General features: G+C 38.0%; 99 protein-coding genes, 2 pseudogenes and 1 riboswitch (2 of these 102 cut by a window edge). Of the genes and pseudogenes, 60 read left to right on the top strand and 41 right to left on the bottom strand.

Annotated elements, in window-relative coordinates; all coding sequences use genetic code 11:
- The 12 genes from flhA to V6260_RS10150 form a co-directional block, all read left to right on the top strand.
- A protein-coding gene (flhA, locus tag V6260_RS10205) for a flagellar biosynthesis protein FlhA (RefSeq protein ID WP_341593969.1) crosses the window boundary here: on the top strand, window positions 1-90 show its 3' end. Its footprint begins 1,986 nt before the window's first position; only the last 90 of its 2,076 coding nucleotides appear in the window; the start codon falls outside the window, past its left edge; its stop codon occupies window positions 88-90.
- Window positions 91-241: 151 nt separating this feature from the next.
- Window positions 242-323, top strand: a riboswitch (cyclic di-GMP riboswitch).
- Window positions 324-424: 101 nt separating this feature from the next.
- A complete protein-coding gene (locus tag V6260_RS10200) occupies window positions 425-1,303 on the top strand; it encodes an OmpA family protein (RefSeq protein WP_341593968.1) in 879 nt (292 codons plus the stop codon).
- Window positions 1,304-1,323: 20 nt separating this feature from the next.
- Window positions 1,324-2,637 (top strand): sigma-54 dependent transcriptional regulator, encoded by a 1,314-nt coding sequence (locus V6260_RS10195; protein ID WP_341593967.1) that lies wholly within the window; start codon window positions 1,324-1,326, stop codon window positions 2,635-2,637.
- A gap of 16 nt (window positions 2,638-2,653) precedes the next feature.
- A complete protein-coding gene (locus tag V6260_RS10190) occupies window positions 2,654-2,977 on the top strand; it encodes a flagellar hook-basal body complex protein FliE (protein WP_341593966.1) in 324 nt (107 codons plus the stop codon).
- A 6-nt stretch (window positions 2,978-2,983) separates the two neighbouring features.
- On the top strand, window positions 2,984-4,720 hold the full coding sequence (gene fliF, locus V6260_RS10185; RefSeq protein ID WP_341593965.1) for a flagellar basal-body MS-ring/collar protein FliF: 1,737 nt from the start codon (window positions 2,984-2,986) through the stop codon (window positions 4,718-4,720).
- Window positions 4,701-5,720, top strand: coding sequence for a FliG C-terminal domain-containing protein (locus V6260_RS10180; protein ID WP_341593964.1), 1,020 nt, complete (start codon window positions 4,701-4,703; stop codon window positions 5,718-5,720). The genes fliF and V6260_RS10180 overlap by 20 nt, the downstream gene beginning before the upstream one ends.
- Before the next feature lie 2 nt (window positions 5,721-5,722).
- Window positions 5,723-6,358, top strand: a complete 636-nt coding sequence (locus V6260_RS10175; RefSeq protein WP_341593963.1) for a FliH/SctL family protein — start codon at window positions 5,723-5,725, stop codon at window positions 6,356-6,358.
- Window positions 6,348-7,700 carry a FliI/YscN family ATPase gene (locus tag V6260_RS10170; protein ID WP_341593962.1) on the top strand — a complete coding sequence of 451 codons (1,353 nt, stop codon included), beginning with the start codon at window positions 6,348-6,350 and terminating at the stop codon, window positions 7,698-7,700. The genes V6260_RS10175 and V6260_RS10170 overlap by 11 nt, the downstream gene beginning before the upstream one ends.
- Window positions 7,690-8,106, top strand: coding sequence for a hypothetical protein (locus V6260_RS10165; RefSeq protein ID WP_341593961.1), 417 nt, complete (start codon window positions 7,690-7,692; stop codon window positions 8,104-8,106). Before V6260_RS10170 ends, V6260_RS10165 begins: the two co-directional genes overlap by 11 nt.
- A gap of 105 nt (window positions 8,107-8,211) precedes the next feature.
- Window positions 8,212-10,638 carry an ATP-dependent helicase HrpB gene (hrpB, locus tag V6260_RS10160; protein ID WP_341593960.1) on the top strand — a complete coding sequence of 809 codons (2,427 nt, stop codon included), beginning with the start codon at window positions 8,212-8,214 and terminating at the stop codon, window positions 10,636-10,638.
- Between the two features lie 88 nt (window positions 10,639-10,726).
- A complete protein-coding gene (locus V6260_RS10155; protein WP_341593959.1) occupies window positions 10,727-11,191 on the top strand; it encodes a nuclear transport factor 2 family protein in 465 nt (154 codons plus the stop codon).
- 15 nt (window positions 11,192-11,206) lie between these two features.
- On the top strand, window positions 11,207-11,551 hold the full coding sequence (locus tag V6260_RS10150; RefSeq protein WP_341593958.1) for a hypothetical protein: 345 nt from the start codon (window positions 11,207-11,209) through the stop codon (window positions 11,549-11,551).
- Window positions 11,552-11,623: 72 nt separating this feature from the next.
- Here the strand turns inward: V6260_RS10150 and V6260_RS10145 are convergent, their stop codons facing one another.
- Window positions 11,624-11,839 carry a hypothetical protein gene (locus V6260_RS10145; RefSeq protein ID WP_058547298.1) on the bottom strand — a complete coding sequence of 72 codons (216 nt, stop codon included), beginning with the start codon at window positions 11,837-11,839 and terminating at the stop codon, window positions 11,624-11,626.
- A gap of 170 nt (window positions 11,840-12,009) precedes the next feature.
- Here V6260_RS10145 and V6260_RS10140 point away from each other — a divergent pair.
- The 3 genes and pseudogenes from V6260_RS10140 to V6260_RS10130 all read left to right on the top strand — a co-directional run bounded on the left by V6260_RS10140 (window position 12,010) and on the right by V6260_RS10130 (window position 16,090).
- Window positions 12,010-13,918 (top strand): annotated as a pseudogene (locus V6260_RS10140) (DUF1800 family protein).
- 9 nt (window positions 13,919-13,927) lie between these two features.
- On the top strand, window positions 13,928-15,268 hold the full coding sequence (locus V6260_RS10135) for a DUF1501 domain-containing protein (RefSeq protein WP_341593957.1): 1,341 nt from the start codon (window positions 13,928-13,930) through the stop codon (window positions 15,266-15,268).
- A gap of 108 nt (window positions 15,269-15,376) precedes the next feature.
- Window positions 15,377-16,090, top strand: a complete 714-nt coding sequence (locus V6260_RS10130; RefSeq protein ID WP_341593956.1) for a DUF1499 domain-containing protein — start codon at window positions 15,377-15,379, stop codon at window positions 16,088-16,090.
- A 142-nt stretch (window positions 16,091-16,232) separates the two neighbouring features.
- Here the strand turns inward: V6260_RS10130 and V6260_RS10125 are convergent, their stop codons facing one another.
- Window positions 16,233-17,438 carry an MFS transporter gene (locus tag V6260_RS10125; RefSeq protein ID WP_341593955.1) on the bottom strand — a complete coding sequence of 402 codons (1,206 nt, stop codon included), beginning with the start codon at window positions 17,436-17,438 and terminating at the stop codon, window positions 16,233-16,235.
- 349 nt (window positions 17,439-17,787) lie between these two features.
- Here V6260_RS10125 and V6260_RS10120 point away from each other — a divergent pair, with 349 nt between their 5' ends.
- The 3 genes from V6260_RS10120 to V6260_RS10110 all read left to right on the top strand — a co-directional run bounded on the left by V6260_RS10120 (window position 17,788) and on the right by V6260_RS10110 (window position 22,584).
- A complete protein-coding gene (locus V6260_RS10120; RefSeq protein ID WP_341593954.1) occupies window positions 17,788-19,086 on the top strand; it encodes a PAS domain-containing methyl-accepting chemotaxis protein in 1,299 nt (432 codons plus the stop codon).
- 159 nt (window positions 19,087-19,245) lie between these two features.
- The gene (locus V6260_RS10115) at window positions 19,246-21,411 is read left to right on the top strand and encodes a TonB-dependent receptor (RefSeq protein ID WP_341593953.1); all 2,166 of its coding nucleotides are present in this window, start codon (window positions 19,246-19,248) and stop codon (window positions 21,409-21,411) included.
- 210 nt (window positions 21,412-21,621) lie between these two features.
- Window positions 21,622-22,584, top strand: a complete 963-nt coding sequence (locus tag V6260_RS10110; protein ID WP_341593952.1) for a TDT family transporter — start codon at window positions 21,622-21,624, stop codon at window positions 22,582-22,584.
- A 2-nt stretch (window positions 22,585-22,586) separates the two neighbouring features.
- On the opposite strand, the gene V6260_RS10105 is transcribed toward V6260_RS10110, so the two are convergent.
- On the bottom strand, window positions 22,587-22,745 hold the full coding sequence (locus tag V6260_RS10105; RefSeq protein WP_341593951.1) for a DUF2986 domain-containing protein: 159 nt from the start codon (window positions 22,743-22,745) through the stop codon (window positions 22,587-22,589).
- Between the two features lie 170 nt (window positions 22,746-22,915).
- Between V6260_RS10105 and V6260_RS10100 the strand changes: the two genes are divergently transcribed.
- Window positions 22,916-24,403 carry a dipeptidase gene (locus V6260_RS10100; protein WP_341593950.1) on the top strand — a complete coding sequence of 496 codons (1,488 nt, stop codon included), beginning with the start codon at window positions 22,916-22,918 and terminating at the stop codon, window positions 24,401-24,403.
- 49 nt (window positions 24,404-24,452) lie between these two features.
- Here the strand turns inward: V6260_RS10100 and V6260_RS10095 are convergent, their stop codons facing one another.
- Window positions 24,453-25,229, bottom strand: a complete 777-nt coding sequence (locus V6260_RS10095) for an EAL domain-containing protein (protein ID WP_341593949.1) — start codon at window positions 25,227-25,229, stop codon at window positions 24,453-24,455.
- Window positions 25,230-25,444: 215 nt separating this feature from the next.
- Between V6260_RS10095 and V6260_RS10090 the strand changes: the two genes are divergently transcribed.
- Window positions 25,445-25,630 carry a 2TM domain-containing protein gene (locus V6260_RS10090; RefSeq protein ID WP_341593948.1) on the top strand — a complete coding sequence of 62 codons (186 nt, stop codon included), beginning with the start codon at window positions 25,445-25,447 and terminating at the stop codon, window positions 25,628-25,630.
- 73 nt (window positions 25,631-25,703) lie between these two features.
- Here V6260_RS10090 and V6260_RS10085 read toward each other — a convergent pair whose 3' ends face one another.
- The 3 genes from V6260_RS10085 to V6260_RS10075 form a co-directional block, all read right to left on the bottom strand.
- Window positions 25,704-26,141: an OsmC family protein gene (locus V6260_RS10085; protein WP_341593988.1), complete on the bottom strand. Its 438-nt coding sequence runs from the start codon at window positions 26,139-26,141 to the stop codon at window positions 25,704-25,706.
- Window positions 26,142-26,270: 129 nt separating this feature from the next.
- Window positions 26,271-26,405 carry a DUF2256 domain-containing protein gene (locus V6260_RS10080; protein ID WP_341593947.1) on the bottom strand — a complete coding sequence of 45 codons (135 nt, stop codon included), beginning with the start codon at window positions 26,403-26,405 and terminating at the stop codon, window positions 26,271-26,273.
- A gap of 2 nt (window positions 26,406-26,407) precedes the next feature.
- Entirely contained in the window at window positions 26,408-27,919 is a 1,512-nt protein-coding gene (locus V6260_RS10075; protein ID WP_341593946.1) for a deoxyribodipyrimidine photo-lyase, read from the bottom strand.
- 112 nt (window positions 27,920-28,031) lie between these two features.
- Here V6260_RS10075 and V6260_RS10070 point away from each other — a divergent pair, with 112 nt between their 5' ends.
- From V6260_RS10070 to V6260_RS10050, 5 genes are read left to right on the top strand one after another with little or no spacing between them, the layout of a single operon-like run.
- Entirely contained in the window at window positions 28,032-28,640 is a 609-nt protein-coding gene (locus V6260_RS10070; protein WP_341593945.1) for a flavin reductase family protein, read from the top strand.
- A 32-nt stretch (window positions 28,641-28,672) separates the two neighbouring features.
- Complete coding sequence (locus V6260_RS10065) at window positions 28,673-30,340, top strand: YHYH protein (protein ID WP_341593944.1); 1,668 nt, start codon at window positions 28,673-28,675, stop codon at window positions 30,338-30,340.
- A gap of 9 nt (window positions 30,341-30,349) precedes the next feature.
- The gene (locus tag V6260_RS10060) at window positions 30,350-30,880 is read left to right on the top strand and encodes a hypothetical protein (protein ID WP_341593943.1); all 531 of its coding nucleotides are present in this window, start codon (window positions 30,350-30,352) and stop codon (window positions 30,878-30,880) included.
- Complete coding sequence (locus tag V6260_RS10055) at window positions 30,880-32,325, top strand: ATP-binding protein (RefSeq protein ID WP_341593942.1); 1,446 nt, start codon at window positions 30,880-30,882, stop codon at window positions 32,323-32,325. The genes V6260_RS10060 and V6260_RS10055 overlap by 1 nt, the downstream gene beginning before the upstream one ends.
- A gap of 39 nt (window positions 32,326-32,364) precedes the next feature.
- Entirely contained in the window at window positions 32,365-33,039 is a 675-nt protein-coding gene (locus V6260_RS10050) for a response regulator (RefSeq protein WP_341593941.1), read from the top strand.
- Window positions 33,040-33,063: 24 nt separating this feature from the next.
- On the opposite strand, the gene V6260_RS10045 is transcribed toward V6260_RS10050, so the two are convergent.
- On the bottom strand, window positions 33,064-33,921 hold the full coding sequence (locus V6260_RS10045; protein WP_341593940.1) for a PA4780 family RIO1-like protein kinase: 858 nt from the start codon (window positions 33,919-33,921) through the stop codon (window positions 33,064-33,066).
- A gap of 299 nt (window positions 33,922-34,220) precedes the next feature.
- Here V6260_RS10045 and V6260_RS10040 point away from each other — a divergent pair, with 299 nt between their 5' ends.
- Both V6260_RS10040 and V6260_RS10035 read left to right on the top strand, forming a co-directional pair.
- Window positions 34,221-34,496, top strand: a complete 276-nt coding sequence (locus tag V6260_RS10040; RefSeq protein ID WP_341593939.1) for an EF-hand domain-containing protein — start codon at window positions 34,221-34,223, stop codon at window positions 34,494-34,496.
- A gap of 12 nt (window positions 34,497-34,508) precedes the next feature.
- Window positions 34,509-34,964 carry a hypothetical protein gene (locus V6260_RS10035; protein ID WP_341593938.1) on the top strand — a complete coding sequence of 152 codons (456 nt, stop codon included), beginning with the start codon at window positions 34,509-34,511 and terminating at the stop codon, window positions 34,962-34,964.
- A gap of 88 nt (window positions 34,965-35,052) precedes the next feature.
- Here the strand turns inward: V6260_RS10035 and V6260_RS10030 are convergent, their stop codons facing one another.
- The 5 genes from V6260_RS10030 to V6260_RS10010 form a co-directional block, all read right to left on the bottom strand.
- The gene (locus tag V6260_RS10030; RefSeq protein WP_341593937.1) at window positions 35,053-36,432 is read right to left on the bottom strand and encodes a VCBS repeat-containing protein; all 1,380 of its coding nucleotides are present in this window, start codon (window positions 36,430-36,432) and stop codon (window positions 35,053-35,055) included.
- 274 nt (window positions 36,433-36,706) lie between these two features.
- Window positions 36,707-38,647: a bifunctional diguanylate cyclase/phosphodiesterase gene (locus V6260_RS10025; protein WP_341593936.1), complete on the bottom strand. Its 1,941-nt coding sequence runs from the start codon at window positions 38,645-38,647 to the stop codon at window positions 36,707-36,709.
- A gap of 263 nt (window positions 38,648-38,910) precedes the next feature.
- The gene (gene yghU / locus V6260_RS10020) at window positions 38,911-39,756 is read right to left on the bottom strand and encodes a glutathione-dependent disulfide-bond oxidoreductase (RefSeq protein WP_341593935.1); all 846 of its coding nucleotides are present in this window, start codon (window positions 39,754-39,756) and stop codon (window positions 38,911-38,913) included.
- A gap of 77 nt (window positions 39,757-39,833) precedes the next feature.
- The gene (locus V6260_RS10015; protein WP_341593934.1) at window positions 39,834-40,415 is read right to left on the bottom strand and encodes a rhomboid family intramembrane serine protease; all 582 of its coding nucleotides are present in this window, start codon (window positions 40,413-40,415) and stop codon (window positions 39,834-39,836) included.
- Window positions 40,416-40,530: 115 nt separating this feature from the next.
- Window positions 40,531-41,214, bottom strand: coding sequence for a type 1 glutamine amidotransferase domain-containing protein (locus tag V6260_RS10010; protein ID WP_341593933.1), 684 nt, complete (start codon window positions 41,212-41,214; stop codon window positions 40,531-40,533).
- 157 nt (window positions 41,215-41,371) lie between these two features.
- Between V6260_RS10010 and V6260_RS10005 the strand changes: the two genes are divergently transcribed.
- Window positions 41,372-42,295 (top strand): LysR family transcriptional regulator, encoded by a 924-nt coding sequence (locus V6260_RS10005; RefSeq protein ID WP_341593932.1) that lies wholly within the window; start codon window positions 41,372-41,374, stop codon window positions 42,293-42,295.
- A gap of 20 nt (window positions 42,296-42,315) precedes the next feature.
- On the opposite strand, the gene V6260_RS10000 is transcribed toward V6260_RS10005, so the two are convergent.
- From V6260_RS10000 to V6260_RS09980, 5 genes are all read right to left on the bottom strand, one after another.
- Window positions 42,316-43,050 (bottom strand): dienelactone hydrolase family protein, encoded by a 735-nt coding sequence (locus V6260_RS10000; RefSeq protein ID WP_341593931.1) that lies wholly within the window; start codon window positions 43,048-43,050, stop codon window positions 42,316-42,318.
- 79 nt (window positions 43,051-43,129) lie between these two features.
- Window positions 43,130-44,383: a glycerophosphodiester phosphodiesterase family protein gene (locus V6260_RS09995; RefSeq protein WP_341593930.1), complete on the bottom strand. Its 1,254-nt coding sequence runs from the start codon at window positions 44,381-44,383 to the stop codon at window positions 43,130-43,132.
- 40 nt (window positions 44,384-44,423) lie between these two features.
- Window positions 44,424-45,278 carry a DMT family transporter gene (locus V6260_RS09990; RefSeq protein ID WP_341593929.1) on the bottom strand — a complete coding sequence of 285 codons (855 nt, stop codon included), beginning with the start codon at window positions 45,276-45,278 and terminating at the stop codon, window positions 44,424-44,426.
- 110 nt (window positions 45,279-45,388) lie between these two features.
- The gene (locus tag V6260_RS09985; RefSeq protein ID WP_341593928.1) at window positions 45,389-47,524 is read right to left on the bottom strand and encodes a M3 family metallopeptidase; all 2,136 of its coding nucleotides are present in this window, start codon (window positions 47,522-47,524) and stop codon (window positions 45,389-45,391) included.
- Window positions 47,525-47,737: 213 nt separating this feature from the next.
- Window positions 47,738-47,944 (bottom strand): hypothetical protein, encoded by a 207-nt coding sequence (locus V6260_RS09980; protein WP_341593927.1) that lies wholly within the window; start codon window positions 47,942-47,944, stop codon window positions 47,738-47,740.
- A 305-nt stretch (window positions 47,945-48,249) separates the two neighbouring features.
- Between V6260_RS09980 and V6260_RS09975 the strand changes: the two are divergent.
- From V6260_RS09975 to yegD, 6 genes and pseudogenes are all read left to right on the top strand, one after another.
- Window positions 48,250-48,597, top strand: a pseudogene (locus V6260_RS09975) (mechanosensitive ion channel protein); the annotation flags it as partial.
- Between the two features lie 412 nt (window positions 48,598-49,009).
- Complete coding sequence (locus tag V6260_RS09970) at window positions 49,010-51,289, top strand: TonB-dependent receptor (protein WP_341593926.1); 2,280 nt, start codon at window positions 49,010-49,012, stop codon at window positions 51,287-51,289.
- A gap of 105 nt (window positions 51,290-51,394) precedes the next feature.
- On the top strand, window positions 51,395-51,694 hold the full coding sequence (locus tag V6260_RS09965) for a hypothetical protein (protein ID WP_002958185.1): 300 nt from the start codon (window positions 51,395-51,397) through the stop codon (window positions 51,692-51,694).
- A gap of 76 nt (window positions 51,695-51,770) precedes the next feature.
- Complete coding sequence (locus V6260_RS09960) at window positions 51,771-52,427, top strand: HAD family phosphatase (RefSeq protein WP_341593925.1); 657 nt, start codon at window positions 51,771-51,773, stop codon at window positions 52,425-52,427.
- Between the two features lie 33 nt (window positions 52,428-52,460).
- On the top strand, window positions 52,461-53,303 hold the full coding sequence (locus tag V6260_RS09955) for a DNA ligase (RefSeq protein ID WP_341593924.1): 843 nt from the start codon (window positions 52,461-52,463) through the stop codon (window positions 53,301-53,303).
- A 62-nt stretch (window positions 53,304-53,365) separates the two neighbouring features.
- Complete coding sequence (yegD, locus tag V6260_RS09950) at window positions 53,366-54,730, top strand: molecular chaperone (protein ID WP_341593923.1); 1,365 nt, start codon at window positions 53,366-53,368, stop codon at window positions 54,728-54,730.
- 19 nt (window positions 54,731-54,749) lie between these two features.
- On the opposite strand, the gene V6260_RS09945 is transcribed toward yegD, so the two are convergent.
- The 3 genes from V6260_RS09945 to V6260_RS09935 all read right to left on the bottom strand — a co-directional run bounded on the left by V6260_RS09945 (window position 54,750) and on the right by V6260_RS09935 (window position 57,121).
- Window positions 54,750-55,214 (bottom strand): methylglyoxal synthase, encoded by a 465-nt coding sequence (locus V6260_RS09945; protein ID WP_341593922.1) that lies wholly within the window; start codon window positions 55,212-55,214, stop codon window positions 54,750-54,752.
- A gap of 66 nt (window positions 55,215-55,280) precedes the next feature.
- Window positions 55,281-55,925 (bottom strand): LysE family translocator, encoded by a 645-nt coding sequence (locus V6260_RS09940; RefSeq protein WP_341593921.1) that lies wholly within the window; start codon window positions 55,923-55,925, stop codon window positions 55,281-55,283.
- Window positions 55,922-57,121, bottom strand: a complete 1,200-nt coding sequence (locus V6260_RS09935; RefSeq protein WP_341593920.1) for a multidrug effflux MFS transporter — start codon at window positions 57,119-57,121, stop codon at window positions 55,922-55,924. The genes V6260_RS09940 and V6260_RS09935 overlap by 4 nt, the downstream gene beginning before the upstream one ends.
- Before the next feature lie 183 nt (window positions 57,122-57,304).
- Here V6260_RS09935 and V6260_RS09930 point away from each other — a divergent pair, with 183 nt between their 5' ends.
- Entirely contained in the window at window positions 57,305-57,778 is a 474-nt protein-coding gene (locus V6260_RS09930) for a hotdog fold domain-containing protein (RefSeq protein ID WP_341593919.1), read from the top strand.
- A 1-nt stretch (window position 57,779) separates the two neighbouring features.
- Here V6260_RS09930 and V6260_RS09925 read toward each other — a convergent pair whose 3' ends face one another.
- The 12 genes from V6260_RS09925 to bcsR all read right to left on the bottom strand — a co-directional run bounded on the left by V6260_RS09925 (window position 57,780) and on the right by bcsR (window position 77,761).
- The gene (locus tag V6260_RS09925; protein ID WP_341593918.1) at window positions 57,780-58,262 is read right to left on the bottom strand and encodes a polymer-forming cytoskeletal protein; all 483 of its coding nucleotides are present in this window, start codon (window positions 58,260-58,262) and stop codon (window positions 57,780-57,782) included.
- Window positions 58,252-59,412, bottom strand: coding sequence for a M23 family metallopeptidase (locus tag V6260_RS09920; RefSeq protein ID WP_341593917.1), 1,161 nt, complete (start codon window positions 59,410-59,412; stop codon window positions 58,252-58,254). Before V6260_RS09920 ends, V6260_RS09925 begins: the two co-directional genes overlap by 11 nt.
- Window positions 59,413-59,556: 144 nt before the next feature.
- Window positions 59,557-60,870: a fumarylacetoacetase gene (fahA, locus tag V6260_RS09915; protein ID WP_341593916.1), complete on the bottom strand. Its 1,314-nt coding sequence runs from the start codon at window positions 60,868-60,870 to the stop codon at window positions 59,557-59,559.
- A 136-nt stretch (window positions 60,871-61,006) separates the two neighbouring features.
- Window positions 61,007-62,053: a 4-hydroxyphenylpyruvate dioxygenase gene (hppD, locus tag V6260_RS09910; RefSeq protein ID WP_341593915.1), complete on the bottom strand. Its 1,047-nt coding sequence runs from the start codon at window positions 62,051-62,053 to the stop codon at window positions 61,007-61,009.
- Window positions 62,054-62,356: 303 nt separating this feature from the next.
- Window positions 62,357-65,098: a metallophosphoesterase gene (locus V6260_RS09905; RefSeq protein WP_341593914.1), complete on the bottom strand. Its 2,742-nt coding sequence runs from the start codon at window positions 65,096-65,098 to the stop codon at window positions 62,357-62,359.
- A gap of 148 nt (window positions 65,099-65,246) precedes the next feature.
- A complete protein-coding gene (locus V6260_RS09900) occupies window positions 65,247-66,740 on the bottom strand; it encodes a peptide MFS transporter (RefSeq protein ID WP_341593913.1) in 1,494 nt (497 codons plus the stop codon).
- 246 nt (window positions 66,741-66,986) lie between these two features.
- Entirely contained in the window at window positions 66,987-70,805 is a 3,819-nt protein-coding gene (locus V6260_RS09895) for a cellulose synthase subunit BcsC-related outer membrane protein (RefSeq protein ID WP_341593912.1), read from the bottom strand.
- Window positions 70,796-71,923, bottom strand: coding sequence for a cellulose synthase complex periplasmic endoglucanase BcsZ (bcsZ, locus tag V6260_RS09890; protein ID WP_341593911.1), 1,128 nt, complete (start codon window positions 71,921-71,923; stop codon window positions 70,796-70,798). The genes V6260_RS09895 and bcsZ overlap by 10 nt, the downstream gene beginning before the upstream one ends.
- Window positions 71,923-74,169, bottom strand: coding sequence for a cellulose biosynthesis cyclic di-GMP-binding regulatory protein BcsB (gene bcsB / locus V6260_RS09885; protein ID WP_341593910.1), 2,247 nt, complete (start codon window positions 74,167-74,169; stop codon window positions 71,923-71,925). Before bcsB ends, bcsZ begins: the two co-directional genes overlap by 1 nt.
- Window positions 74,162-76,831 carry a UDP-forming cellulose synthase catalytic subunit gene (gene bcsA / locus V6260_RS09880; protein WP_341593909.1) on the bottom strand — a complete coding sequence of 890 codons (2,670 nt, stop codon included), beginning with the start codon at window positions 76,829-76,831 and terminating at the stop codon, window positions 74,162-74,164. Before bcsA ends, bcsB begins: the two co-directional genes overlap by 8 nt.
- Window positions 76,832-76,833: 2 nt before the next feature.
- Window positions 76,834-77,547 (bottom strand): cellulose biosynthesis protein BcsQ, encoded by a 714-nt coding sequence (bcsQ, locus tag V6260_RS09875; RefSeq protein ID WP_341593908.1) that lies wholly within the window; start codon window positions 77,545-77,547, stop codon window positions 76,834-76,836.
- A gap of 13 nt (window positions 77,548-77,560) precedes the next feature.
- Window positions 77,561-77,761 (bottom strand): BcsR/BcsP family cellulose biosynthesis protein, encoded by a 201-nt coding sequence (bcsR, locus tag V6260_RS09870; protein ID WP_341593907.1) that lies wholly within the window; start codon window positions 77,759-77,761, stop codon window positions 77,561-77,563.
- A gap of 116 nt (window positions 77,762-77,877) precedes the next feature.
- On the opposite strand from bcsR, the gene bcsE reads away from it, so the two are divergent.
- From bcsE to V6260_RS09850, 4 genes are all read left to right on the top strand, one after another.
- Window positions 77,878-79,494 carry a cellulose biosynthesis protein BcsE gene (gene bcsE, locus V6260_RS09865; protein WP_341593906.1) on the top strand — a complete coding sequence of 539 codons (1,617 nt, stop codon included), beginning with the start codon at window positions 77,878-77,880 and terminating at the stop codon, window positions 79,492-79,494.
- Between the two features lie 176 nt (window positions 79,495-79,670).
- Window positions 79,671-81,254 carry a cellulose biosynthesis protein BcsG gene (gene bcsG, locus V6260_RS09860; RefSeq protein WP_341593905.1) on the top strand — a complete coding sequence of 528 codons (1,584 nt, stop codon included), beginning with the start codon at window positions 79,671-79,673 and terminating at the stop codon, window positions 81,252-81,254.
- A 162-nt stretch (window positions 81,255-81,416) separates the two neighbouring features.
- Window positions 81,417-82,973: a transcriptional regulator TyrR gene (gene tyrR, locus V6260_RS09855; protein ID WP_341593904.1), complete on the top strand. Its 1,557-nt coding sequence runs from the start codon at window positions 81,417-81,419 to the stop codon at window positions 82,971-82,973.
- Between the two features lie 94 nt (window positions 82,974-83,067).
- Window positions 83,068-83,604 (top strand): thioesterase family protein, encoded by a 537-nt coding sequence (locus V6260_RS09850; protein ID WP_341593903.1) that lies wholly within the window; start codon window positions 83,068-83,070, stop codon window positions 83,602-83,604.
- A gap of 90 nt (window positions 83,605-83,694) precedes the next feature.
- Here V6260_RS09850 and V6260_RS09845 read toward each other — a convergent pair whose 3' ends face one another.
- Together V6260_RS09845 and V6260_RS09840 are read right to left on the bottom strand one after the other, a co-directional pair.
- Window positions 83,695-84,348, bottom strand: coding sequence for an OmpW/AlkL family protein (locus V6260_RS09845; RefSeq protein ID WP_341593902.1), 654 nt, complete (start codon window positions 84,346-84,348; stop codon window positions 83,695-83,697).
- Window positions 84,349-85,151: 803 nt separating this feature from the next.
- On the bottom strand, window positions 85,152-86,858 hold the full coding sequence (locus V6260_RS09840; RefSeq protein ID WP_341593901.1) for a lysophospholipid acyltransferase family protein: 1,707 nt from the start codon (window positions 86,856-86,858) through the stop codon (window positions 85,152-85,154).
- Window positions 86,859-86,987: 129 nt separating this feature from the next.
- On the opposite strand from V6260_RS09840, the gene V6260_RS09835 reads away from it, so the two are divergent.
- On the top strand, window positions 86,988-87,908 hold the full coding sequence (locus tag V6260_RS09835; protein WP_341593900.1) for a glyoxylate/hydroxypyruvate reductase A: 921 nt from the start codon (window positions 86,988-86,990) through the stop codon (window positions 87,906-87,908).
- 84 nt (window positions 87,909-87,992) lie between these two features.
- Window positions 87,993-88,133, top strand: a complete 141-nt coding sequence (locus V6260_RS09830) for a hypothetical protein (RefSeq protein ID WP_341593899.1) — start codon at window positions 87,993-87,995, stop codon at window positions 88,131-88,133.
- 384 nt (window positions 88,134-88,517) lie between these two features.
- Here V6260_RS09830 and V6260_RS09825 read toward each other — a convergent pair whose 3' ends face one another.
- Window positions 88,518-88,763, bottom strand: a complete 246-nt coding sequence (locus V6260_RS09825; RefSeq protein WP_341593898.1) for a hypothetical protein — start codon at window positions 88,761-88,763, stop codon at window positions 88,518-88,520.
- Between the two features lie 489 nt (window positions 88,764-89,252).
- On the opposite strand from V6260_RS09825, the gene V6260_RS09820 reads away from it, so the two are divergent.
- Window positions 89,253-89,639 carry a response regulator gene (locus V6260_RS09820; RefSeq protein WP_341593897.1) on the top strand — a complete coding sequence of 129 codons (387 nt, stop codon included), beginning with the start codon at window positions 89,253-89,255 and terminating at the stop codon, window positions 89,637-89,639.
- Window positions 89,640-89,870: 231 nt separating this feature from the next.
- Here the strand turns inward: V6260_RS09820 and rpsT are convergent, their stop codons facing one another.
- On the bottom strand, window positions 89,871-90,131 hold the full coding sequence (gene rpsT / locus V6260_RS09815; protein WP_002958225.1) for a 30S ribosomal protein S20: 261 nt from the start codon (window positions 90,129-90,131) through the stop codon (window positions 89,871-89,873).
- A gap of 296 nt (window positions 90,132-90,427) precedes the next feature.
- On the opposite strand from rpsT, the gene murJ reads away from it, so the two are divergent.
- The 13 genes from murJ to V6260_RS09750 all read left to right on the top strand — a co-directional run bounded on the left by murJ (window position 90,428) and on the right by V6260_RS09750 (window position 105,180).
- Window positions 90,428-91,966 (top strand): murein biosynthesis integral membrane protein MurJ, encoded by a 1,539-nt coding sequence (gene murJ, locus V6260_RS09810; protein WP_425355707.1) that lies wholly within the window; start codon window positions 90,428-90,430, stop codon window positions 91,964-91,966.
- 84 nt (window positions 91,967-92,050) lie between these two features.
- Window positions 92,051-92,977 (top strand): bifunctional riboflavin kinase/FAD synthetase, encoded by a 927-nt coding sequence (ribF, locus tag V6260_RS09805; protein WP_341593895.1) that lies wholly within the window; start codon window positions 92,051-92,053, stop codon window positions 92,975-92,977.
- A gap of 29 nt (window positions 92,978-93,006) precedes the next feature.
- Window positions 93,007-95,835, top strand: coding sequence for an isoleucine--tRNA ligase (gene ileS / locus V6260_RS09800; RefSeq protein WP_341593894.1), 2,829 nt, complete (start codon window positions 93,007-93,009; stop codon window positions 95,833-95,835).
- A gap of 12 nt (window positions 95,836-95,847) precedes the next feature.
- Window positions 95,848-96,348, top strand: a complete 501-nt coding sequence (gene lspA / locus V6260_RS09795) for a signal peptidase II (RefSeq protein ID WP_058548524.1) — start codon at window positions 95,848-95,850, stop codon at window positions 96,346-96,348.
- The gene (gene fkpB, locus V6260_RS09790; protein WP_104643094.1) at window positions 96,345-96,785 is read left to right on the top strand and encodes an FKBP-type peptidyl-prolyl cis-trans isomerase; all 441 of its coding nucleotides are present in this window, start codon (window positions 96,345-96,347) and stop codon (window positions 96,783-96,785) included. The genes lspA and fkpB overlap by 4 nt, the downstream gene beginning before the upstream one ends.
- A complete protein-coding gene (gene ispH / locus V6260_RS09785) occupies window positions 96,785-97,714 on the top strand; it encodes a 4-hydroxy-3-methylbut-2-enyl diphosphate reductase (RefSeq protein ID WP_341593893.1) in 930 nt (309 codons plus the stop codon). Before fkpB ends, ispH begins: the two co-directional genes overlap by 1 nt.
- Window positions 97,715-97,753: 39 nt before the next feature.
- Window positions 97,754-98,788: a sensor histidine kinase gene (locus tag V6260_RS09780; protein WP_341593892.1), complete on the top strand. Its 1,035-nt coding sequence runs from the start codon at window positions 97,754-97,756 to the stop codon at window positions 98,786-98,788.
- Window positions 98,785-99,486 carry a LytTR family DNA-binding domain-containing protein gene (locus V6260_RS09775; RefSeq protein WP_341593891.1) on the top strand — a complete coding sequence of 234 codons (702 nt, stop codon included), beginning with the start codon at window positions 98,785-98,787 and terminating at the stop codon, window positions 99,484-99,486. The genes V6260_RS09780 and V6260_RS09775 overlap by 4 nt, the downstream gene beginning before the upstream one ends.
- Window positions 99,487-99,606: 120 nt before the next feature.
- A complete protein-coding gene (gene pilV, locus V6260_RS09770; protein ID WP_341593890.1) occupies window positions 99,607-100,167 on the top strand; it encodes a type IV pilus modification protein PilV in 561 nt (186 codons plus the stop codon).
- 1 nt (window position 100,168) lies between these two features.
- Window positions 100,169-101,164, top strand: a complete 996-nt coding sequence (locus tag V6260_RS09765) for a PilW family protein (RefSeq protein ID WP_341593889.1) — start codon at window positions 100,169-100,171, stop codon at window positions 101,162-101,164.
- Entirely contained in the window at window positions 101,152-101,655 is a 504-nt protein-coding gene (locus tag V6260_RS09760; protein WP_341593888.1) for a pilus assembly protein PilX, read from the top strand. The genes V6260_RS09765 and V6260_RS09760 overlap by 13 nt, the downstream gene beginning before the upstream one ends.
- 1 nt (window position 101,656) lies before the next feature.
- Window positions 101,657-104,746 (top strand): pilus assembly protein, encoded by a 3,090-nt coding sequence (locus V6260_RS09755; protein WP_341593887.1) that lies wholly within the window; start codon window positions 101,657-101,659, stop codon window positions 104,744-104,746.
- An 11-nt stretch (window positions 104,747-104,757) separates the two neighbouring features.
- A complete protein-coding gene (locus V6260_RS09750; RefSeq protein ID WP_341593886.1) occupies window positions 104,758-105,180 on the top strand; it encodes a type IV pilin protein in 423 nt (140 codons plus the stop codon).
- Between the two features lie 88 nt (window positions 105,181-105,268).
- Here the strand turns inward: V6260_RS09750 and V6260_RS09745 are convergent, their stop codons facing one another.
- Both V6260_RS09745 and V6260_RS09740 read right to left on the bottom strand, forming a co-directional pair.
- Window positions 105,269-105,799, bottom strand: a complete 531-nt coding sequence (locus V6260_RS09745) for a GspH/FimT family pseudopilin (protein ID WP_341593885.1) — start codon at window positions 105,797-105,799, stop codon at window positions 105,269-105,271.
- An 80-nt stretch (window positions 105,800-105,879) separates the two neighbouring features.
- A complete protein-coding gene (locus tag V6260_RS09740; protein ID WP_341593884.1) occupies window positions 105,880-106,431 on the bottom strand; it encodes a GspH/FimT family pseudopilin in 552 nt (183 codons plus the stop codon).
- Between the two features lie 149 nt (window positions 106,432-106,580).
- Here V6260_RS09740 and V6260_RS09735 point away from each other — a divergent pair, with 149 nt between their 5' ends.
- Window positions 106,581-106,919, top strand: a complete 339-nt coding sequence (locus V6260_RS09735; RefSeq protein WP_341593883.1) for a P-II family nitrogen regulator — start codon at window positions 106,581-106,583, stop codon at window positions 106,917-106,919.
- 50 nt (window positions 106,920-106,969) lie between these two features.
- On the opposite strand, the gene V6260_RS09730 is transcribed toward V6260_RS09735, so the two are convergent.
- The gene (locus V6260_RS09730) at window positions 106,970-107,734 is read right to left on the bottom strand and encodes an outer membrane protein assembly factor BamD (RefSeq protein ID WP_341593882.1); all 765 of its coding nucleotides are present in this window, start codon (window positions 107,732-107,734) and stop codon (window positions 106,970-106,972) included.
- Between the two features lie 141 nt (window positions 107,735-107,875).
- On the opposite strand from V6260_RS09730, the gene rluD reads away from it, so the two are divergent.
- The 3 genes from rluD (at window position 107,876) to clpB (ending at window position 112,259) form a co-directional block, all read left to right on the top strand.
- A complete protein-coding gene (rluD, locus tag V6260_RS09725) occupies window positions 107,876-108,853 on the top strand; it encodes a 23S rRNA pseudouridine(1911/1915/1917) synthase RluD (RefSeq protein ID WP_341593881.1) in 978 nt (325 codons plus the stop codon).
- Window positions 108,853-109,584 (top strand): peptidoglycan editing factor PgeF, encoded by a 732-nt coding sequence (gene pgeF / locus V6260_RS09720; RefSeq protein ID WP_341593880.1) that lies wholly within the window; start codon window positions 108,853-108,855, stop codon window positions 109,582-109,584. Before rluD ends, pgeF begins: the two co-directional genes overlap by 1 nt.
- A 98-nt stretch (window positions 109,585-109,682) precedes the next feature.
- Window positions 109,683-112,259: an ATP-dependent chaperone ClpB gene (clpB, locus tag V6260_RS09715; protein WP_341593879.1), complete on the top strand. Its 2,577-nt coding sequence runs from the start codon at window positions 109,683-109,685 to the stop codon at window positions 112,257-112,259.
- A gap of 77 nt (window positions 112,260-112,336) precedes the next feature.
- Here the strand turns inward: clpB and V6260_RS09710 are convergent, their stop codons facing one another.
- Window positions 112,337-113,884, bottom strand: a complete 1,548-nt coding sequence (locus V6260_RS09710) for a methyl-accepting chemotaxis protein (protein WP_341593878.1) — start codon at window positions 113,882-113,884, stop codon at window positions 112,337-112,339.
- Between the two features lie 426 nt (window positions 113,885-114,310).
- On the opposite strand from V6260_RS09710, the gene gshA reads away from it, so the two are divergent.
- On the top strand, window positions 114,311-115,343 hold the 5' portion of the coding sequence (gene gshA / locus V6260_RS09705) for a glutamate--cysteine ligase (protein WP_341593877.1). 545 nt of this gene lie beyond the right edge of the window; 1,033 of the gene's 1,578 nt are visible here — the first part of the coding sequence; its start codon is at window positions 114,311-114,313; its stop codon lies off the right edge, out of view.

Below are 115,343 nucleotides of genomic sequence, written 5' to 3'. Positions count from 1 at the left end.
AAAACCTTTACAAAAGGTGGGCTAGTTGTTCTTTCTTATAATGAAATTCCAGATTACGTAAGAGTTAATATTTTAGGATCATTAGGTTAATTTTATTTTTTTAGTTATACTGAACAAGTGGTGAACTAAATGCAATTATAGTTGCATTTAGTTCTAATTAACTATAATCTAACATATCAAGTAAGCCTTATGGGCGAGTGATAGTCTATTGAGTATTCATTATTAAGTAATAATAGTTAAGTAAATAAAATAGCAAACTTCATGAAAATGTAGGACGCAAAGCTACCAGTCTAAGGGATGACTATGATCGTGGGGCTACATTAACTTAGCGGTATCATTTAATACTATAAGTGTATTTATATGCATTTCGCTGTTTATATTAAATAGGACCCAGTCGGTCTATTCAAGGTTGTATGGAATACTCATGAGTAATATTTTTATACCAATAAAACTCTTAATTTGTTGTTTATTTTTAGCTATTACAATTAATGTAGTAAATGCTAAAGAACAAAACTTTACTCAAAGTTATGAAAAAGGATTATGGTCGACAAAAGAAAACTCCTTTTTTTGTCATTTAGGTCAAACCTTTGATGAGTATGCATCTTTAGAAGTTATTAGTGTTCCTGCTGAACCTCAAAAATTAGTTCTTAAATGGCTATTATCAGACAAAAAAGTAACAGACGTTCAAGTATTTTCCAGAAAAGCCGATTGGCAATCTAAGAGTATTTCTCCGCCACAACTTAATTTATTCACCGCAGATATAAGTAATAACGCAGCCACATTTGATGTTGATGAAAGCACAATATTAAGAGTTATAAAACAAGGTGGGTGGCTTGATAGTGTTGTCGGTTTTGGAGATGAGCAGTTGCGACTCACTTTTACTAATATTCTTAGTGATGATGCAGTCGGAAAATATCAACACTGTTTGTCTAATTTATCTCCTTTGTCATGGAAGCAAGCAAGAGATCATGAAATCCATTTTCAAACAGGCAAGCGTACAGTAGATAAACAAGAAGATTTAGATTTTTTAAAAGATCTTGTTCGTTATGTCTTATTAGATAAGGATGTTACTAAAGTTATGGTTGATGGCCACACCGATAACGTAGGTTCACCTTTAGCAAATCGTCTTCTTTCAAAAGAAAGGGCTGATGATGTAGCTTCTAGATTAGTTGAGTTTGGTTTGCCCAAAGACATGTTAGAAGTTCGCGCCCATGGCCAACGTTATCCTGTTGCCAAAAATTCAAATAAAGGATTAGCATCCAATCGCCGTGTTTTAATTCGATTGTTTCGACATTCAAATTAACGTATTTCGTAGAGGATAAAATGAGCCAAAAATACCTTTTATGGATAAGTGAACAGCAACCCTCTATAGAATTTAGGGAAGCAGTTATATCTGAAAATTTTAAATTTTCACATACTAATTCTATTGCTGATGCAGTAAGTCATTGTATTAGTATTAAACCTGAGCTTATTTTTGTTGATGCAGATATTCAAAATATTGAATTAGTAGAGCTAATTAAACTTCTTCGTAAAACATGCCCAATTACACAGGTGGTCTCGCTTGTTGATTCTTCACAAAGTGAAATCGCATCAAGAACTATAAATATCGGTGGTGCGGTTGATTATTTGTTAAAGCCTTTCTTCGGGGAACAACTAAAAAACACTATCCGTAATGCTAATTCAATGAAGCATGGTGTTGAAGATTTAATTGCAGTTTCAACAAAATCACAGCAAGTCTTGCGTTTAGCTAATCGAGCTGCACAAACATCGGCAAGTGTTTTAATCACTGGAGAGTCAGGTACAGGTAAAGAGAAGTTAGCCCATTTTATTCATAAAGCATCTGAACGTGCTGATAAGTCTTTTGTGGCTGTTAATTGTGCTGCGATACCTGAGAACATGCTCGAAGCAATGTTATTTGGATATAATAAAGGTGCTTTTACTGGTGCTGTTAACTCCCAAGCAGGTAAGTTTGAACTTGCAAATGGAGGGACAATATTACTTGATGAAATAACTGAACTCCCACTTGATTTACAAGCAAAACTACTGCGTGTTTTACAAGAGCGTGAAGTTGAAAGATTAGGTAGTCATCAGAAAATAAATTTAGATATACGAGTTATCGCAGCTTCTAATAAAGTATTGAGAGAGCAAGTTGAAAAAGGCTATTTCAGAGAAGATTTATTCTATCGATTAGATGTATTGCCACTTAGTTGGCCAGCACTTCGAGACCGAACTGACGATATTTTGCCACTGGCTCATTATTTTATTAAAAAATATGGTACATCTGAGTTTCATATCAGCAAACAAGCGGAAGACTTAATGCTCTGTTATAACTGGCCTGGAAACGTGAGAGAGCTTGAAAATGTGATGCAAAGAGCGCTTGTTATGGCCCGAGGTGCGGAAATTCAGTCTGATGATCTTAACCTGCCTCATTGTTTACCGGCAGCTGCTAGCTTTTGTTCATCTCAATTGAAAGAAAGCAAAAAACAAGCTGAATTTGATTATATTTATAGTCTACTAAGTCGCTTTAAAGGACATAGAACTCAAACAGCTGATGCGCTTGGAGTAAGTACTCGAGCATTAAGATATAAACTTGCCGCTATGCGTGAATACGGTATTGATATAGATGCAATAGCATAATTTAAAGGAAATCCTAATGTCACCGATTGAAAGTCAACGAATGATGCTTGGTAAAATGATGGAAATGCAGCAATTAGCTGCATCTGATCGAATTGAGCCTAATATAATCCCTAACGAAAACGTAAATATAGGTGAAGATTTTAAACATGTTGTTCGTTCAATAAATGAACAGCAGAACATCGCTGGAGATATGATGAAAGCCGTTGATACGGGAGAAAGTGAAGATGTTGTTGGTGCAATGATCGCAAGTCAAAAAGCAAGTTTAAGTTTTTCAATGCTTATGGAGGTGCGAAATAAAGTGCTCAATGGCATTGATGATGTAATGCGAATGTCACTCTAGAGGCTGATGATGAAGGGCGAATTAACTAAAGTACCAGAGTTAGATAATAACAACATGAAGCTAAAAGAAAAAGTTGTTAACTTCTCTAATAAATTAAACTTCAATGCAAGTAGTGATAGAAGCGTCGCAACAATAGCTTTATTAGCAACACTTGTAGCTGCAACAATTGTATTAATTTTATGGACATCAGCTAAAAATTATGTACCTCTTTATGGAAATCAAGAGAGCTATGATAAAGCAAATATTTTAGAGATACTTGATAAAGAGCAAATTACATTTCGAATTGATACTGATAGTGGCAATATTTTAGTTCCCCAAGAGAAGTTAGCTGATGCAAGGATTACTCTTGCTGCAAGAGGTATTAAAGCTTCAATGCCAGAAGGCATGGAAAATATTAGTGATAAAGTTTCAATGGGAACTAGCCAATTTATCGAATCAATGCAATACCAGCATGCATTAGAAGGAGAACTTGCTAGAACTATCATTAATATGCAAGGAGTTCGAAATGCGCGAGTGCATTTAGCAGTCCCAAAACGTAGTCTTTTTGTTGGCCGAACAGAACAAAAAACAGCGGCTTCGGTCATGGTTGACTTAGCTCCAGGGCATGAGCTTAAGCCTGAGCAAGTTGAGGCTATAATTGCTTTAGTTATTGGTAGTGTTCCTGGTTTAAATGCTAAATCTGTTTCAGTAGTTGATCAGCGCGGCAAGCTGCTAAGTGGTGATTTATTTGATAACACGCCAGTTGGTAAAGAAACAGATAAAAAATTAGCATTTATTGAGAAAGTTGAACGAAATATTGAGCAAAGAGCATCAATAATGCTATTGCCTATATTGGGTGAAAATAACTTTAGGATTCAAGTTTCTACGGATGTGGATTTTAGCGTAGTAGAGGAAACTAAAGAGCTAGTAGATCCTCAAAATGTATTAAAGCAAGAATTTATAAAATCAGATACTACTTTAGATCAATTTGCTGCAGGGATTCCTGGTTCGCTAGCAAACGAACCGCCTGTACCAAATGAGCAAGTTGATGGTGAGGATAATGAGCGAACTTCAGAAAGAAGTGAAAGTAATAGGCAATTTGAAAATGGACGCTCTGTTACTCATACACAGTTTGAAGTTGGTAGAGTGAAATCAATGAGTTTATCCGTACTGATTAATGAAGGAGCATCTTTAGAGGATGCAGGATGGACAGAGGATCGTTTAGCATCATTAGGAGAAATGGTTAAAAAAGCTACTGGTTATAATGAGGCTAGAGGAGATCAGTTTAATATAACAAGTTTCGTTTTTGTAAAAGAAAAAGTGTTAGCGCCAGGCGAAGGGCTTGAATGGTGGCAAATGCCAGAACTTAAAGAATATGCTCGATATATTTTTGGTACGTTAATTAGCATTTTATTAATTTTATTTGGAGTTCGTCCTTTAGTTAATCATTTAATTAAAGGAAGAAGTAACTCTGAATTATCAACGGCTCAACAAGATGAAAGTCAGGTTAGAACTAGCGATATTAAAGATAGGCAGAGTACTCCGCTTGATGATGCAATTAGTTCTAACGCTAAAGTAGATAGTTTAGGATCTAAAGAGGGTAGCGTAGATCACTCTGCAATACCTCTACCTCAGATAGGTAATGATTTTGAGGAGCAAATTGCTCACATGCAGCTTTTAGCAAGCAGAGAGACAGAGCGGGTAACATCAGTAATAAAATATTGGGTAGAGCAAGGGGTTGAAATTGAATCAAGAAAAGCTTGATAAGGTAACATCGTTACCTGCATTAGACAGAGCAGCAATTTTATTGTTAAGCATGGGTGAAGAAAATGCAGCCAGTGTTATCCGCAAGCTAGGTCGTCGTGAAGTTCAAGCTATCTCAGAAAGAATGGCTAAAATCTCTAATGTTACTCAAAAAGAAGTCGCGTCTACCTTGAGTGAATTTTTTGATTGTTACAGAAATGAAAGTGGTGTTAATGGTGCATCTAGAGCCTATTTAGAGAGAGCATTAGACAAAGCTGTTGGAAGAAAGTTAGCAAAAACAATGCTCGATGACATTTATGGTGGCGCAATGAACGATGACCTACGTCGTTTAGAGTGGATTCCACCTGAGCTTATAGTTCGCTTTCTTGAGCAAGAGCATGTACAAATGCAGGCTCTGTTTTTAGCTTTTTTACCCCCAGAGCAAGCATCTGCAATCATTGCTTTATTCCCAGAATCGAAGCATGACGATTTACTTTACAGAATTGCGAGCTTGCGAGAAGTTAGCGAACATGTAATTGATGATGTTCGTTTAACCTTAGAAGCATGTATTGAATTTGTGGGCCGTCAGGTTGGAGCACAAGTTAATGGTGTAGATAAAGCTGTTGAAATTATGAATCGTTATAACGGTAATAAGAGTCAAATTATCGAAATGATGAAAAAACAAAACAGTATTGTTGCTGATGAAGTTCAAGAAAAAATGTACGACTTTGATGGTCTGGCTAAACAAACAGATGAAACACTTACTCAGTTGCTAAATGATATTCCAGATGAATTATGGGTCATGTCATTGAAAGGTGCTGAAAGTGAGCTTCTTGAGAGAATTTTAGGCTCTCTTCCTAAACGATTAGCCCAAGTTTACCAACAGCAAATTGATGGTTTAGCATCGCAGCCTTTAAGTAAAGTTAGAGCTGCACGAAAAGAAATTATGTCTATCGTAAGAGACATGACTAAGCGTGGGGAATTAGAGTACCGCTTGTATCAAGAAGAAACTGCAGGATAATCATGACAGAAGCATTTCGTTTTCCTGTTTTAAATAAAGTAGAACAGCAACAAACGCTCCATGAGCGTTTGGAAGCTGCTGAACGTGCTGGTTGGCAAAGTGGATATGAAAAGGGGCTCGAGCAAGGAGCACTTGATAAACAACGTGATTTAGAACAACAAGTTGAGTATAAAGTTGAGACATTATTAAATGAACGTTTAGAGTCTGAAAAAAAGATATTAGTTGATCACTTTAATGTTATTTTTGAAAAAACTAGCAATGAGTTATCTTCTCTCTCAGCAGATTTAAAAAATGATATTACTCAAATAATTACTAAATTGGCTGAATTCGTTATAGATAATGAATTAACAATGCAGCCTAAAATAAGATTAGAGTTAGTAGAGAAAGCTATACAGCTTCTCTCTGATAGAGATGTTGTTACAAAAATAGTTTTTTCTTCTGCGGATAAAGAGTGGTTAGACTCAGCAACATTAAAAGACTTCGCTATACCTATTAATTTTGATGATGAACTCACTTCGGGTGATGTGGAATTGATAGCAGAGCAGCAAACACATAGCTTTTCCTTTTCTCAGCGTTTACAAAGTTTACTTGACAGTATTATCCCTGAAATACTAAGAAATGACTCTGATGAACAGTGATTTACATTCTCGATTAAAGTCAGCCTTAAGTTCGCTTTCACCTCCTCCTTTAATTCAAAGCTATGGACGCCTTATTAGAGTTAATGGTTTAACTTTGACTGCAACTGGTGGGCAATTTGCAATTGGTGAAAAGTACCAGGTTGAGAGTGTTGATGGAATTTGGTACGACGTTGAGGTTATAGGCTTTAGTCAAACTGAAGCGTATTTAATGCCGCTTAAAAAAGCTCAAAATTTATGCTCTGGTGGTCGAGTTAGGCCTGCTATAAAAAATTCTAATATTGCGATTTCAGAAAAGTTACTTGGGCGTGTTGTTGATGCACAGATGCAACCAATCGATAATTTAGGTAAATTAGAAAGTGATGACACTGTAAATCTATCTAAACTCCCAAAAGATAATTCATTAACTCCCTTAGAGCGTAAAGGAGTAACGGAGCCTTTAGATGTCGGGATTAGAGCTATTAATAGCCTTTTCAGTGTTGGCAAAGGGCAGCGCTTAGGATTGTTTGCCGGTTCTGGTGTTGGTAAAAGTAAGTTGTTAGGAATGATGACTCGCTATACATCTGCGGACGTTGTTATTGTTAGCTTAGTAGGTGAGCGAGGCTGGGAAGTTAAGGAGTTTATAGAGCAAAGTTTAGGTGAAGAAGGTCTAAAAAAAGCAATTATCATCGCTTCACCAGCGGACGACTCGCCCTTATTACGTGTGAAAGCTGCAGAGTTAAGCCATCGATTAGCGGCTTTTTTTAGAGATAAAAACTTGAATGTTTTATTATTAATGGATTCTTTAACTAGGTATGCCCAGGCTCAACGTGAGATAGGTTTATCTGTTGGTGAGCTCCCTGCTTCAAAGGGGTATCCGCCTTCTGTATTTAGCAAGCTAACTCAGCTCGTTGAAAGCTCCGGGAATAGTGAAAAAAGTAAAGGTTCAATGACGGCGATATATACTGTTTTAGCTGAAGGTGATGATCAGCAAGACCCTATTGCAGATAACGCCCGAGCTATACTGGATGGGCATATTGTTTTAGACCGTACCTTAGCTGAAAAAGGACATTATCCGGCAATAAACATAGCTGCTTCTATAAGCCGAGTTATGCCAAATATAGTCACTCCGGAGCAGCTCCAGTATTGTTACAAATTAAAAAAATTATATAGTCGTTATATGCAAGTGCATGAGTTGATCCCACTTGGCGCATATCAAGCAGGCAAAGATCCTGAACTTGATAGCGCAGTTGCACTTTATCCCGAAATAGAGTCGTTTTTGTGCCAAGGTCTCAATGAGAAAGTTGATTTTGATCAATCACATACGCAACTAAATGAAATTATGAGTAAGCTAAATGTTAAATAAGTATTTAGTCATTCAAAAAGATAAGCTTGATCTTATGCTCGCTAAACAAGCCCAATTACAGCTAAAAAGTTTAGAGGAACAGCAACGCTTAGCCCAGTTGCAATTACATATTGATAGTATGGATAAAAGTATGCAGATGAAATCTGCTATTAGCTTGCAAAATTTATCAGGAATGAAGGGAATTTTAAGTGGTTTGTCTAATCAGCAAAGTACACGCTTAAAGGACTCTCAACAGGATGAGTTACGACAGCAGCAAGCTTGCCTAAAGCAAATGACTTTCACTAAAGGGATTGAAGGAATTGTAAAAAATAGAGTGTCGCTTAAGCAAGATAATGTTAATAAACAAGAAGAAAAAGCCTTAGATGAAATGGTTAGCCAAGCTTATGTTCGTCAGCTTTATAAATAAATTCTACGTTTTTTAATCATATACTCTTAACCGTTTTTCTTTATTCCCCATTTATCGATAACTTTTTTGTTACAATGCCGGCAAAGCAATTTAGGGTAAATAGCTGTGCTGCCGGTTCAAGACATATATCAACAACTCGTTACTACATTACAAAGTAATCCTATAACGTTATTACAAGCACCACCTGGCGCAGGTAAGTCAACATGGTTGCCGCTACAGCTTATGCGCGACGGCCATTTTAAACGTATTGTAATGCTGGAGCCGCGTCGCTTAGCTGCACGTAATATTGCCAATTACCTAGCGCAGTGCCAAAACGAAAATGTGGGGCAAAGTGTTGGCCTGCGTGTTCGCGGTGAAAGCAAAGTAAGTAGCAATACACGCCTTGAAATAGTCACTGAGGGCATGCTTACTCGCATGCTACAAAACGATCCTGCACTTAGCGATATTGACTTACTGATATTTGATGAGTTTCACGAACGCTCAATTGCAGCCGATACCTCACTGGCCTTTGCTTTAGAGACCCAAAGTGCACTGCGTGACGATTTAACTATACTTCTTATGTCGGCGACCCTTGATACCGAGCGCTATACGCAATTTTTTGATTGCCCAGTTATTCAATCAAGTGGGCGCAGTTACCCCATAGACGAAGTATACATACCCATAAAAGATGAAAGCCGTTGGCTTGATGCTATTCCCTCTTTAATAAAACAAGCACTAAACGAGCAAAGCGGCAGTGCACTGGTATTTTTACCTGGGCAATTTGAAATATTACGTGTGCAGCAGGCCCTTAATGATTTACCAAGTGATTGCTTAGTTACCACGTTATTTGGCGAGCAAGATAAAGCCAATCAGCAATCGGCGATTGCCCCTGCACCTGAGGGTATACGCAAAGTTGTGCTTACCACCAATGTAGCTGAAACCAGTTTAACCATTGAAGGCATTCGCATTGTTATTGATAGCAGCAAGCGCCGCGCGGCCAGTTATAACTTAAAAACAGGTGTAACGGAGCTTACAACACAAAGTATATCGCGTTCCTCTGCCGTACAGCGTGCAGGGCGTGCAGGGCGAATAGAACCAGGTGTGGTGTATAGGCTTGGTTCAAAGCAAACCTTTGAGCGACGCAATAGCCACGATAGCCCCGAAATACTCACATCAGACATAAGCCAACTTATGCTTGAAGCAAAGCAGTGGGGCGCAAATATTAGCGAACTCACCTTGCTTGATACGCCAACGGCTCAGCAATGCACACAAGCAATGAGCTTACTAACTATGCTTGAAGCTATCGACGACAAAGGCAAACTAACAAAGTTAGGCAGTAACATGCTGGGTTTTGGAGCGGATATTCGCTTAGCGCATATGCTTTTAAAAGCGCAGGCACTTGAGACAGAGCTCCCTGGTATTTATCGCTTAGCACTTTATTTAGTGGCGCTGCTTGAAAGCCGAATAAACAGCGCCAACGAGCTAAGCTTAGCGTTACATAGCCAGCAGCAAAGGCCACACCCAGTATTTAAACAGCAGTTAAAATACTGGCAAAGCCGTTTAAAAGTAACCGACAGTAACAGCGAACTAAACACCGAGTATTTAGGTTTGCTGGTGGCATTAGCTTACCCCGATCGCATCGCAAAAAAACGAGGTAACGGCTATTTACTTGCCAATGGGGCGGGCGCTGATTTAAATACCGATTACTGGCATAACGATGACTACCTTGCTATTGCTACCATGGGTGGCCATAAAGGCGCACGTATATTTGCAGCTACAGCGCTTAGCCCATTTGAGCTACAAGATTACTTACCGCATTTGTTTACTACGCTCACCCGTTGTGAGTTTGACGAAAAAACCGCGCGCTTTATTCATCAAGACGAAGTAAAGCTCGGCGCTATTACGCTTACAAGTCAACCAAGCAAGCAAAAGCTTGATAAAACCGAGCGCGCCAAAGCGTGGCTTAATTTATTTACTAAACACGGTTTTGCATTATTTAACGAACAACCCGATGCACAACAATTATTGATACGCATGAGTTTAGCTAGTCAGTTTATGCCTGATAAATTCCCAACTATTAGCGAGCAACACCTTATAGAAACGGCTGAAGATTGGTTAGGTGTGTACTTACAAGATATAAAAACACTCGATCAACTTAAAAAGTTTAACTACTTTGAAGCACTACAAAATTGTTTTGACTGGACACAGCAAACAGCACTAAAAACATTGTTACCGCTTAGATTAACGGTACCTAGTGGCTCAAATATAAAAATTAATTACCAGCTAGATGGCCCCGCAAAGTTAAGCGTGCGCATGCAAGAAGTGTATGGCTTAACCAGTACGCCTATGCTTGCCAACGGTAAACTGCCACTGCTTATGGAGCTACTATCGCCAGGTAAACGCTCATTACAGCTTACGCAAGATCTTACGCACTTTTGGTCTACCAGTTATCGCGATGTACAAAAAGAAATGAAAGGTCGCTACCCTAAACATTTTTGGCCAGACGACCCTGCCAACAGCGTGGCAACAAATAGAGTAAAAAGCAAAATGTAGGTGTTAGTTAAGTAACGTTACTTGTTTGATTATTGAACTTTCTAAGGTAATGTACCTATAAAACACTTTCAGCTACAGGGAATAGTCAATGAGGTTACTTTTAACATTAGGTTTGGTATTGGTTGCTACCTTTTCAGCCCGAGCCGAAGAGCCATTTGATTTAAAAGCATTTGCACAGCACTACTACAAAACAATGACCGCTACACAAGCCCCTAATGCAGGAGCTAAACAGCTTGAAGCCTACCTTGCTTTATTAAGAGACGATGTTGGAAGTCAGCACATACCGTATCAGCTTGATGACTCTCGCACTGCCGATGGAAAAGAGCTAATGCGCAAAGGCATGAGTTTTTATTTAGGCGTGCATACCCTGTATGAAAGTGAGCTACTCAATACCTTTATATTTAACGATAGCGGTTTTGCGATTCGTTATAAAAACCACGCTAAAGGCATTCATCCGCAAAGCAAACAGCCAATTGAGTATACCTCAGTAATGATGGAGGTGATCGAAATTGAAAACGCTAAAGTGGCGATGATCCGCAAGTACCACGAATAATAAATAAGGATATATATGAAACATTTACTTATCGCGTTATCAATATTAATGCTTAGTGCATGTGCTAGCTTTAAAAATGATTTTAGATTTGATGGCTCCACACCTGAGTCTACCCAAACGGGGGTTACTAAAGTATTAAAAAAACTGAAACCTAAAGACACTATGATTTTTATCGGGTCATTAATTGCCATTCAGTTTTCTGATGTGCGAAGCGCAGAAGATGTTGTTGGCGACCCAACAATGACTAATGAAATAAACTATTTTATTATCGGTAAAAAAATTGATGGCTTAAATTATTACGAAGTACTTGATTTAGCTAAACGCTCACAAAATACATTCAGTATTGTTGAGGCTCAATAGACTTAAAATGTGCGCCGATATTGTGACCTCATTGGCGCTCTATAGATAATACTTATTAACTAACTTTATTAGTTAAACCTCTTTACCATCGTGTTGCTCGGCTAAATCATCAAGCTCAGCAGAGGTATAATCAAACCCACTTTCATCATATTCATAAGTTACTTTTACACTGTCGCCGCCGTTAAATAGGCGTGTTTTAACATCGCTTATGGGCCAGTCTTTTAGTACGTGCACGAATCTGTTAGCAACTTGTGAAGATTCAAAACGGTAACGAATTTCTGTTTTCATAAATAATAAAGCTCTGGCTGTTTACCCCAACTGCTAGCACATTATTAATGGGGCGTTCATGATTCGGTTACAAAAAATAAAGAGTTAAATTGTAAATTTTGTGTTTCAATAAATGCATTAAACTCGGTACACACTAACGTACTTTAATTAACAACTAATGACGACTTTACATGCATTATAAATTTGCTCTTATCGCAAGCTCGGTTTTTATACTAAGCGCTTGCGGTGGTTCAGGCTCCGATGATACGCCAACCGTTAACGGAAATAAAATCCCCATTTTGTCAGTCGCTGATATTCCTAGTGAATTAAGTAAAGGCCAAACAATTGAGCTAACAGCAACAGCCAGTGATAAAGACGGCACAATTACATCGGTTGTGTGGCAACAAACGCAAGGGCCTGAACTACTTAGTGAGCCTTTAGAGGCAACAACTACCTCAATAACACTACTAAATGCGCAAAGTTATAAGCCTGTTGATTATGCTTTTTCAGTAACAGCAACCGATAACGAAGGAGCAAAAAGTGTAAAAACGCTAAGCTTTACTGCACGTAATAATATGGATGAGATTAGCGCCGCACGGTTACTACACCAAGCAACAATGGGACCTGAGCTTAGTGAAATACAAAACGCACAAGGTTTAAGCGAGCAGCAATGGCTTGATAAGCAAATAGCGCTACCGATTAATTATCACCGTGATTATTTAGTAACGTTAAATGACGATGACAGCTTTAAATATATAAGCCGCATCGACGCATGGTGGAAGGCCGTCATGCAAAGTGACGATCAACTTCGTCAACGTGTTGCATTCGCGTTAAGTGAAATATTAGTAGTGTCGGATGAAAACAGTACCTTAAGAGGGCAGCCTGAGGGCATGATCACTTATTACGATTTATTACTAAAGCATGCCTTTGGTAATTATCGTGACTTACTCGAAGATGTGACGCTTTCGCCTATTATGGGAACTTACTTAAGCCATTTGGGTAACGAAAAAGCAGACGATGCACTTAATATTCGTCCAGACGAAAATTATGCACGTGAAGTAATGCAGTTATTTACTATTGGCCTTGAAGAGCTAAACCTAGATGGCACTGCCAAGCTTGATGCACAAGGTAATACCATTGCCACTTACGGACAGGTAGAAATAGAGGGTTTTGCACGCGTATTTACTGGTTGGACGTTTGCCGATAGTGAAACATTTAAGCGTAAAAGTCGTGATTATATTAAGCCAATGGAAGCATTTGACGAGTACCATTCTAGTAAACAAAAAACCTTACTAAACGGTGAGGTTATACCACAAGGTTATGCAGCAGAAGAGTCATTGCAAATAGCGCTCGATAATTTATTTAATCATCAAAATGTTGCGCCGTTTATTAGCAAACAGCTTATTCAGCGATTAATTACCTCAAACCCAACCCCCCCAATATGTTGAGCGAGTTGCTAATGTATTTATTGATAACGGCGCCGGTGTACGCGGCGACTTAGCGGCTGTAGTAAAGGCTATACTTTTAGATGATGAAGCGCGGCATTTTGGCTCAGTGCTTAACTACCAAGGTAAAATTAAAGAGCCTATTTTAAAAACCGTACAGTTTTGGCGAAATCTCGATGCTAAATCGCCAGCGGGTTATTATAAAACATGGAATTTAATAAATAGCTACGGGCAAGGACCCATGCAGTCGGCTTCGGTATTTAACTTTTTTAGGCCTGATTATCAAACCGCAGCTTTGCGAAATGAAGGTATTGTTGCACCAGAATTACAAATAGCAAACGATGCAACACTGATTGGCACCATGAACGCGCTTTACGCAAGTTTAGTATGGAGTACCGCAGAAGCGCGCAGTGACTTAAATTCAAATAGTATTTATATTTATGTTCAAGACGACATGAATGTTTTAGAGAAAAACGGTGTTAGCGCGCTATTAACGCAGTACAACACGTTATATTTTGCAGGCGCAATGAGTAGTGACACACGCCAAGCATTACTTGATTTAGATGCCTATTTTAATGAAGAGCAATACCGTGAACGGGTTTCGTATTTATTATATATGATTGCTATTTCACCTGAATTTAACGTGCAGTATTAGGAGCGCATAATGAGCATTAATAGAAGAGAGTTTTTGTCGTTATGTGTAAAAGGCAGCGTATCGGCTGCCGCGTTAACGAGTCTTCAATTACAAGCATTAACTGGAGCGACCAATGCTGTTGAGTTAGGTGATTACAAAGCATTAGTGTGTGTGTATTTATATGGCGGGAATGATTCGTTAAATATGCTTGTTCCGCTTGAAGGCGAGCAACGGAGTTTGTACGAGCAAAGCAGGCAAAACCTAGCGGTACAGAGCCCTATTGAGCTAAGCATTAAAAGTCAGTTTGCCGGTGGAGTTGGCATTCACCCTTCACTTGAGCCTATACAAAATGTATTTGAATCTCAAAATTTAGCATTTATAGGTGGGATAGGTACTTTACTCGCTCCCACAACATTGAGTGGCTATAAAAATAAAACAATAGGTTTGCCTAAGCATTTGTTTTCGCATAACGATCAGCAAGCTGCATGGATGTATGGCCGAGAAAAACAATCGCTTAATAGTGGCTGGGGTGCACGACTTTTAGAGCGCTTAGAATTACAGGATGAATTTGCGGCTAACATATCACTTGATGGTACTAATTTATGGCAAACGGGCAGTGCTACTAATGCATTTGCGCTTAATAAAAGCGGCATTAGTAATATTAACGCGTTTGGCGGGTACCAACCTCGTAGCGAGCACGTAACTTCTATTATGAACCGTTTACTAGGCAATACGAATCATCCGTTAAGTACAGCTTATGCCAATGGCTTAACAAGTGCGATAAATAACACTCAAGCAATGAACAGCGCGTTAGAAAGCGCACCTGCACTTGTTACCCAATTTAGCGATAATAGCCTTAGTGAGCAATTTTCAGCAGTCGCTAAAACAATTAGCGTACAGGCAAAATTGAGCACTCAGCGCCAAGTGTTTTTTGTTTCTATGGGGGGGTATGATACGCACGATAACCAATTAACAACGCACCCTGCTTTATTAAAGACGTTAGCTCAAGGGTTAAGTGAATTTGATAGTGCGATGAAAGAGCTTGATATGACTGATAAAGTGACTACGTTTACTATGTCTGATTTTGGTCGCACGCTTACCTCAAATGGCGATGGTACTGATCATGGTTGGGCAGGAAACCAAATAGTAATGGGTGGTGCAGTAAAAGGCGGCAGTATATATGGTGAGCTACTAACCCAACATTTGGATGGCCCACAAGATACCGGTGGCGGGCGTTTAATTCCAAGTGTTGCTAATGAGCAGTACTTTGCCACATTGGCTCGGTGGTTTGGTGTGCCAAGCTCTGAGCTTGTTGATATTTTTCCAAACTTGAGTAACTTTGATCACACATCATTGGACTTTTTTGTGTAATTAGTCGCTAATAGTAATCTAAAAGCACTTTTTAGTAGTATAAGCTACCGGTTGATAGTTCTTATCTGTTTTAATAATAAAAATTACACACAATATAGGAATCATAGAATGAAAGTTTTAGTGAGCTTAGTTAGTTTAATCGCTTTTTTACTCGTCATACTGCCTGGGCCTTTGTATAAATTTGGTATTGTAGAGCTAAAGATTGCGTTTACGGGATTTAGATTTGGCGTTTATGCTGGTGGCGCTGCATTGGTGCTACTTATAATACAAGCGCTATTTATGCGTAAAACGTTAAGGCTAAGCAGTGGTGTTATTGCACTTGTGTTTTCGGTTGTGGCTATTGCCATGCCACTTAATATGATGAACAAAGCTAAAAGTGTACCGGCAATTCATGACATTTCAACAGATTTAGTTAACCCACCAAAATTTGTAGCAATTGCGCCACTACGTGCAAACGCATCTAACCCAGTAGAATACGCGGGCGAAGAAACGGCAGTACAGCAACGCAAAGCATACCCTGAACTGGTGACGTTAAGCTTTGCACAATCTAAAGCCGATTTGATGACGGTAAGCGAACAAGCAATTAAAAATCTTGGTTTTGCAGTAGTAAGTGCAAACACGGCTTCAGGTATTGTAGAGGCTACTGATACAACCACATGGTTTGGTTTTAAAGACGATGTGGTAATTCGCATTAAAGATGAAGGCAGCCAACGTTTTGTTGATATTCGTAGTAAGTCGCGAGTAGGGCGTAGTGATTTAGGAAAAAATGCAGAGCGCATTCATTCAATTATTAATGAATTAAACAGCTTACTTGCAAAATAAAACGATTTAAGCCGCATTTGGTTATTTATTGAAGCCCAACATTGTTGGGCTTCTTGTTTGTAGCGCTAAGGCTGCTTACTTATCGGAGTTGAGTTTTAGCCAAGCAGCATACGAGTGCAGGAAAAATCAACCTGCTCTCAGCTTAACTTGCAGCTTGCGCAGTTAGTTGCTGTTTGCTTAGTTGTAAGTAACTTAATAGCCACATACCCAAACCACCTAAAAATAATGCAGCTGCTACGTAACCAGTTTGATTAGGCGCCGCACCTTGCGCTATTGCAATTCCACCGACCCATGGACCTATAGCATTTGCAGTATTAAATGCGCACTGCACTAATGCACCAATCATAGCGTGACCTTCTGGAGCTACATCCATTAAAAGCGTTTGAATCAGCGTAGCCAAGCCTACACTGCAACCAATAAAGAAGATTACCGCGTAAAGAGCCCAAATATTATGGCTTGCTGTTACATAAGCAAAAGCAAATACAATGGTACATACAAGTGCTAGGCCAGTGGTTTTAATTGCTGATTTATCGGCAGCTTTACCCAGTACATAGTTACCGAGCGTACAACCAATACCAAACATTACCATTGCGATAGAAATAGTATACGGAGCTGTTTTTGTTACCACTAAGATGGTATCGGCAATGTAGGTATAAATGCAAAATACGCCGCCAAAGCCAATAATTACAATACCCAAAATAGACCAAACCAGTTTGTTTTTAAGTACGCCAAACTCACTTAGTAAGTTAGAAGGCTTAGCGTTATCTATATTTGGCACTACTTTATAAACAAAAATAAAAGCAATAAATGCAAGCACTGCAGCGCCGGCTAAACAATACCGCCAACTAAGGTTTTGACCTACAAGTGTTACAACAGGTACACCCACAATTGTGGCAACAGTTAACCCCATAAACACCTTAGACATAAAGCTAGCACGTTTACCTTTTGGAGCAATATCCGATGCTAATAAAATAGCTGCACCAAAATATGCACCATGAGGTAAGCCACTTAAAAATCTAAATATTACAAGTTGATCAAGCGACGTGGCCATCGCGCTTAACCCGTTTGAGACAAACATTAAGCTTATAAAAATGAGTAATGCTTTGCGCTTTCTCATATTAGCAGTAGTAAGCATTAAAATAGGAGCACCCACTACAACACCAATGGCGTAAGCACTAATTGCATAACCACTTTGTGAGGGCGTTGTAGAAAATGTTTCGCTAATAAGTGGCAACATAGGCATCATTGAAAATTCAGATAATCCTAAAATAAATGTGCCGAGCGCTAATACGAGTAAGATAGCGGTTCTGTTAAGTTGACTAGATGCCGACGCTACATCTGATGCCATAGATGTTCCCTTAAAATTTACTTAAAAAATAGATAAAAGCACAACACTTTATAGAGCGTTGCTATATGAAACTAAAATTTTGGTGTGAGAGTAGATATTTTATGAAGACGCTATTTTAAGTTAAAAAAAGTACATAGTCATGCATAGATTAATGGTTTAGTCCGGTCTTTTAAATGTTAATTAGAATAAAGTACGGATTAATGCTTTTTTAAGGCTAAAAAATTTAAACAGCCCTTATAAGTCAAATATTAGGAAAAAACGCAATACTCCCTTATATTTAATAATACAGTTGAATGCCAACCTTTAATTTTGGTTAGCATGTTATTAATTTATTTCTTAAGGTTTTTACATGTTTGGTATTTCCCAGAAGAACGCAAAAATTGAAGAGATGGAGCTTCAATTAATTAAAAAACAGTCTGTTTTATCTGCAATTAATAAGCATGTTGCTTATATAGAATTTACACCTGAAGGAATAATATTAGACGCAAACCAATTGTTTTTAAAAACCATTGGCTACAGTAAAGAGAAAATAATAGGTAAGCATCATCGTATGTTTTGCGAAAGTGACTACGCAGGCTCGAACGAATACAGTAAATTTTGGCAAGAGTTAAAGGCAGGTGACTCTAAAGCGGGATCATTTTTAAGATACAAAGCTAATGGCGATAAACTCTGGCTTGAAGCAACTTACTTTCCGGTAGAAGAGCAGGGCGTAGTTACCAGAGTTATTAAAATAGCCACTGATATTACGACTCGTTACATACAAAGAAAAGCGCAAGAAGCCATTGCAAATGCACTCGACAAAGCTTTAGCCACCATAGAGTTTACCCCTGAGGGTAGTATTTTAAGTGCAAATCAAAACTTTTTAACGACAATCGGATATAGCTTAAAAGATATCGTAGGTAAGCATCATAAAATGTTTTGTACTAAAGCATTTTATGAAGAAAATCCACGCTTTTGGAATGAGTTAGCGCAGGGGCAGTTTAAGTCAGGGAAATTTAAACGTATTGCTGCTGACGGTTCAGAAATTTGGTTAGAAGCAACTTATAACCCAATTTTAGATAGCAAAGGTAAAGTAACTAAAATAATTAAATTTGCGTCAAATATCACTGCCCGTATTAAAAATAATAGCGCTGTAACGGAAGCTGCTGCAATAGCGTATGAATCGGCGGTAGTTACTGCGCAAACAGCTAAAAAAGGCTCTGAAATACTACAAAGCTCTGTTGCAAATTCCGATGCCATTGTAAGCCAAGTACTTAAATCGGTAGATTTAATAAAAGACCTTAATGAGCAATCTGCTGTAATAGGATCTATTGTTTCTACAATTAGTAGCATTGCTGATCAAACTAATTTATTGGCACTTAATGCTGCAATAGAAGCTGCACGTGCCGGTGAATACGGTCGAGGTTTTGCTGTAGTTGCTGATGAAGTAAGGCAGCTTGCAGCCAGTACGAGTAGTTCTACTAATGAAATAGCAACGGTTGTTAAAAATAACCAAGAGTTAACTAATGATATATCAAAGCAAATAACGTCAGTTTCAAATTCTTCAGAGCAAGGACGAGAGCTTATCGCTAATGTATCACAGGTCATCAAAGAGATTGAACGCGGAGCAGATGTTGTTTCTCAAACAGTAGCTAAGTTAAATACTTAACGACTGTTTGCATCATTTTTACGTTTTAAGCTGCCAATTAAAGTGCTTGAACACGCTCTAGCAACATTATAAATAGAGAAAGTGCGACAATATGTCGCGCTTTTGTTTTTGCAGTTCACACTATAATTACGCCAATTATTACTGTGGCATAAATTAACAATGGTTTATAAAAGCAAAACTAAAAAAACTTACTTACTTTCTCCTGTCGCACTTTTTATTAGCGGTGTGCTATCTCCTTTTGCATTTGCCGACGATACATCTTTAGAAGTGATTGAAGTACACGGACATGCTCAAAATAAGCATTTAGCACTTGGTTCGTCAGAATCGTTATTAAGTGATTTAGGTGTCGACTTTTCAGCAGCGGGCGGCGTATCTAACCTACCTATTTTAAATGGTTTAATGGGCGACAGAGTTAAAGTGTTAGTAGATGGCGCGGATGTTACCGCTGCATGCGCTAATCATATGAACCCGCCGCTGTCGTATATATCAGCTAATCAAATTACGTCTTACAATGTGGTTGCAGGCGTGTCGTCGGTAAGCGCGGGCGGTGATAATATTGCCGGTGTAATAAGCGTTAATTCTATTTCACCAGAGTATAGCGATAGCAGTGAATTAGATTGGCACTCAGGTTATGTGTCAGCAAGGTACAGTAGCGTTGATAACGGACGTAAACTTGGGGTAGGTGCACGTTTAGCAAGTGACACGTTTAGCCTTAATTATCAGGGCTCGTTTAGTGATGCTGATAGTTACGAGGATGGAAATGGCAATGTTGTGCTTGATACATTATACCGAGCACAAAATCACAGCTTAACGGGTGCCATACGCGATGAAAAACAGCAATTAGTTATAAAGCTAACGCATCAAAAAATTCCGTATCAGGGGTTTGCAAATCAGTATATGGATATGACCGATAACACCAGTTACGGTGCGGTTGCTCAATACAAACGCTCTTTTGATAATAGCGAACTTGAAGGGCAGTTTAATTGGCACAGTGTAAAGCACGAAATGGGTTTTTTTAGCCAAGAAAAAACAGGCATGATGCCAATGAAAACCGATGCACAAGATATAAGCACACAGCTTAAGTGGCGTATCGCGCTTGATAAAAGCAGCAGTATTTTACTCGGTCAAGAATATTACAATCACAGCATTGATGATTGGTGGCCGGGTATCGAAGGCTCAACCATGATGGGGCCAGACGATTACGTAAATATAAATAACGGCAAACGAGAGCGCATAGCTGCATTCGCTGAATACGAGAGCCAAATAAATACAAAACTGTGGTTAAACGCAGGCGTACGTATTGAAAGTGTTAAGACCCAAGCAGGAGAAGTTCAATCTTATAACGACGGTATGAGCATGATGGATATGGGCGATATGAGCGACATGGGTAGTATGGAAAGTATGACCATGAGCGATACGTCTACAGATAATACCATTGCTGCACAGAATTTTAATGCTGGCGACAGAGATAAAACCGACACTATAGTTGACGCTAACTTATTAATTAACTACCAAATAACAAATTATGATGAGCTGCAATTTGGCCTTGCCCGTAAAAACCGTGCCCCTAATTTATACGAGCGATACAGTTGGGGTGTAAGTACCATGGCAACCACTATGATTGGTTGGTACGGCGATGGTAATGGTTATATTGGTAACCCTGATTTAGATGTTGAAACAGCGCATACAATAAGTGCCACGTATATTAAATCGGCTAAGGATGACCGTTGGCGGTTAAGCACCAATGTTTGGTATACCGATGTGAGTAATTATATTGATGCTGATAGTGTAAGAAGCTTCAATAGTTATGACATGGACAACACTGCGCGTAACATTTTTCAGTTTACTAATGTAGATGCTATTTTGTATGGTGCAAAAATAGATTTAACAGCCAACATTTATGAATCTAAGGATTTAGGTAATTGGCAGTTACACGCTAATGTTACTAATACCAGAGGCAAGCGCGACGATACTAACCAACCGCTTTATCAAATTAAACCACTACAAACTCAGCTAGGTATTAGCCAGCAAATAGGTCGGTTTGAAAATGAGTTATCTTGGCAGTGGGTAGATACTAAAACCCGTGTAGATAATAATCGTTTTGAAAACCAAACAGACAGCTACAGCTTGGTTAATTTAAGCTCTAAAGCCACATGGAATTCATTAACGCTAAGCGCAGAAGTGAGTAACGTGTTTGATGAGTACTACCAACTCCCACTAGGTGGCGTAAGTATTGCTGCTCTTAAACAAGATAGCAGCAACGGGTTTGAACAACTTGCTGGGCAGGGGCGTTCATTTAATGTAAGCGTTAGTTACGCGTTCTAACTAAACTAAATTTTAAAAATAAAGCAAAAGCCATAACTGTGCTATGGCTTTTTTTGCGTTTTAATATGTAAGCCGTAAACTTATTTTTATGAAATATTTGTACGCAAAAAGCGTTCTATTAAGCGCGCTTGTACTAATTTTGCAGCGTTATTTTAAGGCAATACAGTAAAAAGCAGTAACTTGTTCATCGCTCAATGATTAGGAAGTACAGTGTTTAAGCAATTTAAAAATAAAGTGATGGGTGCGCCAACAGCTATGGCCGGTTTAGCTTTGGGTATTGCTAGTATGGGATGGACATGGGAAAACGTTTTTAATTTAAACTCCCAAGGGCAATTTTTGGGAGCGGTATTAGCTGGCGTATTAGTTTTACTTTTGGCTGCTAAGTTTTTACTACACCCTCATTTATTAAAAGCCGATTTAGCACACTCAGTTGCAGGAAGTGTGATCCCTACATTTGCAATGGCTAATCTTGTTATTTCAAACTCAGTTGGGCAATTTAACCCATTAGCTGGTGACATTATGTGGGTTTTAGCTTTTGCGCTGCATCTCATATTTTTGGTGAGTTTTTTATACCAGCGAGCAAAAAAGTTTAACTTCGAGGATATGGCGCCCAGCTGGTTTGTGCCGCCAGTGGGGATAATTATTGCAGATATTACTTTTTCGGGAAATCCGACATTAGCGTGGTTAGCTTATAGTGCGTTAGTTATTGGTATATCAACGTACGCTATAATGCTGCCAATTATGTTTTATCGCTTTTTATTAGCATTAAAAAGTGACTACGAAATACAGCCAACACTTGCCATTTTAGCAGCGCCTGCCAGTTTAACATTAGCGGGGTATTTTCATATTGTAGCTAATCCATCACTCTTTATAGTGGGGGCATTATTTATATTAGCGATAATAAAAACACTGATTGTATATGTGTTATTTATAAAGTTACTACGCAGACCTTTTACGCCGAGCTACGCTGCTTTTACATTTCCAATGGTTATTGGGGCAACTGCATTATTTAAAATGGCTGATTGGATGCAAAGTATAAACCTCGCAATGCCATATGTAGATACAGTTTATTACTTAGCTACGTTTGAACTTATAGTTGCCACGGCAGTGGTATGTTATGTAAGTGGTCGGTACTTTTGCCACTTTAAATTATCAAAGCAACAGGTAACGTAAAGTTACTCTTGGATTATTTGTGGCTCATTACTTTCTTGTTCAGCTAGTTTTTCGCGCTCAGCTTTTGATACATAAGACGGTTTATTGCTTTTATGCAATTTAGCGTTAGTGCGTTTATCTTTCTTTTGAAATTTAGTGACGATTTTTTTACGACGGTTCACAATTAAATACCCTGTTAATTTTAAGTCGCGTATTATACAGTCATCCTCATAAAAGCTGCTATATAAATATTTACCTTAAGTAATCCGCGCGTTTGGCGTAAAGAGCTATAAGTAAGTAACTCATAGAGTTATAATTACCGCTCTTAGTTATTAATTAAATGGGAATTGTTTTGAAAAAGTTAGCTTTAGCCAGTATTGCTTTATTTGCATTTAGCGCTCATGCGCAGTTAAATAAAAATATTGATAGCGTTGCCGATTACGCAGTAGATACCTATCAAAATACTCAAATACACACTCTTACCAATTTAGTTGCTTTTCCGACGGTTAATAAGAGCGACATTAGCACTCCTCAAAATCTCGATTTTATTGGCTTTAAAGCACTTTTAAAAATGAAAGCCGCAGAACTTGGTTTTGACTACCAAGATTTAGGCTACACCGTATTAATTGGTATGGGCGAGCAAAGCGAAAAAGTAACCGTAGTAACCCACGGCGACGTGCAACCTGCTAATGCTAGCAAATGGAAACAAAGCCCTTTTATTATTGATACATCTGAACCGGGTAAATTAGTTGGTCGTGGTACTGAGGACGATAAAGGCGCAATAGCAACAGCGCTTTACGCCATGAAGGCAATTAAAGATAAAGGTATAACCCTTAATAACCGTATTGAGCTTATGATTTACCTTGCTGAGGAGTCTGATTGGGGTCCGCTTACTCAATTTATGAAAACGTATGAGCAACCAAAATATGCAGTAACGATTGATGCATCATACCCTGTAGTGGTTGCTGAGAAAGGCTGGAGCTTAATTGCACCTACTTTTAATGCAACATCACCACAGACGGGTTTATATGTGAGTGAAGTAACTGGCGGCGCGTTTAGAAGTCAAATTCCAGAAGATGCCAGCTTAGTACTTCACAATGCAGACGCTGCACTTATTAATACATTAAAAGCAAAAGCTAAAACATTAAATAAAGTTGAATTTAACTTTAGTGAAAAAAGCAATGGTTTAGCAATAAGTGTTAAAGGTATGTCGGCGCATTCATCAGAGCCTGAGTCGGGTATAAACGCCATTGCTTATTTAGCTGAGTTATTTAAAGGCGTGGAGCTTGAAAATAACAGTGACGGCGAGCTAATCGACTTTGTAAATCAGTTAATTGGTTTAGATATTCACGGTAAACAGTTTGGCGAAATAGCCTATAAGCACGACTTTATGGGCCCGATGACAGTGGCACCAACAGTTATTGAACGCGATGGTAATGCGCTAACACTTGCTGTAAATGCACGTCGCCCTATGGGTAAAGACGAAGCTGTATTACAAAAGCAAATTGATGATGCACTCGCTAATTGGCAAGCTACTAACAATGTAACACTTGCTAACATAGAAACAATTATTGGCACACCTATGCTACTTGATGGCGCGCCACATGCGCAAAAGCTGCTTGATATTTTCAAGCATTTTACGGGCGACGAAAAAGCTGACTTTGTATCAATAGGCGGTGGCACAAACGCAAAGCTGTTTGATAATGCGGTATCGTTTGGTCCTTCAATGCCGGGTAAGCGCTACACAGGTCATTCAGAGCATGAATTTATGACACTTGAACAACTTGAGCTTAATTTACGTATGTACACAGCAATGATGATAGAGCTGGGTAATATGTAGTTTAAGCATTACTTAGATTCAATAAGATTTAAATAATAGGTGTTGGGTATTAATCAGCACCTATGTCCTCAAAATTTATTTCGGGCAAGTTTTCAAAGCTTGGTTTGGCAAATAAATACCCTTGCATAAGCTCAACACCTGCGTTTTTAAGCCACTTATATTCTTCTATTGTTTCAATCCCTTCAGCTAGTGCGGTTATGTTTAAATCGCGAAACATATTTAAGCAATGAGTTACTATTAGTTGGCGTTTTCTGTCGTTGTTAATATCGCGTATGAGCGCCATATCAAGCTTGATAATATCTGTTTGAAAGTCAGCCAATAGATTTAAACCAGAATAACCTGCACCAAAGTCATCAGTGGCGGTTTTAAATCCGAGAGACTGATAGTAATCAACAATGCGTTCAATGTGTGCGGTGTCTTCAATTTTTTCAACTTCAGTAAATTCAAACATAATATTTTGAATTGGGAAGTTATACTTTTTTGCAGCTTCTAATGTGGTGCGTATACATCGCTCTGGTTTATAAATAGCATTAGGTAAAAAGTTAATGCTTAGCATTGATGTTATGCCCAGCTTTGAGGCTAGTTGAATGGCTTTAATACGACAAAGCTGATCAAATGCATAGCGGTTGCCTTCATTCACTTTTGAAATAATTGAATAAGCAGACTCGCCATTTAAACCCCTAACCAGTGCTTCATAGCCATAAATAAGATTAGTCTTACAGTTTATAATCGGTTGAAAAGCCATAGAAAAATCAAATTCAAGATCGTTAGCGTCAGCACAGTTATTACACGTCACTTTTTCGCAATCGTTTGATTTTTCGCTCATTTAGCTCATCCTTTTATGTTTGTTTTTAAAGTTAGTTGGGGGTAGATCCTAACACAAACGGATTAAAGTATTGGTTCATGTTTTTTAACGTAATAAATAGTCATTGATTTGTGAGTGATATGATGACTAATGTCATGCTATTTAATGACATTTAGCAGGGGGTTACATTTCGTTTTTATATAAAAATAGATTTATATATTAGCAGGAGGATGAACATGAATGCATTAATAACAATATTTCAAAGTTTTAAACAGTATGCAGTTGCTTTAGTGTTTTTAGGATTAATTAATTTAATTACATCACCAAACACCTTATGGGTGTTCTGGCCCGCGATTGGCATGGGGATCGCTTTATTATCTGAAGTTTTAGGTATAAGCTGCTCTAAAAAGGTATCTAGATGATTAGTAAGCCAAGTAATAACTTACTTGGCTTTAATTTAATGTGCTCTACTTATAATAATCTATACCTAAATATTTAAAATGCTGATTGAAGTGACGCATCTAGTGATATTTCGGTATTTAAGAGTTTTGAAATAGGGCAACTCTTTTTAGTTTGCTCACATAAAGCTTGAAACTGCTCATTTTTAATATCATCAATACGCGCTTTTACCTCTAGGGCAATATGCGTCACTGTAAAGCCATCATCTACTTCATCGAGGCTTACAGTGGCTTTAGTATCAATTTTATCGGCTGTAAAGCCTGCATCACCTAATGCAAGTGAAAGCGCCATACTAAAACATGCACTGTGCGCCGCACCGACTAATTCTTCAGGGTTTGAGCCTGCCTTGTCTTCAAAGCGGGTATTAAAGCCAAATGGTTGTTTATCAAGTGCGCCACTTTGTGTAGAAATACTGCCTTTGCCTGTTTTAATGTCGCCAGACCATGTTGAACTTGCCGTTTTTTCAATCGTCATCATCTTCTCCTTGCTTGAGTGTAAGCTTTTCAGGCTCCTAAGCGTTACTTACAAAATAAACTTATACATAGCCTTAAAAGCATTAATTACAGATGATGTTGCAAAATAGACGCCAGTTAATTGTTACTCTTATTTATTACGCCTGCAGCGCTCGGAGCAATAAATAACGTTACCCCAGTCGCGCTGCCATTTTTTACGCCACGTAAAAGCTTTATTACAAGTAGGGCATATTTTTTGAGGTAAATTTAGTTTTTTGTGCGCCATACTTACTTAGCCTTGCTGTTGTTTTTATTTTTTACTTGGCTTGTTTTTGGTGTAATTGCTACGTGCTTCTTAAGAATTTTTCCTATGGCGCGTTTAACATCAGCACGTTCGCGGTATTGCCATAAGCGCTCGCGTGCTTTTTTAGAGGCTTTAGTTAAATCAAGCATGGGTTCTGGGTAATCCTCTCCTAATTTAAAGTCATTAAAGAGTGCTTCCATAGGAGTTTGCTCCCAAGGCTGATGCAAATATTCAATAGGGAGTTTTTCAAGTTCGGGGCACCACTTTTTTATAAATGAGCCTGTTGGGTCTTGATCTTCCGACTGCTTAATTGGGTTGTAATGCCTAATGGTATTAATGCCTGTTACTGAGGCTTGCATTTGAATTTGCGGATAATGGATCCCTGGCTCAAAATCCAAAAAATAATTAGCTAAAGGAAGGCTTGCTTGCTGCCAGCTAATATTTAAATGATGCGTTACAAAGCTTACCAGCATGGCGCGCATTCTAAAATTTATATAACCTGTGGTTTTTAAGCAGCGCATGCAAGCGTCAATTATCGGTATACCTGTTTGACCTTGCGCCCAGCGTTCAATATCGTTTTGAACATGTTCATCATCACGATATGGAAATACATGATAACCCGGGTTAAGGGCTAAAAACTCTATCGAGCATTCGCTTTCAAATTTTTGCATAAAGTGGCAATGCCAGTGCAAACGCGATACAAACGCAGCAAGCGGACGCTTCCAGCCTCTTTTGTCAGGCTGTTTTGAATGATATTCATCAATGGCCATTTGATACACTTGCCTAAGGCTAATGTTCCCCCACGCTAAATACGGGGAAAGCCGAGAGCAATGTGTTTGACTTAAACTTGGGCTCGATATTCCTTTTTGATAACTTTTACCACGCTCTGCAAAAAAACTTTGCATTACAGTTCGCGCATGCAGCGGGCCACCTTGTTGAAAGCTGTCGTGATCTTGCGTGTAAGCGCTTGGTAGCTCAGGCGCTTGATAGTTATTAAGGGTAATTGTTTTTATGCTCTTCCAATTAGGAACTGCAATAGGTGCTTGCATTGTTTGCTGCCAGCGTTCGTTCCAATTATTACGATTTTTTTTGCCGCGAATTACAGCGCCAGTTTGCGACTCTTGCCAATTAATGTGGTTACGCTGGCACCAAGTTTTAATAGCTTTATCGCGCTCAAAGGTATTGTTTAAGCCTATTTCTTGATGGCTAAATATATTTACTATTTCAAACTGCGTCTTTAACGACTCAAGTAAATCGTTCATATTTAAATTAAATATATAAACACAGGCGTTAAAACGCGCTAGCTGATTATTTAACTCAATTATTGATTGATACACAAAGCGCCAGTGCCGCTCATTGTAGTGTGCATCTTCAAGCAGTAATGGTTCAAAGTTATAAAGTAATAGAGTCGGTAAGCCATTACTAAATGCATTTTTTAATGGTTGATGATCGCTAAGACGTAAATCACGTTTAAACCACACGATGTTTATTTTCATATAATTGCTTTAAATAGAAATAAAAATTAACTTGTTATTTAATTGAGTTACCCAAGCTTATACGTAACTACCTTGAATTAAGATTTAGTTTTAATGTATTAAAAGGAAATGTATGTTTTTAGATCTCACCGAAAATACCAACCAAAATGTTTATTCTTACTTAGTAGGCGGCATCAGCCCACGGCCTATCGCATGGATAAGTACATTAAATAGTGAAGGTATTGCGAATATTGCGCCTTATTCATTTTTTACTGTGGCTAGCTGTAAACCACCTGTTTTAAGCGTTACGCAAGTAAACCCAAGTGATAAAACGAATAAAGATACGCTCAGTAATTTAATGGCAACTAAAGAATGTGTGGTTAATATAGTTAGCCAAGAGCTAGTTGAAAAAATGAATCAAAGTTGTGCTAATTATCCTAGTGACATAAGCGAATTTGATGCAGCTAATATCGGTCAAGCTCCAAGTAAGTTAGTTAATGCGCCAAGCGTTGTCGATTCAAAAGTACGGTTTGAATGTAAGTTACGCGAAGTTATTCGTATTTCAAATGAGCCTGGCGGCGGAAAAATGATGTTGCTGGATGTAGTGGGTATTTGTATAGACGATAAAGTGATGAGTGGTGGCTATATTGACCCTGAATTATTAAATGCAGTGGGAAAAATGGGCGGTGATTACTTTAGTACAACCAAAGATAAGTTTTTGCTTAAAAGGCCACAGTTGTAATTTTATGTAGATTCTTCCTTTGTTTGTGCACATTGTTTGCACTTTTACTTGTTAACTTTGTTTTATTAAACGTTAAAGTAAAGGTTCAAACATTGAAAACACTTCTTAAAACAAAAGCCTCTAATGTAACTAAGTTATTTGCGTTAAGTGCACTTTGTATAGCTTTAAGCGCATGTAACAGCGATTCTACAAGTACTACAACAGACGGCGAGACAGTCAGTAATAGTGCTCCAACGGTTGACGCCGGTATTGACCAAACTGTTAATGCGGGCGATACCGTTTATTTAAGTTCAATAGTTGAAGATGATGGCGAAGTATCTGTTAGCTGGTCACAAACATCAGGCACTAGCGTTAGCTTATCTTCAAGTACTGCAACGTCTACAGAGTTTGTTGCCCCTGAGGTATTAACCGATGAAGCACTTGTATTTGAAATCAGTGCAGATGACGGCACAAACGATGTTGTTGTAGATACCGTTATAGTCAATGTTATTGCCTCATCAGACTCAGACTCAGACTCAGATACAGTTGATAATAGTGCAAAACTTACCAGCTGGTTAATTAACAACGATACAACCTCTACTTATATACAAAACAATGGTGCAGTGGTTGAAGATGTTCAATCAGTTGAGGTTGTTACTATTACTGAGGAAGATGCTGACGTTGAATACATGTATGTGCAAACAACTGACATCCCTAAATATGATGTAACGCTTACACAAGACCAAGTAGATGCGTTAAATAACCGTCCGCGTGCAGCTACTGATTTTTATAACGGTGTAACCTCAGCGGCAGTAGGGCAAACCATTTCCTTTGGTGAAGATATTGGCTACAACAGCAGCACTGAAAACTGTGATGACACGGGCGGTGCAGGTTATTGGCCTCCTGGACCTGGTTGTCCTACAGAGCAAGCTGTTGAAGCTTACTTTCCAGTAACACCCACTGATTTATCTGAAACAGAAACTTGCGAAACAGGTTTAGGTACAGTTGGCTTAATGGTTAATGGCACCAGTATATTTAATTGGGGCGATGGTATGAGCTATGGCAATAATATTTGGTATACATTAGCGCCCATTGCAGAGCAATACGATGTTGACGTGTGTGGCGGACATGCTGCTAACGGGGAATATCATCACCATTTTTATACTAGTTGCTTAGCTGATTTACTTGAAGACGATGGCGATGCACATTCTCCTATTTATGGATTTGCAGCTGATGGTTATCCACTTTACGGTCCTTATGAAAGTAGCGGGCAACTTGCATTAAGTGGTTGGGAAATGCGTGATTATGGCGCACCTACAAGTGAAGGGGGGTGTGGTACTGAGGGCGAGCGAAGCTGTACCTTAGTTGATCAATACGATGTTAGCCAAGGCACACAAACAAGTGATGCAGGTCCTGCAATTGGTGCAGAAGTAACAACGCTCTCTGGTAATATATTAAATGCCGACGATGGTTATTACTTTGAAGATTTCTACTACGCACAAAAAACAGTAACGGGTGCTCAATTAGATGAGCATAACGGCCACGATACTAACGATGGCAAGGGGTATCACTACCATATAACACTAACGTTAGACAGCGATGGTAAATTACAGCCTTCTTTCCCGTATCAGATTGGGCCTCGTTTTAAAGGTCAATTAGCCGAAAATTCAATTGGTCGCTGTGATACGGGCGAAACAATGGGTCCACCACCGGGAATGTAAGGAGTAATTATGCGTTATTTTAAATACGCATTGATCCTAACTACTGCTGCGCTATTGAGCTTTAAGCTCTTTGCGCAGCAGGAAGTGATGGATCATAGTCATATGCCTATAGAAGTGCCAAATGATACGCCAACCCCAGCATTAAGCCTTAAGTTATTAAAAGATAGTATGTCGGGGTATAACTTAATTTTAGATACACAGCGTTATGATTTGTCTGTGCCGCCAGAGGGCACGATGAACATGCAGCAAATGATGGTTGCGGCAACGAACCAAGACACCGGTTTTTTACAAGGTCATGCTCATTTATACATTAATGGGGTTAAAATACAGCGAATTTACGGACAAGCGTTGCATTTACCTGCTAACTTATTTAAAAGTGGTATAAATACCGTATCGGTTACTTTAAATAATCATGGCCATATGTATTGGACCGCTCAAGGTAAAAAAATAGTTGCTACGCTGTATGTTAACGACCAAACCAAAGAGTTTATAACATACCGATTTGAAAGCTTTCCTAGCAAGGTTGAAAACACGCATTAATGAAAATTCATAATAAACTTTTTTTAATACTATTTAGTTTTACTTTTAGTGTTATTGCAGGGCTGGTGGTACTTATACAATGGAGTATTGGTCAAGGCGTAATTGATTTTGTTAATGCAAAAGAGATCAAAGCACTTGAACCACTTGTTGTTCAACTATCTAAACAATACGAGAAAACACCGTCGTGGAAGCGTGTTGTTGGTGATGGTGAAAGTTTTAGAGTACTCATTGAATCTCAATTAGAAAATAGCCAGTTTTTACCTAAACCACAAGAAGGTCCAGGTGCTGGTGGGCGAATGATACGACACCCACCGCCAGATCATCACCGCTTAGGAGGAGATCGCCGTCCACCACCGGGTAACATCGCTCACTATGCTTTGCTTGACGAAAATAAACAGCGAGTAGTGGGTAGATATCTCAGCCATTTAAACTATATAACAACTCCAATTATAGTTAGCGATAAAATAGTGGGTTACTTAGCGGTTTCCAAAAGAGATAGCTTGGTTGATGGCTATGAGCTTGATTTTTTACAGCAGCAAACTAACTACTTGTGGTTTATTGCTTTAGCTGCGGTATTGCTAACATTATTGGTTACTTTTTTATTGTCTCGCCACCTAGTAAGCCCTGTAAAGCAAATTGCTAACGGTATGCACCGCTTAACGCAAGGTAATTACGAGACCAAGCTTACGCTTGAGCGCAAAGATGAGTTGGGCCAATTAAGCGAAGATTTTAATACGCTTGCATTTACACTCGCTAAAGATGAACAAGTACGTAAGCGTTGGCTTGCTAATATTTCTCATGAGCTTAGGACGCCAATGAGCATTTTACTCGGTGAACTTGAAGCTATGTTACTTGGTATACGAGAGCCGAACGCAAAAAATATAAGTTCGGCTAACGATGAAGCTTTGCATTTAAAACGCTTAATAGACGACTTGCATATGCTCAATAGCGCAGAGTTGGGGGGTATGCACTACACTATGCAACCTACTGATATGGCGTTATTATTAAATACCATTGAGCAGAAATATCAGGTTGTGCTTGAACAACATAATATAAAAATTTACCTACTAAATAGCGCTAAACATATAACTGTACAAGCAGACAAAACACGCCTTTTACAATTGCTTGATAATATTTTAATGAATGCCGTGCACTATGCACAATGTACAACTATTTCATTAACGGCTAAAAATATAAGTATTAAAGGGCAAACTTATTTAGAGCTTATAATCGAAGATAATGGCGGAGGTGTAGAGCAGTCGCATTTATCGCATTTATTTGAGTATTTATACCGAGTAGATAGTTCGCGTAATCGCCAAGAGGGCGGTTCTGGCTTAGGTTTATCTATTTGCCAGCATATAGTTAAAGGTCATAAGGGCGAAATAACGGCAGAAAAAGCCAGTTTAGGCGGCCTAGCTATTATTATTAGATTGCCAACTATTTAGTTTATAAAAATAAAGTTGAGGTTACTTACAGAGACGCCTATGAGTGAACAAATATTAATTGTGGAAGATGAAGTAAAGCTAGCCAATTTAATGAGTGACTTTTTAAGTAGCCATCACTTTACTACTCATCAAATACATCACGGGAATGAAGTATTACCTTGGCTTGAAATTAACAGGCCAAGTGTAATTTTGCTAGATATAATGTTACCAGGTCAAAGTGGTATTGAATTATGTAAAGCAATAAGGCGCTTTTCAAACGTGCCTATTATTATGGTATCGGCAAAAGTAGAAGAAATAGATAGGCTGCTTGGGCTTGAGTTAGGTGCAGATGATTATATTTGTAAGCCGTTTAGTTATGCTGAGCTGGTGGCGCGCGTAAAAGCTATTTTAAGGCGATTAAGTAGCGCAAGTGATGTTAAAGAGTCAACAATGAAGCTTGACGAGAGCAGCTACAGCGTAAAATATAAATCAAGCAGTATAGAATTGACGAACTTTGAATTTCAGCTATTTAAACCTTTGTTTAATAACCCAAATCGTATTTATTCGCGCGATAGTTTAATGGACACTATGTACGCCGATCAGCGTGTTGTGAGCCATCGTACTATTGATAGCCATATTAAAAAATTGCGTAAGAAACTCGATGAAGTGACACAGACTGAAAGTGTTATTCAGTCTGTTTATGGGGTTGGCTATCGATTTGTGCATCCACTGTAAGGTGGAATGAGCTGTGACGATGATCTACTCATTATCGTCAGCATTTTTAATTCGCTCTAAACGGTCAAACTCTTCGTATTCTGCAGCTTGAATTTCATCAAGAATAGAATCTACGTCTGCAATTTCGCCGCTGTCTTCAAATTCACCTGTAAGCGTTGAATTAGGCGTTAAATTGGCCTCTTCAAATAGTGCCCACATTTCTTTAGCGTATTGAGTTTTTAGTATACTTGGCGCAAATTCACCATAATAGCGGCGTATGTTATTCACATCGCGTGCAAACATAGCTTGTGCACTATTATTTGCTGAAGCGTTAACGGCTTGCGGTAAATCTATAATTACAGGGCCGTTATTATCTACAAGTACATTAAACTCAGATAAATCACCGTGTATTATACCTGCGCAAAGCATTAGCTTAATGTAATGTATCATGAGTTTATATTGCTCAATAGCTTGCTCTTCGCTAAAAACGACATGTCCAAGTTGAGGGGCTACGTTACCATCCTCATCAGATACAAGCTCCATAAGCAGCACACCATCAATACAAAAATAAGTATCAGGAACACGTACACCCACACCAGCTAAACGAGATAACGCATCAACTTCGGCATTTTGCCAAACTTCTTCTTCTAATTGGCGGCCATAGCTAGAGCGTTTACTCATAGCACGCGCTTGGCGTCCACCTCGTACTTTTCGACCTTCTTGATATTGTGCTGCTTTTTTAAAACTACGTTTAACCGCATCTTTATACACTTTCGCACAGCGAATATGTTCACCACAGCGGACAATAAATACATCGGCTTCTTTACCGCTCATTAGTCGGCTTATTACCTCGTCAATAAGGCCATCATCAACAAGGGGTTGTAGGCGTTTAGGTATTTTCACAGATTGCCTGCTAAGTAGGGTTGGTTATTAATCATTATTTATGAAAGTGCTCTGTATTTGTTTGTTTAATTGGCTCAAGCAGTATATCAGCTTTGAGAATCAAGGGCAGTAACACTACTGCTAGAGAGTAATTAATCGTATTATTTTATTAGCTTATATATTGATTGCAAAGCAATCAACCAGAACTTTTTGAATCATCAGTTTTTATTAAAATAATTTATTACTTCCTCATTATTTGCACATTGTTTGCGTTTTTAAAACGTAAGCTTAGTGTAATTCTTAAATACGAGGTTATTACTATGAAGCATTTTTCAACTCTTGCCACTGTGGCAGTATTATCTATTGCTTTTTCAGCTAATGTAGCTGCTCGAGGCGGTGACAACCCTCCTGAAAAGCCAGACTTTTCAACTATTGATACTGATGGCGATGGCGTAATTAGCTTTGAAGAGTTTAGTGCTAAAAAACCACCGCATGGCGATGCACAAACAATTTTTGATTCTATAGATGCTGATGGTAATGGCGAAATTAGTGAACAAGAACTTAGCGATCATAAACCACCTCGTCGTAAACGTTGAAAGGAAACTAAAATGATTAATAGTATAAACAGTAGCTCTGCGAGTTTCATGTCGCAACAAAGTAGCCAAGCTGCAAAATTAACAACAGAGCAAAGCGATTTTGTTAAAGAAACACTTGCACAGTTTGATGCAGAAAACTTAACTAGCGATGATGCGCAAAGTATTCAAGCGGCGTTTAAAGAACAAGGAATTGCGCCAACAAAAGAGCTTGCGGATCTAATGGGCGAACTTGATTTTGATGCTAAAAGTATTGGTGATGCAGGAAGAGCAGAAGGTCAAAGACCGCCGCCACCGCCACAAAATTCACTTGAGTCAGTAGATACGGATGAGGTAGTGAGCTACCTAGATGAGCTATTAACTGAGTATTCAAGCCAGTTGTCTGATGAAGATAAAGAATCAATCCTTGCATCAGTGCAGGAGAAGTTTGGTTTAAGTGAAGGTGATTCACTGCTAAGTGTAACTGTTTAAGTGTTATTACTTAGGCCAAAGCTGACTGTTACTCGAAAGTCTTAAGTCCAAAGCCCAACGGTTGATTCTGTTGGGCTTTTTTATTGGCTTAATTTAAGCGTGTTTCTATATAACTGGTGCCATCTTCTTCGGTAAATTTAAATACAAAATCTTTTTTACCATCTTGGTTTATATCTACCAGAAGAATATCTTTATTATTTTTAGGCAGCGTTAGCTTTAATTTTTTGCGTTTATCATTTAGTAGTGAATCTTGCTTTCCATAATAAATATACAGCGTTTTTTTACTGTATTTGTATACCGCATCAATATAGCTGTCGCCGTTAATATCTCCTAAATAGAGACCCGGTTCTGATTCATCGCCATTCATCCCCACTTCCATTTCTAAATCAAGTTCAATACTCGATTTATTGGCAAATGAGCCGTCGGGTTGCTGTTTATAGAGGTTCATTTCTACATCTACATCAGTACTGCCACCGCCCAATGCCATAGACGCGATAGTACCTAAGCCAATATCTAAGTCCATTTTTTGTAAATCAATTAAGCCATCATTATTAAAATCAGTTTTGAGCAATAACTCACTAGGGCCCTGTGTTTCAAATAAAGTAATGGGTGTATTAGTAAAACCGTTAGCACTCCCTAGGTACAAAGTATGTGCTATTTTTATATCTAGCGAGTCCATACCTTGCGTTGGCTTAAACTGTCTGGTTGTAAAATCTAGAAATCCGTCGTTATTAATATCAATAATTTGGTTTATTTTACGAGTCTCGCCATTGCTTAGCTCGCCTAGCTCGATGTTAAAATCAATTGAGGTGAGCTTTTGCTCAAAGCCCTCTGAATTAGCTAGTAGTACATCTGCTCCAAAGTCATTTGAAAAAACTAGGTCGTTTAATCCGTCGTGGTTAAAATCGATAACAACGGGCTTATTGTTAATATTAACTTCTAGAGAAAGCCCTTTTCCTGAAAAGCGGCCTTCATACTTAGGCGTTTGCTTAAATTGGCTAGGCTTAAAGCTGCCATTTTTATTTTGAATGTATAAAGTACTGCTTACTAAACCAGGAATGAAAATATCGCTTAGTCCATCATTGTTAGCATCGAAAGCAAAGTCTACTTTTTCAAATTTATCTATTTTTAATTGATTAAGAACCGACTCATAATTAAACAACAATGTTGGTTTACCTGCTTGAGCTTTATATACGCCATCACTTGTTAGTACGAGTGCTTGTTTATCGGTAATGTTAGCAAGTGTTGCCACATCAAACCCGATGGCGTTTTTAGGTAAAGCAAGTTCACTACTAAGTGATGTAAGTAAATTGATGGCTTCTAATTGTTTTGATTCTTTATTATATGCAAATAAAATCTCTGAATCGGTTGATACTAATTCATCCGTTGTTTTTATTGCCATTGTTTGAGCTATAACGCTCATGGGGGTAAGTAAAGTGATGAGTGAATAGCAAAGTGATTTTATCATGCAAATTCCTTTTATATATTTAGTTATTTAATCACGTTTTTATTGTTCACTTATTAAAATAACGTAGCGCATAACTTGTTATGTTCAGTGCTGGCTGTTGTGCTAATTAGCGCAAATTCAAACGTAATATACTTATGTAAGTTGGATTATATTTAGCCTACGCTAATTACTATGTACTGGGTGTAAGTAATTGTAAGATTATGTTTTAATCAACAAGAAGGGGAAGCGCATAGCTTATATGTTGCAGCTAAGCACTTTTAGTGGATTTTGGTTGCTAACTACAAAATTTGTTTTGACCATGTAAATAAGCGTCTACAAAATCTACTTCCATTGGCCTTGAGAAGTAATAACCCTGAAGGTGGGATACACCAATATTAGTGAGTGTGTTTGCTTGCTCAATGGTTTCGACGCCTTCGGCAACAACCATAAAGTCTAAAGATGAGGCCATTTGTACAATTGCATGAATAATACTTAATCCTCTTTTATCCATATTTTGAATAAAGCTTCTATCTATTTTTACTATATCTACACCAATATCAAGCATGCTTGAGAGTGATGAGTATCCAGTACCAAAATCATCAATTGAAATACAAAAACCTTGTTTTTGAAGTGCTTTAACAGCAGTCAAAAATGTGAGTTTATCCTCGGCAAAAACTGATTCGGTAATTTCTATATGTAGATTTTTAGACTCTACTTGGTGGGTATTTACTATTTTTAATACCTTAATTACAAAGTCAGGATCTTGTAATTGAATAACCGATACGTTTACACTTATAGCAATTTGGGGTTGCAAATGGCTAAATTTTTTAGCTTGAATACAGGCTTGATCGATTACCCAAAGACCTAGCTCGGTAATTAAACCGTATTGCTCAGCAATAGTAATAAACTCATCAGGAAAAATATTTTCACCGTCTAATTGCCAGCGTAATAATGATTCAAACGAGGTAACCTTGTTTGTTTTGCTATCAACAATAGGCTGAAACACTAGCCTCAAACCGTTTTCTTCTACGGCACTGGCTAAGCGTTGGCTTAAAAGATATTCCCTCTCTTGCTTTAATTTGAGCGAATCGTTATAAATATTTATATTACCTTTAGTCATGCGTTTTTGGTGATACATTGAGGTGTCAGCAGAGCGAATTATGGTATGTAAGTCGTTACCGTGCTCTGGGTATATGGCAATTCCAATAGTGGCAGACACCCATTTTTGATACTTATATTTTTCGTGTTCGGCGCCAATACTCTGTAGCACATTATTTGCAAACTCTACCAGTTGGGTTTTGTTTTGGTACATAGTTAAAATTAAAAATTCGTCTCCGCCCCACCTACATTTAAAAAGGTACTGGTCGCACACGTTATTAATTCTTCGTGCAACCTCTTTTAAAACCTTATCACCTATTTTATGACCCAACGTATCGTTAATTTGTTTAAAGCCATCTAAATCTACAAATAATAAAGCAAAGGGTTCTTTAGGATTATCGGCGAGTTGTTTGTTTGCATTTTTTAAAAATGCGGTTCGGTTTAGTAGATTAGTAAGTGGATCGGTATTTGATAAGCGGTAAATTTCTTCGGTACGTTGTTCAACCTTGTTTTCCATTTCATTAAGTAGCTCTCGGTTTTGGTTTTTGAGCTTAATAGCACTATGTGTAAATGTGGCTGATTTATATGATGAAGCAATCATAATTGTGGAAAAAGTTAAACCTAATAACCCCAATATGTGGTAGAAACGATCGTTTGAAAATGTGAGTAAAAAAGAGTACGGCGCTAATAAAGTAAAGCTATATAAAACTGCTGTAAAACGACTACCAGACAGTAAATTTGCAGAGCCGCCAGCAAGCGCTGATAAAATAGCAATAGTCGTAGTAACCTCTACAGTAGAGGATGTGCTATGAAACCAAAGAGCATACCCACACCAAGACATGGCTGTTAATATACAGCCAACTGTAAAGCGTCTTATATAAGAGTGTATTTTGTAAGGCTGGTTTGATTTTTGAGTTTTAAAAAAAAGTGTTACATCAATAACGCGCAAAGTAAGTACGCACATTATTATGCCAAACCATACTATTTTATCGTGATTAGCTTTTTCATTATTTATATTAAAAGCAAAGACTAAAGCAACACTCACTAATATAGAAACGGCAATTCCGGAAACAGCATTCGAGTATAAAATTTTGAGCGCTTCTTTTCGCTCACCAGTACTTAAATTGTTGTATGGCACTAATTAAAACCTTTTTCAAAAAAACAATCCCTAGGAAATTAAGTAAACCATTTAGCAAATTACACCAATGTAATACTGATAATACAAAGAGCTTAATAAGCCTTTACGCAGCTAAATAAAACTTTAATATAAAACAAATATAGCTTATGAAAGCAAAAAAAAAAGTTAGCACAGTAAAAAGGCTCATAATAAATAATTATTATGAGCCTTAAAATTTTCAAGCAGGACAAAGTGTTAACGACTTTACTTGCTGTTATGTAGATTTAACCTTCGAAATCGCTATCGTTATGGCGCTCTGCCATTTGCTCTTCCTCGGGCCCCCATGTGCGATTTACACGGCGACCGCGTTTTACAGCAGGGCGTTCAGCAACTTGTTTTGCCCAGCGAACAACATGGGTGTATGAGGCTACATCTAAAAATTCAGCTGCATCATATAAGTCGCCTAAAACAAGCGAGCCATACCAAGGCCAAATTGCAATATCGGCAATTGAGTATTCATCACCGGCCATGTATTCATTTTCGCTTAAATGACGATTTAACACGTCAAGTTGGCGTTTAGTTTCCATGGTAAAACGATCAATAGGGTACTGCATTTTACTTGGGGCGTAGCTATAAAAGTGACCAAAACCACCACCTAAATATGGAGCTGAACCCATTTGCCAAAACAGCCAGTTACGACACTCTGTTTTAGCCTTTAAATCTTTAGGGATGAGTACATCAAATTTTTCAGCCAAATACTGTAAAATAGAACCTGATTCAAAGATGCGGGTAGGTGGGGTGGTTGAATGATCCATTAGCGCTGGGATTTTTGAGTTTGGATTAATATCAACAAAGTCAGATCCGAACTGATCGCCATCACCTATGTTTATTAAATATGCGTCATAGTCTGCATCTGTGCAACCAAGCTGTAAAAGCTCTTCAAACATAATTGTAGCTTTTTGGCCATTTGGCGTAGCAAGAGAATAAAGCTGAAATGCGTGCTCGCCAATAGGTAGAGTTTTGTCATGAGTCGCGCCTGCAATTGGGCGGTTAATGCTTGCAAATTTACCGCCACTTTCACTTTCCCACGTCCATACTTTTGGTGGAGTGTATTCGTTTTGATCACTCATAAATAACCTCTGTTAGATGAAATACATACATGATAAATGTGGCCATAAAAAATTAATTAAAGGCCCTAATATATAATTTACCGACCTTTTAATTTATCGGCTTTTGCTAATCTATAACCTAAAAAGAACCCGCTTAGTGCTCCAAATAAATGGCTTTCAAACGATACATGATATCGCTGTGGCAAAACACCCCATATAAAACCGCTATAAAGTACAGCCACTACAACAGCAATTATAATTGATTTTAATGAGCGTCTTACTAAACCGTAGCATAAAATAAAGCCCCACAGACCATATATAACGCCGCTTAAACCTACATGTATATTACTTCGGCCAAATGCCCAGACTAGCAACCCGCCCACTAAAGCAGTAAAAATAAATACATTGTAAAAACGCTTTACGCTGTACTGACAAATTAGCCAACTTAACACCACAAATGGGACCATATTACTGGCGAAGTGCCACCAGCTACCATGTAAAAAAGGTGCGCATAGTATGCCAATTAAGCCTTGGATACTGCGTGGATATATACCTAAACCATTTAGGTTTATACCAGGAAGGCTATTGATCACCTGTAATGCAAAGCAAATAGTAACAACACTAAAAATTGCGAAGCGGGTACTAGTTAGTAATGACAGTGTGGTTGGCTTGGTTACCATATAATCGCCCTAATTGACTTTAAGAGTTGCCAGTATAGGAATTGTATTTACTAATGAAAAGCAATTAAAAAAGCACAGCGCAAAAACGCTGTGCTTTCTTAGTAATTAATCCCAATTAACCTAACTTAGTTAATAGTTTTTTAGCTGCTAGTTCAGAGCTTGCTGGGTTCTGGCCGGTAATGACTAACCCATCTTCTAACGCCAATACGCCCCAGTCGTCAGTTTTTTGATAATCGCCACCTTTTTTAATTAGCTCGTCTTCAACTAAAAATGGCACTATATCGGTAAGTTGCACTGCCGCTTCTTCAGAGTTGGTAAATCCTGTTACTTTTTTACCCGCGACTAATGCATTGCCATCAACATCTTTAACATTTAAAAATGCTGCACTTGCATGACATACCGCAGCTACCGGTTTTTGCTCTTTTACAAAGTTTTCGATAAGAGAGATTGAATCAGTGTTATCAGCCAAATCCCATAATGGGCCGTGGCCGCCTGGATAAAATACCGCATCAAAATCGCTAGATTTCACTTCACTCAACACTTTAGTATTTGCCATAAGTGTTTGTGCTACGCTGTCTGCGTCATAACGTTTTGTAGCATCTGTTTGAAAATCGGCAAGTGTGCTTGTCGGATCAATTGGTGGTTGGCCGCCAGCTGGAGACGCTAACGTTACTTCAACGCCTGCATCAACAAATGCATAGTAAGGGGCTGCAAATTCTTCTACCCAAAAACCTGTTTTTTCGCCAGTGTTACCAAGTTCTGCGTGAGATGTAAGAACCATAAGTATTTTTTTAGACATTGAAAATATTCCTTGTGATTATCTGGATTAGTTAATCTTGCTCATCAATTACTATATGCACTAACCTTGCTTTAAACAACGATGATAAATTTAACTTTATTGGTTTAATAATTGATACAATAAAAAGGTTGAATTTAAAACACACTACGGAGCATTTATGAAAGTGTCGTTTGAGCAGTTAAAGAGCATGGTTGTATTTGCCCAAATTGTAGAGCAGGGCAGTTTAACGGCGGCGGCTAAGCAGTTAGGGCTTACACGGGCGGTTGCAAGTTATCATTTAAAAAAATTAGAAACGCAGCTTGAAGTTACTTTACTAAATCGCTCAACTCGTACCATGGCGCTTACTGAGGCAGGTATTACTTATTATGAACGTTGTAGAATAATTACCGAACAAGCTAATGCGGCTAATCAGCAAATAGAAAATATAAAAAGTGAGCCACAAGGTTTACTTAAAATTAGTTGTCCAGTAAATGTGGGGATGCAGTTAATTGTGCCCGCAATAAATACGTTTAAGCGCCAATACCCTAAAATAAAAATAGACTTACAACTTACTGACGACGTGGTTGATATTATTAAAAATGGCTTTGATTTTGCTATAAGAGGTGTGGCATTGAGCGATTCTAATTTACAAGCCACCAAGCTGACTACAATGAGCACCTGCATTTGTGGCGCACCAGATTACTTTACTCATTTTGGTAAACCTAAAACACCTTTAGAATTAACAGAGCACCAATGGGTGGTTTATCAATTAGGAAGCAAAACGTTAACCCTTTCAAAAGATGGCAAAAAACACGATATTACAATGCAAGGCGGTTTAAGTACTAATAACGCCGCCGCACGTACTGCCTTTGTAGAAGCGGGGCATGGCATTGGGCGTATTCCGCTTTACGATGCGTGGCCAAAAGTACAAGCTGGGCTGCTTGAAATTATATTAGATGATTATAAAAGCAAAGATATTGAACTGTACGGAGTATTTCCACCAGGGGCTGCGGGCTCTAAAAAACTACGATTGTTTATTGATTACTTAAAAGCATACTTTGTAAAACAGCATACCGCTTTAGGTATGCTGAAAAGTACTTAATGAGTAGTTTTTTACAGCATTTATAAAGTTCGGCTAAATAATGCCACCGCTTGTTGATACATATTAATTGCAAGGGCTGCATCGTATCGCTCACCTTCATCACGCATAAAGGCATGCTGTGCGTTAACTTCCTGCCACTGGTAATTAATGCCCGTGCTTACACATTGCTGGTATATTTTAGCGCGACCTTCTTTTGGCACATGCGGGTCTTGTTTACCCCATATAAAGTGAATTTCACCTTGTATATCAGCCATACGTTCAAATGAGTTATTGTTCGGTTTTGCCGGTAATGTATTGCTATGGATATCGGTTGCGTATAAACAAAAAGCGGCTTTAACTTCAGGGTTGAGTGCTGCTCTGTAGGCTAAGTGACCGCCAATACATACGCCCATTGCGCCGACGGTGCCTGTGCAATAGCTTTGTAATCGAATAAAGTCGATCATAGTTTGTGTATCGCTGTCGTGGTGCTCAAGTGGTTTTTTCCACTTGTCGGCATTGCCTTTATCTTTACCTGTATCATCGTAAGCAAGCACAGTGCCTATAGGGTTTAACTCATGAAACACTTCAGGCACTAACACCACAAAGCCATGGCTAGCTAAAATAGCTGCGCTGCGTGCAATGGGTGCTGTTTGCTGAAAAATTTCAGAATAAAAAATAATAGCAGGGAACTGTCCTTGCGCTTGAGGACGGTAGATGGTTGTTCGCATTAAACCTGTCGGTGTTGGTAAGTCTGCAATATGGTGTTGAATTATCATAAAAGCGCTCAGTAAAATAAAATTATGTATGCTGATATGGTAACTGAGCGCGATAAAATAAACGACTGTTGTGGAGTATTTATATACTCGCAGGCATTTTATTACAGCTGGCATAATAACTTACCGTAGCAGGCCAATCTGAAAAAATAGCCATTACCCCCACGTCTTTTGCGAGTACATCAACAACCCTCATCATGTCGCCATCGTTATCTATTACCTCAGCAATCGATTGATAGTAATAACCACCGCCTTTATTTAGCGGCCCTGAGCGCTCAAGGCTCCATGCTATAAGCGCTAAACCGGCTGCTTTGGCATCAATTGCGTATTGCGATGGCACAATATTACTTTCGCTATCAATTGTTAGCATCATCCAAATAGGAGGCGCTAAAATTTTAACGCCGTCAGCCACAAGTTCATCCATGCTCGGTTGCCATGTTTGTGGATTATTAGGATCAAATCCTGCGTCACTGTCACGACCATCTAGGTATACGCTTTTATCTGCAAAGTCAGGGGTGGTGTTAATCCAGTGTTTTACGTCATCAAGATTAAATGATTGCGGATAAACGCGATCAGGAGCAATACCCATTTGGATGTATTCATCTAGCATTTTTTGCGCATATTGCACTTGCGTCATGCCATTAAATGGCATACTTACTTGTGGCGATTTTAGCTCTGGGGTCATTTTTACACCCAGCTCATTAAACAGTGCAATGCTTTGTTTGTGGGTCATTACTGTACCGCTGGTGGCGTATAAGTCAGTGCGCCAATTGGGTGTACCATCCATGTAATCGGCAACGGTCGTTGCATTAGTGTTTGCACCATCCATTTTACCTTCAAGGGTTAAAAATTCCGCTAAGCTTATATCGCTGGTACAACATTTAGCTGATGCAGTAATACCATTAGCAGGGTCGGCTGGTGTAAAGGGGGTACTGCATTTAGCTGCAAGCTCAGGAATGGCTAAAATATTAGTTGTGGTGTGTAAGTCGCATTGAGAGTGGCGACATACAAGCTCTTTGTCATTTGTAAATGTAACATCGCATTCAACAATGCCTGCGCCCATTCTCGCTGCCGCAATATAAGCCTCTTTAGTGTGTTCTGGATATTGCATTGGCGCACCGCGATGACCAATAGCAAAATCGGTGCGGTAAAAAGGCCCTTCACTGCAGGACTCTAATTTTGTTTTTAGTGTGCTGTGAGCCATATCATTAATTAAGTAATAAGGGCGTGAACCGACTTGAATATTCTCAGCAGAGGAGTGAGTTAAAGCGTGCTTTGTTACACAACCATTAATAAAAATAAAACTCAGAGTAATTAGCAATGGGTTTAGAGACATGATTAACTCACTTATAATTTAAATTAGCTTTAGTTTAACGTTATTTTATGGCTGTTTTATTAAAGTGATGATTTATCAATAACGCTGTTAGCATTATGCCAGCGCCAATACTTAATCTTAATATGTCGGCATTTTTATTCCATATAACAACATTCACAATGATCCCCGCTGGGATCAGCAGGTTATTCATTACAGCTAACGTTCCAACGTTGACAAGCGTTGCGCCTCTATTCCACATAAAGTAACCTAATCCCGAGGCGACTATTCCTAAATATATAAGTACTCCCCATTGAGTCGAGGTGCTTGGTAATTTGCTGGCATTGCCAAATAATGCATAACAAATAGTGGCAACAATAAGTGCACCGATAAAAAACCATCCAAATACGGTTTTTTCATCAAGCTGATTGTTCGCCATTAAGCGTTTGTAGGTAACTTGGCCAATAGCAAAGCTTATATTAGCGCCTTGGACAAGTAATAAGCCGATGATGAAATTATTATTTAGGTTTTCATAGCGAATAGTAATTGCACCCATTACAGCAATAAACGCGACGATAAAAAAAACAGGGTTGAAGTGTTTGTTCAAAGCATCATTTAGTAAAGTAATGTACAAAGGAGTCATAACGGTAAAGAGTAGTACTTCAGGAACACTTAAAAATAAAAATGAATGATAATAAAAACCGTACATAATACCAAGCTGTAGGGCGCCTATTAGCATAAGTTTAAAGGCGAGAGGCTTTGACATGTGTTTAAGTTTTAAAAAAGGTAAAAAAATCAGTGTTGCTAACGCAATACGTATTAATACACTAAACCAAGCATCAACTTGGCCCGCCAAGTACACGCCAATTAAACTAAATGAAAATGCCCAAAGTAGGGTAACTGCAAATAAATAGCTCATAACCGTCATTTATTAAATAATTAATGAGGTTAGTGTATCTGCTATAAATTAATGTATAAACAATAAAAGCCCGCAAGCGGGCTTTTATAATAGAATAATTAGATTGTTAATTATTCAACTAAACCACGGCGCTTAAGTAGTGCGTCGGTAGTTGGTTTTTGGCCTCTAAACTCAAGATAGCTTTGCATTAAGTCGCGGCTATTACCTTTTGATAGGATTTCTTTACGGAACTTATCACCATTTTTACGTGTTAGGCCGCCATGTTTTTCCATATGTGCAAAGGCGTCGGCTGCAAATACTTCAGTCCAAAGGTAGGCGTAGTAACCTGCTGAGTAACCACCGGCAAATGTATGGCTAAAGTAATTTGATTTATAACGCGGTGGAACAGGGTAGTAATCAATACCGTGTGCTTTTAACGCATCATTTTCGAACTTTTGTACATCACTGATCTTTTTATCTGAACCAAATGAATGCCATTCCATATCAAGTAAAGCAGCGGCTAAATATTCAGTAGTACCAAAACCTTGGTTGAATTTTTGCGAAGCAAGTACTTTATCAAGTAGTGCTTTTGGAATTGGTTCACCCGTTTTGTAGTGCTTAGCGTAGTTAGCAAGTACTGAAGGCTCAATCATCCAATCTTCGTTTGCTTGTGATGGAAACTCAACAAAGTCACGTGCTGTTGCAGTACCTGCAAGGCTTGGGTATTTAACGTCTGAGAATAAACCGTGCGCCGCATGACCAAACTCATGAAACATTGTAGACACTTCGTCGAAGGTCATAAGCGTAGGTTCGCCTTGTGCTGGCTTTGGAATGTTTTGTGCGTTGTAAATTACAGGTTTAGTGCCTTTTAAGCCACTTTGAGTTACATATGAACTCATCCATGCACCGCCACGTTTACCTTCACGTGCATATGGGTCCATGTAAAATAAACCAATAGTACTGCCATCGGCGTTAAACACTTCATAAGCAGTTACATCTTCGTGGTAAACAGGTAGGTCTTTACGCTCTTTAAACGTAATACCGTAAAGCTTGTTCATCGCAAAAAACAACCCATCATGAATTACAGAGTTCATTTCAAAGTATGGTTTAACAAGTGCAGGGTCTAGATCGTATTTTTCAGCGCGTACTTTCTCAGCGTAAAAAGCCCAATCCCATGGTTTAAGCTCAAAACTTTCACCAGAGTCGTTAATGACTTTTTGAATGGCAGCGGCTTCTGTTTTTGCTTTTTCAACCGCTTTAGGCGCAAGATCATCTAAAATGCCGTACACGTTGTCAGTTGTTTGTGCCATGCGTGATGTCATGACATACGATGCCCAATCTTTAAAGCCTAAAAGCTCAGCTTTTTGAGCTCGTAGATTCGTTTCTTTAATAATAATAGGGCCATTGGTTTTGGCAGCACGATTTGCCGACGCTTTGAAGATTTGTTCACGTAAATCGCGGTTTTCAAGGCTTGATAAAATTGGCTGTTGCGTTGTGTTTACAAGCGTGATCATGTAGCCGTCTTTACCTGCTTTTTTAGCCGCAGCCGCAAGGCCTGCAATTTCGCCTTCTGAAAGACCTGCTAATTTACTTTTATCAGTAACGACAATGACGTCTTCTTTAAACGATTTTAAAATGTTTTGAGAAAACGCTGTAGAAAGCTCTGCAAGTTGTGAATTGATTTCACGCATTTTTGCTTTTTCAGCGTCATTTAACTTAGCGCCTGCTTTTACAAATTGCTTGTAGTAAAAATCTACAAGACGTTGATCTTCAGCATTAAGCGAGCTTTTGTTGTCGTAAATCGTTTGCACGCGCTTAAATAATGCACCATTTAAGTAAATGTCATCAGAGTGAGCTGATAATATCGGCGCCATTTTTTTACTTATACGCTGGTATTCGTCATTCGAAATCAAACCTGAAAGGTTATAAAAAGCAGTCGATACACGGTTAAGTAGCTCGCCAGATAGTTCCATTTCAACTAATGTATTTTCAAAAGTTGCAGGAGCTGGGTTATTAGCTATTTTTTCTATTTCAGCTGTGTGTTGTGCTATACCAGCATCGAAAACAGGTTCGTAGTCTTTTGTGCCAAATTTATCAAACTCAGGTGCCATGTATTGTAATGGACTTGGTTTGAATAAAACATTGTTTGCGTTCATGTCTTGTACTTGCGCTGTGCTTTCTTTTGTCATGTCTGTAGGTTCGTTAGAAGAACAAGCCGATAGGATTAGGGCACTAGCAATCGTAGTGGCGATTAGGGTTTTACGCATAATAACTCCATAAAAAAATTAGCCGAAATAGGCTTTGCGAGTCGAAAAACCTAGTTAACTTATCAAATTTTGGGGTTTATACAATAAAGTTTATCGGTATTAAGGGGGATTTAAACGCAAATTAGCTAATATTTAGCTTTAAGGGGGGTAAAAGTAGCTCTGAAAATGAACGTTTGAGTTACTTAATAATATGATTTTGTGCTTTAGAGGCGATTAGTTATAACCAAGGATAAAATTTCTTTCAGATCCAAGGCTATTAGATTGTTGTCCAAATTCTTTATTGATAGTTACTGGAGTTTGCTCTTGTTCGGCCAGCAAGTACAAAACTTTATTTCGGTAATCTAGGCTGCTTTCAAACAATTTTAAATCTACCTGCGGCTGCAAAGTTGCGAGTCTTTGATTTAAAGTAAATTGTGTCATAAGTGATCTCCAGTGCTTGTACACTATTTATATAGCACTTGGTGCAATAAAGAGTTAATAAAATTAATATCGAACTTATTAACTTGGCGTTTAACACTCTTATGCCGTGCTAAGCTTAGCGAAAACTGAATTACACTTATTTTTACTGAACGAATAACAAGCAAAAAAAGATATCGGGAACACTAAATACCCTGGAACAAATTAATCAATACTTAGCTTTTGTAATATTCACTTATAACGACGTGAATATTACAAAAGCAAAAGTAATTCAAGTGCCACTTATATTCTTTGCTATGGTGGTTTGTAATACATTAACAAACTGGACACTGATAGATGGCAATGCACGCTTATCGGTCAGTGTCGGCGTTGTGTATGGTTCAGACGTTATACTGGTTAAAAAGCTTATCCAGCAAGTGCTTGATGATCATGATGCAATATTGGTTAATCCAAAGTCATCAGTGTTATTTGATGACTTTGCAGATAGCTCTTTAGTGTTTAATGCTATTTTTTGGGTATGCGCCGAGTCTGAAACCATGCTTAGAAAAGTACGCAGTTTTGGTATTTATGCTGTATTTGAAGAGCATGATGTAGTGATTGCGCTTCCACAGCGCGATATTCATATAGACGGCGAAATTGCTTTTAAAAGGTCGTAGTTCTAATAAAAAGTCGCCTATGGGTGACTTTTTTATGAGTAATAGCGACGTTTCTATTTTGGGTTAATATGTAAAACAATCCATTTTTCTTACTTTACTTCGTGATCTCCAGTGAAGGACATATGTCCTCACTATTGGGTTTTTGCATCTAAATAGCGATAAAAACACGCAGTTTTGTAGTTAAATGTTGCAAAAAAGTTTCTATTTATGTTTATATTTATGCAGTAAAATTATTACACAATGATATAATCTTAATCGTTCGTTCAGCCTTATTACTCCGTTTTGTACTCTCGGTGATGAGGTCCGCGCGCCATATAGCAAGTCGCGAAAAATTGTACGAGCCCGCAATGAATACATTGCGCAACACAAAAAACCGTTGAACAAGAGTGCATACTAAAGGTTAATACCCGACATGAAATCATTAAAGAAGTCTGCAATAGCGACAATTATTAACGCTGCACTACTATCCGCTGCTGGCACATCTATTTCAGCATTCGCCGCTGAAGAAACGGCTAAAAAAAGCAATCAACTAGAAGTTATTCAAGTTACCGCCCGTAAACGCGTAGAAAATGCACAAGAAGTACCAGTAGCAGTATCTGCATTACAAGGTGATAACCTTGATGCATATAGCTCTGCTGGTATGGATATTCGCTTTATGAATGCGAAAATTCCAAGCTTAGCAATTGAATCTTCATACGGCCGTACTTTTCCGCGTTTTTATGTACGTGGTTTAGGTAATACCGATTTCGATTTGAATGCATCTCAGCCCGTATCGCTAGTTGTTGACGATATTGTACAAGAAAATGCGATTTTAAAAGGTTTTCCTGTATTTGACGTTGAACGCGTAGAAGTACTACGTGGTCCTCAAGGAACGCTATTTGGTCGTAATACGCCGGCTGGCCTTGTTAAGTTTGATTCAGTTAAGCCTAGTCAAGAATTTGAAGGTTTTAGCTCAGTATCATACGGTACAGATAGTGCTGTAGATTTTAGAGGTGCTGTAGGTGGTGGCTTAACGGATAATCTTTCTGCACGTGTTTCTGTATTATGGCAAGATAAAGATAATTTTATTGATAACCGTGCGCCAGGTTTTGAACAAGACGACGCACTCGGTGGATATACAGACCGCGCTGCACGTGTTCAATTCTTATATGAAAAAGATGATTTTAGTGCTCTTCTTAACTACCACGTACGTAACATGGATGGTACGCCAATTCCATTTCGTGCTAATGCAATCAAAAGTGGAACTAACGATTTAGTTGATGATTTTGACTACAAGGTTGTTTATCACGACGCTGCAGCTCGTGAAAAACAAGCTGTTGATGCACAAGGTATGAGCTTAAAGCTTGAGTATGATTTTAATGATTACACTATCACCTCAATATCTGGATGGGAAAGCGCTGAAGTAAGCTCGCGCGGTGATATTGATGGTGGTTATGGTGCTGATTTTCTTGGCGATTACCATGGCCCTGACTCAATCCCATTTCCATCAGAAAGTGAAAGCGTATTACCCGATCATGACCAATACACTCAAGAGTTACGTTTAGCTAGCAATTTTGATGGCGATATTAACTTTCAAACTGGGCTGTTTTACTTTGACGAGTCAGTGACCATCGAAAACTATGGTTATGACACGCTAGCGGGTGGCGCATTAAATGGTTATGTTAATCAACAACAAGATACTAAAGCATGGGCTGTATTTGGCTCTGTAGATTACACTGTATCAGATGATTTAAAACTAACAGCTGGCCTTCGTTACTCAGACGATGAAAAAGACTTTGAAGCAGTACGTAAAATAATAAGTGATGATTGTTTAAATAATCCTATGCAATGTACAAATGATATCACTCGTACAACAGAAGTAAGTGATGATCATGTTAGTTGGGATATTTCAGCGTCTTATAAATTGAATGATGATGTTAATTTATATGCACGAGTTGCAAATACATTCCGTGCACCAAGTATTCAAGGCCGCATTACGTTCTCTGACGATGTTACTACAGCTGATTCAGAAACGGTTACTTCATACGAAACGGGTATTAAATCAGACGTACTTGATGGTCGTGGCCGTGTAAATGCAAGCGTTTATTATTTTACTATGGACGATCAGCAATTAACGGCTGTTGGTGGTACTGCAAATACAACCAGCCTACTTAATGCTGATAAAACCACTGGCTATGGTTTTGAGCTTGATACAGAATGGGTGTTAACCGATGAGCTTAATGCCACGTTTAACTTTAGTTATAATAAAACTGAGTTAAAAGACAACAGCATTACTATTCCGGTCCCCGTACGTGACACGCTTCATATAACTGACACTACAGTTGATGGCAGAGCAATCATTGACGGAAATAGTTTACCAAATGCACCTGAGTTTATTTCTAACTTAACACTTCGCTACTCTAAAGAATTAGCTGATGGTAATTTTTACGCTTACACAGATGTGTCGTACCGCAGTAAAGTTAACTTCTTCTTATATGAAGCGGTTGAGTTTGAAGGCAAACCGTTAACAGAAGTAGGTGTGCGCGCCGGTTACACATGGGCTCAAGATGATAATGAGTACGAAGTAGCTTTATTCGCTCGTAACTTATTTGATGAGCAAGTTGCTATTGGTGCAATCGACTTTAATAACAACACTGCAATGGTTAACGAAGAACGTTATGTTGGTGCTGAATTTAAAGTTAACTTTTTCTAAAGATAACCTTAAATTATATTAATTTTTAAAAGCCTGCTTTGCGCAGGCTTTTATGTTTTTATAAAGCTGGTAAAGTAGCGTTAATTAATTTAAAGAGATAAAAAGATGGCTGGATTTTGGAATTACCGTGTAATTTTTTGTGAAGCAACGAAAGACGAAGCAGCGCAATATCAAATACATGAAGTAGAATATAACCTAAATGGTAAAGTAACTAACTGGTCAGAAACTGGCGCAGCCCCTTTTGGAACAACCTTAGATGAGTTAAAAGATGACTCGGAGCGCTTAAAAACAGCATTTGATAAGCCTGTACTTAAAGTTGTACGTAAAACGCGTGGCTACGAGCTTGTTGATGTTGAAACAGGTGAGGAAGCAACGGGTGAGCCGCCAGCAGGCTTAACGCAATAACTGTATTTATATAAAAGGTGCCTAAGGCGCCTTTTTTTATTGTTAAAATTTATCTTAGGTTAAATAAGGAGTGAGTATGACTTTAAAAGCAATATTGTTTGATATGGATGGCACATTAGTTGATTCAGAAAGCATGCACTTTGTATGTTGGAGTAAATTACTTAAACCCTACGGTGTTAGTTATTTAGAAAATGATTTTTGCCAGCGTTTTTCGGGACGACCTACATTAGAAGCTGCAATCGAGATTAAGCAAGAGCATAGCTTATCGGTAAGTGCACAGTTTTTAGCGGATGAAAAATACCGTTTATTTGGTGAATATGTAAAAACACATTTACCCCCCCTGATGCCATTTACAGAGGAAACGCTGAAAGTTGTAAAAGCGAGCGGCTTAAAAATGGCGCTAGTAACAGGCAGTGCTAAAAGTGAAGCCATGCCAATACTTAAAGGTTTAGGGTTTTATGATCTGTTTGATACGGTGGTTACAAAAGATGATGTAACTAATCCTAAACCTGCAGGGGATCCATATTTACTGGCACTTGAGCAGATAAATATACAACCTGACAATGCTATTGCTGTTGAGGATACTTACACAGGTGTAACAGCTGCTAATAACGCCTTGTTACGTGTGGTAGCCATTGCCAATAGCCATACTAAATATCACGACTTCAGCCAAGCTACCTATCAAATGAGCAATTTAGATGAGCTTTGGCAATGGGCGCAATCTCAACTATAGTTTAAGTCAACTTTTACATGCTTGGATGCGCCAATGTTTACTATTAAACACCTGCTTTTAATTGTTATTGTACTTTTTACGCAATGCATAAGTGCGGCACAACCGTCTGTTTTACTAGCTAAAGTATATGACGAAACGAAGCATTATGATGTAAGTAAATATTTAGTCAGTGAAAAATATGATGGCGTAAGAGCTATCTGGACCGGCACGGAGTTTGTCACTCGTAAGGGTAATATTATCAATGCGCCAAGTTGGTTTACAGCGCCATTGCCAAATGTATGGCTTGATGGTGAGCTGTGGACTAAACGTGAGCACTTTTCTGCGCTTAGTGGCATAGTCAGAACTAAAAAACCTAATAATCATGATTGGCAAACTATTACTTATAAAGTATTTGATATGCCAAATGAAAATCTGCCTTTTAGCACTCGCTATAAAAACTATAATGAGCTTATTACTAGCCTAAACTCGCTGCACATTAGTGCTGTAGTTCAATATAGCTTTACAAATAATGAGCAGCTTACAGAGTATTTTAACAGCATAACTAAGCAGGGCGGCGAGGGCGTAATGCTTCATTTAGCTAGCGCTAAGCACAGTAATGGAAGAAGTAATGCATTACTAAAATTAAAACCTTATTTAGATGCAGAAGCGGTTGTGATTGCGCACTTACCAGGTAAAGGAAAATACGAAGGTATGTTAGGTGCATTGAGGGTAAAAACAGCACAGGGGCAAATATTTTCTATTGGTACTGGGCTTAGTGATGAAGAGCGATCCACTCCGCCTGAGATAGGCAGTACTGTAACGTACCGATTTCATGGCTTAACAAAAAATGGGTTACCGCGTTTTGCTAGTTTTTTACGAGTCAGAGATAGTTTATAACATTTATAAATTTTACAAAGTGTGCTAAATTGCGCGGCCTTTTTGGTAATGTGTGGTGAAGTATGTTTGTAGGTTTTGATTACGGTAGTTCTAATTGTGCTATGGGTGTAATGAGCGAGGGCAATGTTCAATTAGTACCGTTAGAGCAAGGAAAACATTACTTACCGTCTACACTTTACACTCATCATAGTGCGTTGGTTGTTGATTTTGTTGCTAAGCATTTACATGGTACAGCCCATGAGCATGACTTTTTAACGCAGCGCCAAGCATTATTAAATACCTTACCTCGTATTAAGTCAGATCTTGATTTACAACCTTCAGATGAAACCCTATTTATTGGTCGTGAAGCGATTAGCGAGTACGTGCAGTTTCCTGAAGAAGGCTATTTTGTTAAGTCTCCTAAATCATTTTTTGGTGCAACAGGTTTAAAGCAAGGTCAAATTAACTTTTTTGAAGATATCGCAACCGCGATGATCTTAAAAATTAAGCAACGCGCTGAGCGCTCTTTAGATAAAACACTTACACAAACAGTGATTGGTCGCCCAGTAAACTTTCAGGCTGTGGGTGGTGAGCAATCAAATCAACAAGCGGTCGGTATTTTAGAGCGTGCTGCTAAACGTGCCGGTTTTAAAGAGGTAGAGTTTTTATATGAGCCTCTTGCTGCGGGTATCGACTACGAGAGTGATTTAACTCAAGATCAAAAAGTACTCGTTATTGATATTGGTGGTGGTACAAGTGACTGCTCATTTGTACAAATGGGCCCAAGCTTTAGAGGAAATAGCCAGCGCGATAGCGATTTTTTATCTCACAGTGGTAAACGTGTTGGCGGAAACGATTTAGATATTGCTTTGAGCTTTCATGGTTTAATGCCGCTATTGGGTTTAGGTAGTACGTTTAAATCAGGTTTGCCTTTGCCTAATCAAGCATTTTGGCAAGCGTGTAAAATTAACGATGTAAACTTACAAAGCCAATTTTATAGTGAAAGCCATACCCGAGAGCTAAATGCACAATTACGTGATGTCAGTGCACCTGAGCTTTATAAGCGTTTAATACATTTACAGCAAAACAAGCAAGGTCATCAGTTAGTGCAACAAGGTGAAGCGGCTAAAATAGCACTTTCATCAGCTAGTGCGTTTGATTGTGATTTAAGCTTTTTAGATAGTGGACTGAATAAAAATGTATCAGTAAGCGATTTAGCAGTTGCCGTTGAGAGTAGCATTAGTCAAATAGTTACTTTAGCAAAACAAGCAATTAGCGACGCTGCGACCACGCCAGACATTATTTACTTAACAGGCGGCAGTGCACAATCACCATTGATTAAAGCGGCTTTAAGTGAGCACTTAGGCGATATAAAAATGGTTAACGGGGATCACTTTGGTAGTGTGACCGCTGGCCTGACTAAATGGGCCAGCATGCTTTATAAATAATCTAGATTACAATTTAGGTTTAAAGAGCTATTTGTCGGGTTGCGAGGTATTTTTCGTAATCTGGCAATGTACGTTCAAGCTCTACGTCCATAAGCGGTGAGCTTAATAACATATCTGCACTCACTTCATTACACGCCACTGGAATATTCCAAACAGCCGCTAAACGCAGTAGTGCTTTAACATCAGGATCATGAGGCTGTGATGCTAATGGGTCCCAAAAAAATATTAAAACATGTATCTCATGTTCTGCTATTTTAGCGCCAAGTTGTTGATCGCCACCCATAGGGCCACTTAAAAGCTGAACTACATCAAGCCCAGTGGTTTTTTGAATTAAATGCCCCGTAGTACCTGTGCCATATAAAGTGTGCTTACTTAGTATTTCTTTGTGTTTTTCACACCATAACTTTAATGCTGCTTTTTTACCATCGTGCGCCACTAAAGCAATATTTTTTTGTGCGGGAAGAGATTGTGTTTTTTGTTCCATGCTAATTCTTTTTATTAGTGAACCTAAACTCTGAAGAATAAATCTCTTCACCAAAGTGTAGGTTAGTTAAAATAATAGATTGATAGCAAGGGCTATAAATACAATGCCGGTGATCCTATCAATCCAAAGCTGGCTGTTTGGGTTACGTCTAAAAAACTGTGCAATTTTGTCGCCAAAATAAATATACGTGCAGTCAATCGGAAAAGCAAAAAGAGGGTAAAGTAAGCCAAAAAACGTGAGCTGAAAAGTCGCTGATGAAAGCATTGGGTCTACAAATTGCGGAATAAATGCAATAAAGAATAATGCTACTTTAGGGTTTAGCACTTCAGTCATCATGGCTTGAAACATGACATTACTTTTTTTACTGATATTTATATGCGGTTTATCAGTTTGCTTGCCCTCAGATATAGGCTCTGGCTGCTTTAGCGTGCACTTAATCATCATAAACCCTAAATAGCATAAGTATGCTGCGCCTGCGTATTGCACTGTGGCATAAGCACTTGGGGAAGCTTTTAGGACTGCGCTTAGGCCTACAACAGCAAATAGCGTATGAACAACCCCACCTAATGCAAAACCAAAAGCACTTTGCATACCAGCGCTTCGACCATTAGCAAATGTTTGCGCCATCAAAAATGCATTCGATGGCCCAGGCGCTACTGCCATTAAAAAGCTGGCTAATAAAAATGAGACTAGAAAGTCAGGATTGATCATTGAGTACTTTTAGCTGGGTGTAAAGTATGTGCTTTTTTGCTCATTAAAATAAGCCAAAGCGGAACTAGCAATAATAAGTGAAAAGCAATCAACCACGGTGTACTTAGCCCTAAATATTGGGTTAAAACGACAAGTATACTCGCGCCACTCATTTGCATAGCCCCGAGTAAAGCAGAAGCTGTGCCTGCTTGTTTAGGAAAGCTAGATAGAGACATTCCTGCAGCAGAGCCTAAACTTAAAGCAAACCCTAATGCAGCAATTAAAATAGGTAACATAAGCGCAAATGCTGTTTCTATATGACTCAAGGCTAGCATTAAAATGCCTGAGAAAACCAGTATACTCACACCGACACGCAAAGCACGTTGGCTATTTCGTTTAATGTAGGTTGGTAAAATAAAACTTGCGACAATACTTATTACGGCATTTAACGTAAACCAAAAAGTAAAGTTGGCTACTGTGCCGCTTAAATGTGTAATAAGCCAGCCTGGTGCGAGCGTTACATACACTAATATGGCCGACATTGAGACCATACAAATTAGGCTATTAAACAAAAATACCGGTGTTTTAATAATTGGTGTAAAGCGACGTAAATCTAAAATATGCCCCTGATAATGACTATCAGCAGGGCGAGTTTCTCTAAAAAAGAATAGGGTAACAGTAAGGCCCAAAATGGCAAACGCGGTTAAAAACATAAAGTTCATACGCCAGCCAAACTGTACGGTAAGCCAAGCCCCTAAAATAGGTGCCATTGCCGGAATAAAGCACACAATCCCGTTCAGGTAGGTAATCATTTGTCCGCTTCGTTCACTGCCATATTTATCACGTACTATCGCAAATGCGACAACAAATGTGGCACACGCTCCAAATCCCTGAAAAGCACGTGCTATTAGTAATACCTCAAAAGAAGGCGAGTAGTACGCGAGTAATGCAGAGCTTGCATACAAACTAATGCCCACTACTGCCACTGGTTTTCGGCCAAATCTATCAGCCAAAGGGCCCGCAATTAATTGGCCTAAGCCTACTGTAAGCATAAAAATAGCAACGGTTTGCTGCACTTGTTGTTCAGTAACTGCAAATTGTTCTGCAATAGTTGGAAAAGCTGGTAGGTAAATATCGATTGCCATAGGGCAAAATATAACGAGTAACGCTAAGATAAGTAACAAAGTCATATTAGGTTTAGCGGGCTGTGTTTGCATTGAGTCTCCTTTTGCCGAGTATTTTAGGTGGGCACTCATAAAAAAGAAAGGGCTTATGACCCCTGCATAGGTTGTCATTCTTACTTTTTGATTGGATTAAGCTAAAAAGCCCGCATAAATGCACTTCTTAAAACTGGTCTGATGTGCTAATTTTAAAAAAGTAACTGTTGATGGAAAATAATAATGAGTAATAAATCTGCACTTGTACAGACATGGCATAAATTTAAGCGCCTACCTTTTGGGAATTGGCTTTTTACTAAAGCCGTTTGCTTTAAAGCGCCATATTTTGGTTCGATGAAACCTTATGTACTCGATTTGAGAGAGGGCCATTGTAGTGCGATGGTTAAAAATCGTCGCAGCGTCCATAATCATATTGGAACTATTCATGCTATTGCGCAGTGTAATTTAGCTGAATTGTGTGCAGGTGTAATGGTTGATGCAACAGTGCCAGTTAGGACACATCGCTGGATCCCAAAGGGGATGACAGTTAGGTATTTGGCTAAAGTAGATACAGATGTACGAGCAGTCGCTGAAATTGATTTACCACATAAGTGGATTGATAAAGAGGACCTAGTCGTACCGGTTAAACTTTATAATACCCGCGATGAACTCGTGTTCACCGCTGATATTACTATGTATATTACTGAGAAAAAATAATTTAAGTTTTGTCAGTAGCTTGTTTATTTACAAATGATAGGCTGCTGCTATCTTCTTCTAATAGTGCTTTAGCTTCGCTCGCGGGCTTCAGTTTATCGCTAATAAGCTCAACATCTTCCTTTTCGAAGCGTTGTTTCAAGCTGCCTTCAATAATTGCACCAGCATCTATGCTTAATGTATCGTGAAATACATCGCCGTGAACATGTGCACTATCTTGAATTCTCACTTCACCTGCGTTTAGTGTTCCAATTATCTTGCCTTTTACTATAACACTTTCTGCTTCTACTACGCCTTCAACAATACCTGTAGAGCCTATAACTAAATGCGCGGCTTTAATATCACCATCAATGCGGCCATCTAGCTGTACTTCACCCAGACTGATTAATGTACCTGTCATACGAACATCTTCGGAAATAATAGAAGGGGTGCTAGTTACTTTTTTTAAAGATGAGCTATCTGCTTTCTGCTTTTTTTTACTGAACACTAGAAAACGCCTTTGTAATTTTTAGAGGATTTACGTGTTTACCATTAAGTAATACTTCGTAGTGTAAATGAGTACCGGTACTTCTCCCTGTGCTACCCATCAAGCCAATAACATCATTTTTAGTGATAGTTTGACCTTTTTTTACTTTAATCTTATTTAAATGGCCAAAACGTGTTATTAAGCCATTTTTATGTTTTAGTTCTATAAAGTTTCCATAACCACCGTTACGCCCTGCTCTAAGTACTATCGCATCTGCTGGGGCAAATATTTCTGTTTTATGCCAACCAGCAAAATCCACACCTTTATGAAAAGCATGGCGACTGTTCATTGGATCATTACGTAGTCCGAAATTACTTGAAATATAATATTTTTTAGCTGGTAAAGGAAGTGTGTTAGGTAATTCAGTTAAGAAACTTTCTAAATTATTTAATGATAGTAGCTTGTCGACTATTGATAAGAAATGTTTAGGAATTTTAGTTTCATCAAAAGCATCTAATGGGCCACCTTGTGCGATTGTTTGTTTGCCTAATGTTAAATGTTGTTCAAGTACCGACTCTAACCCTGCATCTTTTATCATAGTTAAAATGGTTTTACGGCGTTCACCTATTTGATTTTCCAATAGGATAAAGTTTTTTTCGTATTGTTGATTTAAACGTTCGACACGTCCTGAAAAACTAATAGTTGTATCAAATATAAGCGCTGAGCTTTTTTGTGGGCTATTGTCTATCAGAGGTTCATGAAATTCATTTTCATTAATTGGTAATTTAAGCTCTGTATCAAGTTTAATAGAATCTTTACTTATTGAAGCAGGTAATGATTCAATCATATTTTGTAGCAGCGCTTGTTTTTGTTCTAATATTGCAAGCTGCTCTATTTGTTTATTATATAATGCTTGTTGTTCGCTAGTTTTCTTCATCCATAGCGTTTGTTTGTTTTGTTGGTTTTGCTCGATATTCGAGATTTTATTTGTTTGTGTATAAACTCGAAAGCTAGAAATACTAATCCATACCGCAGTTGCTAAAATAAGAAGTACAGCAAAAATCTGCAACCAAGGGGGTAAAACAACATGCTTAACTTCACCATTTTGACGAATAAGTAGCTGACGAGCAGGGAAAAATTTATGATAAAAAGACTTTATAAATACTGACATGGCATATAAACACTGGCTATTAACCGAATTAAGATAGCAATTTGAGTTAAAAAAGCTAGAAAAAAATTGTAACTGTCCAAAAATTAATAAAAAAGGGCTGCATTTTAGTAAGCAGCCCTTTTAAAAATTTTTTTGATATTCGTATTATTTTGCCGGCAGTACTGTGCTTTCTACAGAGCCAAAACCTATACGTGCATAGCCTTCCTTTTCACACCAGCCACGCATAATAACGTTATCGCCATCTTCTAAAAAGCTGCGTTGTTCGCCATTACTTAGCGTAATTTTTTCTTTACCGCCACGAGAAAGCTCAAGTAATGAACCTGCCTCTTCGTGCGTTGGACCCGACTGAGTGCCCGAGCCTAGCATGTCACCTGGCATAAAGTTACAGCCATTTACTGTATGGTGAGTAACCATTTGCGCCACAGTCCAGTAAGAGTGCTTAAAGCTAGATGTTGATACGCGCGTTGGGTTATGGCCTTCGCTACGCATTTTTTGCGTTTGAATTTTAACATCCATTTGAATATCAAAAGCACCTTGGTCGCGATTCGTTTTTGATTCTAAATAGTCCATAGGCTGTGGATCGTTTTCATCACGTGTCCAGCTTGTTCTATAAGGTGCTAGTGCTTCAGTTGTTATAATCCAAGGTGATACAGTTGAGGCAAAGTTTTTAGCTAAAAATGGACCAAGCGGTTGGTATTCCCATGCTTGTAAATCGCGAGCTGACCAATCGTTAAATACACAAAAGCCAAATACGTGGTTTTCAGCATTTTCGATAGCGATTGCATCGCCCAGTGCATTGCCTTTGCCTAAGTAAATACCCAGCTCTAGTTCGTAATCAAGGCGTTTACACGGACCGAATGATGGTACTTCAGCGTCTGGGGCTTTGGTTTGACCTTTAGGGCGATGAAATGTTTGACCCGATACGTCAATAGATGAAGAGCGACCATGATAACCAATAGGTACCCATTTATAGTTAGGTAATAATGGGTTGTCAGGGCGAAATAAACTGCCTACGGCGGTAGCATGATAAATAGAGGTGTAAAAGTCAGTGTAATCACCGATCCGACAAGGTAGTGAAAACTCTATATCAGATTGTGCAATCAACGTATCGCTAAGCGCTTGTTGGTGCTCAGAGCCCGCTCTTAGGGCTTTTGAAAGGGCTAAACGAAGTGCTGACCAATATTGCCCCCCTAAGCCCATAAATGTATTTAGAGTTGTTTCACTTGCTGCATCAGTAGCTGTTTTAGCGTCACCTGCTAAAACGTTTAATTTACTCAGTTTTGCTAAATCGATTACTTGGTCACCAATTGCAACACCACCACGAAAGGTCTCATCAGACCCTTTACGACGAAATTCTGCAAACGGTAAGTTTTGAATTGGGAAGTCGCAATTATCAACATTAGCTGACTCTACCCAGCTGGTTAAATTAATATCGTGGGTTTCGTTAATTAGGCTCATTACATTTCCTTTGGATTTTACTGTATGGCGACAAGGTATAGTTTATTTAATCATACTTGTACTTGGCACCATACTTTTTAAATATTAAAACGACAAAAAGCAGCGAAGTTCGCTGCTTTTAATTTACTCAAATATTTTATAAAACGCCGCGACGCTCTTGGTCACGTTCGATTGATTCAAATAATGCTTGGAAGTTACCTTCACCAAAGCCACCATCATCAACGCGTTGGATCATTTCTATAAAGATTGGACCAAATAAGTTTTTAGAGAAAATTTGTAATAAATAACAATTTTCACTTTGGCTATCTACGAGTATCTGATGCTGACGAATTTTTTCTTTATCTTCAGCAACCCAAGGTACACGGTCAAAAATAGTATCGTAGTACTCTGGGATAATATCTAAAGTAGCAATTGTTGATTTATCAAGCTTATCGAGAGAGCTTACTAAGTCATCTGTTAAAAACGCTAAATGTTGAACGCCTGGGCCATTGTATTCACCAAGGTATTCGTCAATTTGGTTGTTATCGTTACCTTTACCTTCGTTGATTGGAATAGAGAAAGTGCCACAAGGAGACTTGAGTGCATACGAAATAAGCGCTGTTTTTTGACCTTTAATGTCAAAGTAGCGTACTTCAGTAAAACCAAATACGTCTTTATAAAAGTTAGCCCATTTTTCCATGGTGCCTTTATAAACGTTATTAGTTAGATGATCGATTCGGACAAAGCCTTTATCTTCTACAATATTTTGCGTTTCTAAGTCTTCAAAATCACTTTCATAAATAGTGCCTTTGTCGCCAAATTGTTCAATAAAGTAAATTAGGCTGTCGCCAATACCATAGATTGCAGGGTAAGGCATATTTTTATGCGTTGAGTCGGTCGCTGGTTTTGCACCACGCTCTACTGCTGTTTCAAATGCTTTTTGCGCATTCTCAACACGCCAACCCATTGAACAAATAGCAGGGCCATGACTTTTAGCAAATTCTGCAGAAAAACCTTCACGCTCGTTATTCAGTAAAAAGTGAATATCGTTTTGGTTGTAATAAACAATGTCTTTACCTTTGAATTTTTTAAGCTTAGAGAAGCCAAAATCAGTAAATACTTTATCCATATAATCAGCATCAGGTGTTGCGTACTCGGTAAATTCAATACCGACTAAGCCTAAATAGTTATTTACTTCACTCATTATTATTACTCCCGCAATTAAGCACTGCGATTATGTGTTGTTGTCATATTGCAGTAGATAATCAATCAGATTTTTAATTTGGGGAAGAGGAGGGCGCTATTTAGTGTCTAGTGCATGTGTAAATTTTATAGGACGGTTATTATAAAGTTACGTGTTTGTAATACAGTTAAGTAAAATGAAGTTATATGGTACAAATTAAAGTAGGAGTACTTGTTTTTAAGTTATTGTATTTAAATATTAAAAAGGAGGTTTAACCTGTGCTAAACCTTCTTTTATAATTAATAAGCAAAAGTCTTTTCGTACTTAATTGTTTACGTTTTGAGAGGCGTTGCCAAAAAACTTGTTTCGCTGCTCTATCCACAAGTTAGTTTTAATTGCTGGAGCTGCTTGATAATGGCGCTCAATGGTTTGATTTAGCACTCGCGTCGGTTGCTCAAAAGACAGTTTTTGTTGCGCGCCGCCCATACTTTTAATTTCATCTCTGGTCATAGCACGTCCTGCATAAAGCAGCGAGTTTAAGTACCCTGGTACTGTTTCGTAATTATCATCTGTGAAAAGCAATACAGATTGATTGAGTGCCCAGCGACTATCGATTTCGCCATCCTCTTTTACGCCAGCAAGGTCTCCATCTATATAGACTTCAAACACCCCATTCGTTGGTGCTGTATAAAATACAAAAGCTATACGATGCCAAGAGTCGGGTTGTGTATTGCCAAAATAACCGCTATCGCTTGTTGATCTGCCATAACCACCGCTTGGGTCGATAAACATATCGGCATCATCATTGAGATAATCAGTTGTATTGGCTTGCATAATTGCACGGTAAATATCTTTACCTTCTGCGGGCCAGTATAAATCCATTACTAAGGTGTAGTCAGACACCATTCCTTCATTTGCAAAGTCACCATTTGCTGGCGTGTTTAAGTCTATAAGTAAGCCTTCTGTTGGAGCGTGGCGAGAAAACGCCATAACACCTGAAGGGCCATCAATTAAATCATCAATATTTAATTGAGTAGTGGTGCTATATTGTGTCTCTGCAGTGCCCCAATTTGTTTCATCTGGATCAAAGTAGTTAAGTATTGATGGTCCAAAATCAGCAACTAACGGATTGTTAGCATCGTCAAAATTCCATACGGTTACATTTGCTAAGTTACTACACGAGTAAAGCTCAGTGTCGGTATCCAAATGTAGGCACTGGCTTGTTCTAAATCGAGCATATTTATCAAGTAGCCACCAAGCTTCGGCTATTGGCTCTACGTTTGAGAATGTAACACTATTAAAAAATAAATCAGGGTTTAAAGCCGCACCTTTAAATAGCGCAACTTCGTAGTTATTTGTGGATTGTATATCTTCAGGTTTAAGTAAAAACCAATCTGGTTGACTTGCAAACATCGCTGTTAAGTTATTTCCCGATACTGATACTTTATAAATCGAGTTAAACCCAGGTGTATTTGATGGTTGTCTTTCTACGTAAAAAGCTTTATGGAAGTCTTCCTGAGTAAGTGTGCCCGGCGTCCAGCGCTTTTGTACTAATTCAGGGTTAAGTAATGCAGCACTAATTGTGCTTGAGTGTTTTGCGGCTAAGGCGGTTATTTCAGCTACTTGTAATGCGGTTGGGTAATTCTCTGAAATAGCTATTTCAGTTTCTGCATCGGGAGCATAACGGCCCATTATCTCATCTATTGCTAGCTTTATTGTCTCATCACGTTCAACAATCGTATCAGTTTCAATAGCTTTGTAATCAACAACAGGAGATGATTTATCAGCTAAATTAAAATTTAGGGTTAAATCAGTGATACCTTTTGCGTAAAAATCAGGCTGTATAACAATAGCCCCGTTTTCTAACGTATCGAAACTTTCACCACCATGTGTATGGCCGCCAAGTATTAAATCAATGCCTGCGACATTAGTTGCCATATCGGAGTCAAGGCCTACACCTAAATGGCTGAGCATAATCATATAGTCTACGTCATCACGATATTGGTTAACTATGCTTTGAGCTACTTGTTGCCACTGCCAACTCATTCTAAATTGTTTTATAAAATCAGGGATAGGCTCATCTTCAATTGGTTCATCAAGTTCATTCCATGGTACTGAAGTCATACCAAATAAACCTAAAGTAACACATCCCACTTGTACTTTTGCAAACCCAACCCCTGCAAAATCTTCTAGTTGCACACCTTCATACCGTGTATTACTCGCGAGGACTATGGCATTTTCATCTTGTGAATAACTTAATAATTTTTCTGGACCCCACGCGTAATCATGGTTTCCAATAACACGAATATCAAACTGCATTGCTTTAATTGCTTCTTCGGTAGCAGAGCCTTGAGATAACTGTTCAGCAACTGTTCCTTTTTCATAGTCATCTCCACCATTTGTAAATAAAGTATAAGGCGTTTGGCTTACAGCTTGATTGTAATAGCTCTTGATTCGACTAAAGTATTGTTCTTTATAGCCAAAGCGTGCATGTAAGTCTGCAACATGAATAAATCGCACGGGTTGCTCTGTTGCATTAATATCACAGGTAGGGCCAATATTTGCGAAAGCTTCCTTGCGCCGCATTTGAATAGCATAAGTGCCTAATGTATAAACCTGCGCACTTACAAAGCCATCTAAAACGGTTGAATTTGAAATTATTTCCCATGTAGTCCCAGACTGCTTTGCTATAAACAGTTGTCCGCCGAGAGCATAATCTGTAGGTATTTTTATTGTAATCGTTACAGGATTTGAAAAAGTAAGAGAAGTGGGTGTGAGCTTATATAAGTCGGAAACTACATTTTTTAATTTATTAGTGTCATCAATAAGTGCTTTTTCAAAAGTTAATTCAGTATCGCTAGCTACAATATTGCCAGGAGCACTGAATATAAACTTATCTTCATCTAAGGTGCTTTTTAGTCCTGTAGAGCTTGATAACACAAGCCTGATTGGTTCTGGCTCAATTGGATCGTTAGGGTTAGCTGTAACTTCGTCACCGCCACCGCCACAGGCAGATAAAAAAATAACTAAGAATACTAAAGTAGTGGCGCGTGTTAACGATAGCATGTATGGCTGTCCCTGAGTCTATTTTATAGTCAATCTGAATATAGTATCAGTTAACGTGAGTGGGGCAAAGTTGAATACAAAAATTCCCCCATAGAAGCTATGGAGGAATTGTCTTAGGTTATATTGCTACATATGAAATAAACAATAATTAAGATACTTTCTCTTCTAAACCTTGTTTTTCCCATACTTTTGCTTTGAAGCTCATAAGTACTAAAACAATACCAACACCAATGCTAAATAGTGCAATTTGTAGGTATAGGTTAGGGATTTCTTGAACGTTATTCGGATCGAAGTTACCGGCCAGTATGCCCGAGATAACATTACCAATAGAGTAGGTTAAAACAAACACACCCATTAATTGGCCCGTATAACGACGAGGCGATAACTTGCTTACTGCACTTAATGCCACGGGACTTAAACATAGCTCACCGACTGTATGTAAAAAGTAAGTCGTGACAAGCCAGTAAGGCGCAACCTTTAGACCTTCAGCAGCATAATGAGCGGCCATAAACATAATTAAAAAGCCAGAAGCCATAATAATTAAGCCAAGTGCACATTTAACGCTGTAAGTTGGCGATATCATTTTCTTTGAAAGGTTTATCCAAAGTGCAGCAAAAAACGGCGATAAAACAATAATGAATATTGAATTTAAAGATTGAAACCACGTAGTTGGAATTTCAAATGTACCGATAAGACGGTCTGTGTAATCACGAGCAAATAAGTTAAGTGATGAACCCGCTTGTTCAAAACCAGACCAAAAACACGCAGAGGCAACACACACTAGAAATAGTGCCCACATTCTTTGTTTCTCAGCATCTGTTAGATTACCTTTGAAATAGATAAGACCGAAGTACACAAAAAATATAACAGTAAATATAACGGCTGTGTAACCAGCTACAATCGAAGGGTTTATAACAATTTCACCTGTCATAGCAGCTACTGTAACGCCAGTCACAACAGCGACAAACAATGCAATAGCACCCCATGTGCGAGATGCACCTTTAGGGCTTAGTGGATTAGCAGGTAGTGCGCTGTGTTTTGGCAAGTTATTTAGCGTAAGTTTGTACTGTATTAAGCCAATCGCCATACCAACGGCTGCAGCACCAAATGCCCAGTGCCAGCCAACATTTTCCATAAAGTAACCACATACGTAGTAACCAATTAAAGAACCTAAGTTAATACCCATGTAGTAAATGGCATATCCGCCATCGCGGCGCTCATCAGCATCGCTGTATAATTGGCCTACCATAGCGCTAATATTTGGTTTAAGTAAACCAGTACCTGTAGCTACAAATATTAAACCGATAAAAAATGAATATTCATGTGGAACTGCCAAAATAATATGGCCACACATGATAATTATACCGCCATACCACACTGCTTTTTGGCCACCGAATAATCTATCGGCGAGCCAACCCCCTGGTAAACCTAAAAAGTATACCGCGCCTGTGTATAAACCATAAATTGCGGCAGCTGATGCAACGGTAAAGGCAAGGCCTTCTTCTTGTAAGCTTGCTGTCATGAACAATACGAGCATAGCTCGCATGCCGTAATAACTCATTCGTTCCCACATTTCAGTGAAGAACAATGTTGAAAGTCCTTTAGGGTGGCCAAACCAGCCACTATCTGGAGCTGAACTCATATTTACTTCCTAACTTTAAGTATTGTTTTGATGGCCTTATAATTTTTTGCTTTAGCTATTTTAGAGTTTTTACACGCTAAAATGCTCGACCATCAGTATATTATTTGTAGCTAAGATAATGATTTGCTATATGGTAGTAACACCACAAGGTAAAAGACACACCCTTATCCTAGTTACAATTGCGCTCAAGTATACATATACCTTAGTGCGAGGGGAAGCATTCGCGATATATCACCGCCCACCGCGTTAAAAGTCAGCGTAAGGAATAATCGGCGTACCCGGAAACTCTAATGTACCGTATACCGGGTTAAAATAGTAACGGATATACAGCTGGCCAAAGTTCGGCTCGTAAAAGTCAGAGCGATCAATAGCTAAGTAACCACCAAAAAACCAATGTGGTGTTATACGATACTCAAAGCTACCTTCTATGTTATACGAGACCCCTGAACTGTCATCACTTACAAAGACAGGATCAACGCCAGTGGTTAGCTCTCTCTCGTAAGCTTGTAATTGAAGGGTGGGATCGTTAGGGAAAAAGTCAATCGCTTGAGTTTTGGTTTGTGAATACGATACACCTGTTTTTAAGCGATAAACAAAATCATCCCCCCACCGCGCGTCATAACTTAAAGGAACTGACAAGCCTACATAGTTTTGAGGGCTATAATAACCGCCATGGCCCCAGGTTTCTTCACTTAAATTATACTGATAAGCCCAATGTAGTAAGCTTGCACCAACAGTAAACTCTCGCTCTTGGTTACTAATAACTCGATAGTATGTACCACCCATTACTCTATAGCGTTGGTTATCTTTAACATTTTGACCTTTGTATAAGGTAAAGTCAGCACTGGACCAAAACCCCCAATTGCCGCCTAAATCGTGGGAAACATTGGCTGTAAGGCCTGTCGAGCGAACTCCTCCCCAAATTTCACCGGTGTTTATATCTTCAAGGCCTGCATAAGAGAGTACTGAACTTGTTACAGGGCGTTTTTCAAGTTCTAGGCTATAACCAAAGTCACCAAAACTATCTGCATAATTTAGACCCCATACAATATCTTCAATTAAAAAACCAAGTGGGGTAGTGCCTACATCTACACGCCAATTTTCATTTTGCCAGCCAATGCCTACATCTACACCGCTTTCCTCTGGTGTAACTTCATCGATTACACAGGTAAAAATACACAGTGCACCTTGCCCGTAGCGGCTGCCTGCAAACTGTTCATCAAAACGTGTGGTTTGTGCGCTAATAGTTGTAGGGTCTACTTTAATAAATCCTTGGCCTTGCCAAAGCGGAAAGTAAGCTTCAATAGGTACTGAGCCAGCGCCTAGTGTTGCGTCACTTTCGGTGCTTGTTTGGCCGCTAAAATTAACGCCAATGGCAATGTAAGCTTGATTTTTGTTTTGCTCGTTTATTAGTTCGCGTTTAGCACCATTTATATACCAAGGATCGTTTTCATCTATTTTTAAAAGGGACCCATATAGCTCTTTATCGTTTAGAGTTCGATTAGGTGAAAGCGTTTGCGAATACCAAGATTGAGCTTGTTCTGATTCATTAAAATTACTGGCTACTTGTGCACCTAAATAGCGTAGCTCTTGATCGCTTGGTGACTTTTCAACAAGTTGTTTAGCTAAATAAAGTGCATCCCCTGAGTAGTTAAATTCATTAAGAGATGACATGATTTGGCGTTGTAAATAAGCTTCTTGCGACGAGGTTTGTTCTATCGCTTTTTGTGTCACTTCTTTTGCTTGAAAGTCCTCCCCGAGTTCTCTGTATGCTTTTGCAATAGCAAGTAAAGCTTGAGGTTCTATAATTTGTTTATTCTTTACTTTTTGCTGATACAAAATAACTGCAGATTCTCGTTGTTTAAGTGCTAAATTTGCATTAATGAGTGCAGTAGTTATTGCTGGTGTATTTTTGTATTTTTGATCAAGCTGATTTAGCTTAGCAATTAAATCACTACCGCTGTAATATTGGTTAATATAATTATTTTGTAATTGTACATATTGAGTAACTTCATTTTCAGATGCATCTTTTGGAAGCTCATACTGTACAAACCACTGCTTAATTTTTTGCTTGTTTCCTTGTTCTAAAAGCCACTCACCATAAAGCATATGCCAATAGGCAGAAAGAGTTGGTTGCGCTACTAATGCTTGGCTAATGAGCTTCATGGCGTGCTCTTTTTCATCAATTCGATACCAACTACGCGCCAACTCGGCTTGCATAATAGGAGCTAAGTTTTGTGCTTCTAAATTGCTTAAGTGGTAAATCGCAGTCGCTTTATTTTTAGCGTCAAGATAACGTTCGCTTTGTGTTAAAGACTCACTAAGTTGAAGTTGCTGCTCAAGTGCAATTATATCTTCATCTCTTGATTTATAGGGTATGTACTGTAATGTTTTAATCGCTCCTCGATAGTCATCAATAGAACGTAAGAACAATGCATGGCTATAACGAATTTGAGGATTTAATGGAAATTGCCACAGGACATTATTAAATATAGCGCGTGCTTTTCCTGTCAGACCTTTTTGCTGATATATAAACGCTAAATCGTAATATAGCCAAGGCTGTTCTGGTGCTATTTTAATCGCATCCTTTAATGTTTTTTCAGCTTGCTCTAGGTCTCCTGATTGCGAGAAAGTGTTCGCTTTAGCGCGGTATTGGCTACTTAGAGATACTGAATAAGATTGCTTAATTTGGTTTTTTTGAGCAAGAGATAGTTTATTATGAAAAGAGATTAATGCTTGCTCACTTTGCTCTAATTCAGCTATTTCAAGTAAGCCTAATAAAGCGCTGGTATTAAGAGGGTCGTTTTTTAAAACAATTTGATATGTAATAGCTGCTTGTGAATACTCGCCTTGTGCAAACTGCAGCAAACCTTTGTTATATAAAACTGTATTGGGGTCCAGATCTAGGGCATCTGCTAAATTTAGCTTCAGTTTTGCATTTTTAAATTCGCTACTGCTAATAGCATCTTTAGCTTGGCGTATATAAAGCCAAAACTTTGCTGTTCTTGCTAACCCTTGTAGTGTTTCCCGCTCGGCAAAATCAGGTGTATATTTCTGAGCATCAGTAAAATACTTATAAGACTTTTGGTTATCACCTAGACGTAAATAAAGTATACCTAGGCTTCGCATTATTTTACCGTCTTGCGGGCGCCCTTTAATTGCTTTTAGAAGTAGTGGTTCTGCATTTTTTAGTTTATTTTTATCAAGCAGATCATTGCCTCTGATCCAAAGTTGGTAGGCGGGGTCTGCAAGTAAAGTTTGACGTGCTTTTAGAGCTTTTTTGAAATCTTGATATTGGAGTTCACCTTTGCTGCTAAATGGGTAAATAGTAAAGTAATTCTGAAACTCTTTATCTGTATCAGTATCTATAGGCATGTTGGCTAATGCGCTAAGCCAAATTTCCTCGATTTCATAGCTAAAAGAAGACGTTGAACCGTATTTTTTTAATATGCTAATTGCATTCTTATTTCTCGGATTACGTCTAAGTAAATGACGTGAGTAAGCTATTTCAATTAAACCAATATTAGAATAATTCTTTAGTAGGTTTTCATAGCCTTTTTTTACAGTTAGCCACTGAGAGCTATCTTGGCTATACCAGCTTAAGTGTTCTAATTCATAATTTAGGGTAGGGTATACATTATTAAATATTTTACTATAAATTTGGCGGGCTTGTTCAAATCGCCCAGCACGTGCAAGTAGTTTAGCTTGTTGAATAGCAGCCTTATCTTTACCTTCAATACGTGAAAGAACCTTTAACTTTTCAATACACGGAGCTTGTTTAGTAAGTCCATTATCTAATTTACTCAATAATTGATTTGCTTTTACATTAGCACCATTGGCAAAGTCATAACGCGCTAGAGCACACTGTGTTTCTATTCGAGAAGGAGCAATAGCTACTAACTTCTGTAAGCTATCTTCAATTAACTTTTTATTTTGCTGCGCTTCACCGATGCTTATTTGGCTTAATAGCCACTCTACAGGTTGTGTATCAATATCGTTGACTGTGTTAGCGCTTAATCCTTGACTAAGCGCTAATGTGCAGGCTAGGGCAAACCTTATTGGCATTCAGAACTCCATGCTGGCTGAAGTGTCCCGTCTGCTGTAATTGAAAAACGATTATTTAAAGTGCTTGTACCAAACAAGTTAAGCACACTGTCGTAATAGCGAGTTTGGGTAAATGACTTATTAACCATTAGTTTTTGCTGGATAGTCATAATTAGTGAGTTATCGTTTTGCGATGCAAGTAAGGGTAGTAAAGCGGCATTAAAGCCAACTGGGCCTCTTTTTTCAGATTTTCCTGATTTAGCAAAGGTATTTAAAGGCACATAACCGCGTTTATTAATTGTTTCTATGAAAGGATTAAATTGCGCTAATAGCTCTTCTTTATAAGGAGCATCGCTTGCCATCATACTAGCCCATAAGTAGACTCTAATAGCGTTATAGCTGCCTAAGTCAGTGGTTTTATTATCGTAATAGAACCCATTGTTGGCATCATACATCACCCAGTCAGGGCTTACACCCTGCTTAGCTGAATCCAGTATTAATTTTGCGGAACTCTCATGTAACTGATGCCAAGGAGAATTTGGATAGAGCTTTTTGAATTGTTGATAAATAAATAATGGTGAATAGCTAGGGTTTAACTTAAAACGCCCATTATCGAATTCAAAACCAGCAGGGGCGGGGAGTAATGATAAACCCAAACCGGAAATATATGCTGTTTCTTCGTACATTATACGTTGTGCAAGTACTGCCGCTAATATGCTATAGCGACGTTCATCCCATAAAATAGCAGCCTGAGATAGGCTGTATGCAATCCAAAGATCAGAATCTGATGCGGGATTAGAATCCAAAATCGATCCTACATTATTATCTTCACCCCATTGCCATGCTGGTAGGCGGGTACTCAAATCGCCTTCAGCTAAATGCTCTTGAGTCCAATCGAGTATTAGATCAAAGGTTGCTTTATCATTGGCGATAATAGCAAAGAATAATGCATAAGACTGCCCTTCTGATGTGGTAATGTTTTGCTCGCTACCTAAATCTATTACGCGACCATCTTGGTTTATAAAATGTTTTTTAAATGTTTGCCATGCATTCCATGGTTGGCACTGCTCTATTTGTGCGTTGACATTAAAGCTAGATAATAAAATTACGGTAAAAAATATATTAATGAATGATTTCATTATTCATCCCCTTCAGTTAAGCGCTTGTAGGTGAGTGCTTGTAGTAAGCGCCATATAATAAATGAGATCAGAAGTAGTGTTAAAATAGACAATAGTGCCAGTACAAATGGATGATCTGACAAATGGAACCAAATTAGGGTATGCACAGGAATGTGACCAACAAAATATTGCTCATCAGTTTTAATTGTTTTAATGCCTTGAGAGTTTATGACCGCAGCACTGCCTTTAATTTTCGCAAGAGCTTCTGAACTCATTAACGCATCATCTAGCAGAGTAAAGGCTTTTTGTGATGTTGCACTGAGCGACACAATTGAGCGCTCTGAATCAAACGGTGATTGAAAGCCTGTAATTACCGCCATATCACCACTACTTTTTATGCTCACTTGTATTTTATCTGTTGCTTGTTCATCGTAAGCACCATTGTATATAGCTTGTTTAATAGCGCGCTGATTGTTATCAAGTAAGATATTAGTTTGTGCGTCTTCATCTAAGTTATTAGCAATGCTATTAGATTTGGCGATTACTAAGATATCTTTATCATCTAAGTTGGCATCTTCATTTAAATGAGCAACGCTTATTCTATGAGCGGGGTAACCTGTGATAGCACCAAAGTGGCCTGTTAAATTAAACAATACAGATAGCGCCTTAGGTGATGGAACTTCATCTATCAATACTAAAGTTTGTTGTAAGTCTGCGTATTTTGTAAATGGGAATCCGCTGTTTGCAAATACATTTAAGTCAGGTAATGCGATGTAATGATCAAAGCCACTTACATCAATGTTGGAGTTTCCATCAATTACCCCGTATTCACCACCAGGTGGAGCAATGCCACATTCGCCTTTTTTAAGTACTGCAAATCTAAAGTCAAAATTTAACTCATTTCGGCTGGCAAGATTAATACCATCTAATGAAAAATCTTCAGCGCTTTGCGTTGTGTCTGTATTAGCGATTAAAGGCAACAAGGTTTTAGCGGTGGTTAACGATGTGTCTCTTTTATCTAGTAAAAAACCACTTATGAACTCTTGGTTTATTAGCATGTTTAAACGAGAATTTAAGGTTGCGCTCTCTGGGGTATTACGGTATTGCAAAGTAATAGGAATACCTTTTTCACGCCAAGTAAATAAATCAGGTGCAAAACGAACATTTAGCTTTATAGGACCATTGTTAAGTCCCTCAGCTTGTAGCTGAGTTGGGTAGTCAATAAGCTCATCAAAGTGCACGGGACGATCGCTTCTGAGCCATCTCGGCGCATCATAAGCTTTACGCAGTGGGAGTTTGTTAATTGCTTCAATGCTTGCACTTCTGCCTGTCATTATTTTATGACCAAATACAAGACCTGTGACCGCTGTTTTTAAATCTTTTTCGTCACGGCCCAAAATTAATAACATTTTATTGTACCTGTGAATCGGACTTGAAATTAGCTCAATTGTTGGCTTTTCAACATCTGGATAATCTTTTAAAAAATCAGGTTTTGAGTCATTAGTAATAAACACCACACTGTGCTGCTCTGGTGCTTTATTTAAAACTACTGGAAAGTTAGCGCCACGCCAGTCTGCTTGCGCACCAAACCAACTAGATAAAGTGGCAGCAGCTTCTATTGCTTGTGTATTAGGTGTGCTTGCAAATACAAAAGGTAAGTTTAATTTGTTGTAATCTTTAGCATCAAAAAATGGTTCTGGTAAATATTCAAGACGACTATCAATTGCTAACTGTTTTTGATTGACCGTGATGTTACTGGATTTATTTATTTCAGTCCAAATCGAGCGGCTAAAGTAGTCTTGGCAATTTAAATCATAATAGCCAACTAACTCAAAACGTATCTGATTATAATCTTGAATATATTTAGCGTTAAGATTTAAGCTATGGCTAGTTGTGTTTTTAACAACACTTAATTTCTCATTAATTGGTAAAACCGTAACTAAATTATCATTAAAATAAACTTTTAAATGTGAAACATTAGAGACCAAAGAAGGCGAATTTGTATACGAAAAATTAAGCTGTAAATTTGTACTTAATTTATCCACTCTATTAGTAAAGTCGACCCGTGAAGTATTATTTACACCATCAAGTTTGTAGCCATTGAAGCCTAAAGCCTCAAAGCTTAGCTGTAAGGTTGAAATGTTAGCACTCTCAGGGTAGCCATTTACAAACAGAGCTTTGTCTTGCATGGGCTCGATAGCGAGCACTCTATATGCGCTACTAATAAGTAACAATATTAGAAATGTATTAAGTAACTTTTTAATCATAATTATTATGCACTATCGGTTTTTTTGGAGTAAATGAATTTATGTAAATGACAGTATTAGTCATAAACTTAATAATTGGTTGTAACGCTCTTGGAGCATGAAATAGTAAATTACTAAAGCCCCGTAAACTGGTTTTTTGCACTTCTTTGAAGCTATACGATGGACGGTCATGTCTAAAATTATTTTGCCAATCTAACCAAGCATCTGCTCTTGAGAAAGTACACTGTATAAAAGCCCTTTGTTTTTCGAGAGACAGATCTTTGAGGGTCAGCCCAATTTGTTTTTTACGGGTATTACACACATAAGTTGTAAATGAAAACTGTTTGTTACCACGACTCATTAATAATTCAATTTTATCGTTAACACGACATAAATGCGCATGCTCAGTTTCTATGCCTACACCATTATCTGAATAATCCGTTATTTTTACTTTTAAAGTATGTCCATTAGCTAAACGAACGCCGGCGGGGAAGTTCGCCTTGATACGATGCGAGTGTCTAACTTGGCGAGCTTCAGCAGCAACTGCAACCGCAGCCCCTAAAATAATAATATTATAAATGGCCCAGCCCATACTAATTAAAAGTACGCCAATTTGGGTTGGATCACCTAAGAACAAGCGTAGAACCCCAACAGTTATACCTAATAAATTAATAAGTAATAAAATTAAATAAGGCTTAGATATACCCCAATCGTAATGCTCCTCGTCATTTAAGCCTCCTTTTTCTGTCACGTTAAATTTACCCTTGTTAGGATTAAATAAAGCAACGGTGGTTGGTTTTAATATGTACCAAGCAAGTACTGATTCATACACCTCTCCCCAAAATGAGTACCTATACTTACCTTGAATACGTGAATTGGTCGCTTTTATCTGGATAAGCGTTGGCACAACATAAATAAAGATAGCCAAAAACGGAGCGTAAATAATGTATGCATTAAAGTATATAAGCGCCAAAGGGGCTGTTAAAAACACAATACGTGGAATACCCGATAAAAAATGCAGCATAGCGTTTATGTAACACAAGCGCTGAGGAACACTTAAGCCTTTACCCATTAACGGGTTATCGAGTCTAAAAATTTGCGCCATACCACGAGCCCAACGGATACGTTGGCCTATATGTGCAGAAAGACTATCTGTAGCAAGCCCCGCAGCTTGTGGAATATTTATGTAAGCTGTTTTATAGCCTGCGCGTTGCATGCGAAGTGCTGTGTGAGCATCTTCAGTTACAGTTTCAAATGCAAATCCACCAATATCATCAAGCGCTTTTCGTTTTAATACGGCGCAAGAACCACAAAAAAAGGTTGCATCCCACATGTCGTTACCGTCTTGAATCAGTCCATAGAACAACATGTTTTCGTTAGGAATTTGACTGTGGTTATTAAGATTTCGCTCAAATGGATCTGCTGAGAAAAAGTGATGCGGTGTTTGCACTAAACACACCTTACTGTCTTTTAAAAATTGTCCCATCGTCATTTGCAAAAATGAGCGAGCAGGGACGTGATCACAATCAAAAATAGCAATGTATTCACCATCTGTATAACGCATAGCGCTATTCATATTACCTGCTTTTGCGTGATTATTATCTGGGCGAGTTAAATAACCGACGCCAACCTCTTGAGCAAATTCACGAAATTCAGAGCGTTTACCATCATCAAGAATATAAACGTTTAATTTATCTTCTGGCCAATCAATACTTAGAGCAGCAAGAGTTGTTGGTTTTACAACACTCAATGGCTCATTATAAGTTGGTATGTAAACATCAACAGTTGGCCATAAATCAGTGTCTTTAGGTAAAGGAATAGGTTTTCGTTCAAGTGGATTAATAGTCTGAAAAAAACCTAAGATAAGTACAAGCCAAGCGTAGGTTTCAGCAAGAAGTAAACCACTGCCTAAAACTAAAGCGACAGGGTCATCCCAGTTTAAAGTCTCTGTGTAACGCCACCATAAATAGCGAGAGGAGGTTGTAACTGATAGAGTGATCATGACTATCGTCGCCATTTGTCCTTTCACTCGTTTAAGTGAGTATGCAACTAATAAAATAAAGCTTATAAAAACGGCTTGAGCTTCCAGACTAAAAGGAATGGTTACAAATATAGCCAGTAAAAATAAAATAAATGCGAGGACAATATACTTTACTAACTTATTTTGCCAAATGAGTGAATCAGCCATTGTTTTAAAAGCACTTTTTTTAGTATTACCTTTACTTTTTGATAGCGTTCGCCTTAATAATTTACCTAGCTTTAAATCGAACCAACGTAACTGTTTTAAGAAGGTGCTCACACTATCGTAAAAATAGTTAACTGCATTTTCTTTAATTGAGCTTACTTTAGGATTACTTTTAAAAAGCACTAAGAAAACGCTTTGTATAATAAAGCGAACCACATTCGAATAAATGTAGTTGCGGTAAGGCAGCTTTAAGTGTGGGTAATAATCATAAAGTATAAGCTCAAAGTGATTTTTGTGCTGTTTAATCTTTATAAATAATGAGGCTAATAGTGTAATGAAAGGCATTAAGAAAGCCTCTATCACGTTTACTTTGTGATGGTTAAAGTAACTATAGAATTTAAATAAAATATAGCGCACGAGTTTATCTGTAAATAAAATGCTCAACAAAACATATAGCGTGCTGTGTACGGGACGGTTGTATAATAATGTAATAGTCATTGTTATAAGGCAGCTTTACTTACAAGCCAACCAGCGAGTGTTTCGAAATCATCATTAGCTACACTATAAGGAGCGCAATTTAGAGCTACATTTCTATATGCAGTAGACTCTTTAATTACCTCGTCACTATTAATAAAAAATGGAGCCATAAGAGGTAGAGTTGATTGCCAAAGAGAGAATAAATCAAATTCAAGCACTGAAGCTGAGTTGTAGCGGTTAGCTAAAAAGAAATGCTTCCAGTTAGAGTCTGATTTTTTTAGTTTTTGTAGGCGTTTATATATTAAGCTATGGCAGATGGCATCACAACTAATGAGCTCTAAAACAATATCATTTCTCTCCAAAGGAAGTTGTGCTAACTCGATGTATGAAGGGCAGTCAAAAAGTAGCCACGTATTAGCAGTACAGTCAAATCTATTACAATTATTAATTAGCTTTTTAATATCACTCGGCTCTGCATGACTATCACCGAAGGGTAAGAATATTATACCATCACTGTCTTGATGAAAGTGCGTGATAGCTTTTTCAAAACTTGATTCATTGCTCCAGCCTTTGGTACATTTCCAAGGTAAACCAAAGTGCAAACCTAAATCGCTTTTTGCGTCTAAATCTATTGCGATAACATTAACATCAGATTTTTTTAATACGCACGCGAGATTTGCCACAACAGAAGTACTGCCGAGCCCGCCTTTTACGCCTTTAATAAAAATTCTTTGCAATGTTAATTACTCACTAACTAGTTGTTGAACTTACGAAAGAGTTCAATTCGTTATTTATTTCTTTAAGTAAGGCGTATTTATTGATTGTTTCAATGTTTTTTTGCTTATTAACAATCTCAATGTAATCTTCACTATTGCCACCGAAACGTAAGGTTAAATTTTCTATGTCACTAGATGTTAACGTTTGTGAATTCTTATGAGCTAAATTATGCATTACAACCTTATTCGGCGACTTCAATTAATTTTATTAAAAGTGGACAATATTTGGGTATTATATATAGAATAACGGGTAAAACTAGTAAAAAAGTATTTTTTTATAGGGTATTTTAAGTGCATAACTTTAACATAACGGGATTAGAGCCTGCTGCAAAAGAGTTAAAACCGGCTTCAAGTTATGCTGTTTTAGCTCCTTTAGATAATTTTGCAATCGAACTGGCATTACATTCAATTAACCAAAGTTTGGTTAATGATATTTATATAGTTTCCCAAGAAATAGAATCATTCTTTGATTCTTCTTTTTCAAAACCGCTAAATTATGCGTATGAACATAACAAAGTATACCCATTTTCCCTCTCTTCTGAGGCGCAGAATTACTCTATTGGACGTATTACAAAAGGTATAATTAGAGAGGTCAGTGCCTATAAAAGCTTACATCAAGCACTTATTTTTATTCATTTTAATACAGCTCAATTTAATAGCGCAGGTGAAGAAAACATACAAATAGTTATTAAAGAGTGCAATGCATTTGCTCAAAAAACGGGAGCTACGATATTATTTTTAATATCAGGGCCAGATATTGCCAACTACCGTTTTTTACTTCGTCGTTTAAATAGGTTTTTAGATGGGCTCATTTTTGTTGATAATGATGCAGCGGCACGAGTACTTGAATATGATTACTGGTGCCATAGTACAGGTGTAATTTCAAACGAACATTACCAGCTATCGCTAAATAATAACCAGTTTATTGTTCAAGAGCCCATAATTAGCCAAAGTAAAAAACTTGAAAACTCAGATTTTTCTGATGAAGATGATGTGTGGCTTGTGCAAAATGCGGTACCTGAAGGTACAAAGTTACCTGTAAAATATAAAACGGTTAAAGATAATAATGAGTTATTTAATAAAGGCCCAAAAGTAGAAGCTGCTACATTAGTATTTGCTGTTACACGCTACACAGATCTCGCATTATTAGGTAAGCAGTGTTTTGAACTGAGAAAAAATTGTGGTCGCTGGTTAAAACTCGTAATTCAAAATGTAGATGGGGTAATTCGCCATCAGGATGAATGTTTGTTCTTAACCTTAGGTGTTAATCTAATTTTATATAGCTTTTCAGAGCCTTCTAGATTGTTATCGCAAATTCAATCAATTCAAGGATTTCAGTTTTCAAGGCCTTTGCCTGAATCAGTAGAGCATGTATTAAAGTATACTGAGAATACTTTTTCGAAAGGCTATTTACCTTTTTATGAATTTACCAAGCAGGTAGAAATACATAGCGACTCTGCGGCTAACCTAGGCGTTAGCGGGGTGCTCGTTAAATTAGAGCTTTTGCCAAGAATAGACCCAATACATCCCCTACATTTATTTCATATCAAGCGCGAAGGAGACGTATTTAGTATCGCAAAAAATACAGTTTATTTGTATTTACACGCTTGTCGAGAGAATGATGTGGATAATGCAATTAAACATCTTTTTAAGCTAAAGACGAATGATTTCTTTGCACTGCAAAATATAATTTCAGATCATTTTTACATACAGCAAGAGTGTAAACAGTTGAGACGTTTTTATAATGGAGAAAATCTCGTTGATTACTCACAGCAGCTTGTTGAGAATGACAGTTATAAATTTTCACCTGATATTGCACAAAATGTGACTGAAAATATTGAAACTCCCGAGTTCTTCAATAAAACCAGACCCGATGCAAAGCCTTTTACAATGAAGTTAAGGGGATAAATAATGAGTATAAATCAGTTCTTTATTACCGCTTTCTTCGCAATGATACTGGGCGCTGTGCTTTGCATGTCAGGAATTCATATATTGGCTCAAATTAAAAAGTATTATTATAAGCTTACTTTTAAGCATGAAATACTTGAGCCTTATACACCAAACAAAAATAAAAAGGATAAGCAGTGAAATTATCAGGGTTAGGGGTATGGAACCTTTACTTTTTAGTGAAATTTGCCCTCTATTACTATGGTGCAATTGATTTTAATGTGCTTGCAAATGCTGCTCTTGCTGCAATGCTCGTTATTAATTTTAATACAATGGCAATAGAAAAAGTCAAACATATAGTCGGTGCTATATTTGCGGTAGTGCTACTTTATAAAGATTCTTGGCTGCCGCCGATAAATCGATTAACTAAGCAAGCTGGTAATGTTCAAGATTTTAGTTTTGGCTATTTTCTTGAGTTATTAGAGCGAGTTATTAATGTTGATATGTTGTTGGCTTTATTCGTGATTAGCATTTGTTTTTGGTACACATCGCAATGGGTACGCTTTACTACTATTACTGTTATTGGGCTTATGGTTGTAGGGTGGCAAGGTGATGATTCTCAATCACAAGTTGCAAATAATGTGGTTAATTCTTCCACAATAACAAAAAAGCAATACGACACTCAAGCACAAGTGGTTACCCAGGCAACTCAATCTCCTGATCAAAAGTTAGCTGATTTTTATCAGCAGCAAAGCTTGCTAACCAGTCATTTTCCTAGTCAAGTAAATGGAGAGCTATTTGATATAATTATCTTAAATATATGCTCTATGGCTGTTGATGATTTAGATACTATTGGTATAAGCGTCACTGAGATGTATAAAGATTTTGATGTGGTATTTTCAGACTTTAATTCTGCTACTTCATATAGTGGCCCAGCCGCCGTAAGACTCTTACGTGCCAGTTGTGGCCAAACTAGCCAAACAGCGCTATTCAAAGATGCGCCAGAGCAGTGCTATTTATTTAAAAATCTTGAAAAGCTTGGTTATCAAAATAATGTTGTTATGAACCATGATGGGCATTTTGATGGATTCAAAGATTTAATCAGCAAATATGGTGGTTTAGACAGTACGCCATTTGATATTGATTCGATGCCAGTTGCGCAGTATGGTTTTGATGATAGCCCAATTTATTCTGATGGTGCTGTTTTAAATAGCTGGTTAGATCAGCAAGCAAAAAACTGTAAACCTTGCGCTATGTATTACAATACTACAAGTTTGCATGATGGTAACCAATTGGCAAATCGCGCCCGTATGAATAGCCAGCAGAGCTATCCAATAAGACACGAAAATTTATTCAATGATATTGGTAAGTTTATTAAAAATCTCGAAAAGCGTGGTCGTAATGTAATGCTTATGGTGGTACCAGAGCATGGTGCGGCCTTGAAAGGAGACAAAGTGCAATTTGCAGGGTTACGTGAAATACCTAGCCCTACGATTGTATCTGTACCAGTTGCTATTAAGTTTATAGGCCCTGATGTACAAAGCTACTCGCAAGTAGTAATTGATGAATCGACTAGTTACTTTGCACTTTCAGAGCTAGTAAGTAAAACGCTGCAAACAAATGTTTTTGGTGGCAATAGCAGTGTTGCGAGTTTACTTGAAAACTTACCGAAGGCCCCCAAAGTTGCTGAGAATGCAGATACAATAATGATGTATGTTAATCAACGTCCTTATATTCAACTTGATGGAGGCGATTGGTCAGCTTATCCACAAGGTAAGTAATTTATAATTCCTTTTTTAAAAAGCAATATAGGTTGTCTATATTGCTTTTCCTACCTGCTAGCAGATAATTAGCTTTGTCCAAAAATGTTTACAATAAGCTACCTTCTCAAAGCGAGTTAGCGTATTATTCGCCTAATATAGTTTTTCCTTATCTGAGGATGTATGCGTCTAGATATTCACTGTGCTGATCGAATTGGTATTGCTCAAGAAATCCTTAACATATTAGTTAACTACAGTGTTGATTTAAAAGGGATTGAGGTCGACTCTTTAAATTGTCGTATGTATGTTAGCTTTCCTGAAATCGAATTTGAACAATTTCAAAAGATCATGCCATCTATAAGGCTAATCGATGGTGTGCATGATGTACGTACTACCGCATTTTTGCCATCTGAGCGTGAGCATAACGAATTAAATACATTGCTGCGTGCATTGCCTGATGGGGTGATCTCTATTGACGCTAAAGGTTGGGTGCGTTTGTGCAATGATGCTGCATGTAAAGACTTGCAACTTACTGAAAAAGAAGTGATTGGTGAGAATATTAATAACTTGCTTAAGGGCTTTAACTTTACACGTTGGTTAGAAGGTAAAGAGGTGCTTGGGCAAACGACTCGCGTTGAAGTCGCAGGTGAGGACTTTATAGCAGATATTTTACCTATTGCAGTGCCGCAAGGTGGAGAAGGTGATGTACTTGCTGGTGCCGTTATTAATATAAAATCGCAAAGCCGTTTAGGTCAGCAAGTTAGTGCATTCAGGAGGTACGGACAAGAAAGCTTTGCCACTATTCATAATTTTAGTACGGCAATGCGCCGAGTGGTACGTGAAGCACGTAAAATGGCGCAGCTAGAAGCTCCTATCTTGATTACTGGTGAAACTGGCACAGGTAAAGAGTTATTAGCTCGCGCATGTCATTATGCGTCTAACCGCTCTGTTAAGCCTTTTATTGCACTGTCGTGTGCTTCACTTCCTGATGATGTTGCTGAGTCTGAATTATTTGGTTATGCCGGATATGAAGAAAATGCAGCGCCAAAGCGCGGTGTATTAGAACAAGCTGATGGTGGAACTGTATTTTTAGATGAAGTTGGCGAAATGTCGACTCAGCTACAAACTAAGTTACTGCGCTTTTTACAAGATGGTACATTTAGGAAAGTAGGCGATGAGAACGAAGTTAAAGTAAATGTACGTATAGTTGCAGCTACTCAAAAAGACTTACCTGCAATGGTACAAGAAGGTGTTTTTAGGGAAGATTTATATTACCGTATAAATGTTTTAACACTTGAAATATCTCCGCTTAGAGACCGTAAAGCTGATGTTGGACCATTAGCAGAGCATTTTATTCAAAAATATGCGCAGCAAAATGGGTATGCTATTCCGTTACTTTCACAGGAATGTTTGAAATTTTTACAAGAGTACCCGTGGCCGGGCAATGTTCGTCAGCTTGAAAATGCAATATATCGAGCAGTATCTTTATTAGATGATAGTGAGTTGCGTGTAGAGCATTTACAATTGCCAACTTTCACTCATGATTTAGGGTATTTAGAGTCAGATTTCGAAGGTTCATTAGATCAAGCTGTTAAGCGTTTTGAAGCGACACTGCTTCGTAAGCTCTATCCTGCATATCCGAGCTCAAGACAATTAGCAAAGCGTTTAGGTTTAAGTCATACAGCTGTCGCTAATAAATTACGTGACTATGGAATTAACCGAAAAACGGTTAAGGTTTAATGCAGTGTTACCTATTCATTGGGCTATGTGAGGTAATAATGTTTTTTGAACATTTGTTAGGCTGAAAAATTAACTTTAATAGGTAAAACTTTACGTGAACTTATATATCAGACTCCTTTTATTATTTTTTAAAATTAAACGCAATAGACAACACCAAAATTTACTTGATACTGTAGATATTGATTATAGAGTCTTACCTAGTGATTGCGATATTAACCTTCATTTAACAAACTCTCGTTATCTCGCTATGATGGATTTATCACGTACATGGATGACGGAAAGAGTAGGTTTACTTAAGCAGATAATGAAGCGCCGCTGGTTCCCAATAGTCAATGCGACGGCTATTACTTATATCCGCGATATTAAGCCTATGCAGCGATATACCATAAGTACAAAGTTAGTTGGGTGGGATCATAAATACTTTTACATCGAACAAAAGTTTCATTCAAAGCGAGGGTTACATGCTATTGCTTATGTACGCGGTGTATTTAAAAGCAGACAGGGTATTATAAGTATTGAAGAGATGCTTGAAGTTGCTGGTTTTAAAGGAAAAACACCTATATTGCCGAGTGAGGTTATGCACTGGAAAGAAATGCTTGAGCAGAAAAAAATAAGTAACTTACCCAAGTGATTTATAGCTTTTAAAAATGAAAAAAAGGCCTTTCGGCCTTTTACACACATAGTAAATATAGCTAAGTATTCCTTAACTATATCATATACTTTAAAAGTTATATCTAACACCAAACATAGCCACAATAGGGTCAAGCTCAACCGTTGATGTTAATGTCTTTGTGCCATTAGCATAAACAGTTGCATCAGTGTCAATATCCATAATTGATACCATGGCATGTAGGCCCCAATTTTCATCTATTTTATAGTTAGCGCCTATTTGTGCCATAAAACCAAATGAATCATCTAATTTTACTTCCACATCTTCAGTTCCCAGCGTTGTTTTAAGCGCTTGAGATGGTTGTTCATCAAAAAACACTGTGTAGTTTATACCTACACCTACGAATGGCCTAAGCGCATAGCTTGAATCTAAAAAGTGATATTGAGCAACTAATGAAGGCGGAAGTTGTTTTATATCTGCTATTTTATTACCAGCTAAACCACCTGTACCGTTTACGTCGTGCGAAAATGGTGTTGCTGCGATAAGTTCTAATACCCATTTATCGTTAAATGCATAGTCTACAGTGATACCTAATTGAGTATCTGAATCGCCATTTAGTCCCAGAGTGGGAGCTTCATTAATTGATGAGCTGCTGTTATCAGGGTTTACGTTTATAGCGCCAACATTTACGCTAAAGTTAGCGTGTGCAGCCGGAGATAATGCAAGTAAAGATGTTAATAATGCAAAGCTAATTTTGGTTTTCATGTTGTTCTCCAAGAACTACTATTTGATGGAGCTATTATTACTGTTAAACAAATATAAAAACCTGTTCTAGATCAAAGTTTCAAAATTGTTTGAACCTTGCAAAGTGTTTTATTGATTTAGATTAATTTTAGTGTAGTTCTGTTCTCACAGGGATTGACTACTGATTTGATTTTCAGTCATTAAATTGTATTGAAGGTGACACCGCTTAGTCATAAACTAAATTTTAATTAATCCATTTTAAGCAATAAACTGTACCTAAAACGTTTCTAGCCGTATCTGAAAAAATTATGAGCATTGAACAAAAGGTTATTGAACACTTGCAAACTCATCTTCAATTTAATAATTTAGTGCCAATCGCTTGTGAAGTTACATTAAATGTACGCTATAGCCGCAGGTACAACAGTGATGCCACTAAAGCAGTGGTAATAGTGCTTCGCAGAGTTTTACTGAGTCTTTCACTATTGATTGGGAAAGGCTATCTAAGCCTTATTACATCAAGCATAATCTTGGCTGGAACTTACTTGCTTGTGTTGAGCTGGCCATTTATAAGCATACTTCAATTTTTCCATTACTAAGCACTAATGGAGGTACGTCAGATAGACGTTTTTTGCCGATCCCACACTCAAGTGATTGAATGTGGGGTTTGTAGTGGCACTATTCATCAGGCTAATAAATATGTCTCGATCAGTGATCTTGTTAAAATTAAAGGTATTTATACCGCGGTACTTGAGAAAGTATTTATAAAAAATGAAATATACACTAAGTACTTTTTAGGGTGTAAAGTACTCAGTTGAATTTTGTAATTAATCTAGATAACGCTTCGCTTTGTTTTCTTTTACACTCTTAAGATCGACCAATACCAACCCATCGATACAATTATTAAAATCAGGGTCAATACTAAAGCTTAAAAATTGTACCCCGCCAGGCTGACAAAGCTCCGTATATTGCTTAAATAAAGTAGGGACTTGAGCCCCCAGATTAGCAAGTACGTGCTTTAACTCTACAAAATCTTCTTTAACATCGCTTCCATTAAAAAGACTATGGCATTGGGTTAGTTGTTGCTCAGTTAATTTAAACTCATTATTAGGCGTGGCTAGCTCAATGCTACTTTTATAATAATGCTGATAGTAATAAATAAGTATGGACTTTGCTTGCTCGGGAAGTGTACTAGATACACTTACAGCGCCAAATAGGTACCTGAATTGAGGATAGTTTTTTATAAAAGCACCAATACCATACCATAAATAATCAAGGCTTTTTCTACCCCAATATTTAGGTTGTACAAAGCTCCTACCAAGTTCAATCCCCTGGTGTAGATAAGGAGTCATAGCATCGGTATAAGAAAATAAACTATCAGTATATAACCCTTCGCGACCATGTTTTTGTATTATTTCTTGTGCGCAGGCTAGTCGATAGGCACCTACGAGCTCTAATTGCATAGGATCCCATAGTACAAGGTGTTGATAATCCATATCATACTTATCTATATCACGACGCTTACCGCTTCCTTCTCCTACAGCTCTAAATGCAATTTCTCTGAGGCGCCCTAACTCTCTAAAAATAGGTGAGCTACCTGTATATTGATATAAATGAATGTGCATACCGTCTTGAGTTTTACCTAGTAGCTGGCACTGTTCAATTGTTTTTTTCAGTTCTTTCCTGCATTCGGGAGTCGCAATAGGTGTTTGCGTTTTTAGCGGCAGCGCTTTTTTTGTTGGAAGCCTATAGAGCTGCTTGCGGATCAGATTTACAATTTCTTTATCTTTAAGGTTTTCAATTAAGTAAGATTCTGGCGGGATAGAAGCACCGATTTCGAATTCTAGAGATTTTTGGCGTTGCTTAAACATTTCTGTCACTAATAATAAACTTGCCAATGGCTTGTAGATCATTGAAGTACCATAAAAAAGAGGACTGTTTTTGGCCTTAATAAAAATAGGTAAAATGGGACAATTTGCTTTTTTAGCCATACGTAAAAAGCCACTATTCCATTTACAGTCTTTAATGCCTGTAGGTCCTAAACGTGATACTTCTCCTGCTGGAAATATAAGTAATGCGCCTCCATCTTTCAAGTGGTTTTGTATATTGCTAAGCTCCTGCTTTTTACTCATACCAGATAAGTTATCTACGGGGAGCAAAATTGAGTGCATTGGGGTAACCGACATTAGCATGCGGTTTGCGACTACTCTTAAATCTTGTCTTACTGTTGAAAGTACTTTAATAAGTGCTAAAGCATCCAATGAACCGATAGGGTGGTTGGCCACTATAACTAGTTTACCTTCGTCAGGAATATGCTCTATCTGTTTAGGTTTATAACGTGTATCAAAATTGAGTTCATCAAGTACTTGCTCAACAAACTCTAATCCTTGTAGGTGAGGGTATGTATCACCAAAGGCGACAAACTCTTGTTCATGCAATAAGTAGCCTAACCCTTTTTTGACTAAACCTTTTACTTTTGGAGAGTTCTCTAGTTGTGGTAAGTTTGCAGCAATTACTTTATCAACACTTATCATATTAACCTCATATTCAATTTGGTTTATTCGCGCTATGCGTAAGGTTAAAAAAAGGGTGTGACAATCACTTTGCAGTTGTGTGACTTTTTAAAGTGTTAACTTATCAACTTTGTATTCTTAGGAGAATTTATGTCGATATTGATTGCTATAACAGGGCGTGACAACACAAAATTAATAACTAAGTTACAAGAGAGACTACCAAGTACATTAATAGAGCAGTGGCCTGATTGCAAAAATGTAAATAACGTGGATTTTGTACTTGCATGGAAAGCGCCAGAATCTATGTGGTTACAGCTGCCTAATTTAAAGGCCGTGTCGTCATTTGGTGCCGGTATAGATAGTATCGACTTAACATTATTACCTGAATATGTCGAAGTTGTACGCATTGTTGACGAACAATTAGCAGAGGACATGGCTGAGTATGTACTTACACATGTGTTGGCGCAAAAGTTACGCTTGAAAGAGTATTATATTAAACAAACGCAGCAGGTATGGAAGCCCAAGCGGGCACACAATAATAAGCATGTTGGGATACTTGGGTTTGGTGAATTAGGAAAAACATGTGCGAAAAAGCTTATAAATAATGGTTTTAAAGTAAGTGCTTGGGCTCGAAATAATAAGACTCCTGATAATGTTAGTATGTTTTATGGTGCTGAAGGGCTTGAACGGATGCTTCCTGACATTGACTATCTCGTCTGCTTACTACCACTTACAAAGGCAACTAAAGGCATCATAAATTACTCAATGTTGGCAAAGCTGCCTCCACGTGCTGTTGTCATTAATGCGGCACGAGGTGGTCATGTTGTTGAGCAAGATTTATTAGATGCATTAAATAATGAAAGTTTACGTGGTGCTACGCTTGATGTATTTGAGCATGAACCATTAGTCGGTTCACATCCATACTGGAGCCATCCAAAAATTACACTTACTCCTCATTGCGCTGCTTTATCTGATTTAAACAGTATTATTGAGCAAATAGTAAAAAATATCGAATGTTTGAATCAAGGTTTGGCGCTAAATAATCGAGTGGATAGAATGGAGGGCTATTAAATAATTTAATAAATAGCTTGTTAACATATGTAATTTTTATTATTGTTTAGGTTATTCTCAAAATAAAAATTATAAAGAGGGTTTATGAAGTCTACTCAAAGTGGTGTTAAATTAAGCGTAGTGGTTATTACAATCATTATTCTAGGTGTTTCAGCTTGGTTTAATCAAGCAAGTGCAGAATCCTCCCCTTCTAATAATGAAAGCGTACAGGTAGCCAGAGATTAACTTAGATCATTATAAGTGCGCAGTTACTCTTGATCCATTTGAAGAGTTAATCTTAGCGCTGAGTACGTTAAAGTTTCTACTCTATTAACACACTTTCTTATCTCAAATCATTAGTATCTGTTTGGATACTTAGCTTGTTTTTAATTTCAATATTATAGCTGCAACCGTTCATAAATTGAATTGCACATTACGTACATTTCGTAAAGCGGACTATGTAAATCATAGCTCGCATCTATTGTGATTTAGTTAAACTTTGTTGGGGGTTATTGAACCACTTTTGCTTTAAAGTTTATTGTAGTGTTTGATTCAAATAATTCCGCTTGGCCACTTTTAATATAAATAGCCTAGCAATGCTAGGCTATTAAATATTCTAAGGGTAAATTGTTAATTTTGAGTTGCATTAAATTGTCCAAATGTATAAACCTTGAACAGATAGAAAGTATTGATCAGCACTAAACTCATATTTGAAATAACACTCGAGGACATAAGATCTAAGCTAAATGATAAGAATAATAAACCACAAGCACTAACGGCGGCAACGCGCAGTAATGTTATCTGGTTAATAAAGAATGCACCTAAACCTAGTGCAAGTAGTGTTGTGTTTAAAAGCCAATCTAGCTCGTTTAGCATGGTCGTTTCAATAGTTCAGTTGTTGAAAAAAGGAGCGCCATTATGTTGATATTTTGCACACCTTTCAACCAAGTAATTTTAAAATTTCAGATTAGTTTTTTTGATGGTTAAGTGTGTGTTCCACACAGGAAAGCCATTAGTAATAATATAAAATAACTCTTTTATTTATCTGTGTCTTTAAATGATGTGGTTAGATGGTGATTTATTAGTGTGAGCATTACCGACTTTACAAATGAAAGGGTTTATCTGTTAGTGTTTTTATTTTACTCGCTGTAATTTTTATAGATGGATAAAATGGCTCATTAAAACTAAAATTGCTGGAGTAAAGTAGATTGTGTTGCTGAAATATTTTTAAATATACTTTTTAATTTGGATCTTTTTATTTTAGAAATAAAACAAATCTATTTTTTGTGTGGTTTCAATAATAAAGTCAATTTGTGTACCAGTTATGATAACTTATAGCTAGTTTACAGCCTAAGAGGAACAAAGATGAATACGCAGCTATCAATTTTAATTGTAGATGACGTTAGCACTGTGCGTAGCTTTTTAAGTCAAACGCTTATGCATTTAGGAATAGATAACGTAAGAGAAGCATCTACAGCCTCACAATGCATTAGTGAGTGCAAAACTGCAAATTATAATATCATCTTTTTAGATATAGAATTACCCGACGGAGATGGCAAAGAGTTAATTGCACAAATCAATGAGTTATGTCCTGAGACAAATGTGGTGATGGTGTCGGCCCATTCAGGTATAGAGAATGTTAAAGATGCAATCGATAAAGGTGCCAAAGGGTTTATAGTAAAGCCATTTACACCTAAAAAAATAGCAGCAATACTTAAGAAGTTTTACCCGGATTTAGAAAGTGTGCAATAACTAACACTAGTCCGCAATAATACCTAACCAATTTGAAGGGTTAAACCTGACGCTAACTTCGTTAATAGTTCTGATAGAGGGCAATTAAATAGCGAAATTTTTGCCTTGTTATCGTCACAGTTATCTTATCTCAAAATAGACCACTTAATTAAGCGAATTGACTTAAGATATATTTAAAATTAAAACAAAAAAAAACCGGCAAAAGCCGGTTTTTATACTATCAAAAACAAATTATAGAGCTTTGATTTTAGCTGCTATACGGCTCTTGTGACGAGCTGCTTTGTTTTTGTGGATTAGACCCTTAGTTGCGTAACGGTCTAGGATAGGTGTAGCAACAGAAAAAGCTTGCTGTGCAGCTTCTTTATCGCCCGCTTCAATAGCAACAATTACTTTTTTGAAGTAAGTGCGCATCATTGAACGACGGCTTGCGTTGTGCTGACGGTTTTTTTCGCTAGTAATAGCGCGTTTTTTTGCAGACTTGATGTTAGCCAAGGTTTGCTCCTAACAATCTTAAAATAAAGCTTAAATTAAAGGCCGTGGAATATGCCTGTTTTTATCATGAATGTCAAAGTAATTTTAACAATTCAAGAAAAACTGCTCCTTATAACGAACATCAATTTGCCGCTTTAGCAGTTAATATTGACATTGTAACAAAGCACAGACTCCCAGCCTAGTGCTTTAAAGCGATTTATAAAAAAGACTGTGGCATAATCACTTATCTTGGAGAGTTTTTAAGTAGGTTTAAGGTGTCAAAAGGTTTATTTCGCTCTGGTATGATTGTTAGCTGCATGACTATGGTATCGCGTATATTAGGGCTTGTTAGGGATGCTGTCGTTGCTAATTTACTAGGCGCAAGTGCAGCAGCTGATGTTTTTTTATTTGCTAATCGAATTCCTAACTTTTTACGCCGTTTATTTGCAGAGGGTGCCTTTGCACAAGCATTTGTACCTGTATTAAGTGAAATTAAAGAACAGCAAGGTGACGACAAGGTCAGACTTTTTGTAGCGCAAGCTGCAGGCACATTAGGAACTATTTTACTGATTGTTACTATTATAGGTGTTGTTGCTTCCCCTGTTATTGCAGCATTATTTGGTACCGGGTGGTTTATAGATTGGTGGCAGGGCGGAGCAAATACCGAAAAATTTGAACTTGCAAGTTCACTACTTAAACTTACATTCCCTTATTTATTTTTTGTAAGCTTAGTTGCACTTAGTGGTGCGGTAATGAATGTGTATAACCGTTTTGCTGTTGCTGCCTTTACACCTGTTTTGCTTAATGTTTCTATTATTACTTGCGCTATCTTTTTACATGATAAGTTTAGTGTTGGTGCATACGCCCTAGCTATAGGCGTATTTGCGGGTGGTATTGTACAATTGTTGTTTCAATTGCCATTTTTATATCGCGCTAAAATGTTGGCGCGCCCACGCTGGGCTTGGCAAGACGAGAATGTTAAAAAAGTGCGTAAGCTTATGCTTCCTGCATTGTTTGGCGTATCGATAAGCCAAATTAATTTATTGTTAGATACCATGATAGCCTCACTATTAATGACAGGCTCTATAGCATGGCTTTATTACTCAGATAGGCTAATAGAGTTTCCGCTTGGTTTATTTGGAATTGGTATTGCCACGGTTATTTTACCCGCACTTTCTAAATTACACAGCAGTAAAAAACTCAGTGACTTTCAGCATACACTCGATTGGGGAGTTCGCTTTGTAATATTTTTAGGCATACCAGCAATGGTTGGCCTAATGATAATTAGCCCACTTATAATTACGGTGTTATTCGATCATGGTGCTTTTAAAGGGGATAGTGTTGATCATGTAAAAGCGGTAAGTTTAGGTGTTGTTGCCTATTCAGTAGGGTTAGTTAGCTTTATGTTGATTAAAGTGCTCGCACCGGGCTTTTATTCCCGTCAAGATACTAAAACGCCCGTACGTATTGGTATTATAACTCTTGTGCTAAATATGGTATTTAACATTATATTGGCGCCTTTTATAGGTTACTTAGGATTAGCCCTTGCTACATCAATGTCGGCTAGTTGCAACGCGTTTTTACTTTACAGGCAGCTTAAAATAGAAAAGGTTTATCAGTTTTCTTCTATGAGTTGGCGCTTCACCATAAAGTGTATTATTGCAAGTATAGTTATGGGTTGTGTTACATGGTATGTAAGTAATTGCTATTATTGGGCTTCTTGGGCATTTACGCAGCAAGTTATATTGCTAATTTCCCTTGTGGCATTAGCTGGAGTTAGCTACTTTGCGATGCTCTTTTTAATGGGTGTAAGACTAAATACGATAAAAAGTGTAGCAATTACTGAATCAAACTAAAAAAAAGATTATAATCGGCAGCCTTGTGGCTTTTCCTTGGTATAAGTCGTGATAATACTCGCTGAAAAAAAGGCTTTAGGTGGCATGGAGTTAATTAGAGGTATACACAATATTCGGGCGAATCACTTTGGATGTGTGCTGACTATTGGTAATTTTGACGGTGTTCACTTAGGTCATTCACAAGTATTAAAAGGTTTGTTAGCAGATGCTAAAGCGCACAACTTACCAAGCACAGTAATGCTTTTTGAACCTCAGCCTCAAGAGTTTTTTGCTAAAAACAATGCCCCAGCAAGGCTTACGAGATTACGTGATAAGTTGCGTTTATTGAGCGATTTAGGCATTGAGCGTGTTATTTGTATTAGCTTTAATCAGCAATTTGCAAATATGCAAGCAGAACAGTTTGTAAGCGACATACTTATAAAAAAACTCGGGGTTAAAGCATTAACCGTAGGTGATGATTTTAGATTTGGGCAGCAGCGTAAAGGCAACTTTGATTTACTCGTTAATATGGGTAATAAGGCGGGAATGGATGTGCAAAGCACAGCGAGTTTTCGCCAGTTAAATGCTAGAGTGAGCAGCACATTGATTCGTGAAGCATTAGCTGCTGGTGATTTAGCCAGTGCAAAAGTGATGCTTGGCCACGACTACGCTATCTCTGGGCGCGTAATACATGGCTGGAAAAGAGGCCGTGAGCTTGGATTTAGAACAGCAAACATAGCGCTTAAGCGCCAAGTTTGCCCTGTTAATGGTGTGTTTGCTGTGCAAGCTACAATTGCAGGTAAACAAATTTTTGGGGTTGCAAATATAGGCAACAAACCCACATTTAATGGAACACGTGCACTTTTAGAGGTTCATCTTTTTGATTTTGCACAAGACATTTATGGACAATTTATGCACGTGGAGTTAATACAAAAACTCCGCGATGAGAAAAAATTCGAGACATTAACACAACTCACGGCGCAAATAACAACAGATGTTGCCGCCGCTAAGCAGTGTTTTGGTTTAAATTAGGCAGCCGATAGATACGGAATGTAGGATAAATGAGCGACTATAAACATACTTTGAATTTACCGGAAACACCGTTTCCAATGCGTGGCAATTTGGCACAACGTGAACCAAAAATGCTTAAAGCATGGTATGAAGACGACCTTTACGGTCAAATTCGCAGCGCTAAAAAGGGTAAAAAGACCTTTATTTTGCATGACGGCCCTCCGTATGCAAATGGCGACATCCACTTAGGCCACTCAGTAAATAAGATTTTAAAAGATATTATTGTTAAGTCTAAAACTTTATCAGACTTTGATTCGCCTTATGTACCTGGTTGGGACTGTCACGGTTTACCAATTGAGTTAATGGTTGAGAAAAAAGTAGGTAAGCCGGGTGTAAAAGTTACGGCGAGTGAGTTTCGTGAAAAATGCCGTGCGTACGCCAAAAAGCAAGTTGAAGGTCAAAAAGTAGACTTTAAACGTTTAGGCGTATTCGCAGATTGGGATAAGCCTTACTTAACAATGAACTTTGACTTTGAGGCGAATGCAATTCGTGTGCTTGGTCGTATTATTAAAAACGGTCACTTACACAAAGGCGCTAAGCCTGTACATTGGTGTACAGATTGTGGCTCTGCATTAGCAGAAGCAGAAGTTGAATATCAAGATAAACAGTCGCCAGCAATTGATGTACGCTTTATTTTTGCTGACCAAGACGCAGTAGTAAATGCGTTTGACCTAGCTCAAGGCCATGAAGGCCAAGGTAGTGTTGGCACTGTTATTTGGACAACAACGCCATGGACGCTTCCTGCAAACCGTGCTGTTGCTGTTCATGCCGATTTAGAATATGCGCTTGTGCAAGTTGAAGATGAAGGCGCACAGCAGCGTTTAATTTTAGGCTCAGAACTTGTTAAAGATGCAATGGACCGTTTTGGCTTTGATCATTACCACGTTTTAGGTTACGTAAAAGGGGCTGTACTTGAAAACTTGCAAGTAGCGCATCCTTTTTATGACTTTAATGTACCTGTGATTGTTGCTGAACACGTTACTACTGACTCAGGTACAGGTGTGGTGCACACTGCGCCAGGTCATGGTCAAGAAGATTTCGTGGCAGGCTTAAATTACAACCTTGAAGTCGCTAACCCTGTTGGTGCAAATGGTGTGTACTTACCAGATACTGAACTTTTTGCAGGTCAGCATGTATTTAAAGCAAACGCGAGCGTAATTGAAGTATTAAAAGAGCGTGGTGCATTAGTACATCATCATTCACTTACACACAGTTATCCGCATTGTTGGCGCCACAAAACGCCAATAATTTTCCGTGCTACACCGCAGTGGTTTGTAAGCATGGATCAGGCTAATTTACGTCAAGATTCTCTTAAAGAAATCAAAAATACACAGTGGTTGCCTGAATGGGGCGAAAGCCGTATTTCTAACATGGTTGAAGGCCGCCCTGATTGGTGTATATCTCGTCAGCGTACATGGGGCGTGCCAATTGCTTTATTTGTTGATAAAGACACCGGTGCTTTACACCCAAATACCCAAGAGCTTATCGAGCAAGCTGCAGAGCTTGTTGAAAAGTCAGGTATTCAAGCGTGGTATGACCTAGAGCCAGCGACTTTACTTGGCGAAGAAGATGCTAAGCAATACATGAAAGTGCAAGATACGCTAGATGTATGGTTTGATTCAGGTGTGTCGCACGCATGTGTAGTAGATGCACGTGAAGACTTAGTTGGCCCAGCTGATTTATACCTTGAAGGTTCTGATCAGCATCGTGGTTGGTTTATGTCATCAATGATGACATCGGTTGCGATTAATGGACATGCACCATATAAGCAAGTACTTACGCATGGTTTTACCGTTGATGAAAACGGTCGTAAAATGTCTAAGTCACTAGGCAATGTTATCTCTCCGCAAAATGTAATGAATAAGCTTGGTGCTGACATTTTACGTTTGTGGGTTGCTTCTACCGATTACACGGCAGAAATGACTGTGTCTGATGAAATATTCAAACGCTCTGCGGATCGATATCGTCGTATTCGTAACACTAGCCGTTACTTATTAGCTAACTTAAATGGTTTTGATCCTAAAACTGATCAAGTTGCTGTAGATGACATGGTTGAGCTTGATAAGTGGATTGTTGGTCGTGCAGCACAGTTACAAGACGAGATTTTAGCCGCTTACGATAGCTACCAAATGTTATTAGTAACGCAAAAGCTAATGAACTTCTGTACCGGTGAACTTGGTTCGTTTTACTTAGATGTAATTAAAGACCGTCAGTACACAGCTAAAAGCGAAAGCCATGCGCGTCGCTCTTGTCAAACTGCGCTTTACCATATCGCAGAAGCTATGACGCGCTGGATGGCGCCAATTATGAGCTTTACAGCACAAGAAATCTGGGAAGCCTTACCAGGCGAGCGCAGTGATTACGTATTTACATCGGTATGGTACGACGGCTTACAAGCACCAACGAGCAGTCAGTTTAGTAACGATGACTGGCAAGCAATTTTAAATGTACGCGATGAAGTAAACCGCTTGTTAGAAGCTGCACGTAAAGAAGAAGTAATTGGTGCAACACTACAAGCAACAGTTAATTTATTTGCGGATAAAGACCTTGCAAGCACACTTGCTTCACTAGGTGATGAGCTTCGTTTTGTATTGTTAACATCAGCAGTAAACGTTAAGCAGGTTGATAGCCAACCAGCAGATACGCAAGCAACAGAAATTGAAGGTCTATACATTAGCGTTGCAGCAACAGATGCAGCTAAGTGTGAGCGTTGTTGGCACTACAGCGACGATGTAGGAATTGACCCTGCTCACCCTGAAATTTGTGGCCGTTGCGTAAGTAATGTTGATGGCGAAGGTGAAAAGCGTCAATTCGCTTAGGAGCTTTACTCAGTGAGCAAACTAGCCCAAAAAAGTGGTTTAGTGTGGCTTTGGTTGAGTCTATTACTGTTAGTAATAGACTTTGCCAGTAAAACACTAGTTGTGAATACCATGGCTTATCAAGAGTCTATAAATTTACTGCCTGTTTTTAGTATTACTTACGTACATAATTATGGCGCAGCCTACAGCTTTTTAAGTGAAGCAGGTGGTTGGCAACGTTGGTTTTTAAGCTTTATAGCTATTGCCATTAGTGGGTTACTTGTTTGGTGGCTTAAGCGGTTACCAGCTACAAACAAAATATTGTGCAGTGCTTATGCGTTGGTACTTGCAGGCGCCATAGGTAACTTATATGACCGTATAGCTTATGGTTATGTAATTGACTTTATCCATGTATTTTACGATAAGTCACACTTTCCAGTATTTAATATTGCTGATTGCGCTATTTGTATTGGTGCCGCGTTATTATTATTTGATGCCTTTACAGGCGAAAGTCCGAAGGAGCATAAAGCATGAGCCAAGCTGTAATTGGTGAAAACTCGCAAGTTATTTTTCATTTTTCTATTAAGTTAGAAGATGGCTCTGCCGCAGACTCTACAAAGGTTCATAACAAGCCAGCTAAATTGACTATGGGCGATGGTAGCTTAACTGCTAACTTTGAAAAATGCCTGTTGGGGTTAACAGCTGGTGAAAGTAAAACATTTGAGCTTGAACCAGAAGATGCATTTGGGCAACCAAATCCAGATAATATTTACTATGTTGACCGTAGTAAGTTTGGCCCAGAAACACCAGCTCAAGTAGGTGCGATCATTGCGTTTACTCAACCTGATGGCACTGAACTTCCTGGTTTAGTCCGCGAAGTGCAAGGTGAGTCGGTAACGATTGATTTTAATCACCCTTTATCTGGCCAGCGTTTAACGTTTGAAGTTGATATTATTGAGGTAGAAGGTTAATGGAAATATTATTAGCTAATCCTCGCGGCTTTTGTGCGGGTGTTGACCGTGCTATTAGTATTGTTGAGCGTGCTTTAGATATTTTTGAAAAGCCAATCTATGTTCGCCATGAAGTAGTGCATAACAGGTATGTTGTTGATGGTCTAAAAACTCGTGGTGCTGTATTTGTTGAAGAGCTTGATCAAGTACCTGACGACAGCATTGTCATTTTTAGTGCACATGGGGTATCACAAGCTGTTCGTAATGAAGCTAAGCGTCGTGATTTAAAAGTATTTGATGCAACGTGCCCGCTTGTAACTAAAGTGCATATGGAAGTTACACGTGCTAGCCGTAAGGGCATTGAGTGTATTTTAATTGGTCACCATGGTCACCCTGAAGTTGAAGGTACTATGGGACAATACGATAACCCAGCTGGTGGTATTTATCTTGTTGAAACGGTTGATGATGTTGTTGCGCTTAATGTAAAAAATGCTGAAAATCTTTTTTATTGCAGCCAAACAACACTCTCAGTTGATGACACAGCAGATGTTATTGACGCACTACGCAATAAGTTTCCATCAATTGACGGACCTCGTAAAGATGATATTTGCTATGCAACGCAAAATCGTCAAGATGCCGTTCGTGACCTAGCTGATAAGGTTGATGTGCTTTTAGTTGTAGGTGCTAAAAATAGCTCTAACTCTAATCGTTTACGCGAACTTGCCGATAAAATGGGTACCGTTGCTTATTTAATTGATGATGCTACTGATGTTCAAGAGCAATGGTTTACAGATACAAAGTCGGTAGGTGTAACAGCAGGAGCATCTGCGCCTGAAGTGCTTGTGCAAGAGGTAATCAAGCGTTTAAAAGAGTTAGGTGGCAAGCAGGTAATAGAGAATCCAGGTGAAGAAGAAAATATTGTATTTGCTGTTCCTGTTGAGCTACGTTAATTTAAATACATTTAGCATTTAAATTAAAGGAGAATCGTTATGAGCAAATCACTACAAAATGATGGTTTGCTTTTTTCGGCTCTTTTTAATGAGCGAGGTGTATTAGCCACACTTATTGTTTCCCAAGTTATTGCAGTTGTTTTAGCTTTTGCCCCCAATGTAGATGGTAATATTTGGCTAAGACTTGGAATAATTAGTTTGTTTTTACATTTAATTGTTTTAGGTGGTACATCTTCTTTATATTTTTGTAGATTTTTCTTACAAAAATATACTCAAACTTTTCAATTGAGTTTGTTTTTTGTCTTTTTTTTATTATCTACATGTACTTTTAGTATTTTATTTTCTCATTTTGCTTTTGATATAGATGATATAAATAACCTGATTTATTTTACACTTCGTAATTGTATTATAGTGGCTTTATTGGCGGCTTTATTCGTTCAATTTTTATTAATACATTTTGAAAAAGAGCAGCAAACTAAAGCACTTTCTCGTGCCGAACTTAATGCCTTACAAGCTAGAATACGTCCTCATTTTTTATATAATAGTTTAAACACTGCTGCAGAGCTTACTCATCATGACGCCGATGCGGCAGAACAAGCCATTCTAGCATTAGCCGCCTTATCGCAGGCTGCAATGCAATCAGGGAAAAATGTATCTCTTGACGATGAAGTAACGCTGAGTAAGCAATATCTAGCACTTGAAACATGGCGTTTTGGTAACCGCTTAAGTATTGATTGGCAAATACCCAGTGAGCTACCAGCATTAAATATTCCTTGCTTAACTCTGCAGCCATTAATTGAGAATGCGGTATGCCATGGCGTTGAAACAAGTGAGCATGGTGCTGAAATAAAAGTAGAGCTACATATCACTACCGGCTATATAACCATAATTGTTTCTAATCCTATATCAAATTTTAATACTCAAACTAGGCCTAATAATGGAATGGCACTTGAGAATATTCGTCAGCGATTAAGTATTTATTATAAAAATAAAGCGCGGCTAACAATTACGAATAAAAATGGTGTGTTTAGAGTTAAGGTAGTTATTCCTAAACTTATTGAGAGCAGTGTATGAATGTACTCATTGTTGATGATGAGCCTCTTGCGAGGTCGCGCTTAATCCGTTTGTTAGAGCATGAGCAAAGTATCGTTGTGCAAGGAGAGGCAAGTAACGGTAATGAAGCCTTAGCGCTTGTTAAAAAGCAAGTCCCAGATTTGATTTTTTTAGATGTCGATATGCCAGGCATGAATGGATTACAAGTAGCTAATGAGCTTAATAGTTTAAGCGTGCCCCCAGCTGTTGTCTTTATTACTGCCTACCCAGAATATGCACTAGATGCTTTACAATTAAGTGCAGCAGGTTATTTAGTTAAACCTATTTCAGAGGAATCGTTGCAAAAGTTACTCAGACAGGTAGGGCGTTTAAATAAAGTACATTTTAAAAAGAAGCAAACTACTAAAATAAGTTACCAATTGGCTGGCTCATATAAAAGCGTTGAAATACAGGATGTTTATTATTTTTATACGCAAGAAAAGTATACAACAATGGTTTTTGAAGGTGGTGAAGCTTTAATTGATAAAAGTTTGAAGCAGTTAGAAATACTTTACCCCGCCTTCGTTTTACGAGTTCACCGCAACACGTTAGTTAATAGAAATAAAATATTAGCTTTACACTCTCTAAAAAATGGCAGTCATGCGATAGAGTTGCAAGGGTGTGTAGACTATTTACCAGTAAGTAGAAGGGAATTAAAAACAGTTAGGAGTATTCTTTAGCATACGTTTTTAGCTTTTGTTAACCATTTATCAACAGATTTAACCGTTCATCCTACTACTAGTTGAATCTATTTTTTTATCGCATAGACTTATAATCAAGTATTCATTATTTGGTTGATTATGCAATTATCTCAAACTAAAGTGCAAAAAGGCTTCACCTTAATTGAAGTATTAATCGCATTTATCATTTTAAGTTTTGGCTTGTTAGGTGCCGTTGCGCTACAAGCAAAAGCCAAACAAGCAAGTTTTGATTCAATGCAACGAGCGGCAGCTGTTGCTTTAGGTAATGATATTATTCAACGCATTCGTGCTAATGACACTCCCCAATTAGCTACCTTATATAAACAAACATTTACCAGTGAAACTGCGAAAAAATCATCAACAACATGTTTTCTTAATACTTGCAGTCCTGCGCAAATTGCGTCACTCGATTTAGAGCAGTGGAAGCGTGCAATTAGAGCGCGTGAAAATACAGGAACACTCGACGACGCTACAGTTTGTATTAACCCTGAATCTGTAGGAACTTCTGGCGGAAAGGCATTTAACATTGAAGTTATTGTATCTTGGCAGGGGCGACAAGAATTTAAAGCTAACGATGCAACAAACGCTGTCGTATGCGGGACCGCAAACAAAAAGCGACGGTTAGTTGTCTTGACTAGTTATATATACCTTAGGAGCTAATATGCAGCAAAAAGGTTTTACGTTAATTGAAATAATGATTTCATTATTCATTGGTGGGCTTATTCTCGGTGGCGTTATGTTTACTTACATTAGTATGAAAGTAACCACTAAAGATACAATGGCAATAGGGGAGCTTCAAGAGTCAGGGCGCCTAGCTATTAATATAATGCAACGTGATATCGAGCAAGTTGGTTTTTGGGGAACATTTTATGATGATGCATTTGTTGCAGATAATACATCATCTTTACCAAATTCAGGCTCAGACTGCTTTGAAGGGTTAAATAATGGGAGCTTTCCTGATTTAACAAGTAGTAGTAATTTTCGGGCTATTTATGCAAAAACAGCGAGTGCTGCAACAGAACTCAATTGTGTAAAAAGTGCTACAAAAGGAAGTGATATTTTACAGGTGAAATTTTTACAAGGTCACCAAATTTTTGCTGAGACAGGAAATAATGAAACGCAATCAGATGAAAATTACTTCATTGCGGAGCAAGAGCAAGCTCAGTTTTATAGAGGTATTGTTAACCCAGATACATTGAATTTGAATGCGACTATTTGGCCGTATAGTCATCATGTCTATTATATTTCAGAACAAACTTATAAATTAAATAATAAAAATTTAACGGTTCCAGTTTTGATGAGGAAGCGCTTAGCTGGTGAAAATATAGTGACAGAAACGATCATGGAAGGTGTTGAAAATATGCGGTTTGTTTTTGGTTTGGATACCAGCAGTGATGGCCGAGTAGATACATATAGAAGCATAAATAATATGACAGCATCAGATTGGGAAAATCGCAAAGGTGTTTTAACGGTTCAAGTTTTTTTACTTATAAGAACTTTACAGCCGGATGCAGGAGTAAAAATTAATAATCAGCAATACGTTCTTGGGGAAGACGATGATAAACGAGAGCTTTCCTTTAAGGATAATTTCAGACGTACAGTTTTTACTACGACGATAAGATTAAACAATATTGGATCAAACTTATGGCGAATTTAATTAAAAGTTCAAATAAGGAAGATGGTGTTGTACTTATTACTGCACTCATAATGGTTATTGCTGTAACCGGTATCGCAGTTACGTTGATGAGCAGTAGTAGTATCGATATTAAAATTACTAATGCTGCTCAAGAGCGAGAGGTCGCTGAAAATGAACTAATAGGTGAGGTGCAGCGCTTGATTGCTACAGAAGCTAATAAAGGAGCAGAAAATCACTTCTTTTTAACCCCTGAAGAAGTTAATAAAATGGCAGAGGGGGATGATAGTGGAATGATGATATCTGATCATAATAATATGCGAAGCACGATGACTAATTTGAATAAAGGAGCTATAGATTTAGAGTGTCCTCGACGGTTTAGTTTCACTGCCGGTATTTCGTGCAATATGGTGCAAGTATCAACAACTATAAAATATGGTTCAAAAAGCAAGCATGAATTAACAATCGTGTCTGGTATTGCTCAAGAAATGGCTAGTGTAAGCAAAGGAATTTAAGATGAAATTTAAGTTACATATTCTATTAGCCTCATTAATAGGGCTTACTACCAGTACACCTCTTGTTGCTGAAGATATTGAATTGTATGTAAATCACAATGTTGAGACAGATGAAAAACCACGTGTCTTAATTATATTTGATACCTCAGGCAGTATGAAATTCTCAACTGCAACAGGTGATAGTTGTGGTTCGTCAGAGTGTAGTGATAGCCGTATGAGTGTAGCAAAAGCTGCCATGACTTCATTGGTAACAGAGAATAAAGATATTGAATTTGGTTTAATGCGTTTTTATAGTAGTTACGGTGGTTATATTTTATCTGGCCTAGGGACTGAGCATAAAGCTATTAATGAAAATATAGATGCACTCGTTGCTAACGGGAGTACTCCATTAGCAGAGACATTGTGGGAAGCATATCTGTATTTAACAGGTAATTATGTTGATTACGGTAGAAATAGGGAGGATCGAGATTTATCAATAGAAACGGGTAACTCTAAAAGTGGTAATAATTCAGATTATATCTCTGCTTTTCAATCAGTATCTTCATCAGAACGTTGTGATAATTCGATAAATATTGTCCTAATGACTGATGGCTCCCCTTATAGCGATTCAAATCGTAATTCAAATATAAAAAAACTGTATAAAAATTCTTTTGGTTCTAACCCTTCAGCAGTAAAAAGTAGTTATTTAGCTGCATTAGCGCAAGTTATTCATGGCACCGACAATGTAGAGATTGACTTATATCCATCGACGCCTACTGTTCATGACACAGGACGTATATTTACGATCGGGTTTGGATCAGGCATGAGTTCTAACGGCAAGGAGTTACTTGCAGTTACAGCTGATTATGGTGGTGGCCAGTATCTCCACGCTGATACTGCAGACGAGTTATCTGACGTGTTGAGCAATACAATTTCTCGTATTAGAGAAGTAAATGATAGTTTTATTTCTCCTTCTGTAGCCAGTAATAATACAGATCAAACCCGTAGCCGTGATGCTATTTATTTTGCTATGTTTTATCCTGAAACAGGTGCTCGTTGGGGAGGCAATCTTAAAAAGCTAGTTGTATCTGGTAGTGAAATTGTAGATTCAACAGGCAATAATGCTTTAGATAGTAATGGTCTAATTGACGCTGATGCAAAAACATTTTGGCTTCCCAGTGGTCAGCCTGCTGATGGTAATGCAGTTGCTCAGGGAGGGGTTAATCTTCATTTAACAAATTTAGATCCAGAAAGTCGTAACTTATACACTGATGAACTGGGTGAACTTGTCGAATTCAATACGTCAGTTGTCAGCGATATACTTGATTTAGTAACAGATAATCCACTTACTCTTGCTAGCTCAGATATTAAATGGGCTATGGGGGTTGATGTCGACGATGCAGACAAAGATGGGTCAACTAAAGATCAACGCCATGATATATTTGGTGATCCACTTCATTCAAAACCTGTAGCAATAGATTATGGAAATAATGATGTTCGTATCTTAATAGGCACTAACGCTGGCTTTTTACATATGTTCAAAGATAGCGGAAATACTATTAATGAAAGTTGGGCATTTATTCCATCAGCACTGTACGACATAATTAAGCCCCTTCGCAATAACCAAGCGGACACCAAAGTATATGGTATGGATGGCCCAATAAGTGTTTACTTTGATAATAAAAACTCAAATGAAGATAGCTTAAATGATGGAATCATTGATGCAACTGATGGCGATGAAGTATGGACTTTTGCTGGAATGCGCCGCGGTGGTAATAACTATTATGCTTTAAACATTACAGACCCCGATAACCCCAAAAAGCTTTGGGATAAGCCAATTGAAGGTGGTAAAGGAGATTTTAAAGAATTAGCTCAAACATGGTCTAAACCACAAATTGCTTATATAAAAGCTTTTGGCGATAAACCTCTACTAATTTTTGGAGCTGGATATGATACAAATAAAGATTCGGCAATAAGAAGTGAAGATAGCATTGGTCGCGGTATTTATATTGTCGAGGCTAAAACAGGGAAGAAGGTTTGGGCATTAACGCCTGATGAGAATGGGTTTAAAGGTAAGCATAGTATTGCTGCGGATGTTACAACATTAGATTCTGATTATGATGGTTACATAGATAGAATTTATGCTGCCGATACCGGTGGAGATCTTTGGCGAATTGACATGCCTGGATTGGATAAAAATCAATTTAGTCATTTTAAGCTGGCAGAGCTTGGTAGCGATAAAGCGACTGAAGATAGGCGTTTCTTTTATAAACCATTCGTAGCTCGCACCATGTTTAGTAAAGTGACAGAAACAACCGTTAATGGAAGTAAGATCATTACTCGCTTAGACACCCCCTATGATGCAATTGTAATTGGTAGCGGTAATCGTTCAAAACCCACAGATACCAATGAAAAAGATCAATTATTTATGATTCGCGATGAAAACACAGTTACAGAATCATTTAACTCCAAGGCCCCTGATACAATTAAACCATTAGATTTAATGTTAATGAATAGTGATCCATTTGGTAGCGCCCTGACTAACTTTGATAAATTTGTAGGGCTTGAAGCTGATTTGGCTAAATACAAAGGTTGGCGCTATGAGTTAGGAGTTGGAGAGAAATCTTTAGCAGCAGCGACTGTTGTGGGTGGTGTTGCTTATTTCACATCTTTTACACCAGCATCAGAAGCGTCAACGAAGAACCAGTGTTCTCTTAGTGGAGGGGGAGGAGCTCTTTACGCATTTCATCTTCATTATGGTACAAAGGTATACGATCAATTAAGTTTTGCTACTAGCTATGATGTACCAGATACGCCTCAATTATATTTTGGAGAAAGTCCATCATGTGTTGATGGGAATAATGATGGCAAATGTGATGATAACCCAACGATTGACGTGACACAGGAGAGTCAATTTTACTTAATTGGGCCAGGTATTAAAGGAAACCTCTCTAAGAATCCTTTGAAGCCTATTAATATTTCTGGCCCGGCTTTAAGTGTTGTTGATGGAAAAATAAAGTTAGTCGATGAGACTTCATCAATAGGCTTTGGCTTTAAAACACAACAAATGTACATATATAAACGTGAAGATAATGATGAAATTAATGATTAAGGATATTTAAGATGCAACAAAAAGAATATGGTTTTACATTAATTGAATTGATGATAACTGTTGCCATTGTGGGTATTCTTGCTTCAATAGCATTACCTAATTACAGTGAATATGTGAAGCGAGCTCTAAGAGCTGAGGCCGCTGCGGCGTTATTAGATGCTGCAAATAAAGAGGAGCAGTACTTTGTAGATAACCGAGAATATACAGAATCGTTTGATAATTTAGGGTTGCAAAGTCAGACTGAAAACGGTGAATTTGAGTTATCTATAAAAGTTGAGAGTGACGACAACACCTTTACTATAACAGCAAGACCAGTTGCTGGTGCAGTTAAAGGAGATAAAGATTGTACTGAAATATCAATTACTGACACCGGTTACAAGTCTGCAAAAGGTAAAGAAGGAACTGACGATATTGAATATTGTTGGGGGCGTTAAGTAGTAATTATTTGACCTAAACTCTGGTTAAGAGATTTACAAGTGTATTGAATTTATAATGAGATAGATTTATTATCCAGAGCTCAGCTTATTTACTTTGGCACTTATCCGTCGCTTTAATACGTATTCTCCCGGTTTGACTTACCGATAATGCTAATCCTTCCAGGCTGGCTTTATCGTTATTCGGGCAATATATGAACGTGCCATTTTGAAATCCGTTTAATGAGCCATCAGGGCGAAACGTGAGTGCATTTCTAGGATACTGAAGATTATCGTTATGATGAACTTTTTCAAAAATACTTAGAATGAGTTCATTATCATCTAAACTAGTAGATTTATTAATATCGATAAAAAGCGACATTTCTCCACCCCATTGTTCTTGTGTACATTGACTGTCTTTGAGCGCACATAATGTTACATAAGTGTCATTTTCAATGGCATACAGGCGGCCATAGTTAATATTTTGATGGAGAAGGTTTAAGTGGTTATCTAGTCGGTTTTTGGCCAAAAAATCAGGTATAAACGAAAAAGATAATTGGCCAATAATAATTAATATTGCTAATGCGAATACTAACTCTATAAGCGTAACACCTTTTTCTTTTTTGATAAGTAACCTCATCCCTGAAGTCCTAATTCTTTAAGTAGATTATATTAGCTTAGTAAATAAGAAAAATATTACAAAATTAAATCGTGTATTTATTAATCACATTTTTCTATGCTATCACCTACATAAAAAGCTGTGCCTGACTGGGAAACTGTGAGGGCTTTGTTATTTTCGGTACCACCGTTTGGGCAAAAAATAAAATTGCCAGGGTTAGTCGTTATTCTTCCACTTGTATTAAAACGTAAGCGATCTTCATTTCCTTTATATGTGAGTTTATCCTGCTCTGAAATTTGTTCCATTACCCGAAGTAAGCTATCTGTTGTTTGCTTATATTTTCCATCGTTGTCAACATCTACAAAAACTGTGATTATTTTATTACTACCCCATTCTTTACTACAGCTAAAGGCACTGTTGCTATTTCTCATCTTTGTTTCGTCTGTAGGGCAAACAATAACTATTTCATCAGTGCTAGCAGCTTGAGAGCGGGCATAGCTTATATTACGCTTTAATTCGAGTAAAAAACTTTCTGCACGATTTTCCTTAAGTATATCGCTACTATTCCATAGTGTAATAGAGGCAACAATACCAACAATGGCAAGTGTTATCATTAATTCTAAAAGGGTAACCCCAGCTTGTTTAATTTTCATATAAAGTTATTCATTTTATTATGTCTATTTTTATATTAGTAATTGTATCATGATTGAGTGTTTTATCATCGCAAATCAACTACTGTGTTTGCTATGGTCTTCTTGATTGTCTAAAATCGAGGCAACTATAGCTTTAAAAAGTAATTAATATGAAAAAGATAGAAGCAATTATAAAACCATTTAAATTAGACGATGTTCGCGAAGCGTTATCTGACGTAGGTATTACTGGTATGACAGTAAGTGAAGTAAAAGGTTTTGGACGCCAAAAGGGACATACAGAACTTTACCGTGGTGCTGAGTACATGGTTGATTTTTTACCTAAAGTAAAACTTGATATTGTATTAAGCGACGAAGATGTCGAACGTGCAATTGAAGTTATAGTAAAAACAGCACAAACAGGGAAAATTGGCGACGGCAAAATATTTGTTACTGAAGTTGAGCGTGTTGTGCGCATCCGTACTGCTGAAGAAGATGAAGAAGCTATCTAAGAAATTTTTTCATACAGTAAAAAAGGCGCTTTTATAAGCGCCTTTTCTGTTTATTTCGCTCTTTTATTTATCATTCTGACTTTTTTAGCATGTTCACTTAAATCTGTTAAGCCAAGCTTGTTGTAGCTCTTCTCCATCATTTCTAATGCTGGATCTAAGTAACTACTCTGCGAGTAATGCTCAACAACATATTTTCCTCTATTCGCAGCCGCTAAGTATGCCTCACGTTCATAATAATAATCTGCTACTTTTAATTCATAGCGTGCCATACGATTTAAAAGCCATACTAAACGGCGTTTTGCTTCTGGTGCGTAACCACTTTGTGGGAAGCGCTTAACAAGCGTTGATAAGTCGGTAAATGCAACACGAGTACGTTTTGCATCTCGGTCGGCTCTATCTACACCAAAGTATTCTTGGAACGCATTTTTATCAGCTTTGATATTTACTAAACCACGCATGTAATACATGTAATCCAGGTCTTTATGATTTGGGTTTAAGCGAATAAAGCGGTCAATGGTTGCAAGGGCTTGTTCAGTATTACCTGATTGATAATGTGCATACACTAAGTCCATTTGTACTTGTTTAGAGAATGGGCCAAACGGGTAGCGAGAATCTATTGCACTCAAAAGCTCAATTGCGCGAGCATATAAACCAGAATCTAGTGTTTCTTTTGCATCTTCATATAAAGCGTGTGCAGACTTATTCGGTACACGTTGAATGTCCTCTTGGTCTGGAGCAGACGAACAAGCGCCTAAACTAAGTACAGAAACTGAAAAAACAATGGCAAATGCACGTTTCCCTATTTTATTTATCATTTTATTTGTTACCTTCGATGTCTTCGGCTAGGCCAAGTCGGTAAAACCGAGTAAACTATGCGTATTATATTATGCTTTTATTAAAAGCGATTCTAACCCAGTCGAGCAAAGCTTGCACTGGTAAATTGGGTAAAGTTACTAATGTCAGAGCAAATTTCTCTTCAAGCCGACGTTCCAACCGAATTAGGTGGTAAACGTCTAGACCAAGTATTAGCACAATTGTTCCCTGATTATTCACGTTCTCGTATAAAAACGTGGATTTTGGATGATAAAATCACCGTAGACGGTGAAATTTTCAACACACCACGCGAAAAGCTACTAGGGGGTGAAGTTGTAAATGTTGAAACAACAATTGAAGCACCACGCGAATACGAAGCACAAGATATCAAATTAAACATTGTTTATGAAGACGATGATATTTTGGTAATTAATAAACCAATGGGCCTAGTGGTTCACCCTGGTGCTGGTAATCCTAATGGGACAGTATTAAACGCATTACTACATTACTACCCTGAAATAATTAACGTGCCACGCGCAGGTATTGTGCATCGTTTAGATAAAGACACGACCGGTTTAATGGTTGTAGCTAAAACTATTCAGGCCCAAACGCATTTAGTGAAAGCACTACAAAAGCGTGAAAACTTCACGCGTGAATATGAAGCATTGTGTAATGGTACTATGACCGCAGGTGGTATGGTTGAAAAACCAATTGGGCGTCACCCAACTCAGCGTACTCATATGGCTGTACATGAAATGGGTAAACCAGCAATTACGCATTACCGTGTTGCTGAAAAGTTTCGTGCTCATACACGCTTGCGCTTACGCTTAGAAACAGGTCGTACGCATCAAATTCGTGTACACATGGCACATTTAAATCATCCGCTAATAGGCGATCAATCCTATGGCGGCCGTCCTCGCCCACCTAAAGGTGCAACACCTGAGTTGTTTGAGTTACTTCGCAGCTTTAGACGCCAAGCACTACATGCTGTAAAATTGAGTATTGCTCACCCAATTACAGGTGAAATGATGACATGGCAGGCACCTATTCCAGACGACATGGTTGCTATGACAGTCGCTCTTCGTGAAGATACCAAAGCAAACCCTGATATCGATAGGTAATGAATTTGTTATCAGCTCCATGGCAGCGTCTTGATAGTGTAGCTACGCTCAGTACTACACGTGAAGGTGGTGCATCAAAAGCGCCATTTTCAAATATGAACTTGGGGCTTCATGTAGGTGATAACAAAAGGCACGTGTTAAAAAATCGAACTTTACTAAACTCACATCTACCGAACCCCGCAGTATGGCTTAATCAAACACATAGTGCTGAGGTTGTTGTTGTTGACGAACAGTTTGATTTTTCTATATTACAGGATGGCGATGCGTTATTTACAACCCTAATAAACCAGCCTATCGCAATAATGACTGCAGACTGTTTGCCTATTTTAATGACGAGTAGCAACGGTGGTGAGGTAGCTGCTATTCATGGTGGTTGGCGTGGGTTAGAGCAAGGTATTATTAAAAATACACTTAGTTATTTTAAAACTAATAACGAGAATATATATGCATGGCTAGGTCCTGCTATTGGTCCGACTAAGTTTGAAGTAGGTATTGATGTATTTGATTTATTCAAAGCACATTCTGTTTTATTCACCCAAGCATTTCAGCTACAACAAAATCAAAAATATTTAGCAGATATTTATTTAATAGCGCGTATTCAATTACAAATATTAGGAGTGAAAAATATTAGCGGTGGGGAATATTGTACTGCTTCTCAAAAGGAGCTGTTTTTTTCTTACCGTCGTGATGGTCAAACGGGTCGTATGGCAAGTTTGATCTGGCGCAAATAAAGTGTGCTTTTGTGATTATATTTATCACCGCACCTTGAACAATTCTATTAACATACCCATTTATTAAGCAATTAGTTTATTAATATAGGTAAACCTTCATGCGTTTAGATAGATTTACAAGCAAATTTCAATCTGCGCTTTCTGATGCGCAATCTTTAGCGCTTGGTCGCGATCATCAATTCATTGAACCTGTACATTTAATGTATTCGTTACTCAAGCAAAGTGGCTCTAGCGTTCGTGCATTATTTGCACAGTTCGGAGTTAGCGTTGATGAACTCAATACAAAGCTTTCTCAAGAAATAGAAAAAATATTTAAAGTAGAAGGTGTCGGTGGTGATGTACAGCTATCAAATAATATGGCTTCACTTATTAACTTATGTGATAAGTATGCACAAAAACGTAAAGACAAATATATTTCAAGTGAGTTATTTGTACTAGCTGCATGTGATGATAAAGGTCCTCTTGGTGATATATTTAAGTCATTAAATATTACCTCGACTAAAATTGAGAGTGCTATTAAGGCGATTCGTGGTGGTCAAAAGGTAGATGACCCAAATGCAGAGGAAACCCGTCAAGCGCTTGAAAAGTTCACAATTGACCTTACTGAACGTGCAGAACAAGGTAAGCTTGACCCGGTTATTGGCCGCGATGACGAAATTCGCCGTACAATTCAGGTCTTACAGCGTAGGACTAAAAATAACCCCGTATTAATCGGTGAGCCAGGAGTCGGTAAAACTGCGATTGCAGAGGGGTTAGCACAGCGTATTATTAATGGTGAAGTGCCTGAAGGTTTAAAAAACAAACGTGTTCTATCGCTTGATTTAGGTGCACTAGTCGCGGGTGCTAAATTTAGAGGTGAGTTTGAAGAGCGTTTAAAAGCAGTATTAAATGAGTTGGCGAAAGAAGAAGGCCAAGTTATTTTATTTATTGATGAAATACACACTATTGTAGGTGCGGGTAAAAGCGATGGGGCAATGGATGCAGGCAATATGCTAAAACCAGCATTAGCGCGTGGTGAATTACATTGTGTCGGTGCAACAACGCTTGATGAATACCGTAAATACATAGAGAAAGATGCAGCCCTTGAACGTCGCTTTCAAAAGGTACTCATCGAAGAGCCGTCAGTTGAGGATACTATTGCAATATTGCGAGGATTAAAAGAGCGTTATGAGCTACACCACTCAGTAGAAATTACTGATCCAGCGATTGTGGCTGCAGCTCAGTTATCTCATCGTTACATTAGCGACCGTCAGTTACCAGATAAAGCAATTGATTTGATAGACGAAGCGGGCTCATCGATTAGATTACAAATCGATTCAAAACCAGAGTCATTAGACAAGCTAGAGCGTCGTATTATCCAGTTAAAGTTAGAAGATAATGCGCTCGCGAAAGAAAAAGACGAAGCAAGTCAAAAGCGTCGCACCGAAATGCAAGAGTTAATTACTGACCTTGATGCACAATATCGCGAGCTAGATGAGATATGGAATGCTGAAAAAGCATCGCTTCAAGGCACTCAAGTTATTAAAGCAGAGCTTGAACAAGCTAGATTAGATTTAGATGTAGCGCGAAGAGCAAGTGATTTACAGCGCATGTCAGAGCTTCAATATGGACGCATCCCTGAGCTTGAAAGAAAACTTGATTTAGCCTCACAAGCCGAAATGCAAGAGATGACCCTGCTTAAAAACCAAGTCGGTGAGGATGAAATTGCTGAGATCCTATCTCGTTGGACAGGTATTCCTGTTGCAAGAATGCTACAAGGGGAGCGTGAAAAGCTACTGCAAATGGAAGATAAGTTACACAGTAAAGTAATAGGACAAGATGAAGCCGTTGTTGCTGTTTCTAATGCAATACGACGTTCACGTGCTGGACTTGCGGATCCTAATCGTCCAATAGGTTCTTTCTTGTTTTTAGGTCCAACTGGTGTGGGTAAAACAGAGCTCACAAAAGCATTGGCTGGCTTTATGTTTGACACTGAGGATGCCATGGTGCGTATTGACATGTCTGAGTTTATGGAAAAGCACTCAGTTGCACGTTTAGTAGGTGCTCCTCCTGGCTATGTGGGTTACGAAGAGGGGGGGTATTTAACCGAAGCTGTACGTCGTAAGCCTTATTCAGTAATACTGCTTGATGAAATAGAAAAAGCACACCCTGATGTATTCAATATACTACTGCAAGTATTAGATGATGGTAGATTAACTGACGGGCAGGGTAGAACGGTTGATTTCAAAAATACTGTTATTATCATGACTTCAAATTTAGGCTCAGATATTATCCAAGAACAAGCTAATAATAATGATTATGCGACACTTAAAGCGAAAGTAATGGAGGTATTAATCAATGAGTTTAGACCTGAGTTTATTAATCGTATTGATGAAACCGTAGTTTTCCACCCTTTAGCTAATGAGCACATAAAAGAAATAGCTGATATTCAATTAATGAAATTACGTGAACGTTTAACTGAGATGGGATATCTACTAGAAATAAGTGATGCAGCTCTTGAAAGAATTGCAGCAAGTGGCTTTGATCCTGTATACGGTGCTCGTCCTCTTAAGCGTGCAATTCAACAGACGATTGAAAACCCATTAGCGCAAAAGTTGCTCAATGGGGATTATCTACCAGGCAGTGTTATTGTTATTGATGTAAGTAATAACGAGTTAGTTTTTTCAGCTCGGTAAAGCCAATTATAAAAAAAGCCGCTTAAAAATGGTCCCAATTCTGTTGGGACCATTTTTAAGCGGCTTTTTTTATTTAATTAAACTTTAAATGTGAGTAGAAGATCATTAACCTTTCTTGAGCCTTCGACTAGTTCGGCAGCACCTTTAGCAACATTAAAACTCAGTGCCAAGTTGTCATCACCTAAGCCTTTAATCTGTGTAACATTACTTCCTATGTCAGTACTTACAATCTGTTGTTGTTCAGCTGCTGCTGATATGTCAGTTGCCAGTTGTGATATTTCACTGATTTTTACAAAAATTTCATCAAGCTCGGTTTGAGTTTGCTCTGTTGTATTTACACATGTATCAGCTTGAGACTTAGTGCTTTGCATTATTTTTGACCAGCTAAATAGTGTATCTTGAATTTCCTTAATTGAGCTATGAATTTGTGCTGTAGCATTTTGCGTACGTGATGAAAGAGCCCTTACCTCATCTGCAACTACGGCAAAGCCCCTGCCATGCTCACCTGCACGAGCAGCTTCAATTGCTGCATTAAGCGCTAATAAATTTGTTTGCTCAGCAATACCTTCAATCTCACTCATTACTTGGCCAATTTTGTCAGCCTCAGATGCTAGACTGTTTGCCGTCGTGGCAGCTTGTTCTACTTGAGTCGCTAAGTCAGAAACCATCTCACTGTTTTCGGCGATATGGTGTTTTATATCAGAACAGCTCTGATGAGTAATATTAACTTTATCGGCAGTGTGATTGGTGTTGTTCGATATTTCGCCAATTGTTGAGCTCATTTGTGCCATTGCTGAAGCTATTTGTTCAAGGCGCAGACCTTGTGATGCTATCCCCTTTTCTGTAAGTGCCGATTGTTCATCTAAGTGCATCGCGATATTGTTAAAGCTTAGTGTAGAATCTTTCATTCGGCCTAAGACTGTACGCAACTTAGCATTTAGCATCTGCTCTCTATAATCACTAATACTATGTGGTGTATTACCGCTATATATGTAGCGAGATACAGAGTCGGCTTTGTCTTTTTGTTTGCGCAAAATTTTAGGTGTAACTACTAATTCATCAAAGTTAAGAGTAACAATTAAAGTACACACTAAGAGGCTTATTAAAGCACTGCTTAGAGAGACCCAAATGGCAAGAGAGATTAGAGAAACCAATACAATAAAAAAGCTAATTGTTTGTCTAAGCTTGTGATGCTCACGAAAGCTGAATATAGGCTTACCTGCATTGATTTTATCGTACAGATTTTGTGCTCTTTGTTTTAATTGTTGGCTAGGTTTAGCTCTAACTGATTGATAGCCGATAAGTTGGCCATGCTCGAAAATGGGAGTTACGAATGCATCAACCCAATAATAACGACCATCTTTACAGCGGTTTTTTACCATACCACGCCAAGAATGACCTTGCTTTAGCGTTTCCCACATTTCTTTAAAGGCTGCCTTGGGCATATCAGGGTGACGGACAATATTATGATTTTTTCCTACAAGTTCTTCAGCACTGTACCCAGCTATTGAGCAAAACTCTTGATTAGCATAAGTGATTACACCTCTTAAGTCTGTTGTAGACACGAGCTCTTGTGATTGCTCGAAGTTGATTTCTTCGTTGATTAAGCTTTTATTATTGCGCATTGTCTTTATTATCATCCTTTATTGTTGGCGCTATTATATTGGTTACTAGGTACAAAGCAAAAAAAGTGACGCATTGCTAAGAACTCATTGGGAAAATCATTGCTTTTTTTGATCTAGATCAAATGTAAAAATAATAAAATTAACCATCACGTTGAGATTATTTTAGGAAAGTTACGGTCTATTATTCATGTTTATTATATAGTAGTTGGGCTTAAATATATGGCTGAGAAATTATAATAACGTTTAATGACTACGTAGAAGCATAGGCTCAATTTAATAGTGTAATTTAGCCCAAGCTGATGTAAAAATAGATAAATAGTTATTAATTTTCGAAAATTTATATTGTTCCTAGTAATTTAATCTTGAGTCTAAGTAATTAGCCCCCATAACCTTATGATTAAGCCACGTGGCCCGAGGAAAGATTTTTTGACAACACATGATTTAGCTAACGCACTTGAAGCGTTATCAGTAAATGAGCACCAACATGCAGTTAAAGGCATTAAACGTGGCATAGAGCGAGAGTCGCTAAGAATACAAGAGAATGGTGCTATATCGCCTAAAGGCCATCCAAAAGGGGTGGGCAGTGCGTTAACTAATGGTCATATTACAACTGATTTTTCTGAGTCTTTACTTGAATTCATTACTCCAGTTAGTGAGTCGTCAACGCAAACTCTTAAGCAATTAAAAGACCTTCAAAAGTTCACTTTAGAAAAGATGGACGATGAACTGCTTTGGCCTATAAGTATGCCATGCTTTATTGAACACCAAGATGATATTGTTTTAGCTCAATTTGGTAGTTCAAATACTGGTCAAATGAAAACACTATACCGTGAAGGATTAAAAAATCGTTACGGAAGTATGATGCAAGCAATTGCGGGTGTTCACTTTAATATTTCATTTCCAGATACGCTTTGGCAGTCACTTCATTCGTTACAACAAAGCAATGCAAACCTTCAAGATTTTATTTCAGAAGGTTATTTGGCGCTTATTCGTAATTTTAAACGTGAACTATGGCTAATAAGTTACATGTTTGGTGCATCGCCAGCATTATGTAACTCATTTTTACAAGGTCGAAAAACCGATTTACCATTTAAAAAACTAGGTAAAGGTACGCTTTACTTAGAAGTTGGTACGGCACTGCGTTTAGGCAATTTAGGTTATACAAATAGCGCTCAGTCGTCACTACGCGTAATGTATAACTCGTTAGATGAATATGTAGCAGGCCTTAAAAAAGCAATCAACACACCATCAGAGATTTATGGTGATCTTGATGACTATAAGAGTGAAAACCCTAAACAATTAAATAAAAATATTCTGCAGATTGAAAACGAATTTTACTCGCCGATCCGCCCTAAGCGCAATGCTAAAAGTGGCGAAACGCCAACGGATGCATTGCTTCGAGCAGGTATTGAATACGTAGAGATTCGTGCATTAGATGTTAATCCGTTTAGCGAAGTCG

The organism is Pseudoalteromonas aliena, from assembly GCF_038155085.1.
In the GTDB taxonomy this organism is placed as follows: domain Bacteria; phylum Pseudomonadota; class Gammaproteobacteria; order Enterobacterales; family Alteromonadaceae; genus Pseudoalteromonas; species Pseudoalteromonas aliena_A.
The sequence above is the reverse complement of the archived record's forward strand: the minus strand, read 5'-3'. Positions and strand labels throughout refer to the sequence as shown.

Excerpts from the sequence above, each read along its gene's own strand:
- V6260_RS10090 (WP_341593948.1), top strand. The coding sequence starts at position 25,445 with ATGAATGCATTAATAACAATATTTCAAAGTTTTAAACAGTATGCAGTT.
- V6260_RS09995 (WP_341593930.1), bottom strand. The coding sequence starts at position 44,383 with ATGTCTCTAAACCCATTGCTAATTACTCTGAGTTTTATTTTTATTAAT.
- V6260_RS10120 (WP_341593954.1), top strand. The coding sequence starts at position 17,788 with ATGTTTGGTATTTCCCAGAAGAACGCAAAAATTGAAGAGATGGAGCTT.
- V6260_RS10150 (WP_341593958.1), top strand. The coding sequence starts at position 11,207 with ATGAAACATTTACTTATCGCGTTATCAATATTAATGCTTAGTGCATGT.
- bcsR (WP_341593907.1), bottom strand. The coding sequence starts at position 77,761 with ATGCATAATTTAGCTCATAAGAATTCACAAACGTTAACATCTAGTGAC.
- V6260_RS09775 (WP_341593891.1), top strand. The coding sequence starts at position 98,785 with ATGAATGTACTCATTGTTGATGATGAGCCTCTTGCGAGGTCGCGCTTA.
- yghU (WP_341593935.1), bottom strand. The coding sequence starts at position 39,756 with ATGAGTGATCAAAACGAATACACTCCACCAAAAGTATGGACGTGGGAA.
- V6260_RS09900 (WP_341593913.1), bottom strand. The coding sequence starts at position 66,740 with ATGAGTTCAGCTCCAGATAGTGGCTGGTTTGGCCACCCTAAAGGACTT.
- V6260_RS09825 (WP_341593898.1), bottom strand. The coding sequence starts at position 88,763 with ATGCTAAACGAGCTAGATTGGCTTTTAAACACAACACTACTTGCACTA.
- V6260_RS09940 (WP_341593921.1), bottom strand. The coding sequence starts at position 55,925 with ATGATCAATCCTGACTTTCTAGTCTCATTTTTATTAGCCAGCTTTTTA.
- V6260_RS10055 (WP_341593942.1), top strand. The coding sequence starts at position 30,880 with ATGAAAATTCATAATAAACTTTTTTTAATACTATTTAGTTTTACTTTT.
- V6260_RS10125 (WP_341593955.1), bottom strand. The coding sequence starts at position 17,438 with ATGGCATCAGATGTAGCGTCGGCATCTAGTCAACTTAACAGAACCGCT.
- V6260_RS09735 (WP_341593883.1), top strand. The coding sequence starts at position 106,581 with ATGAAAAAGATAGAAGCAATTATAAAACCATTTAAATTAGACGATGTT.
- yegD (WP_341593923.1), top strand. The coding sequence starts at position 53,366 with ATGTTTGTAGGTTTTGATTACGGTAGTTCTAATTGTGCTATGGGTGTA.
- hppD (WP_341593915.1), bottom strand. The coding sequence starts at position 62,053 with ATGAGTGAAGTAAATAACTATTTAGGCTTAGTCGGTATTGAATTTACC.
- ribF (WP_341593895.1), top strand. The coding sequence starts at position 92,051 with ATGGAGTTAATTAGAGGTATACACAATATTCGGGCGAATCACTTTGGA.
- V6260_RS10075 (WP_341593946.1), bottom strand. The coding sequence starts at position 27,919 with ATGAAAATAAACATCGTGTGGTTTAAACGTGATTTACGTCTTAGCGAT.
- V6260_RS10050 (WP_341593941.1), top strand. The coding sequence starts at position 32,365 with ATGAGTGAACAAATATTAATTGTGGAAGATGAAGTAAAGCTAGCCAAT.
- V6260_RS09760 (WP_341593888.1), top strand. The coding sequence starts at position 101,152 with ATGGCGAATTTAATTAAAAGTTCAAATAAGGAAGATGGTGTTGTACTT.
- V6260_RS10095 (WP_341593949.1), bottom strand. The coding sequence starts at position 25,229 with ATGAGCGAAAAATCAAACGATTGCGAAAAAGTGACGTGTAATAACTGT.
- V6260_RS10030 (WP_341593937.1), bottom strand. The coding sequence starts at position 36,432 with ATGATAAAATCACTTTGCTATTCACTCATCACTTTACTTACCCCCATG.
- V6260_RS10085 (WP_341593988.1), bottom strand. The coding sequence starts at position 26,141 with ATGACGATTGAAAAAACGGCAAGTTCAACATGGTCTGGCGACATTAAA.
- V6260_RS10130 (WP_341593956.1), top strand. The coding sequence starts at position 15,377 with ATGAAAGTTTTAGTGAGCTTAGTTAGTTTAATCGCTTTTTTACTCGTC.
- ileS (WP_341593894.1), top strand. The coding sequence starts at position 93,007 with ATGAGCGACTATAAACATACTTTGAATTTACCGGAAACACCGTTTCCA.
- V6260_RS09755 (WP_341593887.1), top strand. The coding sequence starts at position 101,657 with ATGAAATTTAAGTTACATATTCTATTAGCCTCATTAATAGGGCTTACT.
- V6260_RS10010 (WP_341593933.1), bottom strand. The coding sequence starts at position 41,214 with ATGTCTAAAAAAATACTTATGGTTCTTACATCTCACGCAGAACTTGGT.
- fahA (WP_341593916.1), bottom strand. The coding sequence starts at position 60,870 with ATGAGCCTAATTAACGAAACCCACGATATTAATTTAACCAGCTGGGTA.
- V6260_RS09955 (WP_341593924.1), top strand. The coding sequence starts at position 52,461 with ATGTTTACTATTAAACACCTGCTTTTAATTGTTATTGTACTTTTTACG.
- bcsA (WP_341593909.1), bottom strand. The coding sequence starts at position 76,831 with ATGACTATTACATTATTATACAACCGTCCCGTACACAGCACGCTATAT.
- bcsZ (WP_341593911.1), bottom strand. The coding sequence starts at position 71,923 with ATGAAATCATTCATTAATATATTTTTTACCGTAATTTTATTATCTAGC.
- V6260_RS09990 (WP_341593929.1), bottom strand. The coding sequence starts at position 45,278 with ATGAGCTATTTATTTGCAGTTACCCTACTTTGGGCATTTTCATTTAGT.
- V6260_RS09835 (WP_341593900.1), top strand. The coding sequence starts at position 86,988 with ATGTCGATATTGATTGCTATAACAGGGCGTGACAACACAAAATTAATA.
- V6260_RS10000 (WP_341593931.1), bottom strand. The coding sequence starts at position 43,050 with ATGATAATTCAACACCATATTGCAGACTTACCAACACCGACAGGTTTA.
- V6260_RS10135 (WP_341593957.1), top strand. The coding sequence starts at position 13,928 with ATGAGCATTAATAGAAGAGAGTTTTTGTCGTTATGTGTAAAAGGCAGC.
- V6260_RS09830 (WP_341593899.1), top strand. The coding sequence starts at position 87,993 with ATGAAGTCTACTCAAAGTGGTGTTAAATTAAGCGTAGTGGTTATTACA.
- V6260_RS10165 (WP_341593961.1), top strand. The coding sequence starts at position 7,690 with ATGTTAAATAAGTATTTAGTCATTCAAAAAGATAAGCTTGATCTTATG.
- V6260_RS09840 (WP_341593901.1), bottom strand. The coding sequence starts at position 86,858 with ATGATAAGTGTTGATAAAGTAATTGCTGCAAACTTACCACAACTAGAG.
- V6260_RS10175 (WP_341593963.1), top strand. The coding sequence starts at position 5,723 with ATGACAGAAGCATTTCGTTTTCCTGTTTTAAATAAAGTAGAACAGCAA.
- V6260_RS10195 (WP_341593967.1), top strand. The coding sequence starts at position 1,324 with ATGAGCCAAAAATACCTTTTATGGATAAGTGAACAGCAACCCTCTATA.
- murJ (WP_425355707.1), top strand. The coding sequence starts at position 90,428 with ATGACTATGGTATCGCGTATATTAGGGCTTGTTAGGGATGCTGTCGTT.
- V6260_RS09745 (WP_341593885.1), bottom strand. The coding sequence starts at position 105,799 with ATGAGGTTACTTATCAAAAAAGAAAAAGGTGTTACGCTTATAGAGTTA.
- V6260_RS10155 (WP_341593959.1), top strand. The coding sequence starts at position 10,727 with ATGAGGTTACTTTTAACATTAGGTTTGGTATTGGTTGCTACCTTTTCA.
- V6260_RS09930 (WP_341593919.1), top strand. The coding sequence starts at position 57,305 with ATGAGTAATAAATCTGCACTTGTACAGACATGGCATAAATTTAAGCGC.
- pgeF (WP_341593880.1), top strand. The coding sequence starts at position 108,853 with ATGAATTTGTTATCAGCTCCATGGCAGCGTCTTGATAGTGTAGCTACG.
- V6260_RS09740 (WP_341593884.1), bottom strand. The coding sequence starts at position 106,431 with ATGAAAATTAAACAAGCTGGGGTTACCCTTTTAGAATTAATGATAACA.
- V6260_RS10035 (WP_341593938.1), top strand. The coding sequence starts at position 34,509 with ATGATTAATAGTATAAACAGTAGCTCTGCGAGTTTCATGTCGCAACAA.
- V6260_RS09905 (WP_341593914.1), bottom strand. The coding sequence starts at position 65,098 with ATGCTATCGTTAACACGCGCCACTACTTTAGTATTCTTAGTTATTTTT.
- V6260_RS09765 (WP_341593889.1), top strand. The coding sequence starts at position 100,169 with ATGCAGCAAAAAGGTTTTACGTTAATTGAAATAATGATTTCATTATTC.
- fkpB (WP_104643094.1), top strand. The coding sequence starts at position 96,345 with ATGAGCCAAGCTGTAATTGGTGAAAACTCGCAAGTTATTTTTCATTTT.
- V6260_RS10190 (WP_341593966.1), top strand. The coding sequence starts at position 2,654 with ATGTCACCGATTGAAAGTCAACGAATGATGCTTGGTAAAATGATGGAA.
- V6260_RS09970 (WP_341593926.1), top strand. The coding sequence starts at position 49,010 with ATGAAATCATTAAAGAAGTCTGCAATAGCGACAATTATTAACGCTGCA.
- V6260_RS09965 (WP_002958185.1), top strand. The coding sequence starts at position 51,395 with ATGGCTGGATTTTGGAATTACCGTGTAATTTTTTGTGAAGCAACGAAA.
- V6260_RS09730 (WP_341593882.1), bottom strand. The coding sequence starts at position 107,734 with ATGATAAATAAAATAGGGAAACGTGCATTTGCCATTGTTTTTTCAGTT.
- V6260_RS10060 (WP_341593943.1), top strand. The coding sequence starts at position 30,350 with ATGCGTTATTTTAAATACGCATTGATCCTAACTACTGCTGCGCTATTG.
- V6260_RS09980 (WP_341593927.1), bottom strand. The coding sequence starts at position 47,944 with ATGACACAATTTACTTTAAATCAAAGACTCGCAACTTTGCAGCCGCAG.
- V6260_RS09960 (WP_341593925.1), top strand. The coding sequence starts at position 51,771 with ATGACTTTAAAAGCAATATTGTTTGATATGGATGGCACATTAGTTGAT.
- V6260_RS09935 (WP_341593920.1), bottom strand. The coding sequence starts at position 57,121 with ATGCAAACACAGCCCGCTAAACCTAATATGACTTTGTTACTTATCTTA.
- tyrR (WP_341593904.1), top strand. The coding sequence starts at position 81,417 with ATGCGTCTAGATATTCACTGTGCTGATCGAATTGGTATTGCTCAAGAA.
- bcsB (WP_341593910.1), bottom strand. The coding sequence starts at position 74,169 with ATGATTAAAAAGTTACTTAATACATTTCTAATATTGTTACTTATTAGT.
- V6260_RS09780 (WP_341593892.1), top strand. The coding sequence starts at position 97,754 with ATGAGCAAATCACTACAAAATGATGGTTTGCTTTTTTCGGCTCTTTTT.
- V6260_RS09920 (WP_341593917.1), bottom strand. The coding sequence starts at position 59,412 with ATGTCAGTATTTATAAAGTCTTTTTATCATAAATTTTTCCCTGCTCGT.
- V6260_RS10145 (WP_058547298.1), bottom strand. The coding sequence starts at position 11,839 with ATGAAAACAGAAATTCGTTACCGTTTTGAATCTTCACAAGTTGCTAAC.
- V6260_RS10170 (WP_341593962.1), top strand. The coding sequence starts at position 6,348 with ATGAACAGTGATTTACATTCTCGATTAAAGTCAGCCTTAAGTTCGCTT.
- fliF (WP_341593965.1), top strand. The coding sequence starts at position 2,984 with ATGATGAAGGGCGAATTAACTAAAGTACCAGAGTTAGATAATAACAAC.
- V6260_RS10005 (WP_341593932.1), top strand. The coding sequence starts at position 41,372 with ATGAAAGTGTCGTTTGAGCAGTTAAAGAGCATGGTTGTATTTGCCCAA.
- V6260_RS10080 (WP_341593947.1), bottom strand. The coding sequence starts at position 26,405 with ATGGCGCACAAAAAACTAAATTTACCTCAAAAAATATGCCCTACTTGT.
- V6260_RS09945 (WP_341593922.1), bottom strand. The coding sequence starts at position 55,214 with ATGGAACAAAAAACACAATCTCTTCCCGCACAAAAAAATATTGCTTTA.
- V6260_RS09820 (WP_341593897.1), top strand. The coding sequence starts at position 89,253 with ATGAATACGCAGCTATCAATTTTAATTGTAGATGACGTTAGCACTGTG.
- V6260_RS10040 (WP_341593939.1), top strand. The coding sequence starts at position 34,221 with ATGAAGCATTTTTCAACTCTTGCCACTGTGGCAGTATTATCTATTGCT.
- ispH (WP_341593893.1), top strand. The coding sequence starts at position 96,785 with ATGGAAATATTATTAGCTAATCCTCGCGGCTTTTGTGCGGGTGTTGAC.
- V6260_RS09845 (WP_341593902.1), bottom strand. The coding sequence starts at position 84,348 with ATGAAAACCAAAATTAGCTTTGCATTATTAACATCTTTACTTGCATTA.
- V6260_RS10200 (WP_341593968.1), top strand. The coding sequence starts at position 425 with ATGAGTAATATTTTTATACCAATAAAACTCTTAATTTGTTGTTTATTT.
- V6260_RS10070 (WP_341593945.1), top strand. The coding sequence starts at position 28,032 with ATGTTTTTAGATCTCACCGAAAATACCAACCAAAATGTTTATTCTTAC.
- V6260_RS09750 (WP_341593886.1), top strand. The coding sequence starts at position 104,758 with ATGCAACAAAAAGAATATGGTTTTACATTAATTGAATTGATGATAACT.
- clpB (WP_341593879.1), top strand. The coding sequence starts at position 109,683 with ATGCGTTTAGATAGATTTACAAGCAAATTTCAATCTGCGCTTTCTGAT.
- V6260_RS10115 (WP_341593953.1), top strand. The coding sequence starts at position 19,246 with ATGGTTTATAAAAGCAAAACTAAAAAAACTTACTTACTTTCTCCTGTC.
- V6260_RS09710 (WP_341593878.1), bottom strand. The coding sequence starts at position 113,884 with ATGCGCAATAATAAAAGCTTAATCAACGAAGAAATCAACTTCGAGCAA.
- rluD (WP_341593881.1), top strand. The coding sequence starts at position 107,876 with ATGTCAGAGCAAATTTCTCTTCAAGCCGACGTTCCAACCGAATTAGGT.
- V6260_RS10015 (WP_341593934.1), bottom strand. The coding sequence starts at position 40,415 with ATGGTAACCAAGCCAACCACACTGTCATTACTAACTAGTACCCGCTTC.
- V6260_RS09895 (WP_341593912.1), bottom strand. The coding sequence starts at position 70,805 with ATGCCAATAAGGTTTGCCCTAGCCTGCACATTAGCGCTTAGTCAAGGA.
- V6260_RS09985 (WP_341593928.1), bottom strand. The coding sequence starts at position 47,524 with ATGCGTAAAACCCTAATCGCCACTACGATTGCTAGTGCCCTAATCCTA.
- pilV (WP_341593890.1), top strand. The coding sequence starts at position 99,607 with ATGCAATTATCTCAAACTAAAGTGCAAAAAGGCTTCACCTTAATTGAA.